Below are 113261 nucleotides of genomic sequence, written 5' to 3'. Positions count from 1 at the left end.
TTTGTCGCGCGCGCCGCTGTTCGTGGCCATGGGGCCGGAGCTCGCGCGCTCGACCGTTCAGAAGCACACACCCCGCTTTTACGAGCGGGGCGAAGAGATTTTTTGCGAGGGCGAGGCCGCCGATTCCTTCTTTTTTCTGATCGAAGGCTGGGTCAAGGTTTTTCGCCGGGGGGACGAGGGCGAGCAGGTCGTGGCCATTTTCTCGGCTGGAGACACGTTCGGCGAAGCCGCCATGTTCGTCGGCGGGCATTATCCGGCCTCGGCGCAAGCCGTGTCGCCCGCGCGCGTGCTGCAGATCGACGGCGCCGCGCTGCGCCGGGTTCTTCTTGAGAATCCGCAGGTCGCCTTCAGCATGCTGGCGTCGTTCTCGGACCATTTGAAACATCTGGTCGCGCAGATCGACCGGCTCAAGGCGCGCTCCGATGCGGAGCGGATCGCCGATTTCCTGCTGGCCCAGACCAAGGAAACCTCGGGCGCCGTGACCATCGCGCTGCCCTATGAGAAACCCCTGATCGCCAGCCGTCTCGGCATGAAGCCGGAGACTTTTTCCCGCGCCCTCGTCCGGCTGAGGGACCACGGGGTCAAGGTCTGTCGCGACGATGTGCTGATCAACGATGTTGGCGCGTTGTCGCGCTTTGCCGCGCGCCCGCCCGGGGCCGAGGCGCGGTCAGGCGGGTAATAAGTTTTCGCCGATCGCGAAGCGATCTTGCGGAAGCCGTATCAGAAATTCATGCGAACCGGCATCCCCTTCGCTCGAAAACGCTCTAAGCAAACATTCGTTGGTCGCCCAACGAATGTTTGCTCAGGTTCCTTTGTTTTCGCAGGATTTTCATCCGAAAACCGGGGGCCGCTTTTCGGAAATCCTGCTTAGGGCATGCGCGCCTCTCGCGTTTCCCGCGCCGCCGCCGCCTCGGCCATGCGGTGCGACAGTTCGTTGACCCGCCAGTCGAGGCCGGGCTTTTTCGCCGTGCCGTCCGCTTTGAGCGTGTGGACGATGCGCCGATCGTCGAAGCAATAGCTCGCTCCCGCGTGGGCGAGCTGGTTTTCGTGGCAGGCGCCGGCGAGCAGCGCCTCCTCGCGTTGCGCATAGAGCGCCTGCGCGGATGACACCAGCCAGCCGCCGAAGCCGAGCAGCGCCAGCGCCGCCACGGTCATTTGTTTGGATTCGTCCCGCAATCCCGAGGTCGCCCGCGCCCAGAAGGACGGGGGGCGCGGTTGCGCGACGGCGACGGGCCGCGAAGGCGCCGACCGCATGGGAAGCGGCATGATTTCGGGCCGCCGCTCCCGCTTCTGCTCCGCCTGCTTCAGGCGCTTGACGACGTTTTCATAGTCAAAGTCACTGGTGTGGAGGATTTTTTTGCCGCTCATGCTCGTACCGCAACCATTAGGGATGGCGGCAGACTGGCTCGCAAGTTTTTAAAAATAGCCCGAGAGCCGCGTTGGCATTTGTCGGGTAAATCTCGCTTAAATCCGAGGTTTCTTGTCGTCCTCAACGAAAACCGCCACCGCGCGGCCCGCGACGCCAGCGTCCACGGTCGGGTCGGGCGCGCCATCCTCGGTCGCGGTGTCGAGCGCGCGTCGCCAGTTTTTCCCGGCGCGCGGCGGCAGCGGACAGGCGACAAACGTCGTTCCAGCGTTGAGCAGCAGCGCCGCGCGGGACGCGCCAACGCTGAAGACGGCGGCGAGGAAATGACGATCGTCCCAGGCGTCCGGCGTCAGCGGCGCGCCGTCCTCGCCGAGCCATTGGACATCCGGCGGCGCGTCGCCCCGCGCCTCGCCGGTCAGGAAATTCTCGTCGGTGAAGGCCGGCGTGGCGCGGCGGAGCGCCAGCGCGCGGGCGGCGAAGGCGAGCAGGCGCGGATCGGCCCGCTCCCAGTCGATCCAGGAGACCTCATTGTCCTGCGCATAGGCGTTGTTGTTGCCGTTCTGGCTGTGGCCGAATTCCGCGCCCATCGACAGCATCGGCGCGCCACGGGAAAAGATCAGCGTGGCCAGCAGGGCTCTTTGGTCGCGCCGGCGCGCCGCTTTGATGGATTCGTCGCGCGTCGGGCCTTCGACGCCATTGTTCCAGGAATGGTTGCAGTCGGTCCCGTCGCGATTGTTCTCGCCATTGGCCTCGTTGTGCTTGCGCGCATAGGAGACGAGATCCGCCAGCGAGAAGCCGTCATGGGCGGTGATGAAATTGATCGAGCGCGACGGCGGTTTTTTCCCGGCGAACAGGTCGGCCGAGCCGGCGACGCGGGTCGCCAGTTCGCCTCTCATGCCGGCATCGCCGCGCCAGAATTTTCGAACCGCGTCGCGGAACCTGTCGTTCCACTCGCCCCAGTTGGCGGCGAATTGGCCGATCTGGTAGCCGCCGGGACCGATGTCCCAGGGTTCCGCGATGAGTTTCAGCTCGCGCAACGCGGGGTCCTGGGCGATGGCGGTCAGCAGGGGGGCGTGGGGATCGAAGCCGCTGGCGCGGCGCCCGAGCGTGGTCATCAGGTCGAAGCGAAAACCGTCGACGCCGCCAAAAATCGCCCAGGCGCGCAGGGCGTCCATCGCCAGCCGCACCACGGCTGGATGGTCCGCGCGCAAAATATTGCCGCAGCCGGCGTCGTTGATGTAGGCGGCGGGATTTTCGGGGCTCAGGCGGTAATAGGCGGGGTTGTCGAGGCCGCGCAGCGAGACGGTCGGGCCGTCGCCGTCGCCTTCGCAACTGTGGTTGAGCACCACGTCGATCAGCACTTCCAGCCCCTCCGCCTGCAGGGCGGCGACGGCGGCGCGCACCTCGGCCCAGCCGCCCGGCGCGAGGCGCGGGTCCGGGGCGAGCGGGGCGATGGGGTTGTAGCCCCAGTAATTGGTGAGACCGAGCTCTTGCAGGTGGCGCTCGTCGAGCCAGGCGGCGCAGGGCAGCAGTTCGACCGTCGTGACGCCAAGTCCTTTGAGGTGTGCGATGGCGGCGGGATGGGCGAGGCCGGCGAACGTCCCGCGCGCCGCTTCCGGCAGGTTTTTTAGCCTGCGGGTGAAGCCGCGCACGTGCAGTTCGTAAATGATTGTGTCGCGCCACGGGATTTTGGGGCGGCGCGCCGGCGCCGGCTCGGGCGCGCAGGCGCGCGCCTTGGGGGCGTGGGGACCGCTGTCGTCCCCGGAGGCCAGAAAGTAGGACTCGTGCAGGCGCGGCGCGTCGCGCAGTTCCAGGGCGAAGGGATCGAGCAGCAGTTTTCGCGGGTCGAAATACAGTCCGCGCTCCGGCGCGAACGGGCCATGGGCGCGAAAACCGTAGAGGGCGCCGGCTTGCAGGCCGGGAACAAAACCATGGAACACCGGGCCCGTGCGTCCGGGCAGGCGCAGGCGGGCGGTTTCATGCTTGCCGGTGGCGTCGAACAGGCAGAGGTCGATGCTTTCGGCCGTCTGCGAAAAAACCGCGACATTGGCGCCGCCCGCGACGAGCCGCAGGCCCAAGGGCTCCGGCGCGCCGGCCAGGATTTTCATGGCGCGGGTTGCGCCAGGGCGCGGAAGATTTCGGCGTAATGTTTGGCCGGATGAGTCCAGCTGACATCGGTTTTCATGCCGTTGGTCTGGAGCTTCTTCCAGAGTTTTTTCTGGCGGAACAGGTCCGAGCCGCGCCGCAGCGCGCCCGAAAGGGCTTCGGAGGTCGCCGGCGCGAATTGCAGGCCGGTGGCGCAGCCCGCCTGCAGCGCCATCTCGTTGGCGTCGATGACGGTGTCGGCGAGGCCGCCGACGCGCGCCACGATCGGCGCCGCGCCATAGCGCAGCGCGCAAAGCTGGGTGAGGCCGCAGGGCTCGAACCGCGAGGGCACGAGGATGGCGTCGGCGCCGGCCTGCACGAGATGGGCGAGCTTTTCCTCATAGCCGAAATAAACGCCGACGCGCCCGTCATGGGTCTGCGCCGCCTCCTGGAAGGCGGCCTCCAGCCCGGGATCGCCGGACGCCAGCAGGGCCAGTTGGGCGTCGCAGGCCTCGAGCGCCGGCAGGCAGCCGAGCAGCAGATCGAGACCCTTTTGCCAGGAGAGGCGGCTGACCACGCCGACCAGAAACGTCTTGTCGTCGCGGGCGAGGCCGAAGCGTTCCTGCAGCGCCTTCTTGTTGGCGGCGCGCCCGGTCAGGCTTTTCGCCGAATAGGGATGCGCGATCAGCGGATCGGTCTCGGGGTTCCACACATGGGTGTCGATCCCGTTCAAAATGCCGGACAGGTCCGCCGCGCGCGTGCGCAACAGCCCGTCGAGCCCCATGCCCGCGTGCGTCGTCTGGATTTCCTGCGCATAGGTGGGGGACACCGTGGTGATGCGGTCGGAGAGCAGCAAGCCGGCCTTCAAGAAACCGACGCCGCCGTAATATTCGACGCCCTCGATGGAAAAAGCCTGGGGCGGCAGGCCGAGCTGGCCAAAAATCTCCGGCGGGAACTGGCCCTGGAAGGCGAGATTGTGGACGGTGATGACGCTGCCGGGGCGCGGGCCCTCGCTGTAATGCAGATAGGCGGCGGTGAGGCCCGCCTGCCAGTCGTGGGCGTGGACCACCTGCGGGACGAAGGCCGGCACAAGGCCTTGGCCGATCAGCGCGCCGACCTTGGCGAGCGCGGCGAAGCGCAGCGCGTTGTCGCCGAAATCCTTGCCGTCGGCCGCCGCATAGGGGCCGCCCTCGCGCATGTAAAAGCTTGGGGAGTCGAGCACGAACAGGGTGAGCGCGCCCACTTTCGCGGCGAGAAGTTTTGCCGGGGCTCCGAACAGATCGTCAAAGGCGGCGACCTCCTCGGCCTTTTTCAGCGCCGCCATCACCGGGCGATAGCCGGGGATCAGGCTGCGCACCGCCACGCCCTCTGCCTCCAGGGCGGCGGGCAGGGCGCCCGCGACATCGGCGAGGCCGCCGGTCTTGATCAGCGGAAAAATCTCGGAGGCGACCGAGAGAACGTTCAGGCTTTTCATGTCAGGCGGTCGATCATCGGTTGGGTGATGAGGCAGATGCCGCCTTCGCTGCGGCGGAAGCGCTCGGCGTCGAGTTCGGGGTCCTCGCCCACCACCAGCCCCTCGGGAATGGTGACGGCGGCGTCGATGATCACCTTGGTCAGCCGCGCGGAGCGGCCGACGTTGACATCCGGCAGGATCACGCAGCCGTTGGCGCTGGCGAAGGAGTTCACCCGCACATTGCTGAACAGCAGCGTTTCGCGCAGCGAGGCGCCGGAGACGATGCAACCGCCCGACACCAGCGACGACACCGCCTGTCCGCGCCGCCCTTCGAGGTCGTGGACGAATTTGGCCGGCGGAGTCAGTTCGGAATAGGTCCAGATCGGCCAGTCGCGGTCGTAGATGTCGAGTTCCGGGGTGACGCCGGTGAGGTCGATGTTGGCGGACCAATAGGCGTCGAGCGTGCCGACATCGCGCCAATAGGCGGTCGTCTCCTTTTCCGAGCGCACGCAGGAATCGGAGAACCGATGCGCGACCGCCTTGCCGTTCTTGACGATGTAGGGGATCAGGTCCTTGCCGAAATCGTGGCTCGAATTCGGGTCGGCGGCGTCCTTCGCCAGCAGGTCGAACAGGAATTTGGTGTCGAAGACATAGATGCCCATGCTGGCGAGGCAGGTGTCGTCCGAGCCGGGAATGGTTGGAGGGTCCTTTGACTTTTCGACAAAGCTGGTGATGCGGCGGTTCTGGTCAATGCCCATCACGCCAAAGCCGGTCGCCTCGGCCCTGGGGACTTCGAGGCAGCCGACGGTGACGTCGGCGCGCGCGTCCACATGCTGTTGCAGCATGAGCTCGTAGTCCATCTTGTAGATATGATCGCCGGCGAGAATGACGATATATTCGGGATGATAGTCGAGCACGATGTCGGCGTTCTGGTAGACGGCGTCGGCGGTGCCGACATACCATTTGTCCTCGGAGACGCGCTGCGAGGCCGGCAGGATGTCAAAGCTTTCGTTTCGCTCGGCGCGTAAAAACGTCCAGCCGCGCTGAAGGTGGCGGATCAGGCTGTGCGCCTTGTACTGGGTGGCCACGGCGATGCGGCGGATGCCGGAATTCAGCGCGTTGGAGAGGGCGAAGTCGATGATGCGCGTCTTGCCGCCGAAATAGACGGCGGGCTTGGCGCGGCGGTCGGTCAGCTCCATCAGGCGGGAGCCGCGCCCGCCGGCGAGCACATAGGCCATGGCCTGGCGGGCGAGCGGGGCGTGAGACTGGGCCGGCATATGGTTTTCCTTGCGATTTGGGCCGGGAATAGGAGCTTGCTGTTACATTGGCATGAATCCGGTCAATCCGGATCAAGAATCAGCATCAGCGCGGCCAGGGGCGGCGCATTGACCCGCGCGGAAGCGGCAAAATTCCTGTGCGGATGAGGGTGGGCCGTGACGCCGCCGAGATTGCCCTGGCCGGAGCCGCCATAGAGCGCGGCGTCGGTGTTGAGGATTTCACGCCAGCGCCCGGCCTGGGGCAGGCCGATCAGATAGTCCGGGCGCGGCACCGGGGTGAAGTTGACCACGAAAGCCACGGTCGGCGCGCCGGGGCTGCGGCGCACCCAGGACAGCACGGAATTTTCGGCGTCGTCGGCGTCGATCCATTGAAAACCGTCGCCCTCGCAGTCGCGGCCGTGCAGCGCCGGATGCTCGCGATAAAGCCGGTTGAGGTCGCCAACCAGCCGCGACAGGCCTTGATGGGGCGCATATTGCAGCAGATGCCAGTCCAGCGCGCGGGTCTCGGTCCATTCGCTGGTCTGGCCGAACTCCTGGCCCATGAACAAAAGCTTTTTGCCCGGATGCGCCCACATATAGGCCAGAAAGGCGCGGGCGTTGGCGAAGCGCTGCCATTCGTCGCCCGGCATCTTGCCGATCAGCGGCCCCTTGCCGTGAACGACCTCGTCGTGGGAGATCGGCAGGATGAAATTTTCGGAGAAGGCGTAGAGCAGGCTGAAGGTGAGCCATTGATGGCTCCAGCGGCGGTAGACCGGGTCCTTGCTGATGTAGCGCAAGGTGTCGTTCATCCAGCCCATGTTCCATTTGAAGCCGAAGCCGAGGCCCCCGGCGTAAACCGGCGCCGACACGCCCGGCCAGGCGGTGGACTCCTCGGCGATCATCATCGCGCCGGGATAGCGCGCGTAGACCAGTTCGTTCACCCGTTGCAGGAAGGCGACCGCATCGAAATTCTCGTTGCCGCCGCGCTCATTGGGCAGCCATTCCCCCGGTTTGCGCGAATAGTCGAGATAGAGCATGGAGGCGACCGCATCGACGCGCAGCCCGTCGATGTGGAACTGCTCGAACCAGTAGAGCGCGTTGACGGCCAAGAAATTCGCGACCTCGCGGCGGCCGAAATCGTAGATGGCGGTGTTCCAGTCGGGGTGGAACCCCCGGCGCGGATCGGCGTGCTCGTAGAGCGCGGCGCCGTCGAAATAAGCGAGGCCGTGGGCGTCCACGGGGAAATGCGCGGGCACCCAGTCAAGGATGACGCCCAGGCCCTCGCGGTGGGCGCGGTCGACAAAACGCCTGAAACCGTCGGGATCGCCGAAGCGCGAGGTGGGGGCGAAGAGGCCGATCGGCTGGTAGCCCCAGGAGGCGTCGAGCGGATGTTCGGAGACCGGCAGCAGTTCGAGGTGGGTAAAACCCATGTCCCGCGCGTAGGGAATGAGGCTGTCCGCGAGTTCGTCGTAGCTGAGGAAGCGGCCATCGGCTTCCACGGGGTCGTGCGCGCGTCGCCACGAGCCGAGATGGACCTCGTAGATCGACATGGGCGCGCGGCGCGCGTCGGTTTTTTCGCGCGCGCTCAGCCAGTCGGCGTCGCCCCAGGCGAAGGCGGGGTCGCTGGTGACAAGGCTGGCGGTTGAGGGGCGCAATTGCTGCTGCTGGCCGAACGGGTCGGCTTTCAACGGCAGGATGTGCCCTGTCGCGCCGAGAATTTCGTATTTGTAGAACACGCCGGGCGCGAGTTCGGGAACGAAAATCTCCCACAGGCCGGAATCGATGCGCTTGCGCATGGCGTGGCGGCGGCCGTCCCATTGGTTGAAGTCGCCGACCACGGAAACGCGCTGGGCCTGCGGCGCCCAGACGGAAAAGTGCACGCCGGCGACGCCCTCATGGGTGAGGGCGTGGGCGCCGAGGCGCTCATAGAGTTGCAGATGCGCGCCCTCGACCAGCAGATGGTCGTCGAGCGGGCCGAGCAGCGGGCCGAAGCGATAGGGGTCGTCCCATTCCCAGGCGCCGGAAGAGTTTTCCGCGCGCAGCCGATAGGCGACGGGGCTGGGCCTTTCGGTCACGCCTTCAAAGAAATCCTTGCCGCGCGATGACAGCGCAATGGTTTCGCCGCCCTCGATCAGCGCGGTGACTTTTTTCGCGCCGGGGACGAGCGCGCGGATGCTCGTACCGCCCGGGACGGCGTGGGGACCGAGCACGGCGAAGGGGTTTCCGTGGCTCCCGTTGGCGAGCGCGGCGATTTCGTCTTTATGGACGCGATGGTCCTTCGCGCTTTTTTCCGCGCTTTTTTCCGCGCCTTGGGCGCGCTTGGGGGTCTTGCTCATGTCGGTCAGGCCTTCGGCCTGTTCACCGGAACCTTCCAGATTTCTTCGGCATATTCCGCGATGGTGCGGTCCGAGGAGAACCAGCCGGTGCGCGCCGTGTTGAGAATGGCGGCGCGCTGCCAGGACTTGCGATCGCGCCAGCGCCGCGCCACGGCGTTCTGCGCGGCGCGATAGGCGACGAAGTCGGCGCACACCAGGAAATAATCGTGGTAGGTCAGGGAATCGACCAGCCCCTGGTAGCGGTGGCGGTCGTCGTGCGAGAAGGCGCCGCCGGCGATGCTTTCCAGCACCTCGCGCAATTCAGGCGAGGCCTCGATGATCTCGCGCATGTCGATGCCGCGCGCGCGGCGGGCGGCGACTTCGTCCGCCTTGAGACCGAAGATGAAAATGTTGTCGTCGCCGACGCGCTCCTTGATCTCGACATTGGCGCCGTCGAGCGTGCCGATGGTGAGCGCGCCATTGAGCGCCATCTTCATGTTGCCGGTGCCCGAGGCCTCCATGCCGGCGGTGGAAATTTGTTCAGAGAGGTCGGCGGCGGGAATGATCACCTCGGCCAGGCTGACATTGTAGTTCGGCAGGAACACCACTTTCAGCTGGTCGCGCACCGTCGGATCGTTGTTGACCACGCGCGCCACGTCATTGGCGAGTTTGATGATCAGCTTGGCCTGCTGGTAGCTCGCCGCCGCCTTGCCGGCGAAGATTTTTACGCGCGGCGCCACGTCGCGCATCGGTTGCGCGCGGATTTCGTTGTAGAGCGCGATCGTATCCAAAATGTTCAGCAGCTGGCGCTTGTATTCGTGGATGCGCTTGATCTGCACGTCGAACAGGGCGTTGGGATTCACCTTGATCAGCATGCGGTCGGCGATGATGCGGGCGAGATTTTCCTTGTTGGCCTGCTTGGCCGCCGCCCAGCGCGCCTGAAAGTTCAGGTCGTCGGCATAGGGTTCGAGCTTTTTCAGGACGGAGGGGTCGTCCAGAACCTCCTTGCCCAGCGTCTCCACCAGAAGTTTGGTCAGTTGCGGGTTGGCCTCGAACAGCCATCGCCGGAAAGTCACGCCATTGGTCTTGTTGCAGATGCGCTCGGGAAAAATGTCGTGGAGGTCGCGGAAAACCGTTTCCTTCACCAGTTCCGAATGCAGCGCCGACACGCCGTTGACCTTGTGCGATCCCAGGAACGCCAGCGGCCCCATGCGCACGTGGCGGCCGTGATGCTCGTCGATCAGCGACACCGCGGCGAGTTTTCGCGGATCGTCGACGCCCTTTTCGCGCAGCGCGTCGAGGTGCAGCGCGTTGATCAGATAGATGATCTGCATGTGGCGCGGCAGCAGCCGCTCCATCAGCGGCGCCGGCCAGGTTTCCAGCGCTTCCGGCAGGAGGGTGTGGTTGGTGTAGGAGAAGGTGGCGACCGTGATTTCCCAGGCGCGTTTCCATTCGACGCCGTGGACGTCGACCAGCAGGCGCATCAGTTCGGCGACGCCGATCGCCGGATGGGTGTCGTTGAGCTGGATGGCCGCCTTGTCCGAGAGGGTGTTGATGTCGCCGTTCTGCTCGAGATGGCGGCGCACCAGATCCTGCAACGAGGCGGCGGCGAAAAAATATTCCTGCCGCAGCCGCAATTCCTGGCCCGCGGGCGTGGAATCGCTGGGGTACAAAACTTTGGAGATGGATTCGGCGCGGACCTGATCGGACAGCGCGCCGACGTAATCGCCCTGGTTGAACTTGTCGAGGCGAATCGGGTCGGGCGCGCGCGCCGACCACAGACGCAGCGTGTTGACATGCTTGCCGCCCCAGCCGACCACCGGGGTGTCGAAGGCGACGGCCTCGACGATTTCCGCCGGGCGCCAGACCTGCGCCATCCCGTTGTTGCGCGCGACGCTTTCGACCGAGCCGCCGAAACCGATCTCGTAATGGACCTCCGGGCGCTGGAACTCCCAGGGGTTGCCGAATTCCAGCCAATCCTCGGGATATTCGTGCTGCCAGCCGTCGGCGATGGTCTGGCGGAACAGGCCGTGGTCGTAGCGGATGCCATAGCCGTGGGCGGCGATGCCGAGCGTCGCCATGCTTTCCATGAAACAGGCGGCGAGGCGGCCGAGGCCGCCATTGCCGAGCGCCGCGTCGGGCTCGATCTCGCGCAGCTTGTCGAGATCGACGTCGAGGCTCGCCAGCGCCGCGCGCATCGGCTCGACCAGGCCGAGATTGGTGAGCGAATCGATCAGCAGGCGGCCAATGAGGAATTCCAGCGAGAGATAGTAAACCCGGCGCCGGCTCTCGCGGTAATTGGCGCGCACGGTGATCATCCAATTGTCCACCATGCGGTCGCGCGTGGCGAGGGCCACGGCGATGAACCAGTCGCGCTCGCTGGCGGCGTTGCGGTCCTTGCCGACGGAATAGGCGAGTTTTTCGAGCACGGCCTCGCGCAGGGCGGAGGCGGCCGATTCATCATTGAAAGCCTCGTCCTCCGGGGCGTCGTTGGGACGGTCGGCGGCGGCTGCTATGGTTTCGGTCATGTGGCGTCCTGGCGGCGAAGGGGCGATTTGCGGCCATGGTACGACCCCGGCCGGCGGATTGCCAGCGCCGCGCGGTCATTTTGTCGGCGCGCTCAAGCCTTGTTTTTACTTACTCCAGCCTCACCAGCACGCTGTCGCTCGCGCCATTGGCGTCGATCACCGAGACGCGCGCGAAACCGGCGCCGTCCGGCGTCCAGCGGGCTTCGTGGCGGGCGGCGGCTTGCTGGATCGGCGCGCCGTTGACCGTCCAGGTGAAGGGCGGGGCGCCGCCCTGCGCCTTCAAGGTCAGGTCGCTCTTGTCCCGTCCTTGGCTCAGCCCGAGATCGATGCGCGCGCCTTCCGGCGGAAAGAAAATTTTCAGGGGATTGGCGTGAGTCGCGGCCATGGTTTTCGCGCCATGGCGCAAATGGCGCAGCGGCGGGGGCAGGTCGGCGCTGTTGCGGGCTTGCAAAACGTTTTCGGGACGGGGAACGGGCTCGTTGGCGCCGCCGAGCCTTGCAAAAGCGTCGAACAGGATCGGCGCGGCGACCTGCCGGCCGATGAGGCCGGGAACCGGGCCATTGTCGGCGCGACCGACCCAGACGCCAATGGTGTGGGCGCGATCGAACCCGATGGCGAGCGCGTCGCGGTAGCCGTAGGAGGTGCCGGTCTTGAAGGCGATGCGGCCGGCGGCGCCGTTGTCGGGCGGCGGGGCGCCGCGCAAAATGTCGGCGATCTGCCAGGCGCTTGCGGGCTCGGTAAGGCGACGGTTTTCCGCTTTTGGGGGATCGTCGAGATTTTCGATGAGATCGGGCGCGACGCCGTCGCGGGCGAAAGCGGCATAGGCGCGGGTCAGGTCGATCAGCCGTGCGCCGACGCCGCCGAGGCCGATGGCGAGGCCGACGTCGGAGTCTTTTGGAAGCTTGAGGTGCAGGCCGGCGCTGCGCAGGCGGGCGAGCAGGCGGGCCGGGCCGACGGCGTTGAGCAATTGCGCGGCGGGCAGGTTGAGCGAGAATTGCAGCGCTTTTCGCGCGGTGACCGTCCCGTGAAACGTGTCGTCGAAATTGACCGGGCGCCAGAGGCCGTAGCGCGCCGGGGAATCATCCAGAAGGGTTTCGGGATGGGCGAGGCCCTCGGCGAAGGCAGTGGCGTAGATGAAGGGTTTGAGCGTCGAGCCGGGTGAGCGCAGCGCGCGCGCCATGTCGAGGGCGCCGGCGCGGTCCTTGGAAAAATAATCGGCGCCGCCGACATGGGCGAGCACGTGGCCGTTGTGGTTGTCGATGACGATGATCGCGGTGGTGAGTTTGGGGCCGAGGCGCTCGCATTTGCGCCGGGCCAGCTCCTCCAGGCTTTTTTGCAGGCGCGCGTCATAGGCGAGACGAAGGACGCGGCGGTCCGGATGCGCTTTGACGAGCTGGTCGGTGACCTGGGCGGCGAGGTTGGGAAAATCTTTGCGCTTGAGCGGCGGCGGCTCCGCCTTGGCGCGTCGGGCGTCTTCCGCCGTGATGACGTGGGCGGCGAGCGCACGGTCGATCACGCGGTCGCGGGCGGCCTGGGCGCGGGCCGGGGCGTGGTCGGGGCGGCGGGCCTCCGGCGCCTGGGGCAGGGCGACCAGCAGCGCGGCCTCGCCCGTGCTCAGGCGGCGCGGCTCCTTGCCGAAATAGGCGAGGCTTGCCGCGCGCAGGCCCTCGACATTGCCGCCATAGGGGGCGAGCGCCAGATAGATTTCGAAAATCTGCTTTTTGGAGAAGCGCGCCTCCAGCTGTTTGGCGCGGTAGATTTGCTTGAGTTTGGCTGCAAGGGTGTGGGGGGCGCGGGGTTCGAGCAGGCGCGCGGCCTGCATGGTCAGGGTCGAGGCGCCGGAGAGCGCGCGGCCATGCGTGGCGTATTGCCAGAGCGCGCGGGCGAGGGCCCGGACATCGACGCCGGAATGGTTTTCGTAGCGCTTGTCTTCGTAAGCCTTGAGCAGGGTGAAGAATTTGGGATCGACTTCTTCCGCCTTGGCCGGCAGACGCCAGCGGCCATCCGGCGCGGCGAAGGCGCGCAGCAGAACGCCGTTACGGTCGAGGGCGAAGGTCGAGGCGGTTTGCAGGGCGGAGAGGTCGGGCGGACCCATGCGGCGCTGGAGTTCGTTGACGCTCCAGGGGATTGTGAGGCCGAGCACGAGGACGGCTGCTGCTGCTTTGAGGTAGCGCGGGTCGCGCGTCGAACAGCCGTGGACCGCCCCCGCCCTTCGAGACGGCTCCTGCGGAGCCTCCTCAGGGTGAGGGCTACTGGTTGGTTCCATCACTCAGCCTATGAGTAGACCTCATGGTGAGGAGGACGCCGTAGGCGTCCGTCTCGAACCACGAGGCGGTCCACGTCTCTCACTTCTTCGCGCCTTCGACCACCACCTCGCCAAACCCGGTGCGGCCGAAGCGCTCGGGACGATACATGTCCTCGATCAGCGCCGGGGGCTGCACGTAGCGGCCGGGGCTCACCGCGCGGACGATATAGGCCACGGTGAACGTGGCCTTTTCCGCGCCCGAGCGCTCGAACGAGGCGACGAGACGGTCGTCCTTATACTCGGTGTGGCTCGGCTCGACATCCGCCTTGACCCAATTCAAACCCTCGGTCGAGCCGCCGTCGTAGAGCGCGGGATTGTCGATCTCCAGGCCCGCGGGCAGGCGGTCTTCAAGCACGAGGCGGGCGAAGGCGGCTTCCGTCTCCACCACTTTGACTGTCGCCACCAGACGCTCGTTCTGGGCGATGTGCTGGGGATCGGCGGGCGAGCCGTCCATGTGGAACAGGCCTCGCTCCAGCGCATAGCCGCGACTTTCCGCCGGCTCCGGCGTCGTCGGGCGTCCGGAAATGTCGATGCCGATGCGCAGCGGCTTGTCGTTGGCGTTGGTGATGGTCACGGGTTTTTTCGACAAAACCGCGTCCTCGTAGCGGGCGCTGAACGGGCCTTGCGTGGCCGCGCCGTCCACGGTGATTTTCAGATTCTGCGCCTGCGCCGCCGTCGCCTGCGCCGCCAGCACCAGCCAGCTTTGCTCCTGGGTCGAGCCCTCATGCAGTTTGACGCTCTCGCCATCGACGAATTTGGCCGCCTTGATCAACACCGATTGGTCGGCGGCGCCTTCCGCGCCCAGCGCCAACAGGCCCGCGCCGTCGCGCAGCGATGAGCCGAAGTCTGGGCGCGAGTAGGTGGAGGACTTGGCGTTGTTCAGGGTTTCCGCAGCGGCGAGGAAGACGCGCGACGCCCGCGCCTTGTCGCCGAGCAGGGCGGCGGCGCCGGCGAGCTGCGCCCGCGCCAGCGGTGTGACGAAAACATCGAGTTTCGCGTCGGTGAGATAGCGCAGATCGCCGCTGATCGGGCGGCCGTTGCGCGCCAGGACATAGATCGCATAGGCGAGCGGGGCGCTCTTGTCGGCGTCGACCTCCGTGGTGTTGACGACATAGTTGCGCAGGCGATCCAGCGCGAGGTCCATGGCCTTTTGCGGGACCTCATAGGAATTTTCGCGCGCGCGGGTCAAGAAATCGCTGACATAGGCGTTGAGCCAGATGTCCTCGGGGCCGCTCGCCGACCACAGGCCGAACGAGCCGGAGGAATCCTGCCGCGCCAGCAGGGTTTTGATCGCCGCGTTGACGCGGGTGGGAATGTCCTCCGAGAAGGCGTAGTGGCGGGCTTGCGTGAGCTTGTTGACATAGAGCAGCGGCAAAGCGCGGCTCACCGTCTGCTCGGAACAGGAATAGGGATAGACGTCGAGCCGGTGCAGCAGGGCGGCCGCGTCTATGCCGGCGAGCGGGGAGACGCTCACCGCCACCGCGCCCGTGCCGGGCAAAAAGTCGGCGAGCAGGGCGTTGGTGATGGTCAGGCTCTCGCCCGGCGCGATTTCGCGGATGTCGCGCCGCACCACGGGAGAGGTTCCCGGCTCCACTTGCAGCGGCAGGGTTTGCGTGACGGAAAAATTCGGGCCGGCAAGCGACACCTGCACGGAGCCCGCGCCGATCTTTTCCGCGCGCAGCGGAATGTCGAGCGTGGTCGCCGCCTTGGCCGCGAGTTTGAGCGTGCGATGCAGATCGCCGGCGACGCCGCCTTGCGGCTGCACGTCGATGCGATAGTCGCCGGCCGCGCCCTCGACATTGTCGATGCGCAGGTTGAGCCGCGACTGGTCGTTCAGCGCCAGGAAGCGGGGCAGGCTGGCTTGCACCACCACGGGATCGCGCACGATCACGTCGGCGGAGGCCGAACCCGCCGCCTTCTTCGTCCAGGCGACGGCGGTGAGCCGCACCGTGCCGTTGAAGGCGGGCATGTCGAACGAAACCTGCGCCTTGCCGTCCGGCCCGACTTTTATCAGGCCGGAATAGAGGGCGAGCGGCTCCTGGGTCGGTTTTTCCACGCCCGCCTCGGGGCCGCCGGAATCGCCGCCGCTGCGGATCGCGCCGCGCGTTCCCTGAAGACCGTCGATGAGGAGGCCGTAGAGGTCGCGCACCTCCGCCGTCAGTAGCTTTTGGCCGTAGAAATAGCTGCGCGGGTCGGGGGTCTGGTAGCGCGTGAGATTCAAGATGCCGAGATCAACGGCGGAGACCGTGACATAGGCCTCATCGCCTGCTGACAGGCCGCTGATGACCAGCGGGACGGTCAGTTTTTCGCGTGGGCTGGCCTTGGGCGGCGCCTTGATCGCCACGTCGAGCTTGTGCGCCGGCGCGTCAATGGCGAACCAGGCGACACCGATGGCGCGGCCGGGATTGCGCTGCGCCGCCTTGTCGAGCGGGCGATGGGCCAGCGCCACCGCATAGGCCCCGGCGCCCCAGTCGGCGCCAACCGGCAATTTGATTTCGTTCTCGCCTTTTTTCAGGTCGGCCAGCACCGTGGCGTGGGTCTTGTCGCCGATAATGGCGAGGGTCGCCTTGCTGTCGGCGCGCGCGGTGATTTTCGCCGTCAGCGTTTCGCCGCTCGCATAGGCGGATTTGTCGAGCGTGAGGTCGAGAAGGTCGGGCGTCGGGGCCTTGGCCTCGCTCGACCAGCCGGAGTCGAAGCTGACGGAGGTCTGTGCGTCCTTGGGGTCATCGCCGCGCAGGTCGAGCCGATAGCGGCCGAGACCGACCATGGCGGCGATTTTCGCCGGCTGGTCCTTCGCCAGATCGACAAGGCCCGATGCGATTTTTGACGTGGAGTTGATCTGTTCAAAGGTCCAGCGGCCATCCTGCTTGTACCACTGATAATCGTTGTTCACGCGGTACAGCGTCCACTGCACGTTCTTCTGCGCCTTGCGTTTTCCGTCGGGGCCGATGGCGATGACGTCAAATGTCGCCTGGGCGCCTTCGCTGAGCGTGCCAAAGGTTTTTTTCACACCGATCAAGCTGGTGTTCGGCAGCAGCGGCACAAAAACCTGACGCTCGATGGCGCGGCCGCCGGTTTCGCCGGCGCGCAGGGTGATCTTGGCTTCGAGCGGCCGGGTCGCCTGGGCTTCCGGCAGGGCGATTTCGACGCTGGCCTTGCCCTCGTCGTCCGTTTCGGCGTCGGTCTCGATGTCGTTCTTGATGTTGGAAAATTCTTCGTCGGTCGTTCCCGCCTCATAACCGGCGAGGGCGGGCAGGCCGTGGTCCCTAGCCTGGCTGATTTCGACCTCGCCGGAAATGTTCAGGCCGGCGCCGGGCGCGCCGTAGAGATAGCGCAGGGTCGCGTCGACAGTGATGGTTTCGCCCGGCTTGGCGTTGGCGGCTTTCGCCGCGAGCGTCATGTCCATGCGCTCGGGGATATAATCTTCCACCAGGAACGAGGTTTCGCCCAGCGCCGGGCTTTTGGGGTCAACAAAGGCCTCCACCGTCCAGCCGCCCGAATTGGCGGTGGCCGGCAGTTTGAACGACAGGCTGCGCCCGCCGAGGCCCTGATCGGTGGTGGTGGTGCGCAAAAATTCGACGCCGTCGGGGCGCTTGACCACCAGGGTCACCGGCGTCTGGGCGACGGCGGTCCCTTGGGCGTCGCGCAACAGGGCGGTGAGGAAAACCGTTTCGTTGGAGCGATAGACCCCGCGCTCGGCATAGACAAAGGCGTCGAGTTTCGCCGGGGCGGCGCGGCCCTTCACGCCGCGGTCGGCGAGGTCGAAGGCGCTTTGTTGCAGATCCAAAAAGTTGGCGTCGGCCTTGCCGTCATTCGCCACGATCAGGCCGGGGGCGAGCCCGCCTTCGCCGCGCGACAGGCCGGGGTCGAAGCGCGCCGCCCCCTGCGCGTCGGTTTTCGCCGTCGCCAGCACCTCATTGTTTTTGGCCAGCAGGCGCACCTCCACGCCCGGTTTCGGCGCGGCGTCGGCGAGTGAGCGCACCAGCACCGTGACGCCGTCGGGCGCGCTCAGCGCGGTGAGGCCGAGGTCGGAGACCACAAACCATTGCGTCGCCCGCGTGTCGTAGCTTTCGTCGCCGCCGAGATCGTCGGCGGCCCGCGCGCTCATCACATAGACGCCCGGCTGCGGCGTTCCCAACGCCTCCATCACCGGGAAGTCGGTGACCACATCCTTGTTCAACTCGGACTTGGCTTCGAGCGTCCCGCTCCAGATTTTCGTTCCATCGGCATTGCCGAGCTGTTGCAGCCGGTAACTGCTGAGTTGGCTTAAAAAATCCTCGGAGCGGATGGTCGGCAACAGGTTGCGGTCGCCGACTCTAAATATGTCGACGTTGATTTTTTGGGTGTTGACCGAGACGATCGGCAGGCCCTCGGGGCCGACGCGCGGCAGCACGTAATTGCGGCCGGTGAAGCGCGCGCTGGGGCTGCGGTCGCGGATGTAGAGATCGTAATTTTGCGGGTGGAGCAGGTCCTCGCCGACCTGCGAGGGCAGGCCGGCGCGCAGGGTCACGGCGTAATGCTCGCCATGCCTCAGGTTTTCCACGCAAAGCTGCTGGCTGTCCTGCGAAATGGCCGGAGAGGTCTGGCCGGCGACGGTGATGAACGGGGTGAAATCGGTGCGGGTCCTCAAAAGGTCTTCGGAAAATTGGAAGCAGGCGCGCGGATTGGCCGATTCGTTGTCGATTGTGTATTTGAGAACGCGAAAACCGTGCTTCTCGCGCATGTCTTCGTAGAGCTTGCGCCGTTCGGGGTCGTCATGCGCCTTGAGGGCGAGCGCGTTGACGTTCAGCGCGTCGCGCCAGGACTCGCGCGACGCATAGACCTGGCCGATCAGGGCGAGGGCGTTGGCCTCGTCGGCGCCGTTTTTGGCTTTCTGGTAGGCCAGCCAGGCCGCCGCCTGGGCCAGATCCTTCTGCGTGCTTTCGTCGAGGTCTTTTCGCGAGGCGGCCGACAACTCCGCGCGCCCGAGCGTCAGCCAGAGGGACGAATCGTCGGGGGTGGCGGCGGCCAGGGCTTCGAGCAGCGTGATCTGGCGCGGCAGGTCGTTGCGCAGCGCGGCTTCGGTGAACTGGCGGCGCAGTTCGGCGGGGGGTGCGCCGGCGCGCAGCGCCTTGGTGTCGTCCTGCGCCTTTTGCGCGAGCTGGTCGCCCTGCGAGGCGAGGTCGTCGTTCACGTAAATTTTTGCCGGCGGCGTTTTTGGCGCTTTTGGCGGCGCGGCCAGGGCTGAACTGACGGCGAGGATTAAAACGGCGGCAAGGCGAAGGCTGAAAATCGGGCGCATGGACGCTCCCTTTCAGGAAAAGCGGACCATTATTTCCCTCAGCCGGCCCATGGGCAAGCGAATCCTGCGTTCACGCTTTCGAGACATCGGGGGCGGATTCGTCCTCGTCTTGCAGCGCCAGCCGCTCGATCAGGCGGCGCCGGGCGCGGTTGACGCGGCTTTTGATGGTGCCGACCGCGACGCCGCAGATTTCCGCGGCCTCCTCGTAGGAAAAGCCCGAGGCGCCGATCAGGACCAGGGCTTCGCGCTGGTCGGCGGGCAGCAGGTCCAACTCGGCCTTGAAATCGGTGAAATCGAGATGCGACATCTGGTCGGGCATGGCGACCAGCCGCGCCGCCGCCTCGCCGTCGACATCCTGCACTTCGCGCCGCGCCTTGCGGTACTGGCTGAAGAATGTGTTGCGCATGATGGTGAACAGCCAGGCGCGCATGTTGGCGCCATAGGTGAACGAATCGGCGTTGGCCCAGGCCTTGACCAGCGTGTCCTGGACCAGATCGTCGGCGCGGTCGGATATGCCCGCCAAGGACAGGGCGAAGGCGCGCAATGACGGAATTTCCGACAGAAGCTGCTCTTTCAGTCCGTGCGCCTTGCTGTTGTTCATGCAGGGTCGGCCTTGTCCTCGGCCAGGTTTCCGACGCTTTCCAGCTCGCCGTTTTCAAGCTGGTCCAACAGCAGCTTGAAGCGGTCCGGCACCGGCTCGCGAACGGCGGAATCGTAGAATTCCCGAAGCTTGCGGCCGATATGAGCCTGCAACAGCGGCTCCAAGCCGATTTCCGCGCGGTTGTCTTTGCTGTCGTCCGTCATGGGCCAAATGTCGGTTTGCGACCTGTGCGTCGCGAGTGGCTTTTGTGCAGAACGCGCCCGGGGCGAATTCGTTCCGGGGCGCGCGCTGGCGGGGTGATGCAGTCTAACCTATATCTCGCTGCCTGTATTGGTGTATTGTCTTTCCGGAGGCAGAGGACTCGGAATGTCGGCGGCCAAGGTTATTGTCGAGCAAATGCCTCACTTGCGGCGCTATGCGCGCGCTATGAGCGGTTCGCAGGCGGCGGGGGACGCGGCCGTCGAAGCCATGCTGAAACAGCTGCTGGCCTCGCCCGGACTGTTCAATCCGGAGGCGGACGGGCGCGAGGAGTGCTTCCGGCTGTTCTCGCTGTTTTGGAACGCGCGCATGCCGCAGTCGGTCGCCAGCGAACCGGCTTCGGCCGCGCCCGACCGCCGCATCGAGGCGCTGGCGCCGGTGGCGCGACAGGTTTTCCTGCTGACGGCGGTCGAGGAGTTCACGCCGGGCCAGGCGGCGCGCATTCTCGATGTCCCCAAGGACAAGATCGCCGCCCTGATCGCGGAGGTCGGCCGCGCGCTGACCGCGCAGGTGGCGTCGAAGGTGGCGATCATCGAGGACGAGCCGATGATCGCCATGGACCTCGAATCGATTGTCTCCAGCCTCGGCCATCAGGTGGTCGGGCCGGCCCGCACCCACAGCGAGGCGGTGGCGCTGGCGCAGGCCGAGCATCCGGGGCTGGTTCTGGCCGACGTCCGACTCGCCGACGGCAGTTCGGGGCTGGAGGCGGTGAACGAAATTCTGGAGAGCTGCGCCACGCCGGTGATTTTCATCACCGCATTTCCGGAAAGCCTGCTCACCGGCGAGCGGCCCGAGCCCACCTTCCTGATTTCAAAACCGTTTCGCGCGGAGACGGTGAAGGCTCTGGTCAGTCAGGCCTTGTTCTTCGACGAGCAGGCGCGGCCAGCGCAGCGGCGGACGGCGTAAGCCCCCCTCATCCGGGGTACCCCTCATCCGGCGCGCTTTGCGCGCCACCTTCTCCCGCAAGGGGAGAAGGAAGGCGCGCCCGAGATACGGGACAACCTTCCGGCGCACAAGGCGGAGCGTTTATTTCGCCGCGTCGCCTTAGTGTGAGAACAGCACTGGCAGGGTCATGTGCTTGAGCAGATAGCGCGAGCCGCTGCCGCGTGCGAAAAGCGGGTAACGAAAACCGCCGAAAGCGCCCATCACCAGCAGGTCCGCGCCATGGTCGGCGGCGCGGTTGAGCAGCGCGTCCATCAGGCCGATCTCGCCCAGAACGATCTGCTCGGTCTTCGCCTGCAGCCCATGGGCGTCGAGGTGGGCGGCCGCGAGCGCCAGCGATTGCCTGCGATAGGCCATCGCCTGCTCGTCGCCGGCCTTGGACAGGCTGACGATCAGCGATTCCGTCTTTTCGACGACCATCGGGATGGCGTCGGCGAAGGCGCGGGCGCAGCAGCGCGAATCCGACCAGGCGAACACCGCCCGCGCGCCAACGCTGTCAAAGCCCCCGGCATAGGGGACGATCAGAACCGGCCGGCCGGATTGCACGATGATCTGTTCGAGCAGGTCGGGCGGGATCAGCGAATTGTCGGGCATGCGCTGCCCGAGCACGACAAGGTCGAAATGCCTGGAATAGTCGACGAATTGCGGCGTCAGATCCTCTTCCGCGCCGCGATTGAGGTCCTGGTAATGCGCGTCGACGCCCTCGGTCGCCCTGGCGAATGTGGCGCGGGCGATTTCCGCGGCCTCCCGGTACGCCTTCGGCGGCCATTCCGCGGCGACGCCGACCCGGTGAGGCTCCGCGATCTGCGAGAACAGGCCGGTCAGGCGCGCGCCCGTGCGCCGCGCCAGTTCGACCGTGAGCTTGAGCCGGGCCTCGCAGCGCGGGCTGGCGGTGAGATGGATGAGGATCGAGCGCAAAGCCATGGGATCAAACCAATTCTTGCAGGAAGGGATTATGGCGGCGTTCCTCGCCGATGGCGCCCATCGGCCCATGGCCGGGAATGAAGGCCATGGAATCGTCGAGCGTCAGGATTTGCGCGGCGATCGAGCGCAGGAACAGCGCATGATCGCCGCCGGGCAGATCGGTGCGGCCGATCGAGCCCTGGAACAGCACGTCGCCGACGACGCAAAAATTCATCGGCGTGTTGATGAACAGCACGCTTCCCGGCGTGTGGCCGGGGCAATGGCGGACGTCGAAGCTGGCGTCGCCAAAAGTCACCACGTCACCCTGCGCAAGCCAGCGGTCGGGCGTCACATTGCGGCAGGGGAAGCCGAACATGGCGGCGGCCGTCTCCTGATTGTCGAGCAGGAACTTGTCGCCGAGATGCGGCCCCTCGATCGGCGTGCCGAGCTTGTCGCGCAAGTCGGCCGCGCCTCCGGCATGATCGGCGTGGCCGTGGGTGAGGAGAATTTTTTCCACCTGCGCGCCCGTCTGCGCGATGGCGCGCAGGATCAGCGGCACGTCGCCGCCGGGATCGACCACCGCGGCCTTGTTGCTGTTCTCGCAAATCAGCAGGGAGCAGTTTTGCTGGAATGGCGTCACGGGAATGATGGCGACCTTGATTTGCGTCATGAACTCCCCCGCGCCGACTGTCCCATTGCGATCATAGTCGCGCTTCGGGGCGACGCAATGCCGACGGCCTGTAATTCTCCCCCTGCCGATGTGGCAAAATTGACGGCATTTGGGGAAAACGCCCTTGCTGCTGCTTTTGTCTCACGGAAAGGGCGTGGACGCCGGGACTTTTTATTCATAAGTTCTTGAATTCGGCCCGGCGTTAACAAAAAAATCATGTCCGCCGGCGGGGGGAATGGCCAAGGTCCGAGACAGGCCCGCATGTCGGAGCGTGAAGATGAATCGTTTTGCCTATCAGTTCTATGAAATGGCGCAGTTGGCCATGGCGCCGGCGCGAGCCATTTCAGACCTCACCCGCTTGACCTTCAAGAATCCGGTCAACCCCCTGGCTTATACGCCGATGGGCCGCAACATCGCGGCCTCCGCCGAATTGTTCGAGCGCGTCACCCGCCGCTATGGCAAGCCGGCCTTCGGCATCGACAGCGTCTTCGTCAATGGCGAGGAGGTCGCCGTGGGCGAGGAGGTCGTGCTGGTCAAGCCGTTCTGCCACCTGCTGCATTTCACCAGGGACTTGCCCGCCGGTTCGGCGCCGCAATCGCGGCTGCTGATCGTCGCGCCCATGTCGGGCCATTACGCCACGCTGTTGCGCGGCACGGTCGAGCAATTTTTGCAGACGCACGACGTCTACATCACCGATTGGGTGGACGCGCGCATCGTGCCGCTGAGCCTGGGAAAATTCGACCTCGACGACTACATCGATTACGTCGCCGAGATCTGCGAATATCTCAGCACGGCGGAGGAAACGCCGTTCCATGTGCTGGCGGTGTGCCAGCCGTCGGTGCCGGTGCTGGCGGCAGTCGCGCGGATGGAGGCGGAGGACAGCCCGCATGTGCCGGCGTCGATGACGCTGAAGGGCGGGCCGATCGACACGCGGCGCAGCCCGACGGCGGTGAACAAGCTCGCTGAAAAGCGCGGCCCCGCCTGGTTCCGGCGCAATTGCATCCATGTGCTGCCCTTCCCCTATCCGGGCGTGGGCCGCTCGGTCTATCCGGGTTTCATGCAACTCTCCGGCTTCATGGCGATGAATTTTGATCGCCACGTCAACGCCCATTTGGAGATGTTCAATCATCTGGTCGAAGGCGACGGCGATTCGGCGGAAAAACATCGCGAGTTCTATGACGAATATTTGGCCGTGATGGACCTGACCGCCGAATTCTACCTGCAAACCATCGACACCGTGTTCGTGCATCACGCCCTGCCCAAGGGCGAGATGATGCACAAGGGCGAAAAGGTCGATCTGGCGGCGATCCGCCGCGTCGGGCTGCTGACCGTCGAGGGCGAGAAGGACGATATTTCGGGCGTGGGTCAGACCCAGGCCGCGCAGGACCTGTGCTCCAGCATCCCCGAAGCGATCCGGCATCACCATTTGCAGCAGGATGTCGGCCATTACGGCGTGTTCAACGGCTCGCGCTTCCGCAAGCATATCGCCCCGAAAGTGTGCGCCTTCCACAAGGCCGTGGAAGAGGCGAAGCTGTTTCCGGCTTGATCCTTCGGGATCAGGCTGGGGCGCTTAGCTCAATTTCGGCGAGACAAATATTGGCGCTGTCCTGAGGGCGTCGAGGCTCTAGATTCTTGTTTTGACGCATTTTCTTCACGCGAACCGGCATCCGCTTCGCTTGAAAATGCTTTAACGCCCCGGCCCCTCACCTTAACCCTCTCCCCGCAAGCGGGGAGAGGGGACGCGGCCCCGGCCGCGTCCGCCGAAAAAACCCGGCGCGATCTCAAGACTCCGCCCTGGCGCGTCCGCGCCATTGCGCCAGCAAGGCCCGCAGCGCCGCTGGCTTCAGCGGCTTGTTGAGCACCACAATGTCCTTGCCGTCGGCGCGCGCGCGCATGTCTTCGGAACGGTCCGCCGTGATCAGCGCGGCCGGCAGTTGCGGTCCGAATTTCCAGCGCAGCGCCACAATGGCGTCGACGCCGTCGCCTTCGTCGAGATGGTAATCGGCGAAAACCGCGTCGGGCGTGAAGCGCAGCCGCGCCAGCTGCGCGATGGCGTCGCGCTGGCTGCCGGCGGCCACCACCTTGCAGCCCCAGCCGGACAGAAGGGTTTTCATGCCATCGACAATCTGCGGATCGTTGTCGACGGCCACCACCACCATGCCGGCCAATGGCCCCGTTCCCGTCGGCGCCGGCGCGGGATCGGCTGCGCCCGCCGCCGGGCGCGGCGGCGCCTGGGCGCGAATGGCGGTGACGGAAAACACCGAGCCTTTTCCAGGGCGCGAGCGCAACCCGACCTTGTGGCCGAGCACGCGCGCCAGACGCTCGACAATGGACAGGCCGAGGCCGAGGCCGGGCGCCACGCCCGCGCCGGCGTCGAGCCGCTGGAATTCTTGGAAGACGGCCTTTTGCTTGTCCGGGGGGATGCCGATGCCGGTGTCCCAGACCTCGATCCGCAACCGGCCGCGCACGCGCCGCGCGCCGACCAGAACGCGGCCTTTTTTCGTATATTTCAGCGCGTTGGAGATGAGATTCTGCAACAGCCGGCGCAGCAGCTTCTTGTCCGAGCGCACAGCCAGCGAACAAGGCGCGAACACCAGCTCCAGCTCCCTCTTGCGGGCGAGTGGCGCGAATTCGATCCTGAGCTGGCGAAACAGGTCTTCGACCGGCACGTTGGCGGGCTCGACCCTCATGGCGCCGGCGTCGAGCCGCGACATTTCCAGCAGCGCCGAAAAAATGTCCTCGACCGCTTCAAGAGAGGCGTCGACGTTTTGGGCGAGGCCGGCGATTTCCTCGGACGGCGCCCCGGCTTCGGCGCGCTGCTGCATGGCGGCGGCGTAGAGCCGCGCGGCGTTCAGCGGCTGCAGGATGTCGTGGCCGGCGGCCGCGAGGAAGCGGGTTTTCGAGATATTGGCCTGCTCGGCCTCGGCCTTGGCGCGGCCCAGTTCGTCGTTCACCCGGGTGAGCTGCTCGGTGCGTTCGCGCACGCGCCGCTCCAGCGTTTCGTTGGCCGCTTCGAGCGCCTGTTCGGCCTGCTGCTGCGCGGTGACGTCGGTATAGGTGACGACGAGGCCGCCGTCGGGCATGCGCGCGCCGCGCGTCTCGATCACCCGGCCCGTCGAGGCCAGGGCGACGCGGAACGGTTCGGCGGCCGTGAGCCGCTCCAGCCGCGTCGCCACCTGCTCGTCGATGGGACCCGGTCCGTACAGGCCGCGCTCGGCGTTGCTGCGCAGGATATCGTCCAGCGCCACGCCGAAATGGGTCAGATCCGGCGAAAGCTCGAACATTTCGCGGAATTCGCGATTCCAGCAGGTCAGCCGCAGGTCGGCGTCGAACACCGAAATGCCCTGCCGCGCGAAATCCAGGGCATATTGCAGCATGTCCCTGTTGTTGAGCAGAGCGGCGGAGGCCTCGTCCACCAACCGCAGCGCGGCGGAGCTGGAGAGATTCCGCCGGCGTAGCAGCAGCGACAGGACCAAACGCGACGAGGCCGCGCCGATGGCCGAGGCCAAAAGGTGTTCGGCGATGCGCAGCAGGTGGATGTCGGCTTCCCGTTCGGGATCGTAGCTCTGTCCGCGCGTGGCGAAATAGCTCACAAAAGCCTCGCGGGTGCGTTCCTCGCCGAGGTAGCGGGCGACAGCCGTCTCGACCTCGGAGGCGGGCACCGACGAGCGCCACAGCCGGAACGCCTGCGCCATGGGCGCGTTGGTCGCGCCAACAAAAATGTCGGCCTGGAGCCGTTCGATGGGACGAGGCCGGCGCGCCAGCGAAAACACCACATAGGCGAGCGCATTGCCGGCGAGGCTCCACAGCGCGCCATGGGCGAGCGTGGACAATTGCAGGTGATAAAGCTCCGCCGAGGGGGCGAAGGCCGCGTCGAGCGAGGGGGCCAGCAGCGCATAGGCCCAGATCGCCACGCCGGTGATCAGCCCGGCGATGGCGCCGAGCGCCGTGCCGCGCCGCCAGAACAGGGCGCCGACAAAGGCGGGGCCAAGCTGCGCGACGCAGGCGAAGGACAGCACGCCGAGCGAGGCCAGCAGCACCTCGCCGGCGGCGCGATAATAGAAATAGGAAATCGCGAGAATGAGCACGATCGCCAGCCGACGCGCCAGCAGCAGGCGGGCGCCGGTGTCGCCGCCGTTCAGCGACGCGCGCCGGCGCGCCAGGCGCAGCATCACCGGCAGCACGAGATCGTTGGTCACCATGACCGACAGGGCGACGGATTCGACCACGACCATGGCGGTCGCCGCGGACAGGCCGCCGATCATGGCGAGGAGGGTGACAAAACCCTGGCCCGCCGAGATCGGCAGCGCGATCACCGAGAGATCGCGGTTGAAGGCGTTGGGAAAGGTGAGCAGGCCGGCGATGGCCAGCGGCACCACGAACAGGTTGATGGCGACGAGATAGAGCGGGAAGACGAAGGCGGCGGTGCGGATGTCGTCCTCGTCGTGGTTCTCGACGATGGCGACATGGAATTGGCGCGGCAGGAACAGCATGGCGCCGCCGGACAACAGCGTGAGCGTCGCCCACACCCAGGGGTCGGGCGGCGCGGAGATCACGTCGTGAATTTTTGGGTCGGTCCCGGCGCGGCGGAACAGGTCGCCAATGCCGTCATACATGCCCCAGACGACGAAGGCGCCGACCGCCAGGAAAGCGAGCAGTTTGACCGTGGATTCCGCGGCGATGGTCAGCATCAGGCCGCTCTGGCGCTCGCCCACCGCGATCCGCCGCGTGCCGAAGGCCATGGCGAACAGGGCGAGCAAAACAACGCTTCCGGCCGACAGCGGGTCGACGAGTGCGGCGGACGGCTGGGCGAAGGGTTCCGATTGGCCAAGGCCGATGGCGAGCGTGGTGGCGATGGCGCGGATTTGCAACGCGATGTAAGGGGTGACGCCGAGAACGGAAATGGCGGCGGTGACGGCGGCCACCGCCTGCGACTTGCCATAGCGCGCCGCGAGGAAGTCGGCGATGGAGGTGGTGTTCTGGGCGGTGGCGAGGCGCGCCACCCGCGCCACCAGCGGCCAGCCGAAGCCGAACATCAGCATCGGGCCGATGTAGATTGGCAGGAAATCCAGGCCGTTGGAGGAGGCGACGCCGACCGAACCGAAAAACGTCCACGATGTGCAGTAGACGCCGAGGCCGAGCGCATAAATGGTTTTGCGCCAGGGATCGCGCGCCAGCGTCGCGCTCTTGCGGTCGCCGTAGATCGCGAGGGCGAGCAGTCCCAGCAGATAGAGCGCGATGACGATCGCGCCGATCATCCGGTCAGGCATGGCGCGGCGCCGGGCGTTTTACGGGCGGGTTCTGGCGCAGAACGGCCTCCTCACTTTTCGAGCGCGTGTTCTGGAGGCGCGAGCATAACGCGTCAGTCATTCAACGTCATGTCGTCGTGGCCGGGGCCACGCGGCGCGTTCACGCGACCTGCTCCAGACCATGTTTCTCGCGGCGCGGCGTTGGATGCCCGGGACAAGCCCGGGCATGACGTGCATGGATTTGGCTCGAATGACGCCCGCCGAACACACGCGCAAAAAACAAAAGAGCCGGCGCGAGGCCGGCTCTTAGTCTTCGGAAATTCCGCTTATTCCGCAGCGCGCTTCATTTGCGGATAGGAGCAATCCTGCTTCTTTTGCGGGTAGGTGCAATCGGCGTCGTTGGCGAACGGCGATTCGATGTCGCTGGCCTCGGTGAAGGACAGGCCCAGCGTCGTCCACACATCGACCATGGCCTCGACCAGATGGGTGATGTGGGCGTCGCCGTGATGCGGCGTGGGGGTGATGCGCAGACGCTCGGCGCCGCGCGGCACGGTCGGATAGTTGATCGGCTGGATGTAGATGTTGTGGCGCTCCAGCAGCATGTCGCTCGCCGCCTTGCACAGTTCGGCGTTGCCGACGAACACCGGGACGATGTGCGAGGTGTTGGTCATCACCGGCAGGCCGGCGCGCATCAGGGCGTGCTTGGTCAGCCAGGACTGGCGCTGGTGCGCCATGCGCAGCTCGGGGCGCTCCTTGGCGATCTTCACCGAGGTCAGCGCCGCCATGCACACGGCCGGGGGCAGGGCGGTGGAGAAGATGAAGCTCGGCGCGAAGGAGCGCACGGCGTCGCAGATCGCCGCGGAGGCCGCGATATAGCCGCCGACCACGCCAAAGCCCTTGGCGAGCGTCGCCTCGATCACGTCGATGCGGTGCATCTGGCCTTCGCGCTCGCAGACGCCGGCGCCGCGCTCGCCATACATCGCCACCGCATGGACCTCGTCGATATAGGTCATGGCGTTGTATTTCTCGGCGAGATCGCAGATTTCCTTGATCGGCGAAATGTCGCCGTCCATGGAATACAGGCTCTCGAAAACGATCAGCTTGTTGCGCTCCAGCGGCTCGGCGGCGAGCAGTTCTTCAAGGTGCGCGACGTCATTGTGGCGCCAGATCTTGCGCTCGGCCGAGGAGCGGCGCACGCCCTCGATCATCGAATTGTGGTTGAGCGCGTCGGACAGGATCAGGCAGTTCGGCAGCAGGTCGGCGATGGTCGAGATCGCCGCGAGGTTCGAAATCCAGCCGGAGTTGAAGACCAGCGCGGCCTCCTTCTGGTGGAGGTCGGCGATTTCCTTTTCAAGCATGACCAGCGGGTGGCTGGTGCCGGAAATGTTGCGGGTGCCGCCGGCGCCGGCGCCCCAGGTCTTGGCGGCGGTGGCCATGGCCTTGGTCACCTCGGGGTGAACGCCCTGGCCGAGATAGTCGTTGGAGCACCAGATGGTGACGTCGCGGGCGGGACCATTGTCGGGACGCCATATGGCGTTAGGGAACCGGTCCGTGTCGCGCTCAAGGTTGGCGAACACGCGATAACGCTTTTCGGATTTCAGCTGGCCGATCGCATTCTCGAAAATTTCGCTATAGTGCATCGTGTTAAACCTTCTGGTCCGCACCGGCTCGCTCTGCCGCGGTCGATCTCGAGATCACCATTCCGGCTCGGTCGTCCTTGGCCAAGCCAAAAATTCCCATTGCCCTCGAAGAGGGGGGTCATACGCCATCAAGCGACGCCTCACAATGACAGACACATCCAGGAAGGAGCTGTCGGGGGCAGTCTGCTTAACGCGGCGTCAAACAATCATGTCTGGCGCCCATTTTCTTTGCGCCAGATCATCATTGGACGATTTCCCAAGCTTTGCAAGGGCGGGGCGCGCGGGGGCGTCGTGTCTGTGTCAAGATGACTTGACGCGGCGATATGTTCGTTTCGGTTGACACGCGGCCCCAGGCGCCGCCGCGCGCCGATTCGACGAAAGTGCGAGCAAATTGAGCCCCATGCCTTTACCGAAAAGTCTCTGGTCACAGGCGGGCGAAATGGGCTACATCATCTTGAAAATACAATTCGGCGCGGTCGAGAGAATTGGCGGAAGTTGGGTCATTCGGTCGCTAGACTGCTAAATCTGTTGAGGGGGCGTCGCGAAAGACTTGAAAAAAAATCTTGGCGATCGTATGGACAAAATTTCCTTGACAGTCTTTAGTATGAGACGCAAACCGATGTGAATGGACTCGGGCGCCCAGGCGCTGGGAGGCAGTGTGAATCAGCAGATTACGCGCATTATCATCGCCGACGACCATCCGCTCGTGCGTGGCGCGCTCAAACAGGCCGTTGCCGCCGCTGTCGCCGGCGCCGAATTGGTGGAATGCGGCAGTCTCGACGATGTGACCAAGGCGCTTGACGCCTGTGGCGACGCCGATCTGGTGCTGCTCGACCTCGCCATGCCCGGCGTGCGCGGATTTTCCGGGCTGCTGGTTTTGCGCGCGCAATATCCCGGGACGCCGGTGGTTGTCGTGTCGGGCAATGAAGAACGCGGCGTCATCCGCATGTGCATCGATTTCGGCGCCTCCGGCTTCATTCCCAAGAGCACGGATATGGAGACGATGCAGGCCGCCATCCGGGCTGTGCTGGCCGGCGATGTATGGGCGCCCGCCGACGTCGATCTCTCCAGCTCGGCGGACCGCGACATGGCCGACAGCGTCCGCCGCCTCGCCTCGCTGACGCCGCAGCAGGTGCGGGTGCTGATGATGCTGTCCGAAGGCCTGCTCAACAAGCAGATCGCCTATGAGCTTTCGGTGTCGGAAGCCACGGTCAAGGCGCATGTCTCCGCCATCTTGCAAAAACTTGGCGTCGAGAGCCGCACCCAGGCGGTGATCGCCGCCGCGCGGATCGAGGCGTTCTCCGGCGCCATGAACGGCGCCAACGGCCTCGCGGCGGACGGCCCTCATTAAATATTAGGTCTTTGCCGGCGCGGCCTCTGGCGCCGCGTCGCCGCGCCCCCATGTTTGAGCCGTTGTGTTCTGGAGGCTAGGCGGTTCGCGGTGTCGGCAATAGAAAAATCGGTGTTTTGCGCCGTGACGCTTTTTTTCGCCCTGGGCGTCGCCGCGCGCGCGGAAACGCCGGCGCCTGTCCCGCCGCCGCCGGGGACCGAGAACGGCCGCTTTTCCATGACGCCGGTCGCCAACGGCTTTTTGCGCCTGGACACGCGGACGGGGCAAACCTCCTTGTGCGCCTTGAGCGGCGATCAGGTTCAGTGCCGCGCCGGCGCCGACGAGCGCGCCGCGCTTGAGACCGAAATCGCGCGGCTGACCCGGGAAAACGCCGCGCTGAAGGCCGGGTCGCCCGCCGCGGCCGCCTCCGCGCCGGATGAGGAGGAGCGCCGGTTCAACCGCGCGCTGGACCGCACCGAAACATTCGTGCGCCGCATGCTGCGGCTGTTCCGCGAAACGGAAAAGCCCACATCACCCTCGCTTTGAATTTTTGCCACTGTTCAGGACTTCACGCCATGACCGACGAAAGACACCCCTTCGCGCCCCGGCCGGCCGATCTCGAGGCGACGCGCGCCTCCGGTCTCGAGCGCTTCCTTGGCGGCTCGCCCGCCGTCGTGCTGGCGCGGCTGATCTTCCTGTCGCTGCTGGTCGGGTTCTTCCTCGTCTGGCTCGACATCCGCCCGATGGAGGTTTTGTGGGGGGTGCGGCATGTGTTCGAGCGGCTTTGGGCCGCCGGATTCGACGCCGTTCGCGAGGTCGGAACCTATGTTGCGGCGGGCGCCGCGCTTGTCGTTCCGGTCTGGCTGATCCTGCGGCTGTTCAGCATGAAACCGCGTGGTTAGATTGTTTGACCACGGGGACTGCGTTTTCCGCATGGCTGGCCTGCGGTTTAAAAAATTGCGGAAGGGCAAAGGCTAAGGCATAGACAGAGGCACACCACGTACGGGCAAGTGTCCTCCCCACTTCGCCCCAGTGGCGCCAACTACCCGCCTTCTTTGGCAAACCGGACGCGAAAGCGTCCGGTTTTTTTTGCCTTTCGTCACAGGCATGCTTTTTTGATTTGGCTCCTTGCCGCGCGGCGACGCTTGCGCCACTTATCGAGCCGAATGACTCAAGAAGGATTGGCGAATGACAAAGGCGCTTCTCGGCATTATCGGCGGCTCCGGGGTCTATGACCTGCCCGGTCTTACGGACATCAGGGAGGAGAAGATTGCTTCGCCCTGGGGCGAGCCGTCGGACGCGCTGCGCTTCGGCCGGATTGGCGCGACGGAAGCCGTGTTCCTGCCGCGCCATGGACGCGGCCACCGTCTGTCGCCGTCCGGCATTAACTACCGCGCCAACATCGACGCCTTGAAGCGGGTCGGCGTCACCGACGTGATCTCGGTGTCCGCCTGCGGTTCGTTCCGCGAGGAATTGCCGCCCGGCATGTTCGTCGCCGTCGACCAGTTTGTTGACCGCACCTTTGGCCGGCAGAGCTCGTTCTTCGGCAATGGCTGCGTCGCCCATGTCTCCATGGCCCATCCGATCGCGCCGCTGCTGCAGCACCGCATCATCGCCGCCGCCCATGCGGAGAACATCGACATCGTCAAGGGCGGGACCTACGTCTGCATGGAGGGGCCGCAATTCTCCTCCAAGGCGGAATCGCTCGGCTACAAGGCGGCCGGCTTCTCCGTGATCGGCATGACCGCGCTGCCCGAGGCCAAGCTCGCCCGCGAGGCGGAAATGTCCTATGCGACGCTGGCCATGGTCACCGATTTCGACTGCTGGCATGACGAGATCGCGGCGGTGGAAGTGTCCGACATCCTGGCGATCGCCAAGTCCAATGCCGACAAGGCGGCGCGTCTGGTGGCGCGGCTGATGGCGGATTTCCCGGCCGAGCACCAGCCCTGTCCGATCGGTTCGGACCGGGCGCTCGACTATGCGCTGGTGACGTCGCGCGACGCGCGCGATCCCGAACTGCTGAAAAAGCTCGACGCGATTTTGGCGCGCGTGAACGCAAAATAACAAAGACGAAGCGAGTCTTGCGGGGACAGGAACAAATCGCGCTTCGCGCAATTTGATCCCGTCCCCGCTCGCCGTGCTTGCGTTTCGAGGGCTGCGCGACTAAGAACCCCGCTTCGCGCTCGTTTCCGACACCCCTGGAGGCGTGGGCGCGATTTTCAAACAAGGATGAACCCATGGCCGAGATCAAGACCCTCGCCGCCACGGTTCGCAGCGGGACCGGCAAGGGGGCCGCCCGCAGCGTTCGTCGTGAAGGCAATATTCCCGGAGTGATTTATGGCGGCGGCGAAGCCCCGATGCCGATCACCCTCAATTACCGCGAGCTCAACAAGCTGATCTACGCGGGCCACTTCCTGACGACGATTTTCGAAATCGACATCGACGGCAAGAAGGAACGCGCCATTCCGCGCGACTATCAGCTCGATGTCGTGCGCGACACCCCGATGCACGTCGACTTCCTGCGCCTCAAGGCCGGTTCGCGCATCAAGGTCGGGGTGCCCGTGCATTTCGCCAACCAGGAAGCGGCGCCCGGCATCAAGCGCGGCGGTTCGCTGAACATCGTGCTGCACACGGTGGAGCTGATGGTTCCCGCCGACAACATTCCGGAATCGATCACCGTCGATCTGACCGGCCTGAATTTTAACGATTCCGTGCACATCCAGGCCATCGCGCTGCCGGCGAACTGCACGCCGGTCGACCGTTCGAACTTCACCATCGTCACCATCGCCCCGCCGCCCGGCGGCGCCGCGGCGGCCGAGGAGGAAGCGGCGGCGGCTGCGGCCGCGGCGGCTCCGGCCAAGGGCAAGAAGTAAGCTTTTGCTTCGAAAACCGCCCGCTTGCGAAAGCGGGCGGTTTTTTCGTTTGTGACGCCACCACGGGCGTCATGCCCGGGCTCGTCCCGGGCATCCACGCCGAAACGCGAGGGACAATCCTGCGTCAGTTCGCGTGGCGTCGCCGCGTGGATGGCCGGGACAAGCCCGGCCATGACGACATGAAGACGCTTGGCGTGCGGGATCGTCTCGTAATTGTCGACCGGAGACTTTCGATGCTCCTCTTCGTTGGCTTGGGCAATCCCGGCCGGGAATACGCCGGTCATCGCCACAATATCGGCTTCATGGCCGTGGACGCGCTGGCGCGCGCCTGCGACGCGGGGCCGTGGCGGAAGAAATTTCAGGGCGACATCGCCGAGGCGCGGCTTGGGACCGAGCGCGCCATCCTTCTGAAGCCCCAGACCTACATGAACGAAAGCGGTCGATCCGTGGCGGAGGCCGCGCGCTTCCACAAGATCGAGCTGGACCAGATTTTCGTCTTCCACGACGAACTCGATCTCGCGCCGGGAAAAATGCGGGTCAAGACCGGGGGCGGCGACGCCGGGCATAATGGCCTGCGCTCCATCACCGCCCATATGGGGCCGAACTACCGGCGCATTCGCTTGGGGATCGGCCATCCCGGCGACAAGGCGCGCGTCCATTCCTATGTGCTCGGCGATTTCGCCAAGGCTGAACAGGGCTGGGTTGAGGCCCTGTGCGACGCCATGGCCCGCAACATCGCTTTGCTCGCCAAGGGCGACGAATCCCATTTCCAGAGCAAGGCGCATCTCGCCATGGAGACCGCCGGGTTCGGCGCCGTCGCGCCGGTGGGCAAGTCTCCCTCCGCTTGAGCGGGGTCGCCGATCGGCGTACACCGGATCGGCATGAACGATCGCAATCACAATTCGAAAAAACCTCCGGCGCCGCCCGCGGCGGAACGGCGCGAGCCCCTGCCGGGGCGCAATCCCAAACCGCCCGCCGACGATCCCGCCGCCCGCGCAAGACTCGACGCGATCATGGCGAGCCCGTCCTACCGGATCGCCATCGAGGACGGAGATTTTCTCGAAAGCCCGGCCGCGCGCGGCGCCCGCCTGCAACTCGATTTCCTCAAGGCCGAGGACGGCTTGCGCAATGCCGGCATCGACCGCTGCGTGGTCGTGTTCGGCTCGACCCGCCTGTGCGAGCCGGCGCAGGCGAAGCGGCGCGCTGAGGCCGCGCGGCGCGCCCTGGAGATCGTCCAAGAGAGCGCACAAGAGAGCGCGCAAGAGAGCGCACAGGGCAAGCGCGCCGCTGAATTCGCGCTCAAGGCGGCTGAAAACGTTCTGGCGCTCAGCCGCTATTACGATGTCGCCCGCGATTTCGGCCGGCTGGCGTCGCTCACCGACCCCGGCGGCGCCGGAAAAATGCGGATCATGACCGGCGGCGGCCCCGGCATTATGGAGGCCGCCAATCGCGGCGCCTTCGACGCCGGCGGGCAGAGCGTCGGCCTCAACATTCATCTGCCGCACGAGCAGTACCCGAATCCGTATATCACGCCGGGTCTGTGCTTCCAGTTTCACTATTTCGCCATGCGCAAGATGCATTTTTTGCAACGTGCGGTGGCGCTGGTCGCCTTTCCCGGGGGATACGGCACATTCGACGAGCTTTTCGAGGTGCTCACCCTGTCGCAGACGCGAACCACAAAACCCATCCCCATCGTGCTGGTCGGCGAGGCTTTTTGGCGCGGCGCCGTCAACTTCGATTTTCTCGCGGAGCAGGGGGTGATCGACCCCGAGGACCGCGAACTCTTCTGGTTCGCCGAGACGGGCCAGGAGATTTTGGACGCCATCAAGCGCTGGGAGCGCGGCAAATCATGAAACTTGCTTTTTACGGCGCCGATCGCGGCGTCACCGGTTCCTGCCACCTGCTCGAGACCGCGGGCAAAAAAATTCTGGTCGATTGCGGGCTCTACCAGGGCGGGCGGCCGGCGGTCGAGGAAAACGCCGGCGCCTTCGGTTTTGACGCGCGCGACATTGATTTTGTCCTGCTCACCCATGCGCATCTCGACCATTGCGGGCGGCTGCCGCTGCTCGACAAGCGCGGCTTTCGCGGCGAGATCATTTCGACCGCCGCGACGCGGGATCTCACCCGCCTGGTCCTGCTCGACGCCGCCCATTTGCAGGAGGAGGAGGCGCGCGCCCATGCGCGGCGCGCCGAGCGCCGGGGCGAGAGCGAGGCGCCGGCGCCGCTTTACGGGCTGATCGATGCGCTGAACGTGTTCGATCGCTTCGGCCGCGCGGCGGATTATGAAAACCGCATGGACCTGGCGCCCGGCGTCGCCGTCACCTTTTATGACGCCGGCCATATTCTTGGCTCCGCCAGCGTGCTGGTCGAGGCGGAAGGCAAAAGAATCCTGTTTTCCGGCGATATCGGCAATTCCGGCCGTCCGCTGCTGCGCGATCCCGTCGTTGCCGGCGGCGTCGATGTCGCGGTGATGGAAAGCACCTATGGCGACCGCGACCATCGCGCGCTGGAGCCGACGCTGGAAGAATTTTACGCGGCCCTCAACGAAAGTTTTCGCCGCGGCGGCAATGTCGTGATCCCCACCTTCGCGCTGGAGCGGGCGCAGGAACTCTTGTTCTACATGCGCCAGGGGATCGAGCGGAACAAGCTTCCGGCAGCGCTGCCGGTGTTCCTGGATTCGCCGATGGCGATTTCGGCGACGGAGATTTTTCGAAAACACCCGGAATGCTGCGACGGCGAGACCTCGGCGCTGCTGGCGAAGGGCATCGACCCCTTCGGCCTGCCGCGCCTGCATTTTACCCGCGACGCTTCCGAATCCATCGCGCTGAACAGCGTGCGCGGCGGCGCCGTGATCATGGCCGGCGCCGGCATGTGCAATGGCGGGCGGGTGCGCCACCATTTGCGCCACAATCTCGGCCGTCCCGACGCGAGCGTCATTTTCGTCGGCTTCGCCGCCAAGGGCACGCTGGCCCGGCAGATCATCGACGGCGCGCGAAAAATTACCCTGTTCGGCGACGAGATTTTTGTGCGCGCGCGACTCCATACGATCAACGGGTTTTCGGCCCACGCCGGACAGGCCGAACTGGTCGCCTGGCATAAGAAGGCGTCGCCCGCGCGCACGTTTCTGGTCCACGGCGAGGAGGAGGCGATGGCCGCGCTCGCCGGCCTGCTCCCCGGGCCGGTGGAGCGGCCGGAATTTTCGCAAAGTTTTGTGCTGTGAGCGCGCCGCTCGCGCGCGCCTCTCTTGACGATCCGGTTTTTCTGCAAAATATCGCAGAGGTGGCGCGGCGCGCCAGCGGAGTTTTGCTTTGCGGGTTTTCATACTCCTTGTCTTGATCCTGGCGGCTGCGGAGGCGCGCGCCGAGGCCGGCTTGCGCGAGCAGGTCTGCGGCATGATCGAAAAAGCGGCGGCGGCGCAAAAGCTGCCGGTCGCCTTCCTGACCCGGCTCATCTGGCAGGAGAGCGCGTTCCGCTCGCAGGCTGTCTCGCCCAAGGGCGCGCAGGGCATCGCGCAGTTCATGCCGGGCACGGCCGCCGAGCGTGGGCTCGCCGACCCCTTCGACCCCGAGCAGGCCATCCCCAAGGCGGCGGAATTTTTGTCCGACTTGCGGGCGCGCTTCGGCAATCTCGGCCTTGCGGCGGCGGCCTATAACGGCGGCCCGAACCGCGTGGCGGCGTGGCTGGCGGGAACCGGGGGCCTGCCGTTCGAGACGCGCAATTATGTCGAACTCATCACCCGGCACGCCGTCGAGGACTGGCAGGACAAGAAGGAAGCCGAAAAGATCAAGCTGCCCGAGGGCACGTGCCTGGAGGTCGCTGGCCGGATCGTCAGGGACGAGCCGCGCCAGTTCGCGGGGTCCGCGATGATGGCCCCCTGGGGCGTGCAGATCGCCGGTTCGTTCAATCGCGGCGCGGCTTTGGCCGCCTATACGCGGGCGCGAAAGGCTTTTGGCGCGCTCACCGGCGAGCCCATGATTTTGGGACGGCGCGCGCCGGGGCGCGGATTCGCCCGGTTCTGGGCGGTGCGGGCGCCGGCGCCGAGCCGTGCGGCGGCGGAGGCCCTGTGCGCGAAAATCCACGTCGCCGGAGGCGCCTGCGCGGTTTTGAAGACCTGACGCGGGTTTACAAACGTCGCGATTGCGCACAAATGTCTTGATAAACGGGCCGCGGGAGCGGAGCATTTATCTATGTCCAAGTCGAAACCTCTTCAGTTCAAGTCGAAACGTCTTCAGTCCCTGGCGATTCTCGCTTGTCTCGGCGCCTTTGTCGCGCCCGCGAACGCCCAATTCTTCTTTTTCGAACCGCAACCGGAGCCCAGGCCCGAGCCGCGGGTGATGCAGAAGCCGAAGCCGCAGCCCCGGCAGGCCCGGCGCGACGATGACGACGATCCCGGCGTGGTCGATCTCCAAAGCTCCTCGCTTTACCGGGAGCCCGGCGTTTACCGGGAGCGTGGCGTTTATCGGGATCGCGACGTTTACCGGGATCGGGAATTGGACTTGCCGCGCGGGTCGCGCGGCGGCGATGGCGCCAGTGGCGGCGCCAATTACGCGGCTCTTCCTCCCGACGCCGACCCGAATTATTCGACGCCCGTCGATCTCGACAACAAGGTCAATTTCAAGCTGACGACGCAGAAAATGGTGCCCGATCCGACCGGCGAGGTGGCCGGGACGGTGACGATCAACACCCGCCAGCGCAAGCTTTATTATTCGCTCGGCGACGGGCAGGCGGTGAGCTATTCCATCGCGGTCGGAAAATCCGGCTTCGCCTGGAAGGGGCAGGCCACCATCGGGCGAAAAGCGTTCTGGCCGGGCTGGACGCCGCCCAAGGAAATGCTGGAGCGCCGCCCCGACCTGCCCGAACATATGGACGGCGCGCTGAACAATCCGCTCGGCGCCCGCGCGCTCTATCTGTTCCAGGGCAAGACCGACACCTTGTTCCGCATCCACGGCACCAACGAGCCGAAGAGCATCGGCACGGCGTCGTCGTCCGGTTGCATTCGCATGCACAACGCCGACGTGATCGACCTCTATGGACGGGTGGCCGCCGGGACCAAGGTTGTGGTGATGTGACGCCCATATTTTTGCGCGCGGCGCCCGACACGAGCGCGCGCCGATCAAAGGTCGAATAAGGCCTTGCGGCAAAACGGGCTATTCATCGGCCTGTCACAAACGGCAGGACTTGTCCCTCATGAAGCTCGCGACGGCCTCTCTCCTCGGCCTGCTGGCCCTTTTTCCGAGTCACGCGGCCTGGGCCGGCAAGACTGACATCACCCTGCTGCTGGTCTGCGACACCTATTCGATGGGGGCCCTGGACGGGCGCGGCGGCTACGCCAAAATCGCCAGCGTCGCTTCCGCCGAGCGGGCGCGCCATCAAAACCTGCTGTTCATTCATGCCGGCGACGCCTATTCGCCGACGCTGATGTCGGGTTTTGATCAGGGCGACAATGTCGTCGACCTGCTCAATCTGCTGAAGCCCGACCTGTTCGTTCCCGGCAATCACGAATATGATTTCGGCCCGAAAGCGTTTCGCCGGCATGTCGCCGAGTCGCATTTCCCCATCCTCGCGGCCAATCTCAGCGAGGCCGACGGCGCCCCCGTCAAAGGGGTGGGGACCAGCAAGCTGTTGAGCTTCGGCGAGGTCAAGATCGGCGTGGTCGGGCTGACGGCGCAGGATTCGCCACAAAAATCCACGCCCGGCGACCTGCGTTTCGCCGACACGGTCGAGACCTTGAAAACCGAAGCCGCGCGCCTGCGCGCCGAGGGCGCCGATTTGATCGTCGCCGTCGCCCATGCCGATCGCGACATCGACCGGAAAATCGTCGAGAGCCGCGCCGCCGATGTGTTGTTGTCCGGTGACGACCACGATCTCTGGCTGGAATATGACGGCCGCACCGTCGCCGCCGAAGCCAAGCAGGACGGCGAATTTTTGATCGCCATCGACCTGAGCGTCGATGTGACGGCCGGCGACAGGCGCAAGGTGGCGTGGCGGCCGAATTTTCGCATCATCGATACCGTGGCGACCGAACCCGACGCCGCCCTCGCCCGGCGGGTCGCCGAATATGACCTCGTCCTGTCGAAGGAACTCGATGTCCCGCTGGGCGTGACCCGCACCGCCTTCGACAGCCGCAGCATCACCGTGCGCGGCGGCGAGGCGGCGATCGGCGATCTGTTCGCCGACGCCATCCGCGCCTCGACCGGAGCCGACGTGGCCCTGCTCAACGGCGGCTCGTTCCGCGCGGGAAAAAGCTACGCCGCCGGCGAGGCCATCACCCGCCGCGACGTGCTGACGGAACTGCCGTTCGGCAACAAGACGCTGGTGCTGGAAATGAGCGGGCGCGACCTGCGCGAGGCCCTGGAATTTGGCTTTTCCAATCTGGAAAAGGTCAGCGGCGCCTTCCCGCAGGTGTCCGGTTTGACGCTGGTGGTGGACCGCGCCGCGCCCCCCGGCGCGCGGCTGTCCTCGATCAAAGTGGGCGCTGAAGAGCTCGACGACTCCAAACGCTACAAGGTCGCGACCAATGATTTTCTCTATCGCGGCGGCGACGGCTACACCATGCTGGCCAAGGCCCGGCTGCTGGTCGACGCGCGTTCGGCGAAGCTGATCGCCAATGACGTGATGGTGTTCTTGCGCGCCCAGGGCGAGGTGGCCCCGGCCGTATCCGGGCGGATCAGCCTTCGTTAGAGAGCATTTTCGAGCGAAGTGGATGCCGGTTCGCGTGAAAAAAATGCGTCAAAACAAGATGCTGGAGCCCGCTCGGTGAACGGGAGTTCACCGAGTGGGCTCTAGCTCTGGCCGGGCCGCAGCCGGTAAAAAATGTGGCGGCCGATCACGTCCATCTTTTTCAGCGTCCGCGCCCAGCGCGGGCGCACGTAATTGGCGTGATAATGGGTTGACGTCCCCACCGCCGCCAGCCAGCTGCGGCCTTCTAGCGCGTCGTCGGCGATGCGCTGCGCCTGCGCCCAGGACTCCGCGTCGTGGACGCGCAAGCTGCGCCCCTCGCAGGCGAAGGAGAACTGGCAGGCCTTGTAATGGCTGCGATTCTGGAACACCACGCCGCAGATCGACGAAGGATAGAGTCCGGAGGTCATGCGGTTGAGCACGACTTGCGCCACCGCAGCTTGCCCCGTTTCCGGTTCGCCGCGCGCCTCGAAATAGATCGCCTGCGCCAGGCAGCGTTTTTCCGCTTCGAGCTTTTCCGGCGCGATCATCGTCAGGATGTTGCGCCCTTCGCGCGCGACCAGGCTCGGGCTCGACAGAGCGCCGCCGATGAAACGCGGATCGCCGGCGGGACTGAGCGCGTCGGCCAGCACCTCCACCGGGGTGTCGCCGGCGTCGTAGGGGGTGGTCGAGGCGAGCGATTCCGCGCGGCCCGGCGCGGGGGTGGCGCCCTGCGCGTCGCGTTCGGCAATGGCGGCGGGACGCATGGTGGAGCCGCCGCCCTCTTGGCCGGGGGTCACCGGATTTTCGCCGGCCGCCCAGGGCTCGAACGCGGCGACCGTGTCCGGGCCGGGCGCCGGACCGTCGGCCGCGACAAAACTTGACGCCAGACCGGAGCGGTCCGTGGTGAAGGTGAGCAGTTCGGCGCTGACGCGCGCGATGCCGTCGTGCTGGCGCAGCCGGCCGCTGAGCGAGGGGCGCAGGCCAACGAGCGGATCGCCCTTGTGGCTGCGGTCGATCTCCGGAAAATTTCTGGCGTTCTTCTTGAGGTCGGGGCGCGGCTCCATCTCGTCGGGCGCGTCGGGGTAGGCGGTGGGCGCGCCGGTATAGAGCCGGGCTTCGCGCAACATGCCGCGCCCCGAGGAGGGGGAAAACCCGCTTGTGTCGAACACGCCGGGCAGGGGCTCGAACTCCCGGGGCATGACGGCGGCGTGCAGCGAGGCGCCGCGGCGGGAGGCGCCGGACGGCAATTCCTGGTTGGCCTCGGCGGTGAAGGACACAAGGAGCCCGGCGGCTCCCAGCCAGGGCGCGGCGACGCTCATCGCCCAGCTTAAACGCTCAACACCCATAAGCAATCCGTCGACGCTATCGGCCAAGGCCGCGACAAACTTTTGCGGAAGTTTCATCCCGCCAAATAGTTATCGCGGGTTAGGCTTGAGAGCGGGTTACCAGGGGGAGGGGGGCGGCGTGCCAGATTGGGACGGGGCTGCATTGACGCCTGGACACGAGCCGATAGAGTCTTTCCACCTAATTCAGGGAGGCACTTCATGCGCATTGCCAGATGGGGCAACAGCCTCGCGGTTCGCCTGCCCGCTGCCTTGGTCGAGGCGCTCGACCTGAAGGCAGGGGAGGAAATCGAAGTTTATGTTACGAGATCCCGCGCGTCCAACGTAGCGCAGGCGCTAGACCGTGACGAGGTATTCGCGCGCCTGCGCGCCTTTCGCGAGAGGCTGCCGGCCGGTTTTCGATTTGACCGGGAGGAGGCGCAACAATCACATACTGCTAAGCACACCAAAACGTAGAATTGTGGAAAACGATATGCGAGTCTTGCCTGAGTTCGCGCTCTGTTCTAGGAACAAAAAATATGTACGATGCTCGGGCTGTTTCAAATTTCTTTATCAATCGCTCGATCGCAACGGCTCGCCCGATAACTGCGATGACTTTGCTGAAAATTCTGTATTTCGCCCATGCTTGGTACCTTGTGAAATATGGGTTTCCTCTAGTTGCGCAACATTTTGAGGCGTGGCAGCATGGTCCTGTGAATCGGGTTGTTTACGAGCAAATAAAGGGGCTAGGGTCAAAACCGGTTAGCAGGAAGCTTGTTTCTTTCAGTGCGAAGGAATGCGCGTTTGTAGAGACAAAATCCGAATTCTCTGAAGAAATATGTGAATTTCTCAGCAACATTTTCGACTATTATTCACAGTTTCATGCGTTCAAGCTTTCCGATCTAACTCACATCGAAGGGTCTCCTTGGGACAAAATTTGGAGCTTAGCTGAACAACGTGCGGTTCCGGGTATGATTATACCAAACGACACAATAAAAAAATGGTTCGAAGAGGGGGGGGCGCTTCATGAGGCAGGCGGCACAAAGACGTGAAAAGGTTTCACAACATGGACAACCTTCCGACTCCATCAGTACCAGACTTAGCGCGCGCACACGGTGAAACCAAGGACGAATTGATCTCCTGGTTCCTTGCGTTCTACGAGGATATGGGCGCGCCGTTTAATTACCTGACGAGCGTTCGTGCGATCAAACAGAGTTACCGTGGTTTGCATTCGTTGCCCGTGTTATTGTCTAGTTGCGCGCGAGAAGTTACCAAGCAAGGTCGAAAATCAAACGAAGACGTAATCAAGCTTGGTGCTCCGGTCGCTTTCGGTCGTAGCACGCAGGTCTTTGATCTATCTCCACGTAAATTTCGTTTCGGACGAGACTTTTCTTCGGGTTACCGTGTGCCGTTCTTCTTTGTGGAGAGTGGGACTGTTAAATTATTTTTTATTCAACCGCGAAAAAGTTTCAGTCTAACAATTGATCAATTATGCATGGTTGCATCTATTCACAAGAGATTTTTGCTAGATCAAGAATTTTTTGGCAACGACGTCGATATTGAATATTTGGATTTGAGCGCTAACCCCACTACGAATGAGCGGGACAAGAAGGTTTACTCGCTACGAGATTTTGTTCTCTGGCCGGAAGATCGGTTAAGTGAGCGCCTAACTAAAATTGCGGATGCTCTTACTTTTGTCCGTGAGAGCGGAATAATTCGCCCAAGAAGGCGTATTGAGCGTAGGGTGGACCCAGAACTGCCGCTTTTCTAATAACGTTTTCGGTATCTTGATGGAAAGCCCTCGCGCTATTTAGCGCGAGGGCTACTGTGTACTCAATCCTCCATGTCGAAGGCGCCGCGGTCCACCCCGCCGCCCATGAGAATCTGGCGCTTGCCCGCGTGGTTGGCGGGGCCGACAACCCCTTCCTTCTCCATGCGCTCCACCAGCGACGCCGCCTTGTTGTAGCCGACCTGCAAGCGGCGCTGCACGTAGGAGGTCGAGCATTTTTTGTCGCGCAGCACCACCGCCACCGCGCGGTCGTAGAGGTCGGCGCCGTCCTCGTCGCCCACGGGCAGCGGCGCGGCGTCTTCTTCGTCCCCGTCGTCTTCGGCGGTCACGCCGTCAAGATATTCCGGCGCGCCCTGCGTTTTCAGATGCGCCACCACGCGCTCGACCTCGGTGTCCGAAACGAACGGGCCGTGGACGCGGACGATGCGGCCGCCGCCGGCCATGTAGAGCATGTCGCCCTGGCCCAAAAGCTGCTCCGCGCCCATCTCGCCCAGTATCGTGCGGCTGTCGATTTTCGACGTCACCTGGAACGAGATGCGGGTCGGGAAATTCGCCTTGATCGTGCCGGTGATCACGTCGACCGACGGACGCTGCGTCGCCATGATCAGGTGGATGCCCGCCGCGCGCGCCATTTGCGCCAGACGCTGGATCGCGCCTTCGATTTCCTTGCCCGCGACCATCATCAGGTCGGCCATTTCGTCGACGATGACGACGATATAGGGCAGGGTGGACAGGTCCATCTGCTCCTGCTCGTAAATCGCCTCGCCGGTCTCGCGGTCGAACCCGGTCTGCACCGTGCGGGTGATCACTTCTCCCTTTGCGGTTGCCTCGGTGACGCGGGCGTTAAACCCGTCGATGTTGCGGACGCCGAGTTTCGACATTTTCTTGTAGCGGTCCTCCATCTCGCGGACCGCCCATTTGAGCGCCACGACCGCCTTTTTCGGGTCGGTGACGACGGGGGTGAGCAGGTGGGGGATGCCGTCGTAAACCGACAGCTCCAGCATTTTCGGGTCGACCATGATCAGCCGGCAGTCCTGCGGCTTGAGCTTGTAGAGCAGCGACAGGATCATGGTGTTGATGGCGACCGATTTGCCCGAGCCGGTGGTGCCCGCGACCAGCAGATGCGGCATTTTGGCGAGATCGACGATCACCGGCTCGCCGCCGATGGTTTTGCCCAAGGCGATGGCGAGGCGGTGTTTTGAGTCGGAAAAATCCGGGGAGGCGATGAGCTCGCGCAAATAAACGGTTTCGCGGCGCGGATTGGGCAGTTCGATGCCGATGGCGTTGCGGCCGGGCACCACGGCGACGCGCGCGGAAACCGCCGACATGGAGCGGGCGATGTCGTCGGCCAAGCCGATGACGCGCGAGGATTTTATGCCCGGGGCGGGTTCGAATTCATACAGGGTCACGACCGGGCCGGGGTGCGCGTTCAAAACATCGCCGCGCACGCCAAAATCCTCCAGGGTTTTTTCCAGCGCGTCGGCGTTGACCTCCAGCACTTCGTCCTCGGATTCCTCAAAGGCCGGGGCGGGCGGCTCCGTCAGCATATCGATTTCGATCGGGTCGTAATCCTCGCCGAGCGGGTCGATCCGCTGCAAAAAACCGCCGCGCGGGGTCGGCGCCGGTTTGCCAACGATGATCATTTTGGGCGCGGCCGGCTCTTTGGGGGCGGCCGGCTCCTCTGGCGCCGGTTGTCCCGCGGCCTTGACGCGCACGCGGATTTTCGCCGGCTTGGCTTCCGGCGCCTCCGCCGTGGCGGCGGTCGGCTCGGGCGCGGCGACGGGCGCGGGCTCAACGGGCGGCGTGACGAACGGCGCGGGCGCGGCGGCGACGCGGACCGGCGCGGCATAGCCGGTCTGCAACGCGAAACGGGCGCCCATGGCGGTGAAGGGCGAAAATGCGGGCGGCTCGGCGGCGGTCTGGACGGGCGCGGGCGCCGGTTCCACAGCGGGGTGCGGCATTGATTCGGCGACCGGTTCGGGCGCGGCTTCGGGTTCCGGCTGCGGATCCCTGGCGCGCGAGCGCGCCTGGAACACCGCGTCCGGGGTCCGCGAAAAACGCACGCGCGGGCCATCCTCCGATTCGTCCGGTTTGCCCGAGCGCATGGCGCGCGCGATGGCCTGCTTGGCCTCCTCCATGCGGCGCGCGTCTTCCTCGATGCGCCGCGCCTCCTCTTCCGCGCGCAGGCGCGCCGCTTCGGCGACGCGGCGCGATTCTTCCTCGATGGCGCGGGCTTTCGCCTCCTCCTCGTCGCGGCGGCGCTGGAGGAAGGCTTCGGGCGTGCGGGTGAAGCGGACGCGATTCGGGTCGGCGCTCCAGACTTCCGGCGCGACCTGCGGGGCGGCGGGCGATTCGGGTTCGGCCCAGTCGCCGCGCAGCATCTGCTGCGACTTCTGGCTCGCCGCCGCTTCCCGCTCGGCGGCGCCGGGCGCGACCGGCGCGGGCGAATCGACGAGGATGTCGCGGCTGCGGGGCAGGCGCACATAGGGTTGATAAGGCGAGGGCTGGTCGTCGAAATCGAAGCTGCGATCGTAAGCGCCGACCTGCTGAAGGTCGAGGTCGTCATGGCCGTAATAGGCGCGCTGGGCGAGAAGCGGGACACTTCTGTCGCGCCGGCTGGCTCCAAACAAACGCGCCAGCCATTGATCGAGAATCGTGAACATGGGGAAACCTGCAGAACGCTACCGAACCGGGGCCGACAATGAGGCCGTCACGGTTAAGGAGCGGTTTCGTCAATCGCGGCTTTGCTGTGACCAATCGGTAACTTGCCTGCAAAGCCGGCATGAAACATGGTGAAAAAAAAGGGGACCGCCTTGCAGCCGGCTGAGTTCAAGAACACCACCCTGTCCCGCCTGGGCTCGGCGGACAGATTTTTTCGCACGACTTCGTTCAAGCTGGCGCTGGCCTATGTCGTGATTGTCGGGGTGGGGTTTACACTGGCGCTGAGCCGGGTCGGCGAGAACGTCCGCGAACTCATCGACCAGCAGATCGGCCAGACGCTCGAAGCCGAGCTCAAGGGGCTGAACGACCAGTACCAGGAGGGCGGCCTCAACCAGCTGGTCAATGTGGTGCAGCGGCGCTCGACGGCGCCCGGCGCCTCGATCTATCTCGTCACCGCGCCCAACGGGGCCGCCGTCGCTGGCAATGTGCAGGAATTGCCGCCGGGGGTGCTCGACCAGACCGCGCCGGCGGCGGTGGCGATCAGCTACGAGCGTCCGGGCGAGCCCAATGTGCGGCGCCGCGCCTTGGCGCGCGTGTTCGTCCTGCCCGGAAATTTCCGCCTGCTGGTCGGCTATGATCTCGAGGACCGGGATCGGCTCGGCAGCATTTTGGGCTCCGCCCTGATGGGATCGCTGCCCTGGCTGCTGTCGATCGGGGCGTTCGGCGGTTTTCTGGTGGCGCGGCGGCTGTTGCAGCGCGTGGACGCCATGAGCGCCAAGGCGGCGACCCTGTTGCAGGCGGACCTCACCGGGCGCCTGCCGCTGTCCGGCGCGGGCGATGAAATCGACCGGCTCGCGCACAATCTCAACGCCATGCTCGACCGCATCGCCCGACTGGTGGAGGGGATCAAGCAAGTGTCCGACAATATCGCCCATGACCTGCGCACGCCGCTGACGCGGCTGCGCAACAATGCGGAACACGCCTTGTTCGCCAGAGACGGCGATTCGGCGGCCCGGCCGGCGGCGCTGGAGCAGGCGCTGGAAAAGGTGATCGAGGAGGCCGATGGTCTTATCCGCATCTTTAATGCGCTGCTGTTGATCGCGCGCGCGGAAGCTTCGTCGTCGTCGTCCGAAGGTTTTGCCGAACTCGACGGCGCCGCGCTCGCCGCCGACGTGGCTGAGCTCTACGAGCCCTCGGCGGAGGAGCGCGGCGTGACCCTGAAAGTGGAGGCGCCAGAGGCGGAAAAATTCCGCGGCCATCGCGAACTGGTCAGCCAGGCGCTCGCCAATCTGATCGACAACGCCCTGAAATATGGCGAGCCGACCTTGCCCGGTGAGTTGGGCGAGGTGACCGTGGCGGTCGGCGGCGACGCCCGCTTCATCGAGATCGCCGTGGGGGATCGCGGCCCCGGCATTCCCGCCGCCGATCGCGAGCGCGTTCTGGAGCGTTTTGTCCGGCTGGAGGCGTCGCGCTCGCGTCCCGGATCGGGCCTCGGCCTGTCGCTCGCCGCCGCCGTGGCGCGGTTGCATGGCGGAACGCTTCGGGTCGAGGACAATGCGCCGGGCTTGAAAGTCACCCTGCGTCTGCCTCGGGAGGCCTCGCAATGAGCGGCTTGGCTCTGCCGCGTCCGGCGCACAAGCGGACAGCGCGGGCGCGGCTTGACGAATTTTTGGCTGAAGCGCCCGACTTGGAGGCCCTGCCGCAATGGGCTGATTTCGCGCCGCTGGCGCTCGGGCTGGCCGACCAGTCGCCGTTTTTGTGGGGCTTGATCAAGCGCGATCCCGAGCGGTTGAAACGCATTTTGGGGGCTGAACCGGAGGCTGCGCTGGACGCGGCTCTGGCGACGCTTGGTGAATGCGATTCGGAAGAGTGTTCCGAAGCGCGCGCCATGACCGTTCTGCGCAAGGCCAAACAGGAATCCGCTTTGCTCATCGCCCTGGCCGATCTTGGCGGCGTCTTTGATCAGGTGGCGACCACGTGGGCGCTATCGCGCGCCGCCGATGCGCTGGTCGCGGCGGCCTTGCGGACCGCTCTGCGACTGGCGGGTTCGAAACTGAATTGGGACGGGGCTGAGCCCGACGAGCGGCGCTGCGGCCTTACCGTCCTGGCGCTGGGAAAGCATGGCGCGCGCGAGCTGAATTATTCCTCCGACGTCGATTTGGTGGTGTTTTTTGACGGGGCCTCGCCGGTTCTGGACGCGGGGCAGGGGGTGAAGGCCAATGCCGTGCGGATCACTCAGCACATTGTCAAACTGCTGAATGAACGCACCGGCGACGGTTATGTTTTACGCGTCGATCTTCGCTTGCGGCCCGATCCGGGCTCGACGGCGGTCGCGGTGTCGCTGGACGCGGCGCGGCATTATTACGAAACGCTGGGGCAGAACTGGGAGCGCGCCGCTTTTATCAAAGCGCGGCCGGTGGCGGGCGACATTTCGTTGGGCGTGAGTTTTCTCGAAGAACTTTCGCCGTTCATCTGGCGCAAATATTTTGACTACGCCGCCATCGCCGACGTGCACGCGATGAAGCGGCAGATTCATGCGGTGAAAGGCCATGCGGAAATCGCCGTCGCCGGGCATGACGTGAAATTGGGGCGCGGCGGCATTCGCGAGATCGAATTTTTCGTGCAGACGCAGCAGCTGATCTTTGGCGGTCGGCGCAAGCAGTTGCGGGGCTCGCGCACGCTGGACATGCTGCGGCAGCTTGAGGCGGACCAGTGGATCACCCCGCAGGCGGCGGACGAACTCAGCGAAGCCTATGATTTTTTGCGCGGGGTCGAACATCGCCTGCAAATGCTCAACGATCACCAGACGCAGCGCCTGCCCGCCGATGACGAGGCGCTGAAGGCGTTTGCCTTGTTCTGCGGATTTGGCGGCGTCGCCGGCTTTTCCACCGCTTTGACCAAGCGGCTGCGCGCGGTCGAAAGACATTACGCCCGGCTGTTCGAGGACGCGCCGGGGCTGGATTCGCGCGCCGGCAGTCTGGTGTTCACCGGCTCCGCCGACGATCCCGAGACCTTGAATACGCTGCGCGAAATGGGGTTTCGCGATCCGGCGCGGGCGGCCGAGACCGTGCGCGGCTGGCATTTTGGCCGACGCGCGGCGGTGCGCAGCGCCCGCGCCCGCGAGGTCTTGACCGAACTCATCCCCGCTTTGCTCAACGCCTTCGCCAAATCGGGCGACGCCGATTGCGCCATCGCCGCCATGGATCAGGCCATGGAGCGAATGCCGGCGGCTGTAGAACTGTTCTCGCTGCTGAAATCGCACGAGGCGATGCGGCAATTGTTCGCCGACATTCTGGGGGGCGCGCCGCGTCTCGCGGAAGTGGTGGCGCAGATGCCGAACACGCTTGATGCCGCCATTGACCAGGGCTTGTCGGCCATTGTCGGCGATGAGGCCGATTATGTGCGCCGGCTCGCCGGTTTTCACGTCAGCGGCTCCAGCCTCGAAGATTTTTTGGACATCGCCCGCACCTTCGCCGTGGAAGAGAAGTTTTTGATCGGCCTGCGGCTGTTCGCGGAGCTGATCGAGCCGGAGCAGGCGGGGCGCTCTTATTCGGCCCTTGCCAGCGCGCTGATCCAGGCCTGTCTGGAGCGGGTCGAGGCGATTTTTGTCGAGGAGCACGGGCGGCCGCCGGGCGGTCGGTTTTGCGTGCTGGGTTTTGGCAAGCTCGGCTCGCGCGAGATGACCGCGACCTCCGATCTCGATCTGGTGGTCGTCTATGATTTCGATCCTGAGCGCGCGGAGTCGGATGGGCCTAAGCCGCTGCACGCTTCCGTTTATTATGGGCGATTGACGCAGCGGCTGATCGCGGCGCTTTCGGCGCCGACGCGACGTGGAAAGCTTTTCGCCGTGGACATGCGGTTGCGCCCTTCAGGCAACCAGGGGCCGGTGGCGGCGCGGCTCTCGACGTTTCGAACCTACCACGCCGAACAGGCGGAAATCTGGGAGCATATGGCGCTGACGCGGGCGCGTCCCATCGCCGGCGACGCCAGCCTGTGCGAGGAGGTGCGCGGGATCATCGAGGCGACCTTGTTCGTGAAGCGCGATTTTTCGGCGCTGGCGAAGGAGGCGCGGGAGATGCGCGCGCTGATCGCCAAGGAGAAAGGGTTTGGCGGTCCCTGGGATTTGAAACTCGCGCCGGGCGGGCTGCTCGACATCGAATTCGTCGCGCAGGTTTTGGCCTTGGGGCATGGTTTTGACGCGCGCGGTTTGCGGGTGCAGGGCACGGCGGAAATTTTGGCCGCCGCGTCCGGAAACGTGTTGGAGGCCGAGGCTGTGGCGACGCTGGGCGAGGCGCTCGCCCTGTTCTCCAAGGTGACGCAATGGCTGCGGCTGAGCCTCGGCGAAGGCAGTGATCCCGCGTCGGCGGCGGAGGGGGTGAAGCGGCGGCTGGCGATCGCGGCGGGCTCGCCGGATTTTGCCCGGTTGGAGCGGGAGTTGGGGGAACGTCGGAAAGAGGTGCGGCGGATTTTTGAGGAGGTGATGGGGGCTTAGTATCCTGAGTGCGCTGGTCGTTCGGCGTCGCGCGTGCCAGGTTACATGTAACCTCTCGGAGCATGGTCATGTCAACGACGCCCTCGCCCAAGTCGTCACGGCTGAAAGTCAGCAAGCATCGCGCCCGTCTGCGCGCCCTGGGTTTGCGGCCGATCCAGATTCGGGCGCCGGACGTTCGCGCGCCCGCGTTCCGGCGCGAGGCCCATCGGCAGTCCCTCGCGGTTTCGGCGAGCGCCCATGCGCGTGACGACGAGGCGTTTATTGACGCGGTCTCCGATTGGAAGGACGAATGAAGTGGGGCGAGGTCTGGACAGTGACTGGGGGCGGCGATTACGCCGGCAAGCCGCGTCCTGTCGTGATCGTGCAGGTCGACAGTTTTGGTGCGACCGACTCCATCACCATCTGCGCCTTCACGACCGACGAGACGGAGGCACCATGAAGGGGTGAGCGTCGGCTGGCGGTGGCGGCGGGCTCGCCGGATTTTTCCCGGCTGGAGCGGGATTTGGGCGAGCGGCGGAAAGAGGTGCGACGGATTTTTGAGGAGGTGATGGGCGCGTAAGGCGCGGTTTCGCGCTCGGAGAATCTCTTTCCCTGTTGCGCGAGACGCTCAAAGTGAGTGAGGAGTTGGTGTAGCTCGCGCGCGAGGTCCCCATATCAGCATTTCAAGCGGGCGTTGACCGTTAAACCTGCATTCATGCGCGTAAGAGGGGAGGGGATTATCCCAAAGCCTGGGCATTTTGTCACTTTGCATCCTCCAGTCACTATGTCTCCTCTTGTGCAGCCGCTCTCATTGTGGCATGGATGAAAAATGATGAGTGCGCCCTCCGATTCTCACAGGGTTCTCCTGACCGCCGGCGACGTAAAGAAGCTGGAGGACGAATATGCGCGCATGACCGCTGAGATCGCGGATATCGAGGCGCGGAGGAAGGAGATTGAATCACGTCGCGATGAGATCAATGATCGCCTGGGGAAGATTCGTGAGTTGATGACGGCGCTCGGACTTGCAGACCGCTTGACGGTGGCGCAGTCCTTTGGGCCCTCCCCTCGCGGCGACCCGGCCTCTGGTGATATTTCTGACCCATCAGAAGTAGGGGAAAGCCATCGCAGCCCTTGGATCAAGGAGATTCTTAATCACCTCAAATCCGCCCCTTATGAGTCCATGACATCGGCAGAACTGCGGGAGCACGTGGAATGCGGCGAATTGGCTAACCTGCTAAAGGTTTCCGACAAGGGCTACTATCACGCTATCGGCCGTCTCGCGCGTCAAGGGATCATCACTAAGGAGAACAATCGGCTTTTTACGGTAGCTGGGCTGGAGAAATACAAAGCTGACGGATCCCCAGCCTTACCGCACGGCGCAGTATCCCAGCGCAAATCTCCGATGGCTGATGAGATCATTGCATTTATCGAAGTCAGTGGTGGTTCTGCCCGCGCTGGAGAAATCGTGAGTCATCTTCTCACTGTCGAGCCATTTGCCGGTCCCGTACGCCGCAACAAAAGCTCAGCCTACAATGTGCTCGCGCGCTTGGTCGATCGAGGGCATCTGGAGAGGCTTGAGGGAGCCGTTTATAAAGTTCCCGAAACGAATGAGGCCTCCGCAAATGCGGAGGCCACACACTATCCCTTAATGGGGAACAAGACCGGCGCTGATTAGATGCCGGAGGAAGCGAGCCAGGGTGGTCCAACATCCTATGGTGATGCGGTGGCTCTCTCCCACCTATCACCGGCTCACATAGATGATCAGGGGTAAGCCCCTGATCTGCCCCCTTCCAAAAGGGGCCTTCCGACTCCCTTCCACAAGGGGTACGGAACGACGGCGCGCTCGAGTCCATTCCGAGCACGCCGTCGCGCATTTTTTATCATGCCAGCCAAAAGTCATCAAGAGTCACGCTACGAACTCCTGTTCCGGCGTCAGCGGGCGGCACCTCATCCGGCGCTGCGCGCCACCTTCTCCCGCAAGGGGAGAAGGAAGCGACCCCAATGCTGGGCATCGCTCACGATGGTCAGGTCAAATCCCAGCGGCTCCGCGACGAGCAACGAAAATTCAACTTCTAATTGTGATCGTTGAGTCGGAATCGGTGAAAATTTGCGCGATTCTTGCGAATTTCGTGTCAAAACTTGTCAAAAAACGTCGATTTTCGCGCATGCACGTCGTCGGTTGCATACAAGATGTGGGGCGGCGGCTCTCGGACGTGCAAGCGGATATCGTGTTGTCAGAACAAGGGGTTGAGATGGTCTGAGCGTTAAAAAATGTTTCACGTGAAAACAAAACAAGAACAAAATCGTGTGGCGGCTGCGTTTTCACCCCGAAAATTTGCGCGCGGCGGGTTCACTTTTCGCCGCGCGCAGGGCCTCGCCCCGCTTCAGGCTGGCTCTCTGCCGCTGAAGGCATTATGTAAGCGGCGCCCCCGCCTTCGGAGTTCCGCGCGTTGTACGATATTTCCGGTCTGTTTCCGGCAAACGAAAGTTCTACCGTCTCCGTCGAGCGCGGCGTCGCGGAATTGCGCGCCGGGCGGCCCGTCGTGCTGGCCGAGGGCGCGCAAAAATTTTTGGTCTATCCCGCCGAGCAATTGGATGAGCACGCGGCGGACGTTCTGGACAGGATTGGTGGGGCGCGGCTGATCCTCACCATGCAGCGGCTCGGACGGCTGGGCGTCGAGCGCGACGGGCCGGGTCTGATCGCTCTGCAAAAAATCGACATCGAGCGCATCACCGCGCTGATCCTCGATGAGGACGCGCGCATCGACGCGCCCGTGTCCAATCCGGTTCCGGCGGAGGAGGCGGCGCTCGATCTGCTGCGTCTCGCGCATCTGCTGCCCGCCGCGATCCTGATCAAACTGGATGCGCCGGTCGCGGGGCTGAACGAGGTCGCCGGCGCCGACATTCGCGCCTTTCGCGCGCGAAAAATCACGTCGTTGCGGCTGATCGGGCGGGCGCCGGTGCCGCTGGAAGGCGCCCCGAATTCCGAGATCGCCGTGTTTCGCGGCGGCGAGGGGTTGCGCGACCAGGCGGCGGTGATTGTCGGCGACCCCGATCTGTCCGGCCCCGTGCATGTGCGGCTGCATTCGGCCTGTCTGACCGGCGATTTGTTCGGCTCGCTCAAATGCGATTGCGGCGACCAGTTGCGCCACACCGCCAAATTCATGGCCGAGAATGGCGGCGGCGTCATCCTCTATCTGGACCAGGAGGGGCGCGGCAACGGGCTCGCCAACAAGGTGCGCGCCTATGGCTTGCAGGCCAAGGGGCATGACACCTATGACGCCGACGAAATTTTGGGGTTCGGGCTCGACCAGCGCCGTTTCGGCTATGCCGCGCGCATGCTCGACCTGCTGGGCGTCACCCGGGTGCGGCTGATGACCAACAATCCGAAAAAGATCGAGGCGTTGCGCGCCGCCGGGCTGGAGGTCAGCGACCAGCGCATCCAGGGGCGGCCGACGCCGGAAAACATCCATTATCTCGCCACCAAGCGCGACAGGGCAGGTCATTTTCTTGATGTCGACGTTCCCCCCTCCGCCGAAAACTGAGCCCTTTGGGGTTTTCTTCGCCTCGATCCTCATTTTCTGCGCCGCCAGCCTTTATCTGTGCTGGCCGTGGGTGTCGGGACAGGTCACCATTCCCTGGGACGCCAAGGCGCATTTCCAGCCGCAACTCTCCTTCCTCGCCCATTCCCTGCATCGCGACGCGGCGCCCTGGTGGACGCCCAACGTGTTTGCCGGCATGCCGCAGATCGCCGATCCGCAGAGCCTGATCTTCGCGCCGCTCTATCTGGCGCTGGCGGTCTTGGTCCCGGAGCCGAATTTCCAGCAGGCCGATGGCGTCGCCTTCCTGATGCTGACCCTTGGGGGCATCGGCTGGATGCTCTATTTCCGTGACCAGGGGTGGCGCGCGGCGGGCGGACTGGTGGCGGCGCTCGCCTTTGCTTATGGCGGCTCGGCGGCCTGGCGCATCCAGCACACCGGGCAGATCCTGAGTTTTGCGTGGTTTCCGCTGGCGTTCTGGGCGCTCAGCCGGGCGCTCGACCGCTCGTCCTTCGCTTGGGGCGGGGTCGCCGGTCTGTTCGCCGGTTTGATGGCGCTCGGCCGCGACCAGATCGGCTGGCTGTTCTGTCTGACGCTCGCCGCCTTCGTCGTCTATCGGCTTTTCAGCCCGCCGCCCGAAAGCCCGAGCTTCGGCCGGCGACTGGCCGGCATGCTGAAGCCGCTCGCGGGCGGCGCGCTGGTCGGCCTGATCGTCGTCGGCCCGGCGCTGGTCTGGACCGTGCAACTCGCCGAACAGTCCAACCGCTCGGAAATCACTCTGGAAGGCGCCTTCATCGGCTCCCTGCATCCGGCCTCGCTGCTGACCGCCGTTGTCGCCAATCTCTACGACATTCACGGGCCGTTGTCGGCCTTTTGGGGGCCGCCTTCTCCCGGTTGGGGCGAAACCCACCTCTATATCGCCCGCAACATGACGGAGGTCTATTTCGGCGCGCTGCCGGTCGCGGCCTTGCTGGTTTACGGCCTGGGGCGCGGCTGGGCGTTGCGTCGTCCGGCCGTGTTCTTCCTCGGCGCGCTGCTCGCGATGATCGTCTATGCGCTCGGCAAGTACACGCCGGTGTTCGCCGCCTTGTTCGATCTGCCCGGCGCCAGCCTGTTCCGCCGCCCGGCCGACGCCACGTTCCAGATCGGCGCCTTCGCCGCCGTGCTGGGCGGCTTCTGCGTTTCCGAATATTTGGGCGCTGGCGCGCCAGAGCGGCGCGCGCCGCTGGGGTTTGCCCTGCTCGGCGCCGTGCTGCTCGCCTGCGTCGGCGTTGCGCTCGCCAAGGGACATGCGGAGGCGCTGGGAGCGATCGGTTTTGCGCTGCTGTGCTTCGCCCTGGCGTTCGGCGGGCTTTTTGTCGCGCGACGCCTGCCGGGGCGGCCGGTGTTGGGCCTGCTGCTGATCGCTCTGCCGCTCACCTTCGATCTCTCGATCAACAATGCGCCGAACCAGTCCACGGCGCTGCCGCCGCAAACCTACGACGTGCTGCGCGAGGCGACCGGCAACGAGACGATTCGCTTCCTGAAGGACAAGCTCGCGGAGAATGGCCCCGACCGTCGCGATCGCGTGGAATTGGCCGCCATCGACTTCCATTGGCCCAACGCCGGGCTGACCCATGGCTTTGACATGAGCCTTGGCTACAACCCGATCCGCCTGCAAACGTTTATCGACGTCACCCGCGCCAACGACCATGTCGCCGTGCCGGAGCAGCGGGTGTTTTCGCCGGCCTTTCCCTCCTACAAATCGCCGATGGCCAATCTGTTCGGCTTGCGCTGGATCGCCACCGGCGTTCCCGTCGAGCAGATCGACAAGAATCTGAAGCCGGGCGATCTGCCGCTGGTGAAGCAGACCGCCGACGCCTTCATCTATGAGAACAAGGACGCGCTGCCGCGCGTGCTGGCGCCGGGGCGGGCTGTTGTCGCCGATTTCGCCGCGCTGGCGGACAAGGGCGGCGTGCCCGACCTCGATTATCGCAAGACCGTGCTGCTGGATCGGGCGGATTGCGCGCGGTTGGGCCTGTGCCAGGCGCAGCCGGGCGGCGAGGCGGGCGAAGCGCGAATCGTCGCTTACGAAAACACTTTTGTGGATGTGGACGTGACGGCGCCGGCGGGCGGCGGTTTTGTGGTCCTCAACGACGTCTGGCAGAACTGGCAGGCGGTTTATGTCGATGGCGTCGAGGCGGAGCTTTTGAAGGCGAACATGATGTTCCGGGCGGCAAAACTTTCGCCGGGCGCGCACAGGGTGCGGTTTCAGTTTGAGCCGTTGCGGGCGTTCCGGCGGGTTTGGCCGGCAAAGGGCTAACGTGGACCGCCTTCGCCCTTCGAGACGGCCCCTGAGGGGGCCTCCTCAGGGTGAGGGCTATGGGTTGATGCGTGGTGTGAGGCTCAGCCCGCCTTCTTGCACAGTTGCGCCAACACCTCCGGCGGCATGACCGCGCAATTGGCCGTGGTCGGAAAGGCCCCCCGCTTGACGTCGGCGACATAGGCGGCCGTCGCGGATTCCATGGCGGAGCCGACTTCGGCGTAGCGCTTGTTGTGCCGAAAGTTGCGCTCCGTGTAGCCGAGCACGTCCGGGAAGACGAGGACCTGGCCATCGGTTCCCGGCCCCGCGCCGATGCCGATCGTCGCCGCCTTGATCTCCTTGCTGATGATCCCGGCGAGTTCGGCCGGCACCAGCTCCAGCACCAGCATATAGACGCCGGCGTCATCGAGCGTCTTCGCCTCGGCGCGCAGGCGTTGCGCTTCCGCGATCGTCTTGCCGTGGACGCGGCGCTCGCCGGTCTGGGGCTCGTAGCCGATGTGGCCGCAGACCGGCACGCCCGCGCCGATCAGCGCGCGCACCATGTCGGCATGCGCGCCCTCGAATTTGACCGCGTCGGCGCCGGCCTTCTGCAGCGCCAGGCCGCTCTGCACCGCCTGTTCCGGCGTGTCATAGGTGGCGAAGGGGAGATCCGCGAAAATAAAAGTGTCCGGGGCGCCGCGGCGGACGGCGGCGGTGTGGTGGATCATGTCGGCCAGCGTCACCTCGCGCTCGCTGGCGTAGCCCAGAATGTTCACGCCGACGCTGTCGCCGACCAGGATGGCGTCGATTTCAGCCGCTTGCTGCGCCCGCGCCTGGGGGGCGTCATAGGCGGTCATGGTGGCGATCTTCTCGCCCTGTTTCTTCATTTCGGCGAATCTGGCAAGCAGGCGCATGGCGTCTCGTGGGGTTGGTGCCCTTGTCGGGGGCGCGAGTTCTCTAGTCAAAGGGCCGGGGAAGGTCCATATGGCTTTCGTTGGCTGGCCGCCCTGTGGATAGCGGCGACAATTTTTCGCGCGCCTTGCATGCGGCATCAGGCGATTCCATGTGAGTTAGGCGAGCAATCTGACCGAAACATGAAATTCACGCCCTCCTTTCTCGACGAAATCCGGGCGCGCCTTCCCATGTCGGAGGTCGCGGGCCAGCGCGTGCGGCTGAAGAAACAGGGGCGGGAATGGCGCGGCCTGTCCCCGTTCACCGCGGAAAAAACCCCCTCTTTTTATGTGAACGACCAGAAGGGCCAATTTTTCGATTTCTCCGCCGGCAAGAATGGCGACATCTTTGAATTCGTCATGGAGACCCAAGGCCTGCCCTTTCCCGAGGCGGTGGAGCAGCTCGCCGGTCTCGCCGGCCTCTCCCTGCCGGTGGAGACGGTGGAAAGCGCCGCCGCCGAGAAGAAACGCGCGACTCACCTGGAAGCGCTCGAATTCGCCGCCGAATTTTTCGAAAAAGTTCTGCGCGGGAGCGCGGGGGCTAGGGCGCGCGCCTATCTCGCCGAGCGCGGCGTTTCAGAAGAGGCGCGCAAGAAATTCCGGCTCGGCTATGCGCCCAACGAGCGGTTTGCGCTGCGCGATTATCTGGCCGGAAAAGGCTGCGACGCCGAGGTGATGAAGGAGGCGGGTCTGCTCACCCATGGCGAAGGCATCGCCGTGCCCTACGATTTCTTTCGCGACCGCGTGATGTTCCCGATTTGCGATCGCGCCGGAAAAGTCATCGCCTTCGGCGGGCGGGCGATGAGCAAGGAGGTTCAGCCCAAATACAAGAATTCGGCGGAGACGCCGCTGTTCCACAAGGGTTTTAACCTCTACAACCTGCATGTCGCGCGCAAGGCGGCGCATGAGCGGGGAACCGTGATCGCCGTCGAAGGCTATGTCGATGTCATCGCCCTGAGCATGGTGGGAATCGACAATGTCGTGGCCGGGCTCGGCACGGCGCTGACGCCGGACCAATGCGAACTGCTTTGGAAGATGGCCGAGGAGCCGATCCTGTGTTTCGACGGCGACCGCGCTGGACGAAAGGCGGCGTTTCGCGCCGTCGAAACCGCGCTGCCGCTGATCGGGCCCGGAAAAAGCCTGCGTTTCGCGCTGCTGCCCGAGGGGCAGGACCCCGACGATCTCGCCCGCGCCGGCGGCGCCGCGGCGCTGGAGGCGGTGTTGGGCGCGGCAAAACCCATGTCGGAAATGATTTTTGCCCGCGAAGCCGAGGCGCAGCCGCTGGATACGCCCGAGCGTCGCGCCGCCTTCGAGCGGCGGCTGCGCGACTGCGCCGGGCAGATCCGCGACGAGGTGCTGCGCCGCCACTATCTCGACGATTTTCGAAACCGGCAGTTCCAGCTGTTCGGCCGCGCCCGGCGCGAGCCTTTCGTTCCCCGACGGGGCGGCGGCGGGGCGCAGCGCCCGGGTGCGCGCGCGCCGATCGCCAGCTCCGCCCTGCTGCAATCGAGCCTGCTCTCGGCGCCCAGGGAGTCGCCGGCGCCGCGCGAAACGCTCATTCTCGCCCTGCTGGTCAATCATCCCAATCTGATCGTCCGCCACGCCGAGGATCTTGCGCGGCTGGATTTCGCGGGCGCGGCGGGGGCGAAATTGCGTGACGCGCTGCTGGGACTCGCCGAGCCCGACATGTCTCCTGAAACCCTGAGAGAAAAGCTCGACGTTCGGGGATTTGGCGGTTTTTTTGAAAGCGTCGCCGGCAACGCCACACTTTCGACATTGTGGTGCGTAAGGCCAAGCGCCCACGAAAATGACGCGGATGAGGTTTTGCGGCAGGCTCTGGCCTTGCATCGCAAGCAGCGCGCGCTAAATAGGGAATTGCGGCAGGCGGAGACGGCGCTGGCGAGCGAGCCGAGCGACTCCAATTTCGCTGTTCTGGCTGATATCAAGGCGCAACTTTCGGCCCTTGAGGGCGTGGAGGCGACGATTGAAGGCTTCGGCGCATCCTCGGGACGGGAAGACAAAAATGTCTGAGGCCGCGCCTCTCGCCGCGCGGAAAAGATTGGTTAAGCGGTCCTTAAAACTTTCCGCGCAACCTGAAGACAGGGGCGACTCAGCGTTTGCTGGGGCGCCGATGATGAATTCTTGAGCTTGTCCGCGTTTCTCTGATCGAGGAGCGCGAGCAGGCTCGATTGGCGCTTTCGGCGCCCGCCTGCGGCGTCCGCCGTCGGGCCACGTAAGTTCTGGAGTCGCCATATGGCCAAAAAAGACGACGCGAAACCCGAGGGCGAGGCCGTTGCCGATGTTGCCGACAGCCCCTTGCTGGATCTGTCGGACGCCGCCGTCAAGCGCATGATCAAGACCGCGAAGAAACGCGGTTTCGTCACTTACGCCGAGTTGAACGCCGTCCTGCCGTCGGAGGAGGTGTCCTCCGACCAGATCGAGGACGTCTATGCGATGCTCAATGAAATGAGCATCAATGTCATTGAGGGCGACGACGCCGAAGAGGCCGAGGAGGAGGCCGCCGCCGAGGAGGAGGAGCCCGAATCCGGCGAACTGACCGAGGCCGCGCCAGCATCCCGCGCCGTCGCCACCCGCAACTCCGAGCCCGCCGACCGCACCGACGATCCCGTGCGCATGTATCTGCGCGAAATGGGCTCGGTGGAGCTTCTTTCGCGCGAGGGCGAAATCGCCATCGCCAAGCGCATCGAGGCAGGCCGCGAGGCGATGATCGCCGGCCTGTGCGAGTCGCCGCTGACCTTCCAGGCCATCATCATCTGGCGTGACGAACTGGTCGACAGCAAGGTTTTGCTGCGCGAGATCATCGATCTCGAAGCAACCTACGCCGGCCCCGAGGGCAAGGGCGGCGCGACCGGCGAGGAAGAATCGGAAGAGGAGGGGGAAGCCCCGGCCACCGCGCCGCGCAATCCGCCCGCCGGGCTCGAGGACGAGCCGCCGATCCAGGCCGAGAATTTTGACGAAGAAGACGATATGGAGAATTCCGTATCGCTCTCCGCCATGGAAACCGAGCTGAAGCCGAAGGTTCTGGAAACCTTTGACCGCGTCGCCGACGCGTACAAAAAACTGCGGCGGCTGCAGGACCAGAATGTCGAGAACAAGCTCAAGAACGAGCAGCTGACGCCGGCCCAGGAGCGCAAGTACAAGACGCTCAAGAAGGAAATCGTCACCGACGTCAAGTCGCTGTCGCTCAACCAGAACCGCATCGATGCGCTGGTCGAGCAGCTCTATGACATCAACCGCCGCCTGATCGGTCTGGAGACCAAGCTGTTGCGCCTGGCCGAAAGCTTTGGCGTCGCGCGCGACGATTTTTTCAGAAACTATCATGGCGCTGAGCTTGACCCGAAATGGGTGCTGCGCATCTCGAAGTTGGGCGCGCGCGGCTGGCGGGAGCTGGTGGCGTCGTCCAAGGACGAGATTCACGAGCTGCGCAGCGAAATTCATGCGCTGGCGACGGAAACCGGCCTGGAGATCCAGGAATTCCGCAAAATCGTCCACATGGTGCAGAAGGGCGAGCGCGAAGCCCGTCAGGCCAAGAAGGAAATGGTCGAGGCGAACCTGCGTCTCGTCATCTCCATCGCCAAGAAATACACCAATCGCGGCCTGCAATTCCTCGACCTGATCCAGGAAGGCAATATCGGCCTGATGAAAGCGGTGGACAAGTTCGAGTATCGGCGCGGCTACAAGTTCTCGACCTATGCGACCTGGTGGATTCGTCAGGCGATCACCCGCAGCATTGCGGATCAGGCAAGAACCATCCGCATTCCCGTGCACATGATCGAGACGATCAACAAGATCGTTCGGACCTCGCGCCAGATGCTGCACGAGATCGGCCGCGAGCCGACGCCGGAAGAATTGGCGGAAAAGCTCGCCATGCCCTTGGAAAAGGTTCGAAAAGTTCTGAAGATCGCCAAAGAGCCGATCTCGCTGGAAACCCCGATCGGCGACGAGGAGGATTCGCACCTCGGCGATTTCATCGAGGACAAGAATGCGATCCTGCCGATCGACGCGGCGATCCAGTCGAACCTGCGCGAGACGACCACGCGTGTCCTGGCGTCGCTGACCCCGCGCGAAGAACGCGTGCTGCGCATGCGTTTCGGCATCGGCATGAACACCGACCACACGCTTGAGGAAGTCGGGCAACAATTCTCGGTGACGCGCGAACGCATTCGCCAGATCGAGGCGAAGGCGCTCAGAAAACTCAAGCACCCCAGCCGCAGCAGAAAGCTGCGGTCGTTCCTCGACAATTAATTAATATTGACGCCCGCCGGTCGCCCGCGTCTGGCGGGCGGCGCGGTTCGGGGCAAATGCATTGACCCGGAGATATTGTTCATGAATGTGACGAAAGCCGTCGTTGAAAGGGCCGACATACTCAGGCGTGATTGGAATGACGACGAGGACTATTACCGGCACGCGGAAGAATGGGTGAACACGTGCTGGGATTTGGAGTCCAGATTCCCTTTTCGTGAGATGTTCAACCGCCTGGACTCCTCGGTCATCGTCGAACTGGCCTGCGGGCGCGGCCGGCACAGCTGGCAGATGCGGGATTGGCCGAACCAGAAGATTTTGGTCGATCTGGTCCCCGATAACATCGCTTTTTGCCGCAAACGCTTCGCCGGACTGACGAATTTCCAGTTTATTGTCAACAATGGCATCGACCTGCGCGAGATCGCGGATGGCGCCGTCACGGCCGTGTTCTGTTATGACGCGATGGTGCATTTCGACCACGAGATCGTTTACGCCTATTTGAGGGAGTTCAAGAGAATCCTGCGTCCCGGCGGAATGGCCCTGCTGCACCACTCGAATTACCCGCACAATCCCGGAGGCGACTACAAAGGCAACCCACACTGGCGCTGCTTCATGCCTGCTGGCCTGTTCAGGGATTACGCGATCAAGACTGGGCTTGAAGTGGTGGAGCAGCGGTGTTTCGCCTGGGGCGACGTCGCCGACATCGATTGCCTGAGTCTCGTCGCCAAGCCGGAGAGCCCCGAGGTCGCGCCCAAGCGTCGCCGCTGGCGGGATCGGCTTCCCTGGCGCAGGGGAAGGCGTTAGCGCCGCGCCGCCTGGGGAGCGACAAAGCCCACATCGATCCGCAGGCCGACCGGCAGTCTCACCTCAGGGTCAAGGTCGATCATCGCCTGCAAAACCTTCATGTCGACCTTTTCCGAGGGGCGACCGGTCTGAACCGCCTTGGCGCCCAGGCGTTGCGCGATGCGCGCCACCGTTCCCCCGAATTTTTTCCCCGGATAAGCGTCGGCGGTGACCTCGACCCTTTGTCCCACGGCGATCCGGCCGATGTCGGTTTCGTCCACCTCCGCGCGCACCCGCAGCCGGCTGAGATCGCCGACAATGGCGATGGGCGTGGGGTCGATATTTGTCACGGCCTCGCCGGCGTTGCGCTGGCGACGCAGCAGCGTCCCGGCGATGGGCGAGCGGATGGTGAATTTCTCCAGCTGCGCCTCGGCGAAGGTGGTTTCCGCCTTCAGGCGCTCGACCACGGCGCGGGCGGCGGCGATGTCTTCCACGCGGGCGCCCGCTTCGATCACGGCGACGCGCTCCGCCATGGCCGTCCGCCGCATTTTCAGGGACCCCAGTGCCGAACTTGATTGGTCCAGCGCCGCCTGCGACGCGGCGCCGCTGGCGCGCAGCGGCTTCTTCCGGTCGTAGTCGAGCTGCGCCAATTGCAATTCGGCGTCGAGCTGCTCCAGCAGCGCCTTCGCCTCGCGCCGCTCCTCGGGGCGGGCCCCGTTCAGAAGTTTTTCGAGCTGCGCCTGCGCTTCGGCGAGCTGCGCGCGCGTCGCCGCCACCCGCGCCGCCTGTTCGCCGTTCACGATGATGGCGATCGGCTGATTTGCGGCGACCGCATCATTCTCCTCCACCAAAACCTTGTCGATGATCCCGATCACCTGCGAGGCGATCTGGCGCTCCTCGCCGAGCGGTTCGACAAGGCCTGGGGCCGCCGCCGCATAGGGGTCCGCGCGACTCTGAACCGTCGAAAAGGCCAGCGCCAGCGCCGCCAGCGCCAAAAAATGTTTCATGACGCCTCCGGCGTGTTGACGATCCAGCCGTCCTCGATGCGGACGATGCGGTCGGCGAGCGACAGGATGCGCGGGTCATGGGTGACGATCACCACGGCGCGGCCCTGCTCGTGGGCGAGACGGCGGAACAGCTCCATGGCGCCCAGCCCGCCTTGCGCGTCGAGCGCGGCGGTGGGCTCGTCGGCCATCAGGATTTCCGGATCGCCGGCAAGGGCCCGGGCGATGGCGACGCGCTGTTTCTGGCCGCCGCTCATCGCATTGGGAAACGCGTCGAGCTTTTCGCCCAGCCCAACCTGGCGCAACAAGGCGCGGGCCTTCTCCCGGCCCTCGCGCAAGTCGGCGCGGGCGAGATCGAAAGCCACGAGAACGTTTTCGGTCGCGGTCAGCATCGGGAACAGATTGTAGCTCTGGAAGATGAAGCCGAACCGCTTCAGCCGCAGGGCGCCGCGCTCCTCCTCGCTCAGCTGCGCGATGGGTTTTTCACGCAGGAAAACCTCGCCGGACGTCGGGGTGAGCAGCGCGCCCAGAATGTGCAGGAGCGTGGTCTTGCCGCTCCCCGAAGGCCCCATCAGCAGCAGGACCTCGCCGCCGCGAATGTCGAGATCGATCGCATGCAGCGCGGTGAAGGCGGTCTCGCCCGTTCCGAAAACATGGCCGACGCCAACGGCCCGGATGACCGGCGCGCGGGGCCCGTTCATCGGAAAACCTCGGTCGGGTTGATTTTCGTGATTTTTCGCAGGGAGATGATCGAGGCCAGCACGCACATCGCCTCCATCACGCCGCCGATGCCCAGGATCAGCCAAAGCGGCGCTTCCGGCGGGGCGCTGGCTTCGCGGCTGAGCCAGACGACGGTCAAGACGCCGGCCATGCCAAACACATAGCCTATGGCGCCGCCTATCAGCGCTTGCGTGATGACGATGCGATAGAGATAGGAGCGGCTCCCGCCCATGGCGCGCAGCGTCGCATATTCCGGCAGGCGGTCCATGGTGCTGGCGTAAAGGGTTTGGGCGGCGATGACGACGCCGACGAACAGGGCGAGAATCGACGACGACACGATGGTCAGGCCCGCGCCGGTCGAAAACAGCCAGTAATTGCTGCTGCGGCTGGAAAATTCCGGCGTCGTCATCACATCGACGTCGGGCATGTGGGCGGCGAGGCGCGCGCGCACCGTCTCGACCGGGGCGCCCGGGGCGACGCGGATCGGCACATAAGTGATCGCCTTGTCGGGGTTTCGCAGGCTGACGGCGACGGACCGCGCCTTGCGCAGCGAGGTGAAGACGTAAGGCGACTGGGTGAAGGTGCGCACGCCCTTGGTGAAGCCGACCACACGCACGCGATGGTCGTTGATTTCAAAAGTCTGGCCGATGCGGTCGACGCCGAGTTTCTTCGCGTAAAGCGTGTCGACGATGACGCCGTCGGGCGTGAGCAGCGCGTCCCGGGGTTTTAGGCCATCGACCAGATTCCAGGGCAGGCCCATCAGCGCGTCGGGCTCGACGCCGACGACAAAAATGGTCTCGCGCACGCCATTGGGCTTCTTCCAGATGCCGAAGTTCAACAGATAGGGCTCGGCGCTCGCCACGCCCTCCGTGGCGAGCGCCTGGAAGCGGCGGCGTTCTTCCAGCGGCGTGGCGAGATCGACGGTCTTGATGCCGTGCGCGGCGATCCAGAGATCGGCGCCGCCATGATCGACGAGATTTGCGGTGGTGTGGGTGAAGTTGACGAGCATGCCGAGCTGGATGCCGGTCAGCAGGGTCGCAAAGGCGATCCCGATCACAGTCACGGCCAAGCGCATGCGATCGTGGGCGAGATTGCGCCAGGCGATCAGTCCGGTCAGGTCGGTCCGCCATAGGCGCACGGACGGCCGGGCGGCCAGAATTTTTGAGGCAAGCGCCTCATCCCGAGACAAGCGGCTTCCCTTCAGTTGCGCACCAAGAGCGTATACAGGCATTTGACACTGTCAACATCCACGGGGGACGGGACGCTCGGCAGATCATAACCCTTGCGCACACAGGACGATTTGCGCGCACCTTGTTGTCGGCCCTGAACGTCCCTGGCGAATTTGCGAACTTTCCCATGGCGCCGGCGACGCAGGCGCCCTAGATTACAGAGGCGGCGCTGCGGGGTGCGTGAGGATATTTCCCCGGGGCCTTACGATCCCCTAGGGAGCTGTCCCTGTTCTTGTCCGTGGACTTGGGCACACGGCGCCCACCTACTTTGTAGGTACCCGGGATCCGTCCCACGGCTTTTGTGGCCCGCACTCTTTTTTGCGCCTCGCCGCATGCGGCAGGACTGTTTTACGTTTTCGGGTTCAATGCCAACACACGCACGTCATGCCCGGCCTTGTGCCGGGTATCCACGCCGAGCCGCAGGGGAATGTTTTACGGCAGTTCGTGCAGCGGCGCCGCTTGGATGGCCGGGACAAGCCCGGCCATGACGATACGTCGCCTTATCTCTTTTGAGATGTTCGCGTGATTGTGGAGCCGGAGCCCTGCCAAGACAGCCCTGCGCAGGCGGATAGAGGGGACGAAAAGGCCGAGTTGCGCGAGCGGTTCAAAGGAATTCGCGCCTCGATCCCCGCCGACATGGCCGAGGCCGCCGCGCTGGCCATTGCGGAGACCGCGCCGCCTTTTCTTGTCGCCCTGGCTGAAAAAGCCGGCGTCGCGCCTTTCGAAACCCCCGTCGCCCTCTATCGCGCCTTGCCGGGCGAACTCGACTGTTCAGACCTGCTCGCCCTTCTCGCGGCGCTCGGTTTTCCCACCCTTCTGCCTTGTGCGGCGGCCAAAGCCACGCCGCTGACCTTTCGGCTGTGGCGCCCCGGCGATGCGCTGGTCGGCGGGCGCTTCGGGCTGAGCGAGCCGGCGCCGGAAGCCGCGCAAATGACGCCCAAAATTCTGCTGGCTCCGCTGCTCGCCTTTGACGACCATGGCGGACGGCTGGGATTTGGCGGCGGATACTATGATGCGACGCTCGCACATCTGCGGGCCGAGAAAACGTTTGTCGTGGCCGGCGGGTTGGCCTTCTCGCGGCAGCACGCCGAAAAACTGCCGATGGAAAAGCACGACGCGCCCCTTGATTTCGTGGTAACCGAAAAAAACATTCTGGATTTTATGGGAGACAGATGCGGCTTCTCTTCATCGGCGACGTGATCGGCCGCGCCGGCCGGACCGCAATTTCGGAACACGTTCCGGTCCTGCGCAACAAGCTCAAGCTGGATTTCGTCGTCGCCAATGGCGAGAACGCCGCCGGTGGATTCGGCCTCACCGAAAACATCGCCCAGGATTTTTTGAACGCCGGGGTGGATTGCGTCACGCTCGGCAACCATTCCTTCGACCAGCGCGAAGCCCTCGTCTTTATCGAACGCGCGCCACACGTGCTGCGCCCGATCAATTATCCGCCGGGCACGCCGGGCCGGGGCGCCTGGCTTTACGAGACCAAGGCCGGCGCCCGCGTGCTCGTGGTCAGCGTGCTCGGCCGCGTGTTCATGGACGCCATGGACGATCCCTTCGCGGCGGTGGAGCGTGAGCTGTCCGCCTGTCCACTGGGGCAGGCCGCCGACGCCATCATCGTCGATCTCCACGCCGAAGCGTCGAGCGAGAAACAGGCGCTGGCCCATTTTGTCGACGGGCGCGCCTCCGTGGCGGTGGGCACGCACACCCATGTGCCCACGGCGGACTGGCGCATCCTGCCGCACGGGACCGCGTTCCAGAGCGACGCCGGCATGACCGGCGACTATGATTCCGTGATCGGCATGGACAAGGACGAGCCCATCCGGCGTTTCATCCGGAAGACGCCGGGCTCGCGGTTCGAGCCGGCCGACGGCCCCGCCACCCTGTGCGGCCTGTTCGTCGAGACCGGACCGGACGGGCTGGCGATACGGGTCGAACCCGTGCGGGTGGGCGGCCTTCTGGCGCAGGCGCTGCCGCAGGTATAGTCTTTTTCTTTCGCGCACGTCATTGCGCCGCAACCAGGGCGCCTTTTCAGGCTCTCCGCGCGCGTTTATAAGGCGCGGTCGATTTTCCGCCCCGGACTATCTCCGCCGGGCGTCTTGCACAGAGATCAGGGACAAAGATGGCCGGCCATAGTCAATTCAAAAACATCATGCACAAGAAGGGGAAGCAGGACGCGATCCGTTCGAAAATCTTCTCCAAGCTGGCCCGCGAAATCACCGTCGCCGCGAAAATGGGCATGCCCGATCCCGCGATGAATCCGCGCCTGCGCCTTGCGGTTCTCGCCGCCCGTGCGGAAAACATGCCCAAGGACAATATTGAGCGCGCCATCAAGAAGGCGGCGGGCGGCGACACCGAAAACTATGACGAGGTGCGTTACGAGGGCTACGCTCCGGGCGGCGTCGCGGTGATCATCGAGGCGCTGACCGACAACCGCAACCGCACGGCCGGCGAAGTGCGCTCCTATTTCACCAAGGCGGGCGGGGCGCTGGCGGAAACCGGCGCGGTCTCCTTCATGTTCGACCATGTCGGCCTGATCCAGTACGACACCAAGGCGGCGAGCGAGGACGCGATGATGGAGGCGGCGATCGAGTCCGGCGCCGAGGACGTCGCCAGCAGCGAGGACGGCCACGAAATCTCCACATCGCTGGAAGATCTGGCCGAAGTGACCAAGGCGCTGGAAGCCAAGTTCGGCGAGCCCAAGTCGTCCAAACTGGTCTGGCGGCCGCAGAACAACATCGCGGTGGACGACGAAGCCGGCGAAAAGATCCTGAAGCTGATCAACGCTCTCGAAGACAATGACGACGTGCAGAACGTTTACGCCAATTTCGAGATTTCCGACGCGCTGATGGCCAAGCTCGGCGGCTGATTTTCTTTTTTGCGCGGCGCGCCCCGGCTCGCCGCGCTTACTCGTCGTTTGACGCGTTGAGATCGGCGAGCGCGATGGTCTCGGACCCGCCGACCTCGCGCAGCGCCATCGCCGCGAGGCGTCGTAGCGCTTCGGCCCGTTCGGGCGCATCAGGCTGTCTTTCCCGCCATGCGTCCAGCGCCGTCAATTCCGGCTCGGCCAGGGTGACGCGAATGTGCGCGTCCATTTCATGCGCTGTCGTTTCCATGCGAGGTCCCTTTCCGCAGGATACGGCGGGCGGCGGCAAAAGTTCCGAGCACCGCTTGGGCCAAGCTTTCAAAAGACGCCCGGCAAGAGCCACCAGCTGCGGTTCCGGTAATCCGCCCATCCCGCGTGCCGCGACAGGCTCGCCTCTTTGATCGCCATGTTCGCGGCGAACAGGACCAGCCAGACGCAGGCCAGGATGACGAAGGCGAGCCAATGCCAGACCATCAGCGCGAAACTGCCGTAGATCATGATCTCGCCGAGATAATTGGGATGGCGGACATAGCGGAACATTCCGTCCGTGATCAGCCCCGGTTTTGCGCGCAGCGTAAAAAATTTCTGGGCGTCCGCCGCGATCATGATCGCGCAGCCGAGGATGCACAGGCTCACGCAGAGGCAGAACCAGGCGTTGACCGGCAAGGGATAGGCGGGCGTCGCATTGGCCGAAATCAGCAGCCAGCCGATGACCCAATACCATCCCAAAACCCCGGCGAACATGTTGATCGCGCCGCCGAGCGTCACCTTGGGCTCCCAGCTCGGGTCGGGGAAGGCGCTGGCCTTGAGCAGCCAGACCAAGCCGTACGCGCCGTGCATGGCGGTGTAAATCCAGGCGGCGACGGTCGCATTGTGGTAATGCCACAGCAGAAACAGATAGACCGGGAAACTCCCCGCCTTCTGAACGTTGATCACCCAGGCGGCTTTCACCACTTTCGGCCCGCCAGGGAAGTTGAAAACAGCGCTATTGGAGAAGGCGCGCGCTTTGAGCGCCCATGAGGGCGCGGCCTGCGGCGGGGCGGCGGTCTGAACCTCGTCAGACATCTCAAGTCTCGGACGACTGGAGTATTGTCAGCAGCGCCCTCATCTTCTTCTGGTAAGCGACCTTGTCGTATTTTCTCAGGACGTCCAGATCGTATTCGAGCCGGTCCAGTCTGCGCAAAGACGACTCGCGTTTGATCGTCGCGACTTTCTCATGCAGTTTGACGATGTCGCTATACGCCTTGTGGCCCTTGAGGTCTTTCACCAGCAGGTGGACGGCCTCCAGCAGCACCCCGATCTGCCTTCCGTAGCTTTCCTCCGCCACGATGGCCTGTTCGATGTCCGGCGCGCGCGAATTGGTCTCGTTGACGATCAGGTTGCCGAACGTCCACCCGGGATTGATGGGCTGCGTCAGTCGCTGCGGTCCCAGCGAAAAGAAGGGGAACAACCAATTGCCGCCATTCGCGCTTGTCGTGTCGCTCATGATCGCCTCCATCCGCGCCTGATCTTCGGATATTTTTACGGGTGCGAACAGAGGTTGGCGACCGCAAGCGGTCGCCAGATCGTTTTCGGTCACGCCTTGTTGTCGACCCCGGCGGATGCAAAGGTCGCCATGTCGCGGTGGCAGGCGACGGCCGCCTTGACGACGCCGATCGCCATCGCCGCGCCCGAGCCTTCGCCGAGCCGCATCCCCAGGTTGAGAAGGGGCTTCTTGCCGAACCGGCGCAAAACCTCGGCGTGCGCGCCCTCGGGGGAAAGGTGGCCGGCGAGACAATGGTCCAGCGCGGAGGCGTCGATGGCGTGCAGCACGGCGGCGGCGGCGCAGGCGACATAGCCGTCGAGCAGGACGGGGATGCGCTCCATGCGCGCCGCCAGAATGCCGCCGGCCATGGCCGCGATCTCGCGTCCGCCGAGGCGGCGCAGCACTTCCCACGGGGTGGTGAGGTGGGGTTTGTGCAGGGCGACGGCGCGCTCGACGACCGCGGCCTTGCGCTTCAAACCCTCGTCGTCGAGGCCGGTGCCGCGTCCGACCCAGTCGGACGCCTTGCCGCCATAGAGCGCGTGATAGATGGCGGCGGCGGAGGTCGTGTTGCCGATGCCCATTTCGCCAAAGGCCAGCAGGTCGGCGCCGCCGGCGATGGACTCCATGCCGAAGGCGACGGTGCCGGCGCATTCGCGCGTCTCCAGCGCGGGCGCTTCAGTGAAATCCTTGGTGGGGATTTGCAGCGCCAGCTCAAACACTTTCAGGCCGGCGCCCCAGGTCGCGCAGATCTGGTTGACCGCAGCGCCGCCCGCCGAGAAGTTTTTGAGCATCTGCTCGGTAACGCTGGCGGGGAAGGGAGATACGCCTTGTTTGGTCACGCCGTGATTGCCGGCGAACACGACCACCGTGGGGCGTTCGACGGTCGGCATTTCCTTGTCCTGCCAGGCGGCCAAATGCTCGACGATCTCTTCCAGACGGCCCAGCGCGCCCGGTGGTTTCGTCAACTGCGCGTCGCGGGCGCGCACCGCCGCAACGGCTTGCGCCGACGGCTCCGGCATCTGCTTGATGAGGATGTTGAAGGCGTCGAAGGGATGTTCGCTGGAATGATCGTGAGACATGGGAGCTTTCGCGAGAGTTGCACTCTGGCGGTGCTCTTAGACCATGAATGCGAGGAGGGGAAATCGCTCTGGCGCAAGCCGGCGCCGGGATCACCGCTCGCCGCAGGAGTCCAGCGCCAGCGCCACCGCGGCGGCGCGCGCCTCGCGCAGCGCCTCGATGTTTGTCGGCGGCGCGTCGATTTCGCGACAGGCGCGCAGCGCCGCGTCGATCAGCCGCGCCTTGGGGTAGGGCGCGCCGGCGCGGCCGGGATAGGCGCGATAGTCGCAGGCGCAGACGCTCAGAAAATGGTCGAACCGCTCCGGCGCGTCGAACGCGCCGTTGCGCTCCAGCAGCATGGCGAGCGGCCCCGCGCGCATGCGCGAGATTTTGTGCGCGCGTTCGCATTCGTGGAGGGCCTGCATGGCGAGTTCGCGGCAGTCCTGCGGCGCGTCGAGGCGCTCGGCGAGAGCGAGCAGGCGCGGCGCGCCGCGTTCGACGTGGCGGTAATGCGCGGGCAAATGTTCCCGGGGCGAATCGGATTTGCCTACGTCCTTGACCAGCAGCGCGAAGCGCACGGCGAGCGGCGCGGAGATTTTCGCGGCTTCGTCGAGGGCGGCTTCGATGAGGTCGCCGAGATCGACGCTGGCGGGTTCGGCGGCGATTTGCGGCACGCCGTAAAGCGCGGCAACCTCGGGCAGCAACTGCTCCAGCGCCCCGATGTCATGGAGGTAATGCAGCATGCGTCCGGGCGCGCGGCCCATCAGCGCGCGCGAAAACTCCGGCCACAGATTTTCGGGCGGGATGTCGAGCAGGAATCCGGCTTCGGCCTGTCGCGCCAGCAGGTCGAGTTCTTCAGGGTCGGGCGCCGCGCCTTCCGCCAGCAAGGCGACATGCCGGATCAGTCCGAGGCCGGGATCGAATTGCGCGAAAATCGACAAGGCCGCCTCCAGGGATCGCTTTGCAGCAAGCCCTGCAAGCGTCTTGCCAGACCTACGCCACTTCCTCGCGAAGCTGACGCGGCAGCGGGAACGAGACATCTTCGGTCGCCGTCGTGACCGTCTCGATGTCCAGCTCGTATTTCTCGGCGAAGGCGTTGAGGATTTCCTCCACCAGCACCTCCGGCGCCGAGGCCCCGGCGGTGACGCCGACGCTGCGGATGTTTTGCAGCTTCGACCAGTCGATATCCTCGGCCCGCAGCACGAGCTGCGACGTCGGACAGCCGCTGCGCTCCGCCACTTCCCGGAGCCGTTGCGAATTGGAGGAATTCGGCGATCCCACCGCAACAAAAGCGTCCACCTTGGCGGCGATGGCTTTGACCGCCGCCTGACGATTGGTGGTGGCGTAACAAATATCCTGCCGGTGCGGCCCGACAATGTCGGGATAACGCGCTTGCAGCGCCGCGACCACAGCGGACATGTCGTCGATCGACAGGGTGGTCTGCGTCACATAGGCGAGATTTTCGCTCGGCGAGAACGGCAGCGCCGCGACATCTTCCGCGCTCTCGACCAGGACGACCGACCCTTCCGGCAATTGGCCCATGGTGCCGACCACTTCCGGGTGGCCCTTGTGTCCGACCAAAATGATCTTCAGGTTGCGGCGATGGTGCAGTTCGGCTTCGAGATGCACCTTCTTCACCAGCGGGCAGGTGGCGTCGATCGCCAGCAGGTCGCGGCGCTCGGCCTCGGCGGGCACGGCCTTCGGCACGCCATGCGCTGAGAACACCACGGGCTGGCCGCCGTCGGGAACCTCGTCGAGCTCCTTGACGAAAATCGCGCCCTTTTTCTTCAGTCCTTCCACGACATAGCGGTTGTGCACGATTTCGTGGCGCACATAGACCGGCGCGCCGAACTGGCGCAGGGCGTGCTCGACGGTGTTGATCGCCCGAACGACGCCCGCGCAAAAACCGCGCGGCGCGCACAGCAGGATTTTCAGGGTCGGCTTCTGGCTCATATCGTCCTCGTGGTTGCCGCTCTTTTCAGCAGCCTTAGGGTCAGTGTCAAGCAGAAGCATGACACATGCAAGCCGCCCCCGTTTCGCCGCGTTCTCGCCTTAAGTCGGTGAGGCGGCGATTCGACCGCGACCAGCGCCCCAAAAAATCATGCACGACCTGACCGGCGAGTCCTTTCTCGTCCCGACTCTCATTCTGCTCGCCTCCGCGGTGATCTTCGCGCCCCTGTTCCGGCTCGCGGGACTGGGCTCCGTCATCGGCTATCTCGCCGCAGGCATGGTGATCGGCCCTTCCGGGCTGGCCCTGGTCGCCGAACCCGGCATGATCCTGAACATTTCGCAGCTTGGCGTGGTCCTGCTGCTGTTCCTGATCGGCCTGTCCCTGAAGCCCGCGCGCCTGAAAGCCATGCGCCGCGACATTGTGGTGCTCGGCGTGACGCAGATGATCGTCACGGCCTTGCCGATCGGGCTGGCCGCTTGGACCCTGCTGGGCCTGAGCCCGTTCGGCGCGCTGGCGACCGGTGTGGCGCTGGCCTTTTCGTCCACGGCGATCGCCATGCAATTGCTGGACGAACGCGGCGACCTGCAGACGCCTTATGGTCGGCGCGCCTTTTCCGTGCTGCTCGCCCAGGACATTGCCGTGGCGCCGCTGCTCGCCGCCATTCCCTTTTTTGGCGGCGGCTCTTCGCTGACCGGCGCGATGCATGATGCGCTGATCGATCTTTCGAAAGCTTTCGCGGCGCTGGCCTTTGTCATCCTCGCGGGACACTGGGCGCTCAACCCGCTGTTTCGCCTGCTGGCGCGCGCGGGGGCGCGCGAAGTCCTCACCGCCGCCGCCCTTCTCATCGTGCTCGGCGCCGCCGTGCTGATGCAGTCGGTCGGCATGTCCATGGCGCTCGGGGCCTTTTTGGCCGGAATCCTGCTGTCCGAATCCAATTTCCGCCACCAGCTCGAAGCCGACATCGAGCCGTTTCGCGGACTGCTGATGGGCCTGTTCTTCATGTCGGTGGGCATGTCCGTGGACCAGAAGCTGGTGGTCGAGCATATCGGTTGGCTGGCCGGCGCCTCCGCCGCGCTGCTCGCGGTGAAGACGGCGATTATGTTCGCCCTGTTCCGCCTCAACGGTTTTGCCAACCGCGAGGCTTTGAGCGCGGCCGGCGTCTTGACCCCGGCGGGCGAGTTCTCCTTCGCTATCTTTCCGCTCGCGGCCCAGACCGCGCTGATCCCCGGCGCCGATTCCAGCTTGCTGTCCGCGCTCGCCGCCATCGCCATGGTCGCCGGGCCCTTCCTCGCCAAGATCACGGACGCGCTCGTTGCCCGCTTCTCGCCGGAGCCCGCGTCGGTGGACGAACCCGAGGCGCCGCCGCCGGTCATCCCGAAGGCGCGGCGCGGAAAAATCCTCGTCGTCGGGTTCGGGCGCTTCGGCCAAATCGCGGTGCAGCCGCTGCTCGCCGAGCGCATCGACGTCACCGTGATCGACACCTCCGTCGAGCGCATCCGCAACGCCGGAAAATTCGGCTTCAAGGTTTATTACGGCGACGGCTGCCGGCTCGACGTGCTGCGCGCCGCCGGCGCCGGCGAGGCCAAGATCATCGCCGTCTGCGTCGGCGATCGAAAGACCGCCAACGCCATCGTCGACCTGTGCCGCGAGCATTTCCCGGTCGCCAAAGTATTCGCGCGGGCCTACGACCGCATCCACGCCATCGACCTGCTCGAACGCGGCGTCGATTTCCAGATGCGCGACACGCTGGAATCGGCCTTCGCCTATGGCGGGGCGGCGCTCTGCGAACTGACCGGCGACGCCGAGCGGGCCCGTGAAGGCGTGGAGGCGGCGCGGACCCGCGACCTCGACCGCCTGGCGATCCAACAGGCCGGCGGTCCGCCGCCGCCCTATCTGCCCCCGGACCGACCTCGTTTTTCGCCGGAACCGCTGGTCAAGCCAGCCGGCAAATCGCGCGGCCTCACCAAGGAAAGTCAAGATATTGTGGAGAGCGGCGATGTGTGACAAAACGCCGCAATTCCGCGTTTTCCGCGCGAAAGCTCGTCAAGTCTTAATTTTGTGTTAATATTCTCACGCCGCGTTCAAGTTCGAACGCCCGCTCTTTCGGCGAGAGACGCAAATGGTTGATGTACCTTCCCCTGCTGAGGCCGCTCCCCCTGCGGAAGCCGCTCCGGCTGTTGAGCCCGCGCCCCCTGTTGAAGCCGCCTCCGGCGCCGCCGTAGAGCCCGCCGCCCCGGCGAGTGCGGAAGCCCCCACGCCCGAGCCCGTCGCCGCTGCGCCAGAGGCGCCAGTCGCCGCCGCGCCCGTCGCCGAGGAACCTGCGACCGCCGCCAAGCCTGCGGCGCTGTCGCCCGGCATCGGCGCCGCGGTCAGCAGCATGATCAATCCGCTGTTCGACTGGATCGGCAAGGCCCTCCTGAAAAAGAAATAAGGGGCTTCGGCTGCGCTGCGCGCGGCTTGCGCGGTCCGCAAGATTGCGCAAATCGCAGCCACGCTTTATCTAAGGGCCAAGGCGCAGGGGCGTCGGCGCTTGCCGGCGCCTTTGCGCGCGTTCGGAGCGCCCGGCGCCGCCTCGCTCCTCCCTTGGAAAAAGTGTCGAAAGAGTTTCATGGCCCGCGACGTCAATGATGAACACGTGATTTCGTCGCGCGACGAATTGGTGGGCTGGTTCGAGGCCGGCTGCAAGCCGAATGGCCCGTTCCGCATCGGAACGGAACACGAAAAAATCCCCTTCTTCCGCATCGATGACCGCCCGGTGCCCTATGGCGGACGGGGCGACTGCGCCTGCGGCATCGGTTCGCTGCTGAACGCGCTGCGCGCCGCGCAGGGCTGGGAGCCGATCGAGGACGAGGGAGTCTTGATCGGCCTTTACGATCCGGTCGGTGGCGGCGCCATTTCGCTCGAACCCGGCGGCCAGTTCGAGTTGTCCGGCGCGCCCTTCGGCAACACCCACGAAACCGCCGCCGAACTGGACGCGCATTTCGCCGCTCTGGCGCCGGCGGCGCAAAGCTGCGGCATCGGCTTTCTCGATCTCGGCATGAGCCCGATGTGGCGCCGCGCGGAAACCCCGGTCATGCCCAAGCAGCGCTACGGCATCATGGCGCGCTACATGCCCAAGGTCGGTTCGCTCGGCCTCGACATGATGTTCCGCACCTCGACGGTGCAGACCAACATCGATTTCGCCTCCGAAGCCGACATGGTGGAAAAGATGCGGCTGGGCCTGAGCCTGCAGCCGCTGATTACGGCCCTGTTCGCGAACTCCCCCTTCACCGACGGCAAGCCAAACGGCTTCCTGTCGATGCGCTCGCTGATTTGGACCGACACCGACGCGGCGCGCACGGGCATGCTGCCTTTCGCCTTCCAGCCGGGGATGGGTTTCGAGGCGTATGTCGACTATGCGCTCGACGTTCCCCTCTACTTCGTCAAGCGCGGCGACGTTTATCACGATGTCGCCGGCGCCTCGTTCCGCGACCTGCTGGCGGGCAAGCTGGCGGCGCTCCCGGGCGAACGCGCGACCATGTCCGACTGGGCCAATCACCTTTCGACGATTTTCCCGGAAGTGCGGTTGAAGCGCTATATCGAGATGCGCGGCGCCGATGTCGGCCCCAAGAGCCATATCCTCGCCCTCACCGCCTTCTGCGCCGGCCTGTTTTACGACGCGCAGGTCAGCGCCGCCGCCTGGGATCTGGTGAAACACTGGAACGACGAGGATCGCGCCGCCTTGCGTTCAAGCGTGCCGCGCGAAGGCCTGGCCGCGAAGGCGGCGGGCGTCAGCCTGCTCGATCTCGCGCGAAAGATTTTGCCGATGATTCGGGAGGGGCTGGAGCGTCGGAGCCGTCTGGACGCATCAGGCCGCAGCGAGGCGATCTATCTGGCGCCTCTGGAGGAGATCGCGGCTTCAGGTGAAAATCTCGCTAGCAGCCGGCTCGCGCTTTATCACGGAGCCTGGAGCGGCGACATCAAGCGCGCCTTTGTCGACTGCGTTTACTGACCGCCAGTAAAATTCATCTGCTTCAGCCGCACATGCTGTTCCGGCGCATAGGCGTTGACCGCGTGCGGTGCGGACTGCGGGCTGGCGCTGGGACCGGGTGGCAGAGGCGCGGCGAACAGGCTGCGCGCGTCGTAGGCCAATCCCGGACGGCTTTCGAGCCGCATGCGGCCATGTTCCTGGGCGAAAGCGGGCGCCCCAAGGCTGGGACAGAGAAGGACGCCGGCGAGCAGGAGGCGGCGCTGGATTGCAATCATGCGAACGGGCTCCATTTCATTGTTACGTTTCAACGCAACAAAGTGGCGACATCATGTCGCGTCCGCCGCGGGGGCGTATCCGGGCAAGCTTCAGTCCCGCTTCACCCGCGCAGATCGCCGAGCACCGCCTGAACCAGGGTGAGCGCCGCCACCGCAGCCGTATCCGCCCGCAGCACGCGCGGCCCCAGGGAAATGCGGGCGACCGGCGCGACATCGCGCAGCCGCGCGCGCTCGGCCTCGTCGAAGCCGCCTTCGGGGCCGATCAGCACCGCGAATTTTTTAAATTCCTCGCCCGCCTGACGCAAAGCCGCGAGCGGATCGGCGATCTCCGCCGCCTCGTCGCAAAAAATCAGCAGCCGGTCCTTTGGCCAGGCGTCGAGCGCGCGGTCGAGCTTTTCCTCCGCGCATACCTCCGCCACGGCGATGATTCCGCATTGCTCCGCGGCCTCGATGGCGTTGGCGCGCAGCCGCTCGAGATTGATCCGGCTCGCCTGGGTGCGGCGCGTGAGCACCGGGCGCAACCGCCGCACCCCCATTTCCACCGCCTTTTGCGCCATATAGTCGAGCCGGGCGTGTTTGAGCGGCGCGAACAGGTAGTCGATGTCGGGCAAGAAATCCTGTTCGCGCGCGCGGGTCTCCACCGTGAGCGCCGCCGTCTTCTTCGCCGCATGGGCGACGGCGCGCCATTCGCCGTCGCGGCCGTTGAAGACGAGGAGGCGCGCGCCCTCGCCCAGGCGCAGCACGTTGAACAGGTAGTTGCTTTGCTCGCGGCTGAGTTCGACGCGGGCGCCCTCGCTCAGGGGGGCGTCGACAAACAGCCGCTGCGAAGTGAAATCGAGACGGGTCATTTCAGGCTCAGCGAAAATTCGACAGGATTGTCCCCGGTCGCGGTCAGCCGCAGCGACCCGCGCGGAACCGTACGGTCCGCCGGATGCCCGGTGACTTCAAGCATAAAATTTTCGCCGTCGCGGCGGCTCTCGACGAAAAAGCCGGCGGGCGACTCGACGACGACGTCGCGCGCCGGCGCGTTCAGGCTCAGGAGCCAGCGCTTGTTGTCGCTCGCGCGAGCGAGCGTGGCGAAGGCGGCGGTTTCCTGCGCGTCCAGCTGGCGCGGAACCTGCGCCAGCGCCGCCGCGACCTCCGGCGAAGCCTCGGCGCGCGGCGGCAATTTCAGGCTCAACGACGCATGCAGGGGGTAGCAGAGTTTTTCGCACACGGAATAGTCCAGGACCAATTCGAGGACGATCGGTTTGTTCGGGTCCTTCGCGCTGAGGCGCAAGGGAAAAATCACCTCGTGCTTGTAGCCGAAGGCCTGCGCGCCACCCTCGTCGTACCGCGTCGGCTGCGGGAACAAAGCTTCTGCCTCGGCGAGATTTTTCGAACTGGCGAAATCGAACATGGGGGCGACGCCGGCCTCGCCCGGATCGCGCCAGTAGGTCAGCGCGTCGCCCCGCAGACGGATGTGCAATCCCGCGTAGCGCGCGTCGCCGATCACCCCGCCCTCGATCAGTTGCGCGTCCGCCGCCGAAGCGGGGGCGAGCCTTTCGAGCGCGGCGGCGTCCTGTCCGGGCGCCAGCAGCGCCACCGCATAAATTATGAGAACAAAAAGAAAGGCCGGGGGTTTTCTTTGCGCGTCCATCCTTTAGCATATCCTTGGGATGCGGCGGCCCCAAACGTTCCGGATCGCAATTCGGCGGCATCAGGAACTGAGGTTCGCGGCTTTTGTGCAAAAGTCTGCGTCCTCACCGCGCGCCGCTCGATGGGAAGCATGACGTGACCGGTACGATTGGCAAAAAATTCCTGGACGGGCAATGCCTGGTGGCCATGCCGGCCCTGCAGGACCAATTCTTCGCCCGCGCCGTGGTCTATATCTGCGCTCACTCGGAAGAGGGCGCCATGGGGTTGATCCTGAATCATCCCTCGCCCGGCGTCAGTCTGCCGGAACTGCTGTTGCAGCTCAAGGTGGTCGACGCGCCCGGCCATGCAAAGCTCAGCCCCCATCTGGAGGTGATGCGGGTGCTCAACGGCGGTCCGGTCGAAACCACGCGCGGCTTCGTCCTGCACTCCGCCGACTATGACGGCGGCGAGTCGACGCTGGCCATCGACCGCGACGTCCACCTGACCGCGACGCTCGACATTTTGCGCGCCATGGCGATGAACGAAGGACCGCGCCAGGCGGTGCTGGCGCTGGGCTATGCCGGTTGGTCCGCGGGGCAATTGGAGAGCGAGATCTTGGCGAACAGCTGGATGGTCTGCCCGGCCGACCCGGCGCTGCTGTTCGACCAGGACCATGAGACCAAATATGAGCGGGCCTTGCACGCCATAGGGGTCGATCTCGGTTTTCTGTCGGAGCAGGCGGGGCACGCGTGATCACGCCACCGGCTCGGCCGCGGCGCCGACCAGCTTGCGCGCGTCCGAAGTCGTAAGAGGCTGGCCGAAGGCAAAGCCCTGCGCATATTCGCAGCCGATCTGCGAGAGTTCGATCACGTCGGATTCATTTTCGGCGCCCTCCGCGATCACTTCCATGCCGAAATCATGGGCGAGCGACACGATCGAGCGCAACATGGCCGCGCGGTCGCCGCCGCCCTCCTGGCGCACGAAAGCGCGGTCGATCTTGATGGAGTCGAAGGGGAAGCGCTGCAGATAGGCGAGCGAGGAATAGCCGGAGCCGAAATCGTCCAGCGACAGCCCCGCGCCGACGTCCTTCAACCGTCCCAGAAGCTGCGAGGTGAATTCAGGATTTTCCATCGCCAGGGTTTCGCTCATCTCCAGCCGGAACGAGCCGGGCGCGAGATGCGCGCGGGTCAGCACATTCTTCACGTCGGTGACGAGGTCGTTGCGCAGAAGCTGCCGCGACGAGACGTTGACGGTGACGAAAATGGGGGGATCGACCACCAGCGCCTTCTGCCAGGCGGCGAGTTCGCGCGCCGCGCGCTGCAGCACGAACAGGCTGAGATCGATGCTGAGGCCGGTGTCTTCCGCGAGCGGCAGGAAATCGCCCTGCTCGATCTTGCCAATGCGCGGGTGCTGCCAACGCAGCATCGTCTCGAAACCGGCGACGGTGCGGTCCTGCAGGCGCACCACCGGCAGGAACAACAGCTTGATCTCGTCGCGGTCGATGGCGCGGCGCAGTTCGCTCTCCAGCGCCTGCTGATTTGACGTCTGCGAGCGCATGGAGGGGCGGAAAACCTCGATGCGGCCGCCGCCGTCGCGTTTGGCGTAGCGCATGGCGATTTCGGCGTCCTTGAGCATGTCCTCGCGCTTGGGATGCCATTGCGGATCGTAAAGCGCGATGCCGATGGAGACGCTGAGGCCGATTTCCCGATTCGCAAATGTCACGGGGGTCGAGAGGGTGCGGCGGATGCGGTCGGCGAGGGCGACGATGGCCTCGGTCTGGTCCTGCGACACCAGGATGATGGCGAACAGGTCGTTGGAAATGCGCGCCAGCGTGTCGCGCGGCTGCAGGATGCGGCCAAGGCGGCGCGCCACAGTGAGCAGGATCGAATCGCCGGCGGAAACCCCGACCGAATCGTTGATCCGCTTGAACCGGTCGATGTCGATGCAAATCACCGTGGGGCGATGGGCCTCGTGGGTCTCGGCGAGCGTCAGCGACATGTCGAGGCGGTCGAAAAAGATTTCGCGGTTGGGCAGGCCCGTCAGATTGTCATGCACCGCGTCGTGCAGCAGCCGCTCCAGCGCGTTTTTCTGGTCGGTGACGTCGGCGAGCGTGCCGACGAGACGCACGACCTGTCCGTCCGGTCCGACCACGGGGCGGGCGCGCAGGCGGAACCAGAAATAATGGCCGTCGGCGGCGTGAAGTCGAAAATCCTGGGCGATGCGTCCGCGCCTCTGCTCGATCACCGTGTCGAGGCAGGCCCGGTAGCGGTCGCGCTCCTGGGGATGCAGGATGTTGATCCAGGATGAGGCCGGTCCCTCCAGTGCGCCGCGCGAAAGACCGAGATGCTCCTCGATTTCGGGGCTGACGTAGATCTGGTCGGAGACCACGTCCCAATCGAAAATGATCTCGTTGGCGCCGGTCAGGGCGAGCGCCTTGCGCTCGACGTCGGTTATGGCGCCATGGGCGACGCCGCCGGCGGCGAAGGCGCTCTGCATGATCGTAAAACCGATCAGCATCACCAGAAGCACGAGACCGCCGAGCAGGGCGGGGGAGGCGAGGTCGTTGTTGATCGAGCCGGTGACGGTAAAGCCCGCCGCCGCCACCCAGACCATGAGCAACAGCCAGGTCGGGATCAGCATCACCGCGCGCTCGATGCCGTGCGTGGCGAGATAAACCACGAGAATGAACCCGACGCCGGCAATGGTGGCCAGCGAAATGCGCGCGACGCCCGAGGCGACAGGCGCGTCATAGACGGCGAGCCCGGCCAGCGCCAGAAGGAAGACGATCCAGACCACCGCGAGTTGCGAGGCGCGGACGTGCCATCGGCTGAGATTGAGATAGGCGAACAGGAAGACCACCAGCGTGGCGGCGAGCACGGTTTCGGCGCCGGCGCGCCAGATGCGGTCGGCGTTGGCCTCGGTGCCGAAGATTTTCGACCAGAAACCGAAGTCGATGCTGACATAGGCCAGCACCGCCCAGGCCAGCGCCGCCGCCGCCGGGAAGATCACCGCGCCCTTGACGACGAAGACGATGGTGAGGAACAGGGCGAGCAGGCCGGCGATGCCGATGACGATGCCCTGATAGAGGGTGAGGCTGTTGGTCTTGTCCTTGTAGGACTCGGGCTCCCACAGGTAGAGCTGCGGCAGTTTCGGCGTCTTCAGCTCGGCGACATAGGTGACGGTGGCGCCGGGGTCCAGGGTCAGCTTGAACACATCGGCGTCGGAATTTTCCTGCTTTTCCGGCGCTTCGCCCTGTGAGGCGGTGATTTCGGTGATGCGCTCGGAGCCGAGGTCGGGCCAGATCACGCCGGAATTCACCATGCGGAAGTGCGGCGCGACGATCAGCCGCTCCATCTGCTCGTCGGTGTCGTTGGTCAGCGCGAACACGATCCACGAGGGACGCGCGCCCTGTTCGCGCGCATGCACCTCGATGCGGCGCACGATGCCGTCCGAGCCCGGCGCGGTCGAGACCTGGATGCGGTCGCCCTGGTTGGAATAGGTTTCGACCCAGCGCGTCAGGTCGATCGCCGAGGCGTCCGGCGGCACGCGGACGGATTCCACCGCTCCAGCCGGAAGCCCGATGGCCAGCCATGCGAAAATCGCCAGAAGAAGCGGGAGAACAAGACGGAACGGGCGCACGTGACCTTGAGCAGAAAGTTTACCGCGGAGAGGTTTAGCCGTTGGGCGACAAGGCGGAACGCCTGCGCCTTGTTCGTGTCGAATGTGTGTCTGCCTAGCCATAGAAGCGGCGAGGCCGCGCGTCCAGAGGCGTGGCGCGCATGCATGAGCTTTCAGCGCATTTTTGTTGGATTTTTAGGGGTCGGCGGCCCCCATGAACTCGCTTTCCAGCAATCCGAACAGCAGATGGTCCTGCCAAGCCCCGTCGATCAGCAGGTAGGCGCGCGCAAAACCCTCGTGCTGGAAGCCGAGCCGCTCCAGCAGGCGGCGGGAGCGCTCGTTGTGCGGCGCGCAGGCGGCTTCCACCCGATGCAGCCGCAAATCGACGAAGGCGTGGCGCAGCGCCGCCCTGACCCCCTTGGACATATACCCCTGTCCGGCGAAGGGCTCGCCCATCCAGTAGCCGAGCGTGCCGCATTGCGCGACGCCGCGCCGCACATTGCCGAGCGTCAGGCCGCCCAGCAGCGCGCTGTCGTCTTCGCGAAACAGCAGGAAAGCGTAAGCCTGATCGTCTTGCCGGTCGCGGTCCTGGCGCAGCAGCCGTCTTCGATAGCCGGCGCGGCTGAGATCGTCGGCGGGCCAGCGCGGCTCCCAAGGCTTCAGAAACGCCCGGCTGTCCGATCGCAGCGTGCGCCACTCCTCGAAATCGCGCTGCAATGCGGGGCGCAAATAAACCCCGTCGCCGGCAATGATCTGCTCGGCGGGTTTTTTGCGGGTAAGCGAGAAGAAACTCATGGCGGGCGGCGACGAAGGTTTTGGTCCACGGCGGGCGCGAACCACGCGAGTCTACACCCCTGCGAGGCGCGCGGCTATGTCCGCCGCAGAGACGGCTTTCTTCACCGCGCCCAAAATGGCGACCGTTGGCGGCGTGCGCAACAGCGATGCGCCGGCTTCGCGCACATTTTCGAGCGTCAGCGCGTCGATTTTCGCGATGACCTCGCTTGTGTCCAGGACGCGACCGAAAATCATGGTCTGCCGCGCGATCTGTTCCGCGCGCGAAGAAGAGTTTTCGAGTGCGGTGAGGAGCGCGACCTTGGTCTGCGCCTTGGCGCGGGCCATGTCGGTTTCGCCGAGATTCTTGGAAGCCTGCGCCAGCACGTCGACGCCAACGGAAATCAGTTCGCGCACGTCGCTCGCCTGGGCGCCGGCCTCGAATCCGAACAGGCCGGCGTCGAGGAAGGACCAGTGGAATGCGGAGACGCCATAGGCGAGGCCGCGCTTTTCCCGCACCTCCTGGAACAGCGGCGAGGCCATGCCGCCGCCGACCGCGTTCGCGAAAATATGCGCGGCGTAATTGCCGGGGTCGGAATAGGACAGGCCGGCAAAGCCGATGACGACCTGCGTCTGCTCCAGCCTTTTGGAGACCAGCGATTCGCCGCCGAGATAGCGGGCGGGGGTCAGTTCGGCGGGTTCGTGGCGCGGCAGGTCCTTGAACAGGGTTTCGGCCTGCGCGCAGATCGCGGCGTGATCGACCGCGCCCGCGGCGGCGATCACGCAATTCTGCGCGGTGTAGTGGCGGTCGAGATAGGTCTTGATCGCGTTGCGCGAAAACCCCTTCACCCCCTGCGCTACGCCAAGGATCGGGCGACCGATCGGCTGGTCCGGGAAGGCGGCGGCGTTGAACAGGTCAAACACCAGGTCTTCCGGCGAATCCTGCAGGGAGGCGATTTCCTGCAGGATCACCTGCTTTTCGCGTTCCAGTTCCTGCGGGTCGAACAGGCTTTGCGTGAGGATGTCGGCGAGCACATCCATCGCCAGCCCGCAGTCCTCGCGAAGAATCTTGGCGTAATAGGCGGTGTTTTCGACCGATGTGGCGGCGTTGAGGTCGCCGCCGACGTTTTCGATGGATTCGGCGATGGCGTGGGCGTCGCGGCGCGCCGTGCCCTTGAACGCCATGTGCTCAAGCAGATGCGACAGGCCATGCTCCGCCGCGCTCTCGTGGCGGGAGCCGGCGGCGAAATAGACGCCGAGCGACGCCGTCTCCAGACCCGGCATGGCGTCGGTGACGACGCGCAGGCCGCACGAAAGTTTTGTCGACTCAATCGCCATTGAGCGTCACGGCGCGGGCGCGCGATTTGATGAAGCTGGCGATTGTCTGCGCGTCGTTCGGCAGGACGTCGAATTTTTCCGGGCGGTCGAACAGGTCGGCGAGATGGGCCGGCAGCGGCGCGGACACGCCGATGGCCGCCTTGACCGCATCGGGGAATTTGGCGGGATGGGCGGTGCCCAGCGCCACCATCGGGGTTTTCGGATCGCGCGCGAGATTTTTCCGCGCGACATTGACCGCGACCGCCGTGTGGGGGTCGAGGATATATTGGCATTCCTTGTAGGTGCGGGCGATTTCCGCCGCCGTGTCGGCCTCGGAGGCGGAGTCGGCGGAGAAGTTTGCGCGGATGGCGGCCAGCGCGGGCGCGGGAATGTCGAAGGCGCCGGATTGCTCCAGGCTCGCCATCAGCGCGCGAATCACCGAGGCGTCACGGCCGACGGCGTCGAACAGCAGCCGCTCGAAATTGGAGGACACCTGAATGTCCATGGACGGCGACGAGGTGGCGTGGACGCCGCGCACTTCGTAACGCCCGGTCTCCAGCGCGCGCGCCAGAATGTCGTTGGAATTGGTGGCGACGATGAGTTTTTCGACCGGCAGCCCCATCTGCTGGGCCATGTAGCCCGCCAGAATATCGCCGAAATTGCCTGTCGGCACCGTGAACGACACGTTTCGGTTAGGCCCGCCCAAGACGGTGGCGGCGGTGAAATAATAGACCATCTGCGCCACGACGCGGGCGAAGTTGATGGAGTTGACGCCGGAAAGGCCGAGTTCTTCGCGCAGCGGCGCGTTGCGAAAAAAGGTTTTCAGGATCGCCTGGGCGTCATCAAAAGTGCCTTCCAGCGCGATGGCGTGGATGTTGGCGTCCGCCACCGTCGTCATCTGCTTGCGCTGCACGTCGGAGACGCGGCCGTGCGGATAGAGAATGAAGACATCGACCTGGTCGAGGCCCCGGAAAGCCTCTATTGCCGCGGCGCCGGTGTCGCCGGAGGTGGCGCCGACAATAGTGGCGCGACGCCCCTGCGCCTTCAAGGCCTTGTCCATGAGGCGGCCGAGCAGTTGCATGGCGACGTCCTTGAACGCCAGCGTCGGGCCGTGGAACAGCTCCAGCACAAACAGATTGTCGTCGATCTGCGCCAGCGGCGTCACCGCCTTGTGGCGGAAGGTCTTGTAGGCGCTCTCCAGCATGGTGCGGAATTCTTCCGGCGCCAGCACGCCGTCGAGAAAGGGCGAGATGACCGCCTGCGCCACGTCCACGTAGGATTTTCCAGCGAATCCGCGCAAAGCCTCGGCCGACAGGCGCGGCATGTTTTCCGGCACATAAAGCCCGCCGTCGGGGGCGAGGCCGGCGAGCAGGGCTTCGGTAAAGGTTTTCGTGGGCGCCTGTCCGCGCGTGGAGATATAGGTCAAGGGGTCCGTTCCGCTGGTTTCGGGCCTTTTAGCCCCTTGCGGGGCCGCTGTCATGCCCGCCCGATCGCGAAATTGATTCGCTCAATCGGGCAATGTCGCGGCTTGACGCCTTTTCAGCGGACCGCGGCTGCAAACCCCGGCGGCGCGTTCAGCCAGGGATAGCCTTTGACCGCCTTGTCGTAGCCGTAGCGGAACAGAGCCCGCATATAGGCGGTGTCGAAATCTTCCTTATGTTCGGCATGGAAGTCGGGGCCGATATAGGCGAGATTGAAGCTGGCGTTGGTGCGGCGCGTCTCCATGTAAATCCGATAGAAATCGCTGATGCCGCTGAAGTTGATCAGTGTCGAGACCGCTTTGCCGCCGACCGACAGGGTTTGCCGCTCCACATCGCTCCACTCGGTGGTCAGTCTCGAATTGCGGATGATATAGGCGGCGCTCTTGCGGCTGTGATGGCCCGCTTCGGCCTGCGCGATGCGCGGGTCGAGCGAGGGCGGAACGAGGAAGGCCTGGCTCGATGCGCCGCCGTCGACATGCATTTCCTGCCAGGCCTCGCCGCCCGCTTCGACGTTGAACATCACAGGCGGGAACGCCGCGGGAATCGAGGCGGACGCCAGCATGATGCGGCGGATCAGGTGCAGGGCGTCCGGCCCGCCGGACGTGGCGATCGCGCCGATGTTCCAGACCACGGGATAGCCGGCGTCGAGATCGGTGGTCTGGATCAGCAGAATACGGCCCTTGCCGTATTCTTCGGCGATCCGCGCCATCATGCGCTCATTGACATATTTGGAGATGGTCGCAAACAGCGGCGCTGTGTCGGACAATGCGTCTTCGGCGAGCGCCGCGGTGACGATGAACCTCCTGGTGAAGATCTGCGCCGGGCCGGTGTTGGTGTAAACGTCGGTGAGCTCGTCGTCGAAATCGGAGCCGAGGAAGGCGAAGGGCGCGATCAGGGAGCCGGTGCTCACGCCGGTCACGAGCTTGAAGGTCGGGCGGTCGCCATGCGCCGTCCAGCCGACCATCACGCCCGCCCCGAAGGCGCCGCCGTCGCCGCCGCCCGACAGGGAAAGCAGATGAGCTTTGGGGAGTTCGCCGCCCGGGGCGACACCGAGATATCTGCTCTCGCGGATGAGCGCGCGTCGTTGCTCTTCCATCATCGGACCCGGCTGGTCCGGGAAGAAGCGGGCATTGGGTATGCCGAGCACGCTCGTTTGCCGCCGCAGATCGGGCGGAACCGCGGCTTTGCGCTCAAGCGTGGCGCAGCTCGCCAGGGCCAGGGCGAACAGCACGAGCAAAGGCTTCGGCGACGGCCACGATATCTTCATCCTGAACAGCCTTTGCGCTCCTCGCCGCCGATGTGCGGCCAAACCTCTTGCCGCCGCAGTCTTGCGTCAGGGCGCCGCGACCAGCGTCACGGTGGTCACGCCCGCCGCGACATTGACGCCGATCTGTCCTTCGACCGACACCGGCTGAAGCGAGAAGGCCCGGCCTGTTCCGCCGACGAGGACATTCGCGCCCAGTCCGACGCCGGCGGTCGCTTCCGCCCCCACGCCCGCGTAAGTTCCCGCAAGCGCGCCGCGCGGCAGGCCGGTGTTCGGCGCCAGCACGGCCCAGATGAGATGTCCGGCCGCCACCCCGCCAAGGGCCACCCCATATTCGTCGATGCGCCCGGTGTAGGCTTCGCCGGGTCCGCCGTTCGCAGGCTTGAACACGCAGCGCAGCGTCTGCTTTTGCGTCAGGATGAGCCCGACGCCGGCGGAGACGTCACAGGACAAGGCGCCGACGACAGTCGATTGCGCCGCGGCCGGAAGCGCGCCGCAGATGCAGGCGAGCGCCAGGGACGAAACAAAAAACTTCTTCGCCATCATCTTACTCTCCAAGCCGATTGATAGCTCATCAAAGTTAAAAAATAGAAGCGACGGGACGCCCGCTGGACCATCTCGCCCATCATCGGTGAGTACACCAAAATAGTAAGGTCCGGCAAGGGCGAGAGAGTTGCTGAAACAGTGTTCGCAACCGTACTTTTGGCAGAGTAATGCCGACTGTTGATGCGCCTGGACGTCACCGAACTGCAATGTGCGGCCTTAACGCCGCCCCAACCGGCCTGATGTTCCGGCGACGAGAGCTTGCCGATGCGGCGGCGAGACGAGAACACGCGTTTCTCGCTTGCGGCGCGGGACCGGCGCCGAAAACTTGACAGGCTCCGTCCGTTTGATAGGCCTGTCCCGCCTGAAGGCGGCTCCTTTCGCTGCGCCGCCCAAGAACTCAGGAGTTTTCATGGCGCGCGAATCGATTCTCCGGGCAGGTCTCATTGCTCTCGGCCTGCTGTTCGGGCTTGTCGCCCCAGCCGCCGCTCAAGGCGTCGCCAAAGGAAAATTCGGCGATTGGGAATTGCGCTGCGAAACGCCGCCCGGCGCCTCGAAGGAGCAATGCGCGCTGATGCAGAGCGTCGCCGCCGACGACAAGCCCAATGTCAATCTCGTGGTCATCGTGCTCAAGACCGCCGACGGCAAGAGCCGGCTGCTGCGCGTGATCGCGCCGCTCGGCGTGCTGCTTCCCTCCGGCCTCGGCCTGAAAGTCGACCAGACCGACATCGGCCGCGCCGGTTTCGTCCGCTGCCTGCCCTCCGGCTGCGTCGCCGAAGTGGTGATGGACGACAAGCTTCTGGAGCAGCTGCGCGGCGGAACCACCGGCACCTTCATCATCTTTCAGACGCCGGAAGAGGGCATTGGCATCCCGCTCGCGCTCACCGGTTTTAAAGACGGCTTTGAAAAGCTGCCTTGACTTTCACCGGCATCGCGGGCCTTTTGGTTGACGTCAGATAAACCTCCGCGGAAGAGTCCGGCGAAAGCCGGCGCCGAAGGCGCAACCGCCCCGGAAACGCTCAGGCCCAAAGGACCGCGTGAGGCATGACGCTCTGGAAAGAGGCGGCTTTGGCCGCCCACCGAAGAGGGTAACCCGGCAATAGCTGGGGAAATCTTTCAGGTTGCGAGACAGAGGGGGCGAAACGCGGATTTTTTGTCCGCGAATCGCCTAGGATGTCCGCATGAACGCTTTGCCCGCACCGACCCCCCTCCACGCCCTGCACCTCGGCCTTGGCGGCCGCATGGTTCCCTTCGCCGGCTACGACCTGCCGGTGAACTATCCCGCCGGCATCATCGCCGAACACAATTGGACCCGCGAAAACGCCGGCCTGTTCGACGTTTCGCATATGGGCCAGGCTTTTCTCATCGGCCCTGGCGCCGCGGCGGCGCTTGAAACCCTGCTGCCCGGCGACCTCCTGGGACTTCCCGCGCGAAAAATCCGCTACAGCCAGTTCACCAACGCCGACGGCGGCATTCTCGACGACCTCATGGTGACCAAACTGAGCGAGGCGGGCGACAGGCTTTTCCTGATCGTCAACGCCGCCTGCAAGGCCCAGGATTTCGCCCATATCCAGAAAAACCTGCCGGACCTCGATCTCGACATCGCCACGCACCGCGCGCTGCTTGCGCTGCAAGGCCCGAAAGCCGCCGTTGCGCTGGAGCGCCATGTCCACGGCGTTTCCGCGCTAAAATTCATGGAGCAGCAGGATTTCGTCTGGCGCGGCGAAATCCTCTTCATCAGCCGCTCCGGCTATACCGGCGAGGATGGTTTCGAAATCTCGGTCCCGGCCGACTACGCCAGCGACCTCGCCGAAACCCTCTTGGCGGAAGAGGAGGTGAAGGCGGTCGGCCTCGGCGCCCGCGATTCGCTGCGGCTCGAAGCCGGGCTGTGCCTCTACGGCCACGACATCGACACCACCACCAGCCCGATCGAAGCGGGGCTGAACTGGTCGATTTCAAAACGCCGCCGCGCGGAAGGCGGCTTTCCCGGCGCCGACCGCATCCGCTGGGAGCTCAGCGACGGGCTTAAGCGTCTGCGCGTCGGCCTGATTCTCGACGGCAAGGCCCCCGCGCGCGAGGGCGCCGAAATCGCCGACGCGTCCGGCGAAATCGTCGGGCGCGTGACCTCCGGCGGTTTTTCGCCCAGCCTGGGAAAACCCATCGCCATGGGCTATGTGCCACCGCGCTTCGCCGCTCCTGGAACCCCGCTATCCCTGATCGTGCGCGGCAAACCGCTGAGCGCGAAAGTCGTCGCCTTCCCCTTCGTTCCCAACCGCTATCACCGCTGAGGTTTTGATGAGCAAGATCCTCTTCACCAAGGACCACGAGTACATTGTCGTCGACGGCGATATCGGCGCTGTCGGCATCACGGATTACGCCCAAGGACAGCTCGGCGATGTCGTCTTCGTCGAGCTCCCGGTGGTCGGCAGGCAGACCAAGCCGGGCGAACAGGCCGGCGTCGTCGAGAGCGTCAAGGCCGCCAGCGACGTGTTTGCGCCCATTTCCGGCGAAGTGGTCGAGGTCAATCCCGCGCTGGAGGAGAATCCCGCGCTGGTCAACGAGGACGCCCAGGGAAAAGGGTGGTTTTACAAGGTGAAAATCGCCGATCCCGCCGAACTCGAAAAACTGTTGGACGAAGCCGCCTACAAGGCGCTGCTGGATTCGCAGGCGTGACCGACGAGGCCCCCGCCTGCCCGCATTGCGGAAAACCCGAATTCTTGTGCGTTTGCGCGCAAGTCGAGCCGCTGAAAACCCGCACCGGTCTGTTGATCCTGCAACACCCGCAAGAGCAGGACCGGCTGCTCGGCACCGCCGGTCTGACGCGGCGGGCGCTGGAAAATTCCGTGCTGAAAGTCGGACTGTCTTGGCCAAGTCTATCGAAAGCCCTGGGGCGCGACGCCGACCCCAGCCAATGGGCGATCCTGCATCTGGGCGCGTCGCGCGCCGCCGATCTGCCGCGCGATCGGGAATTGGTGGCGCTCGACAAGAAGGGGGCCGCGCTGCCGGATCAGGACAAGGCGCTCGGGGGCCTGAAGGGCGTTGTGGTGTTCGACGGCTCGTGGAGCCAGGCGAAAACCCTGTGGTGGCGCAATCCCTGGGTGCTCAAGGCCAAACGCCTTGCGCTGAATCCGCGCAAGAAATCGCTGTACGGCGCTTTGCGCCGGGAGCCGCGCCGCGAAGCCCTTTCAACTCTGGAGGCCGCCGCGCTGGCTTTGAGCCGGCTCGATGGCAAGCCGGACATCGAGACGGTTTTGTTGCAAAAATTCACGCTGATGCTCGACGTTTTTCGCGCGGCGCAGGCTCAGGGGCTTGTTTCGACGGACGGGAAAAAATCAGCGCCGCCGGCCGCCTGATTTCTTTTTCGCAGCGGCTGGGCCAGCTCCAAAAAGCCGGTCCAGCCCATAGGCGCCCGCGAGACCCGCGCCATACGCCAAAAAATTCCAGGGCGAAAACATTTTTCCGAGCATCCAGACGCCAGCCGTGGTCAGGCGGAATACGTCGAGCGCCGGCGTGTGCACGAGTTTTGTAAACTCGATCAGCGTGCAGACGAGCACGGCGATGTACAAAACCTGTTCGCGGGGGCGGGCGCGAAACAGCAGCCCGAAAAAGAAGAAATACATGGCCGCCCACAGCGCCGACCCGCCGAATTTTACCCAGAAGGCGGGCACGCCGTATTTGGGGCCATAGGCGCGCAGCAAAAAACCGGCGGCGATGACGAGGGCGAGCGCGAGCGTGCGTTTGAGCGGAAGCGAGAGGGTCATGCCCCGTTCCTGAGCCATGGCGCTGAGTCGCGCAAGGCTTTTGGCTCACGGGGATTCGTGGTAGAAGCGCCAAAATTTTCCTCGAAATGAAGGATTCCGCATGACGCGGACCGCCGAGGCCATGCCGCAGGGCTTGGCCGCTCTCGACGTTACAAAACCCTCGCTGACGGGGCTGACCCGCGCCGGGCTCGCCGAGTCCCTGCGCGCCATCGGAACGCCGGATCGCGAAATCCGCATGCGCGTGTCCCAGCTCTGGCATTGGATTTATTTCCACGGGGTGCGCGAATTCGACGCCATGCTCAACGTGTCCAAGGTGATGCGCGCCAAATTGGCCGAGCATTTTACGCTGACGCGGCCCGATGTGGTGGAAGAGCAGGTTTCTTCCGACGGCACGCGCAAATGGCTGATCCGCATGCCGCCTGTGGACAAGCTGGACAAGGGCGCGGAAGTGGAATGCGTCTACATTCCCGAAAGCGACCGCGGCACGCTGTGCGTTTCCAGCCAGGTCGGCTGCACGCTCAACTGCACATTTTGCCATACTGGCACCCAAAAACTGGTGCGCAACCTCACCACCCAAGAGATTGTCTCGCAGCTGATCGTGGCGCGGGAGCGCCTGGGCGATTTTTCCGGCCTTTCGCGCCCGGATGACGGCGGTCTGATTCCCTCCGGCGAGGGCGTGCGCGCCGTGTCGAACATCGTGTTCATGGGCATGGGCGAGCCGCTCTACAATTTTGAAAATGTCCGCGACGCCGTCGAAATCTTGTCCGATGGCGATGGCCTGTCGCTGTCCAAACGCCGCATCACCGTCTCGACCTCCGGCGTTGTGCCGGAAATCGGCCGGCTCGGCGAAGAGGCGGGCGCGGCGTTGGCGATTTCGCTGCACGCCGTGCGCGACGACCTGCGCGACAAGCTGGTGCCGCTCAACAAAAAATATCCGATCAAGGAGCTGTTGCAGGCCTGCCGCGACTATCCCGGCGCCTCCAACGCGCGCCGCATCACGTTTGAGTATGTGATGCTCAAGGGGGTCAACGACACGCCATCGGAAGCGCGCGAACTGGTGCGGCTGCTCAAGGGCATCCCGGCCAAGATCAATCTAATCCCCTTCAATCCCTGGCCCGGCGCGCCCTACGAGTGCTCGGACTGGGAGACAATCGAAAAGTTTTCCGACATCGTTTTCAACGCCGGCTACGCCAGCCCCGTCCGCACCCCCCGGGGCCGCGACATCCTCGCCGCCTGCGGGCAGCTGAAGAGCGAAACCGAAAAGTTACGCGCAAGGGCGAGGCTGGCGGCGGAAATGGATTAGGCGCCGACCACCTCCAGCTCAAACGGAATGTTACCGCGCGTCGCGTGGCTGTAGGGGCAAACCTTTTCGTGCGCCTCATCGACGATCTGGCGCAACTGGTCGGTCGGCACGCTTTTCGACTCCACCTTCATTTTGACCGCGATGCCAAAACCGCCGCCATCGCGGGGACCGACATCGACTTTGCACGTCACCTTGGCGTCCGGGATTTTCACCTTGTGCTGCGACGCCACGAAATCCACGGCGCCGCCAAAGCATGCCGCATAGCCGGCGGCAAACAAATGTTCGGGCGTGGTCGTGCCCTCCTTGCCCGGCCCCCCCATGCCTTTGCGCACGCTGAGATCGACCGAGACGGATTTGTCGTCGGTTTCGGAATGACCGTTGCGACCGCCCGTGTTGACGGCGGTGGCGGATTCCAACGTCTTTATGTTTGAAGCGGTCATGGTTTCCTCCGGCTTGGACTACGCGGACAACGCTAAACCGCGCTTCGGGTTTCCTCAATGTCATGGCCTTTGCAACCGCGTCGTCGTTCTATAAAAGTTCCGCTCGCGGGGGATGCGAAATGGCCTGGTCGGCCCAACAGGAAAAAGCGCTTAAGGCGGTGGCGAAATGGGTGGAAGACCCGGGGGCGTCGCAGGTCTTCCGCCTGTTCGGCTATGCCGGTACGGGAAAAACCACGCTTGCGCGCCATCTTGCCGAACAGGTCGATGGCGAGGTGCAGTTCGGCGCCTTTACCGGAAAAGCCGCCTTGGTGTTGCGCTCGAAGGGCTGCGGCGAGGCGCGCACCATCCACTCCATGATTTATCGGCCTCAGGACCTCGATACGGAGGAGCCGAGTTTTGTGCTCAACGAGGAATCGCCGGCGTCTCGCGCCAGCCTGATCGTCATCGACGAATGCTCCATGGTGGATGAGGAGCTTGGCCGCGACCTGCTCTCCTTCGGCAAGAAGGTCCTGGTGCTCGGCGACCCCGCGCAGTTGCCACCGGTCAAGGGCGGCGGGTTTTTCACAGAACAAACCCCTGACATGATGCTGACAGAGGTGCACCGGCAGGCGGCGGACAACCCGATTGTGCGCCTGTCTATGCAAGTGCGCGCCGGCGAGCGGCTCGATTTCGGCGATCACGGCGCGCTCAAGGTGGTGTCGCGGAAAAACATCGACGCCGAACTGGTGAAAAAGGCCGATCAGGTGCTGGTCGGGCTCAACAAGACCCGGCGCGCCTACAACAAGCGTCTGCGCGAGCTTTTTGGCCACACCGGCGCCAGTCCCGAGGTCGGCGAAAAGCTGGTTTGCCTCCGCAACGACAAGACCAAGGGGCTTCTGAACGGTGCGGTGTTCCGGGTGCAGAAATCCTCGGGGTTGCGGCGAGCGCGGCTGCGCATGCTGCTGGTTCCCGAGGAGACGACGGGGTCGAAGGCGATCAGGGTTGGCGTTCTCCCGGCCTTTTTCGAGGGGACCGAGGAAACCTTGCCTTATGCGCAACGGCGCGAATCCGACGAATTCGACTATGGCTACGCGCTCACCGTGCACAAGGCTCAAGGGTCGCAATGGGACGATGTCGTGCTGTTCGACGAAAGCTACGCTTTTCGTGAGAACCGCGAGCGCTGGCTTTATACCGGCGTCACGCGAGCCGCCAAAAACCTGACCGTGGTGATCTGATTTCAGCAAGTCCGGCGAAGTCAACGCGCGGGCGCGCGAAACCATGGAGATGAACGTCGCGGCGATGCAACTGAATGGCGGCCGCGAGCGCCTCTATGCTCAAATTGAGCGCCATGTCGGATGAACGTATTTTCACCGGCGCACCCCTCCGGCCGATCGGGTCCCAAATCGTGGTGTAGCTGACGGTGGGCACGGTCGTTTCCCTGGGCTAGCCGGGATTGGTCAGGTTGCCGCGACGGGCAGGCTGACGAGCGGATCATCGCTCAACGGCGCCATGGTCTCAAGCGTCATGTAGCGGCTTCGTTGCACCGACCATTCATCGTTTGCTTCCAGCAGGATGGCGCCGATCAGGCGAGTGATTGCGTCTTCGTTGGGAACGATGCCGACGACTTCGGTGCGCCGCTTGATCTCGCCATTGAGGCGCTCGATCGGATTTGTCGAATGCAACTTCGTCCGATGCGCCGCCGGAAATGCCATGTAGGCGAGCACGTCCGCTTCGGCCTCGTCCATCAAGGCGGCGAGCTTGGGCGTCTTTGGCCGCAACTGATCGGCGACCTTGCGCCATTGGCCGCGGGCGGCCTCGGCGTCGTCCTGGGCGAAGGCGGTGGCGATGAAGGCCGAGACGACGCGCCGCCCGCTCTTCGTCGCGTGGGCGAGGACATTTCTCATGAAGTGGACGCGGCAGCGCTGCCAGCCGGACGTCAGCACCTTCGACACCGCCGCCTTGATGCCTTCATGGGCGTCGGAGATCACCAGCTTGACCCCGCGCAGCCCCCGTCGGCGCAGTTTGCGCAGAAACTCCGTCCAGAAGGTCTCGGCTTCCGAGGGTCCGATGTCCATAGGGCGTCCGAAGGACGCCCGTCGAAATCGACGGGCTATGGCCCAGCACTTCGCGGCGGCCATCGGCGTTGGCGTCGACCGCGACGATCACCGCCGCCGAGACGATGCGGCCATTGTTGCGGACTTTGACATAGGTGGCGTCGATCCACAGATAGGGCCAGTCGCCTTCGATCGGACGGTCGAGGAAGGCTTTGACCTTGCCGTCGATCTCCTCGCACAGCCGGCTGACCTGGCTCTTGGAAATGCCGCTCATGCCCATCGCTTTGACCCGATCGTCGACCGAGCGCGTCGAGACGCCCTGGATATAGGCTTCCTGGATGACGGCGGTCAGCGCCTTCTCGGCCATCCGGCGCGGCTCAAGAAAACCTGGACAATAGCTGCCTTTCGGCAACTTCGGGATGCGCAGTTCGACCGTGCCGGCCCGCGTCTCCCAGTCCCGCGCGCGATAGCCGTTGCGCTGGGCGAGACGCTCGGCGCTCTTCTCGCCATAGTCGGCGCCGGTCAGCCCGGCGACCTCCATCTCCATCAGCCGCTTGGCGGCAAAGCCGATCATCTCGCGCAGGATATCGGCGTCGGGGGCCTTTTCCACGAGCGCGCGAAGGTTCATCATCTTATTGGTCATCGATGGTTCCTCGGTTGCGTTGGTGTGTCGCAACCCGAACTTAACCGGAGAATCGTCGGTGGCCGCCGAGAGCCGCTCGCTACGGCGCTATGATGGGCGCGCTTCGCAAGCGGCGCCCGCTCTATGTGGCGACCTTGCCCGCGCCCCTGAAGGCGGCGGCGGAAAATCTGGCGGACATCAATCTCGCGACGACGCGCGAGAGCCCCTGCGAGTTGATCGCCGACAAGGGGTATCATTCACGCGACGGACTCAAGGACCTTGTCGACGGCGTCTGGAAGACTCGGATCTCCGAACCCAAGCCGGCCAAGGGCTATTTGCGTTGGCATGGCGACGAGGCGGCGCGCGCCGCCGTTTGCGCCAACCGGGCGCGGCTGAAATCGGGCGTCGGCTGCGCCGCGATACGCCGCCGCGGCGAATTGGTGGAACGCAGCTTCGCCCATGTGCTCGATCGCGGCGGCATGCGCCGCGCCTGGCTGCGCGGGCGCAAAAACGTTCACAAACGCTACCTGATCCATGTCGCCGGATTCAATCTCGGCCTGCTGATGCGGGCGCTGTTCGGCGCCGGGGCGCCAAGGCAGGCGTCCGACGTCAAAAGCGCCCTGCTGTTCGTGGATCAGGCCGACGAAACCTTCGTTTTCGCCATCATGGCCGTGATCGAGGGCCATTGGGCGTGTTGGCTCAACATCATCGCGCCCGAACCGAATTGAGCTGAGAAGACGACTTCAGCCACGGGCGGCTAAGGCTTCAATCAGCGCGCCGTCGACAGAGAAACGCCCGTTCATCAGCTGCTTGACGCACGGTTTCGCGAAAGGCATTGTGAGCTGTTATTTGCATCGTTCAAGGACGTTTCTCTCGTGAATTCAGCTGCTTATGATAGCGTTTCATGGTCGTGCCGTTGCTATGTGGTCGTCACGTCGCACAAGACCAAAGTGAAGGTAAGGTGTGCGGACGGCGTTTTGATGGGAGCCTCTGAAAACTTGGCTAAAACCCATGATTTCTCGGATTTGTATGGCTTCGTGTTTGATCGTGATCCGAGTTTGATCTTGATGGTTTCAGAGCGACCAGTGGCTGAGCTGGTTGTATTACCGCGAATTTTTAGCGGCTCCGCATTCGCCTTACGGTTGTCAAAGCTCGGGCATGAGCGTTGTTTCTTTCAAATGCTTTTTTCGGAACGTTATCTCTCAGCCATAGCGCCCAAAGCGGGCGAACCCGCAAGGCTGGAAATCAATCGGGACGTTGTCCAGGCATGGGAAACGTTCCATCTTCATGAAATCGAAAGCGAATGCATCTCCGAGTTCGCCCGCGGCGTCGCTGAGGAATGGCAGAGGCATAACCGATCATCTTTAACGATCGATGCCTTGCACGACGCACTAGCGGCGCCAAATAGCGCCGTCAGCAAACTATTCGCGACCCAACCATATAAGAATTTCGACATCGAAGATTTAGGTCATATTAGCCAGACTGTTTTGAGTTCTAATACAATGCTGGAGGCGCTCGCCCAGCTCTATCCACGCGACCCCTGGGCGCAAACCGCTCTCCCGCGACTGGCGGAGTGGCGAAGCCGAAGGGCAAACGAGAAAACGGATTCAAGCTCGATCGAATTACTTTCAAGCGCATCTGATTGCATCGATTGCGATCCTGGCGCTCAGCTCTCGGTTCCTTATGCATTGAATGCGCTTGCTCGCAGTCGCATTGAGCCGACAAAAGACATCTGCATCGTCATGACCGCACGAAACGAAGGCCTTCATCTGCTTGAGTGGCTTGCTTGGCATCGCTGCATGGGGATCAGAGATTTCTTTGTTTATAGCAATGATAATAATGATGGGTCCGATGCGTTACTGGAAGCTTTAGCGCGCTGTGGTGTTATCAAGTGGATAAGAAATGAAGGTTGCAAATCAAGGCCTCAATTCAAAGCCTACGGCCACGCATTTTCTGTCGAGCCTTATACACTCGATTTCCGATGGGCTGCTGTGATTGATGCCGACGAGTTCATAATGCTCGATTTTGATAAGTTTGATTCTTTTTCCAAATACTTGGAGTGGCAAGACGAATCCAGCGTCGACGCCATAGCTTTAAATTGGATGTTTTTCGGACCAAACGGTCATCAAACCTGGTTCGATGAACTGACAATTAGCCGTTTTACATCTCGCGCACCCCGAGCTAATCAGCATATCAAAACTATCTCTCGGCCAAGCAGGTTTATACATTCATACTGTCATCACTCCGTGCGATTCATGAATAAACCGAGTCGCGTAGTAAACGATCATAGGATACCTGTAGAGAACAAGAGATCCAAAAACCCGGGCATCTCTGATGTTGCGTTCGCAACAAATGCATGGATAAATCACTACTATATGCGTTCTGTTCAAGAATTTATCTGGAAAAAGGCTAGGGGTTATGGGGATCGTCTGTTTGATCGTGGCGATTTGTTTGGAGGAGCTCACGCATTGAAAGGCAGACTTGCGAAGGAGTTGAAAAACAGTGCGGTCTTTTTAGAAGAGAAAGGCTATGTGCAGGATGATCGTGCGGCGCGCCGGAAGGCCTTGGTGGCGGACGAAGTACGCCTTCTTGCCAGCGATCCTCAAGTCAAACTTGCTTATGGACGCGTCGTCGAAAGCTCGACGCGCGGCGTCCGTAGCGCCATGGAGCTATTTAAGTCTTTGGGTTCCGATATCATTCCGGACGAGCTGAAGCAACAGTGGCTTTCCGCGGCAGGCGAAGCCTAGTGGATAGCCCCGCCAGAACCAGCGATAGCTGACATTCCGCAGACGCCTCATGCGCTTTTCTAAGCGATGTCGGTTCCAGTAGGGATACACTCGGCCGACCGATACTCGTCGACAAGACGCCCGATGAAATCATGCGAAGCGGCATAGGGACAATGTAAGCTCGGTTTGAGGCGGAGATGCACATCAGGGGGGCTGACATGAAAATCAAAGTTTCTTTCCTTGCGCTTCTGTTGTGCGCGACCCCTTCGTTCGCCGATGTGGACGGCGCGAGCGCGGCAACCGGCGCTCCATCGTCTCTGACCCGCGTCGTGAATGTCATGAAAGGCTACGGCGTCCACGCTGCTCCGAAATGCGACGGGGCGACAGACGACTCGCTTGCGATGCAGGCCATCATCACCGCCGCCGCGAGCAACGCGCGAGTGTTGATCCCAAAAGGTGTGGTCTGCCGGGTTCACAATCTGTCGCTGCCGTCAGCCAGTCACCTCACGATCGAGGGCACGCTCAAAGCCCCTGATGGGCCGATGCGTACTGTTGTCAACATCGCCTCAGGCGCTGATGGCGTAACGATAGACGGCAGCGGCGTGATCGATGGAAATAGGGCAAACGCCACCGTTTGGCCGAGGGCAAGCGCCGGAGGAATCAGTTCTGGCCCTGCCGCGTCAAACGTCGTCGTCCGTGACGTTACGATCCAGCACGTCCTGCATTGGCCGTTGAATATCGTCGGCGTATCTGGATGTACGCTCGAACGCATTGTCATGCGCGACGGGCATAACTCCCCGGAAATGGCCGCAGGCACCAATAACTGCTGGGCGCGCCATCTCGACATCGAGGGAATTGACCACGATGGAGCGTGGGTTTTTTACAAAGGCGTGTGGAACTCGGGCATAACTGACAGTATCTTGAAGAACGGGTATGTCTCAGGTATTGCTCTATACAACGATAATGGAGCTCAGAATTTAAGTCACGATATCGTTATTAAGAATAATGAAATATACGGTATGGGTAAGTCGTGTATTGATGCGTCTGTGGGTAGGGGGGGTACAAACAATCACTACCACGTGACGATCACAGGCAACAAGTGCTATGGGAACGACACGCGAGGGACGCATTTGGGTGATTTTAGCCTCAATGCTCTTGAGCGGTCGAAAATTTCTGGCAATTCCTCGACGGCCGTCGGCGGCGCAACAGCCTCTCCGGGGTTTAGGATCGGCGGGACCAGCAGCGAACTTGAAATTACCGAGAACCTGATCCTCAACCCCGGCCCCGGCGGAACGCTAGGCGTCGGGTTCACCTTGGCGACGACTGGGCCACGGATTCGCATCGAAAACAACACCGTTTTGGATAATCAGGCGACGAGGACCACGGCGTACGGTTTCACCGGCGAAGTTCCGCCGAATTCCGTGATCCGCAACAATGCCATCCTCAACACGATCGGCGGCTGTGGCGCGCTGACCGGCCCCGATGCGACGACGGTGTCCAGAATTCATAAGCCATGCACGGCATCCCATCACATGCAATGATACCTAGAACGCCCATGTCGATCGCTTCCTGCTTGAACGGCTCGTAGTCGTTCTTGCGCCACGCCTGCGCGGCCTGCGTCACGTGCGGGTTGGCGTCCTGATCGCCGTTGCGCGTGGCGACGCCGACGCGGTTCTCGAAATCGTCCGTCGATATGTTGGTGCCGGCCTTCTTCATGTTCGAGAAAATCTCATCGTGTGCGGCGAAGGGTAAGCGTCCGGTCAAGCGGTCTTTGACTGGAAGACGTCGCCCCAGGGCAGAAGATCGGCGATTTTCTTGGCCGGATGATCGGCGATGCGGGTGAGGGACATCAAGCGGTCCGGCGCGCAGCGACAAGAAAGGCAGCTTGGCGATGGCCGAAGATTTACTTCGGCCATCGCAGCGCAAGCAGCGCTCAGAACTTGACGGTCATGGCGCCAAAAACGCTGCGCCCTTTCGCCGCGAGAGGCTGGCCCCAGGGCTGCGTGTAGTTGGACTGGATGTAATTGCTGAGGGCGATGCCGCCCAGCGGCTCATAATAAAGCTTGTCGGCCAGGTTTTCGACGCCCAGGTCGAAGCGCAGGTTTTGCCATTCATAGGCCGCGCGCAGGTTCATCACGGCAAAACCGGGGGTCGAGGGCTCCAGGCGCAGCGTTTCGACCTCCGTCTTGGCGGCGACGGCGCGGAGTTCGAAGGCGCCGGTCAACCGGCCGCCGCCGATCGCCACCGCGTCCTCCAGCGCGACTTTCCCGTAAATCGGCATCATGTGGTACAGATAATAACCGTCCGTCCGCTGGCCGTAGACATAGCCCGCCACGCCGGAGACGGAAATGTCGCCGATGGCGGTTTCCGGCAGGAGCAGCGCCCGTCCCGACAGGTCGAAACCGGCGAGTTGGGCGTCGTGGTTGGCGAATTGCAGCAGATTGCCGCCCATCATGCTGGGACCGAGATTGTTGACGTCAATAAAATTCTGGACGTAGGTGTAATAGGGCGTCAGCTTCGCGCTCCAGACTTTTTGGGTCGGGTCGCTCCACTGGCCGGTGACCGACAGCGTGTGCGCGGTTTCCGGTTTGAGGTTGAGATTGCCGACATAGCCGTTGCCATCGCCGAACCAGCCGATCATCGCCGCCGCCATGGAATTGGTCGACCATGCGTAAAGTTCGTAAATGCTGGGGGCGCGCTGTTTGAGCGTATAGCCGAACTCATAGCCGGAGGTCGCGCTCGGGACATAGCGCGCCAGAGCCGTCACATCGAAATTGACGAACGTCTTGGCGTGCTCCTGTGCGTTAAAATAGGTGGAGCTGCCAAAGCCCCCCGGGATTCCGCCGAGTCCGCGCAAATACATCATCGAATAGCCCTGGACGTCCCCGGTGTTCGTCCAGACCGTATCGTTGCGAAGGCCGAGCAAGGTTGACCATTGGCCGGTCCAGCGCCGCTCCCATTCGGCATAGGTGGAGAGCACGTTGCGCTGGGCGTTGTTCAAATTGACGAAGGTTTGGCAGCACATCATCGGCGCCGTACCCGGAACCGGCGGCCACCATTCGTTCATGCGCTGCATGTGCAATTCGTTGCCGACGCGCGCGAGGTCGGTCGGACCGAGGTCGATTTCCGCCTTGACCTTGTAACCGAAATCCTGGCCGTTGACATACATGGGCATGCCGGTGGTCGGCGAGGCGTTGACGCCGCCGTTCTTGTCGGCGAGGTTGTTCATATAGTGCTGGGTGATGTGATAATAGGCGTTGGCCTCCATCCGGCCCCAGCCGAAGCCGCCCTTCCAGGACAGATCGAACGTGTTGGCGTTGTTTCCCATCATGTCCATCCATTGATTGGGAAAACCCTGATAGGGGATGGCCTGATGGGAATAGCGGAACGAGATCAGCTGGTCGTCGTTGCGATAGGACAGGGTGGCCGCGTGCGTGTTGGCGTCGTAAAGCGTCGAGGGGACCGTGGCGCCGCCGCCCGCCGTGTAATTGTTGGATTTGCTCCAGGCGCCGTCATATTGCAGGGCGAAATGCTCCGTCGCCATGTCGATGTGGCCGGCAACGCCAAAGGCGTCGCCATTGGAGCGGTACGAGCCCGAAATCGAACCCGAAACGAGCAGGCCCGGAGCGAATTCAGCCGCCGGCCCTTTGAGCGTCGGCGCGCCCGCGGTGGCGAACACGGGCGGTCGCGGCGTGACCAGGATCGCGCCGCCGATGGCGTCGCCGCCCTTGCTCACGGGCGTGTTGACCGTAAAAACCTCGACCTGCCCAATCGCGCTGGGATCGACATAGGAGAGCGGCGGGTTCATGTGATTGGCGCAAGCCGATGAAATCGGCACGCCGCCGAGCACGACCGTGTTGCGGTCGTCGTTGAGGCCGTGGATCACCGGCAGGCTGGAGACGCCGCCGGCCTGATAGACGCTCACGCCCGCGATATTGCTGAGAATTTCCGCGGTGTCGTTGGTGCGCGGCGTGAAATTGGCGATTTCGCGCGACGTGACGAGGGCGGCGGGTCTGGACAGAGCCGCCGGAGGCGCGGCGGCGGACGGCGCGGCCAGCGGCGCGCCGAGGCGGTCGGACGCGACATTGACGTCGGGCAGGACTTGCGCGTGCGCCGCGACAGGCAGCAGCGACACGCCCGCGAGCAGCAGGGTGGGAAGACGGGTCATGAGTTCAGGCTTTCACAAGCTGACGGAAGGCAGGCGCGCGCGTTTCGCGCGCCCGGTGATCGCGAAAAAGGGAGGTCAGCCTGCGATCGGCGGCGCGCGAGCCTGCGTGGACCCGCCGCGCGCCGGCGTCACGACGCGCCCGGCTGGGAGGAACCAGGCGATGCGGTGAAAATCGGCGGGGCGGACGACGACAGCCGGAACGGCGTAGCCGACCGCCGCCGCGCCGGAGAACACGAATTCGCAAAGACCGCAGGCCGCGCCAGGCGGATGCGACGCGCGTTTCGATTCCGACGCGTGATGCGCGTGCATGGAGCAAGGCGGAGCGACCTCCACTTCCGCCTTCTGCGCCCGACCGATGGCCAGACTCGACCCCACCGGCGCATAAATCTGCACCAGCAACGCCGCTAGAAAGATTGGAAGGACCGCCAGGGTCCGCCGCAGGCTCATGCCACCGCCCCGAATTTAAACAAGCGTTAACATTTGACCGGGATCAAGGTCCACGCCTCGGATCAAGCGGGAAGCATTTAGGGCGCGATTCCCGAACGATGTGACAATTTTGCCGGACTCGTGGGCCGAACGCCCCTTCGCGCCTCTCATCGCCCCGGCAAACCAGCGCGCTCAGTCGCGCGCAAGACCCGCCGCGATCAGGCTCAGCGCACAGGAATCAAGGATATAGACACTCTCCCGACTGGCCGGCTCGATGACGCCGCGCCGTCTCAGCGCAACGAAATTGCGGCTAACTGTTTCAATGACAAGACCGAGGTAGTCGGCGATTTCCTGACGGCAGACAGGAAAATCGAGCGGTTTGTCGAAGTCGAAATCGTCGCCGATCATCTCCATCAAAAAGGTCGCCAGCCGCTCCATCGCCGTCTTGCGCCCCAAGAGCGCGGCGAGATCGCGCAGGCGCTGGATTTCCGCGAGCATGTAGACATCTTCGGCGCCGGGTTGGCGCGCCCGCGCCCGAACGACACAGGACGTGAGCGTCACGGCCGTGCAGTCGTGGCGCTCGCCGACGCAGAACCCGACGACGCGCCCGGGGCCGGCGATGTCAACGATCTGTCGCTGTCCACGAGACAATTCGCGCAGGATCATCGCCGATCCCTCGACGACGTCGAAGACCTGTTCGGCGGCGTCGCCCTGCGCGAAAAGCTTTTCGCGCGGGGCCAGCTGTCGGCTTCCAACCGGCGGCGGCGCGGCAAGGGCGGCGGTTTCTCGCGCGAATGGACTTGGCGCGATGAAGAGTTGCGCGTTGTGTGCATCAAGCAAAGCGAGGCCGGGCGAGCGATCGCCGGCAAGCGAACATGTTTCCACAATAGGCATGACAATCCCACGAGCGAACGGGCGCGGCGAGCGCGCGAAAAAACGCCGCGGCGCGGCGTCGGCTCCGTCGGTCAGGCTTGCGGAGGCCCGCGGGATTGTGGGGAGAGCGCGAAACTCTTCGCTGTGGTCGCAAGGTTGCGGCTGATCGTCAGCCTCACGAAGCGATCAGGCGCGGTCGTAAGAGATGGCGGTTCAGGTATCGCGCCGGGCGCGGCGGTCAGCATGCAGGCGTCGCACACACCCGAACCCGTATGCGCTGGAGCCTTCGAACCGTCGCGATCCGATGGGCTCCCGCCACAAATCGGAACCGCCGCTCCACCGGGCAGACTGAGCGTGGCCACAACTCGAAATGACGGAGTGGCGCTTGAATGGGCATGTGCGAAACCAAGCAGAAGGGCGGTCACGACGTAGAGCGCCGCGATCATCGTTTTCCACTTCAAATTGCGCAAATTGGCCATCACAGGCCCTGTTCCGGATCCAGTACGGTAACGGTGTTAATTGCCCCGGATCAATCCGTCAATCGAACCCGCCGGCGCCGACCAGACGGCCCTCGCAGAAATGAAATGGAGAATTCCATGTATTCGTCAAAATACAGGTCTTGCGGGAGAGTTGCGGCCATTGCGTCGTGACCGCCAACGAATGCTTGCGCCATTGCATCGGCATGGCGATGAAGGATTATTCCATGACCGGTTGCGTCAACACCGCATACCAGGTCGTCGCGGCCTGCGACGCGCTTCAGGCGTTGGCGGCTGTGAACTCTCCGCAGGTCCCGGCTTTCGCCAAGGCAACAGCGGAGATTTGCGCCGCGTGCCAGAAGGAATGCGAGAAATATCCGGCCGAGTGCAAGGATTGCGCCGAGTCCTGCAAGACCTGCGCGGACGAGTGCCGGAAGATTTCAGCCTGATCACGCATCCGGGGCTGGCGCGCAGAACGTCAGCCTGCGCAAGGTCGTGGGTCAGCGTCGCCCGATGCCGACCATCGCCAACAGCTGCGCCTCGTCGCGCGGCAGGCCAGCCTCTCCTTGAAGCAAGCCCTTGTCTCTTAACACCATGCCCAGACGGACGAGAAGCGGCGGCTGCAATTGCGCTTGAGCCAGCACGGAGGGATTTGAGAGCACGTCAGAGGTCTCTCCCTGTGCAATGACGCGTCCCTCGCTGAACAGCGCCGTTTCGTCCGCGAACGCCCAGGCCAGATCGACGTTGTGAGTCGTGAAGACCAGGGTTGTTCCCGCTTCTGACAGGCGTTTCAGCTCGTTGAGCAGGAGCGCCGCGCCTTGGCGATCGAGTCCGGCGGTCGGTTCGTCAAGCAGCAGGATCTCGGGGCGCATGGCGATCGCGCCAGCGATGGCCGCGCGCTTTTTCTGTCCAAACGACAGCATATGGGTCGGACGATCTGCCAAATCCGCGATCTCCAGCGCCGCAAGCGCTTCCCTCACGCGCTGGCGCGTTTCCTCATCGGTCAGCCCGAGGTTGAGCGGACCGAACGAAACATCCTCCGCGACGCTCGCCGCGAAAAGCTGGTCATCGGCGTCCTGAAGAACGAGGCCGACGCGCCGCCGCCACGCGATTAGCGCCTCGCGCCCGTAACCAACCGTCCGCCCGTCGAAACGGATTTCGCCGGAGGCGGGCCGCAGAGTGCCGTTGAGATGCAGGAGCAAGGTGGTTTTGCCGGCGCCGTTGGGACCGAGAATCCCCAGCTTGCGCCCCCGGGACACCGACAGGTCGAGGCCCGCAAGCGCGAGAACGCCGCCGGGATAGGCATATGTGAGGCTCCGCGCCTCCAGAAGCGCGCTCATGCGAAAATCCCCAAAAACGCCGTAGCGCACAGCACGGCCGCGACCTCGCTCACGCCGCGCAGGGTCGTGCCCGGCCGGTCGGACAGGACGCGCATCTCGCCGCGCCAGCCCCGCGCGGCGAGGCCGATCTCCATTCGGCGCGCCCGGTCGAGCGCGCGCGGCAACAAATTGGCGGCGACGAGGCCAAGAGATCGCAGGCGCCTTCCCTTGCTGGCGTGGCCGAGCCGAGCGGCCTGCGCCGCATCCATCGCGGACACCTCGTCCGCCAGGATAAACAGGAAACGGTACATGAGCAAAGCGACCTCGATGATTTCCGCAGGGACGCCGACGCGGCGCGCGCCGGCGAGCAGGTCGCAAGTCGGCGTGGTGAGGGCGAGAAACAGCAGGCAGGTCACGCCGGCGGCCGACCGCGCCGCGAGGGAACCGGCGGCCTCGATCCCGCCCGGCGCGAGGCTGACGCCGTTGAGCTCGATGCGAAGGACCAGCGAAACGACGCCTACGGTCAGGAAGCCGAGCGGCGCGGTCGCGCAGGCGAGCCAGACGCGCGGCGAAACCCGCGCGCCGATGAGCGTCGCCCCCGTCATCACGGCTGTAATCAGCGCCGCCGCCGGCCAGGGTTTGAGCGCCAAGGCCAGCAGCATCATGCCCAGAGCGAGCAGGAGCTTCTCGACGAGCGGTTTTTGGCGCCAGCGGTTGAGATGCGCCTCTCTATCGATCGGCGACATTTTTGCGCGTCGAACGGCGCCCGATCACATAGCCGAGAAATCCCGCCCCGATGGCGGCCTGCAGCGAAAACAGCAGACTTTGAACTTCGTCGGACGGCGGCTTCCACAGCGATTCGAACCATGGCTTGTAGCCGGGCGCCAGTTCGGCGATCGCTTCGACGGCCTTGTCGTCGGAGCCCTTGAAATCTCCGCCGAGGCCGGGAATGACCAGAGGGGCCGCGATCAGCGCGGCGGCGGCGGCGAGCATCAGGATCGTGCGGACCTTGGGCGACATCAGCGCGCCTCCCCGGACAAAACGGCGACCTCATTGGCCTGGCCGGCGCGCCCCGACAGGGCGTTCAGCGCCACCACGGTCAACAAGCCCTCGGCGATGGCGAGCGGGATCTGCGTCACGGCGAAAATGCCGCCGAACTTGACCAGCGCGCCGACAAAACCCGTTTCGCTGTCGGGATAGGCAAAAGCCAGCTGCATCGCGGTTGTGGCATAGGTCGCGATATCTCCCAACGCCGCGGCGAAGAAAACGGAAATGGCGATTGAGGCGCCGAGGCCGCGCAACGCCTTCCAGATGGCGAAGCTGGTCCAGGGGCCGACAATCGCCATGGAGAAGACATTGGCGCCGAGCGTGGTGAGGCCGCCATGCGCCAGCAGCAGCGCCTGGAACAGCAGAATGATCGTTCCGAGCACGGCCATGACCGACGGACCGAAAATGACGGCGCCGAGGCCGACGCCGGTCGGATGTGAGCAGGAGCCGGTGACGCTCGGCAGTTTTAGGGCTGACAGCACGAAGGCGAAGGCGCCTGCCGCGGCCAGGTTGAGCCGCGTCTCGGGCGCCTTGCGCAAAATCCTGCGTAGGGAAACGCCACCCGCGACCACGAAGGGCGTCGAAGCCGCGAACCAGCCGACCGCATGGCCGACGGGCAGGAAACCTTCCATGATATGCATGTCTCACCTCCATAAACGCGCGCCCGGAGCGCCCCGTCCGGGTTGACCGCACCTTTGTGACGGCAGGTCTCCTGGCTTACGGGTCCAATCTCGGCCAGCCTTCCCGGCGATTTTCCCTGGAGGAGAGGGAAACACGCCAGTGGCGGATCGCGGACGATCCAGAACCGATTTCTCGCCGCTTACAGTTGCGGGGACAGCCACGGCTTTTCACCGCGTTCCCTTTTCACCGGCGGGTCTGATCCCGCGCGGAACCGTCATCATCTCGTCTGGACGCATGTCCAGACCTCTCCTGCTTTGCTTCAGGGTTCGGCTCATGTCAATGAAGTCGAGTACTTGCGGTCCTAGGCGTGAGGCAGGCCCCTTGTCCACGTCCGTGCAGACACGCAAGCGTTGCTTGACCGGTCGGCGTGGAACGCTTGGGAAGCTTTGGCGCTCGTTGTTGCCGCTTAACGCGCGCAGGCCTTGATCGGAGAGGCCGGCGTCTGCGACGTATTTTTGACATAGTTCATATATTCTTGCGCTCACTCTCAGGCCAAGCGACTGATTACGCGTTGCGCCAGTATGAGCGTTTACTTAAAAATTCATAACAACGGTCGGTGGCGTTGTCAGTCGCCGGGCGGCTATTTCGGAGCAACAGCACATGGCGCGGGCACGGCTGAACCTGACGAAACAGAAGATTCGGCTGAGCTGGCTGGCTCTGATTGCGGCAGCGCCGGCGCTGGCCGCAGAAGACGCCAAGCCCGTCGAACCCGCTGCGGACGCACTGCCGTCGCTGCTCAACAGCATCCCTGGATCGGCGCCGATCACGGACGCAAAAAAGTACCTCTAGGACAAGGGCGTTTTCGTCCAGCTCAACTACATTGGCGAAGGTCTCGGCAATGTCTCGGGCGGTCTGCGCCAAGGGGCCATCTACGATGGCCGGCCTTCACCGGCGTCAACTTGCCGGGCGGCGGCCTCGGCTATCCGCTCGCCACGCCCGGCGTGCGCGTCAAACTCGGCAATGACAGCGATCCTCTCAACGTGCTCGTCGCGGTGTTCAACGGCAATCCCGCCGGCCAATGCGATCAGGATCCGCAGATCTGCAACCGGTACGGAACGAACTTCCCTTTGCAGAACCCGCCGCTGGTCATGCAGGAAGTGCAATACCGTTACAACCAGGGCAAGGATGACAAGGCGCTGGCAGGGTCGATCAAGGTCGGCGCGTTCCAGAGCTTTCGCAACTTCAACCATTTGCGCTACGACGCCTTGGCGTGCCGATCAGCCTCTCCGCTAGCGGCGTTGGCGCCGTGCTGAAAGGTGACTGGGGTTTTTATAGTGTTCTGGATCAGCAAATCTGGAAGTTGGGCTCCGGCGAGGACGCCGCCAAGGGCGCGGCGCTCTTCTTGCGCGTCGCGGGTGCGCCAAACGATCGTAACACCATCGATTTTTATATCGATGGCGGGTTGAGCTTCTCCGGCCTCGTTCCGGGGCGGTCGGACGACGCGTTTGGCGTCGGCTTGGCCTATGCCCATGTCTCCGATGTCGCGCGCGGCTTCGATCTCGACTCGGGCGAGGCCGTGTTGCGCAGAGCGGAGGCGGCGCTGGAGCTGACCTATCAGGCGCAAATCGTTCCGGGCTGGAGCATCCAGCCCGGACTTCCAATATATCTTCAGCCCCGGCGGGGGCGTCGCCGTCAATGGCGCGCGCGTCAAGGACGCCGCCGTGTTCGGCGTGCGCACGACTATGAATTTCTGAGCCTTGGTCAGACGAGCGCCCGCCGAAAGGCCATCGGCTCTTCTTCGTTTGGAAATGTGTGACGCGACGTGCGTGAACGCTTACCCGCGTCGAACGCATGCTTTAACCTGTCCTGAGAACAGGGGCAGGAGACAGGCATGCAGAGGATTACGGTGACGCTCGATGACGATCTTGTCGAGGAACTCGACCGGTTCCAGCGTGAAAAGGGCTATCAGAACCGCTCGGAAACCCTGCGCGACCTCGCCCGCGCCGGTCTGAGCCAGTGGTCCGCCGAACACGCCAAGGGCGCCTGCGTCGCCGCCCTGGTCTATGTCTATGATCACGAAACCCGGGCGCTGGCGAAACGGCTGGCCAACGCGCAGCATGATCACCACGACTTGTCCGTGACGACGCTGCACGTCCATCTCGATCACGATTCCTGTCTGGAGGTCGCGGTTTTACGCGGCGGAAGCGGCGAAGTCCGGCATTTCGCCGAACATGTGATCGCCGAGCGCGGCGTGCGTCACGGACAGCTGATGGTCATACCCGTCGATGTTTCGAACGAGAGCCATCCCCATGGCGGCGCGCATTCCCATCCGCACAGCCACGCCCATGTGCGCGAGGCGGGCTGACGCCCTCAGGTCGCCTTGGCGTGCGGATGGACGTGATCGTCGTCGGCGCCGTGGATGTGCAGATGATCGTGGGTGTGGACGTGCCGGTGCAGCACCGTGCGTCCGAGTCGTCCCTCCGCCAGTAACAAAGCGCGGGTGGTCAGCCGCGCCAGAAAATCCTGGTCGTGGCTGACGATGACCATGGCCACGTCGAGCGCCGCCAAAATTTCGATCAGCCTGGCGCGGTGGGCTTCGTCCAGCGCGTTGGTGGGTTCGTCGAGCAGCAGGATGTCGGGGCGCATCGCCATGACGCTCGCCAGCGCGACGAGGCGCTTCTCGCCGCCGGACAAGCGATGGGTGATGCGCCGCGACAAAGGGGTCAGGCCCAGGCTGGCCAGTGTGTCCTCGGCGCGGCGCAGGGCGTCCAGCTGCGAGAGGCCAAGGTTGAGCGGCCCGAACGCGACATCCTCGATCACGGTCGGCGAAAACAACTGGTCGTCGGGATCCTGGAACAAAAACCCCGCGCGGGCGCGCACGGCGCGAAAGTCTTTTTCGACGCGGCATTCTTGGCCGAAGGCGTTCAAACGTCCCGCGCTTGGTTTTTCCAGCCCCACCAGCGTGCGCAACAGCGTCGTCTTGCCCGCGCCATTGGCGCCGGCGATGGCGAGCCGCTCGCCGGCGGCTAGCTCCATCGACGCCTCATTGAGCACGAGGCGACCGCCGCGTGAGACGCAGATCGAGTCGAGCTTAAACAGCAGGCTCATGTCAGCCGGTCCAGCGCAACGGCTGCGATGATCGCGACGGCGGCGCCGGCGGCGAAAAGGCCGTCGCTGCGGCCCGGCCGCTCCTCGGCGGCGAGGACGAAACGCCCGGCAAAACCCCGGCAGCGCATGGCTTCGTCAATCCGCTCGGCGCGCTCCAGGGCGCGCACCAGCAACTGGCCGCAAAAAAAGCCGAGCGTGCGAAACGTGTGCAGCGAGGTGGACGCCTTGAACGCGCGCGCGCGCATTGCGTCGTGAAGGCGTAAACCCTCTTCCTTGATCAGAGCCACCCAGCGCGCGGCGAACAGCAGCAGATGCGCGAGTTTTTCCGGGACGCCCAGCCCCGCCAGAGCATGTCCGAACCGCACCGGCTCCATCCCGGCCAGCAGGATCAGCACCGCCAGCGCCGAAAAGTTTACGCGCAAAAAGATTTTGAGCGCGCGATCGAGACCGGGGGCGGAAAGCTCTACGGGGCCGAGCGACAAAGCGGCGGGACCGGGAACGGTCAGCGGCAGCAGGATCAACAGGACCAGTAAAAATCCTTCGGCATGGAGGAGACGTCCGGCGATTTCCTTGGCGCGCAGCTCGCAAAACCACGCGAACGCCACAAGCCCTGCGAGGCCGGCCATCAAGACAAATGGCGAGCGCACGACCAAGGCGGCGACGATCAGGGCCAACGCCGTCACGATCCTCGTGCGCGCGTCAAAACGGTCCAGCCGGGGGCGCGCATCCGCCTCGTCGCGGCAATAGAGCGTTTCAGTCACGGTCGGAGGCCTTGCGGCGGCGCGCCAGACCCCAGAGCCCCATGCCCGCCAAACCCACGATCATGCCGATCCCGCCCATGACATCGTTCAGCCGCACCCGGCCCTCGGCAAGCGTATAGGATTCGATCAGCGGGCGCAGCTGGCGCGCCACGGCTCTGTCCACCTGCGCCTCGACCAGGCTCGCCAGGGCGGCGGAATCGGGTTGCGCGCAGGCGCTGGCGTCCGGCTTGGGCGCGCTCGGGGTCGGCAGAGCGGTCGCGGGCGTTGGCGTTGCGGCGGGAGCGCCTAATCTGTCGGCCGCCAAGAAACCCTCGACCCAATGGCCGTCGCCCGCATCGACCGTCACCGCATAATCCGCGGCGACGGGCGGCGTCCAGCGGAAGGCGCCGTGGTCGTCGGTCTTGCCGCGGTAGATTTCATGGCCGCCGCTGTCCTTGACGATGACCGTGGACCCTTCCGGCCGACCGCCGCCGACAAAAAAGGCGTAGCCGCCGAGCGCGCCGTCCTCGACGGTGAGGAACAGTTTTAGGTGATGCGCGCAGGCGGGGTCGGGCGCCGCCAGCGCGAGCAGCAAAGCGCAAACCGGAAAAACCCGTTTCACGCCGCGCCCTCCGGCTGAGCGGTCAAGCCAAGGCTTTCCGGTTTCACGCGCTTGAGATAGGCGATGACGAAACCGGTGATCACCGCCTCGACCAGCGCCAACGGAATGTAAGTCAGAGCGATCACGCGCAGGCTCGGCAGATAATCCGCCGAGGACAGCGCCAGCGCCGCTGACACGCAAGCGGCCGTTCCCACAACGGTGAAGGCGGTGAAGGCGGCGACGCCGGCGCCGATCGCCGCGGCGCCAAGACCGTGCGCCTTGGCCAGCAGGAGCCGCGCCAGCAGCGCGGCGGCCACGCCGGGAAAGGCGATGTTGACGAGATCGACGCCCAGCGACGTCAGGCCGCCGAAGCCGAACAGGACGGCCTGGAGCAACAGCCCGACGAAGACGGCGGGAATGGCGCGCAGGCCCAGCACAAGCCCCATCAGGCCGGACAGCAGCAGATGCACGCTCGACGGCCCTACGGGAACGGCGACCAGCGAGGCGACGAAGAAGGTCGAAGCCAGGATCGCCGTCTTGGGGATTTCGGACTCGTCCAGACGCTGCAGATCCAGCGCCAGGCCGCCAACGGTCAGAACCGCGCCGCCGATGAGGACCGGAGCGGAAAGCAAGCCGTCGGGAATATGCGCCATGGACGTCTTCCTATTGGGAGCTATGCTGAAATCTGGGTGACGGCGTGAATCAAGCGGCGGATTTGGTTTCGGACGCGGCTTCGATTCCATCACAGAACTTTACGCCGCTGATGATTTTCGGCAACTGATTTTGGCCTTGCAGTCGACGCCAGTTCTTCGACGCCGCCGTCACAAGCTTGAAGACCATCAGCCGCGCGGTATCCGGCGATAAAGCGCCTTTCGTGCGAATGGTGCGATGCCGCACCGTTGAAAATACGCTTTCAATAGGATTTGTGGTGCGCAGATGCGCCCAGTGCTCTGCAGGAAAGTCGAAAAACGCCAGCAGCGCGTCGCGATCCTTCAGCAGGCATTTGACGGCGTCATTGTACTTCGGCGCATATTTCTCGGCGAAGGTCTCCATCGCCGCCTCGGCCTTCGCGCGGCTGGGCGATAGCCAGATTTCGCGCAGATCCTGATGCGCCGCCGGCTGAAACGACTTCGGCAATTTGTTGAGAACATTTCCTGATTTGTGAAACCAGCATCGCTGATGCCGCGTCGTCGGAAAGGCTTCCTCCAGCGCCTTCCAGAAGTCAAGGAAACGCGTAAACTCGACCCATCGCGACAGGCCGTAATTGATGTCCTTGGCGAGATCGGTCTTGGCCGACAGCTTCGCGCGTTGCTCGGTCAGCCAGACGCGCAAGTCCTCGACGAGCGGCGCGATGGTCTCCTTTCGCACGGCGATGCGCTCATGGGGAGGCTTGCCGGTGACCGTCCGCTCGCAGGCGAAGATCTGGTCCATGCGGCGCACCGCCTCGACCGCGATCGGCGCCTTGCCCGTTTTGGCGTGGTCGAACAGTTTGCGCCGCCAATGGGCCCAACAGGCGGCCTCCCTGATGGGCGCGGGCTTGCGCGCCGCCTCGTAAAGCGGGTTGTAGCCGTTATAGGCGTCGGCCTGCATGATCCCGCTCCAACCGGCGAGATGCTGTTGCGGGTGTTCGCCGGCGCGGTTGCGCGAGTATTCGAAGAAAGCCGCCGGCGGGTCCTTGCCGCCGAACGGCCGGTCGTCGCGGACGTAGGTCCATAGCCGGCCGGTCGCGGTCTTGCCTTTGGCCAGCACCGGAACCGTGGTGTCATCGGCATGGATGCGTGCGCCGCGCAGAACGTGGGCTTTCAGCGCAATCAGGATCGGATCGAGCGTGACCACACAGCCGCCGACCCAATCAGCGAGCGTGGAAGTGTCGATCTCGATGCCTTCGCGGGCGTAGGTCGCGGCCTGGCGGTTGAGCGGCTGATGCAGCAGGAACTTCGTTACCGGTACGACGACCGCACATGGCGCCCGCCGCGGTTATCGGCGAAACTGGCAAGGGTCTGAATCCGTTGCGAG

96 protein-coding genes, 1 other RNA gene, 3 pseudogenes and 2 riboswitches (1 of these 102 running past the window's edge) are annotated in these 113261 nt (G+C 64.5%); of the genes and pseudogenes, 49 read left to right on the top strand and 51 right to left on the bottom strand.

What is annotated here, in order from left to right:
* Positions 1 to 679: the 3' portion of a Crp/Fnr family transcriptional regulator gene (locus GJ654_RS02885; protein ID WP_155444604.1), read on the top strand. The gene continues 23 nt to the left of window position 1, outside the view; the window shows 679 of its 702 coding nt (coding positions 24-702); its start codon lies beyond the left edge, outside the window; the stop codon is at positions 677 to 679.
* Positions 680 to 867: 188 nt separating this feature from the next.
* Here the strand turns inward: GJ654_RS02885 and GJ654_RS02880 are convergent, their stop codons facing one another.
* The 10 genes from GJ654_RS02880 to GJ654_RS02835 all read right to left on the bottom strand — a co-directional run bounded on the left by GJ654_RS02880 (position 868) and on the right by GJ654_RS02835 (position 19393).
* On the bottom strand, positions 868 to 1368 hold the full coding sequence (locus GJ654_RS02880) for a hypothetical protein (RefSeq protein ID WP_155444603.1): 501 nt from the start codon (positions 1366 to 1368) through the stop codon (positions 868 to 870).
* A 96-nt stretch (positions 1369 to 1464) separates the two neighbouring features.
* Positions 1465 to 3474, bottom strand: a complete 2010-nt coding sequence (gene glgX / locus GJ654_RS02875; protein ID WP_155444602.1) for a glycogen debranching protein GlgX — start codon at positions 3472 to 3474, stop codon at positions 1465 to 1467.
* Positions 3471 to 4925, bottom strand: coding sequence for a glycogen synthase GlgA (gene glgA / locus GJ654_RS02870; protein ID WP_155444601.1), 1455 nt, complete (start codon positions 4923 to 4925; stop codon positions 3471 to 3473). The genes glgX and glgA overlap by 4 nt, the downstream gene beginning before the upstream one ends.
* Positions 4922 to 6181, bottom strand: coding sequence for a glucose-1-phosphate adenylyltransferase (glgC, locus tag GJ654_RS02865; protein WP_155444600.1), 1260 nt, complete (start codon positions 6179 to 6181; stop codon positions 4922 to 4924). Before glgC ends, glgA begins: the two co-directional genes overlap by 4 nt.
* Before the next feature lie 62 nt (positions 6182 to 6243).
* Positions 6244 to 8496, bottom strand: a complete 2253-nt coding sequence (gene glgB / locus GJ654_RS02860; RefSeq protein WP_155444599.1) for a 1,4-alpha-glucan branching protein GlgB — start codon at positions 8494 to 8496, stop codon at positions 6244 to 6246.
* 5 nt (positions 8497 to 8501) lie between these two features.
* Complete coding sequence (locus GJ654_RS02855; protein WP_155444598.1) at positions 8502 to 11003, bottom strand: glycogen/starch/alpha-glucan phosphorylase; 2502 nt, start codon at positions 11001 to 11003, stop codon at positions 8502 to 8504.
* Between the two features lie 109 nt (positions 11004 to 11112).
* Entirely contained in the window at positions 11113 to 13269 is a 2157-nt protein-coding gene (pbpC, locus tag GJ654_RS02850) for a penicillin-binding protein 1C (protein WP_155444597.1), read from the bottom strand.
* 79 nt (positions 13270 to 13348) lie between these two features.
* The gene (locus GJ654_RS02845) at positions 13349 to 18589 is read right to left on the bottom strand and encodes an alpha-2-macroglobulin family protein (protein ID WP_155444596.1); all 5241 of its coding nucleotides are present in this window, start codon (positions 18587 to 18589) and stop codon (positions 13349 to 13351) included.
* A 70-nt stretch (positions 18590 to 18659) separates the two neighbouring features.
* Entirely contained in the window at positions 18660 to 19190 is a 531-nt protein-coding gene (locus GJ654_RS02840; protein WP_155444595.1) for a sigma-70 family RNA polymerase sigma factor, read from the bottom strand.
* Positions 19187 to 19393, bottom strand: coding sequence for a NepR family anti-sigma factor (locus tag GJ654_RS02835; protein WP_155444594.1), 207 nt, complete (start codon positions 19391 to 19393; stop codon positions 19187 to 19189). Before GJ654_RS02835 ends, GJ654_RS02840 begins: the two co-directional genes overlap by 4 nt.
* Before the next feature lie 163 nt (positions 19394 to 19556).
* Between GJ654_RS02835 and GJ654_RS02830 the strand changes: the two genes are divergently transcribed.
* The gene (locus GJ654_RS02830) at positions 19557 to 20354 is read left to right on the top strand and encodes a response regulator (RefSeq protein ID WP_155444593.1); all 798 of its coding nucleotides are present in this window, start codon (positions 19557 to 19559) and stop codon (positions 20352 to 20354) included.
* A gap of 138 nt (positions 20355 to 20492) precedes the next feature.
* Here the strand turns inward: GJ654_RS02830 and GJ654_RS02825 are convergent, their stop codons facing one another.
* Positions 20493 to 21314 carry a universal stress protein gene (locus GJ654_RS02825; protein WP_155444592.1) on the bottom strand — a complete coding sequence of 274 codons (822 nt, stop codon included), beginning with the start codon at positions 21312 to 21314 and terminating at the stop codon, positions 20493 to 20495.
* Positions 21315 to 21318: 4 nt separating this feature from the next.
* Entirely contained in the window at positions 21319 to 21963 is a 645-nt protein-coding gene (locus GJ654_RS02820) for an MBL fold metallo-hydrolase (RefSeq protein WP_155444591.1), read from the bottom strand.
* Positions 21964 to 22240: 277 nt separating this feature from the next.
* Between GJ654_RS02820 and GJ654_RS02815 the strand changes: the two genes are divergently transcribed.
* Positions 22241 to 23509, top strand: a complete 1269-nt coding sequence (locus tag GJ654_RS02815) for a polyhydroxyalkanoate depolymerase (protein ID WP_155444590.1) — start codon at positions 22241 to 22243, stop codon at positions 23507 to 23509.
* A 235-nt stretch (positions 23510 to 23744) separates the two neighbouring features.
* Here GJ654_RS02815 and GJ654_RS02810 read toward each other — a convergent pair whose 3' ends face one another.
* Together GJ654_RS02810 and hemA are read right to left on the bottom strand one after the other, a co-directional pair.
* On the bottom strand, positions 23745 to 27233 hold the full coding sequence (locus GJ654_RS02810; protein ID WP_246664564.1) for a PAS domain-containing hybrid sensor histidine kinase/response regulator: 3489 nt from the start codon (positions 27231 to 27233) through the stop codon (positions 23745 to 23747).
* Between the two features lie 305 nt (positions 27234 to 27538).
* Positions 27539 to 28852: a 5-aminolevulinate synthase gene (gene hemA, locus GJ654_RS02805; protein WP_155444589.1), complete on the bottom strand. Its 1314-nt coding sequence runs from the start codon at positions 28850 to 28852 to the stop codon at positions 27539 to 27541.
* 658 nt (positions 28853 to 29510) lie between these two features.
* Here hemA and GJ654_RS02800 point away from each other — a divergent pair.
* The 11 genes from GJ654_RS02800 (at position 29511) to GJ654_RS02750 (ending at position 39736) form a co-directional block, all read left to right on the top strand.
* Positions 29511 to 30203, top strand: coding sequence for a LuxR C-terminal-related transcriptional regulator (locus GJ654_RS02800; RefSeq protein ID WP_264586096.1), 693 nt, complete (start codon positions 29511 to 29513; stop codon positions 30201 to 30203).
* Positions 30204 to 30326: 123 nt separating this feature from the next.
* The gene (locus GJ654_RS02795; protein WP_264586095.1) at positions 30327 to 30728 is read left to right on the top strand and encodes a hypothetical protein; all 402 of its coding nucleotides are present in this window, start codon (positions 30327 to 30329) and stop codon (positions 30726 to 30728) included.
* Between the two features lie 29 nt (positions 30729 to 30757).
* Complete coding sequence (locus GJ654_RS02790; RefSeq protein WP_155444587.1) at positions 30758 to 31084, top strand: DUF6460 domain-containing protein; 327 nt, start codon at positions 30758 to 30760, stop codon at positions 31082 to 31084.
* Positions 31085 to 31370: 286 nt separating this feature from the next.
* Positions 31371 to 32246, top strand: a complete 876-nt coding sequence (locus tag GJ654_RS02785) for an S-methyl-5'-thioadenosine phosphorylase (RefSeq protein ID WP_155444586.1) — start codon at positions 31371 to 31373, stop codon at positions 32244 to 32246.
* 173 nt (positions 32247 to 32419) lie between these two features.
* Positions 32420 to 33055, top strand: a complete 636-nt coding sequence (locus GJ654_RS02780) for a 50S ribosomal protein L25/general stress protein Ctc (RefSeq protein WP_155444585.1) — start codon at positions 32420 to 32422, stop codon at positions 33053 to 33055.
* 233 nt (positions 33056 to 33288) lie between these two features.
* On the top strand, positions 33289 to 33903 hold the full coding sequence (pth, locus tag GJ654_RS02775; RefSeq protein ID WP_155444584.1) for an aminoacyl-tRNA hydrolase: 615 nt from the start codon (positions 33289 to 33291) through the stop codon (positions 33901 to 33903).
* A 33-nt stretch (positions 33904 to 33936) separates the two neighbouring features.
* On the top strand, positions 33937 to 34908 hold the full coding sequence (locus tag GJ654_RS02770; protein WP_155444583.1) for a TIGR00730 family Rossman fold protein: 972 nt from the start codon (positions 33937 to 33939) through the stop codon (positions 34906 to 34908).
* On the top strand, positions 34905 to 36275 hold the full coding sequence (locus GJ654_RS02765; RefSeq protein ID WP_155444582.1) for an MBL fold metallo-hydrolase: 1371 nt from the start codon (positions 34905 to 34907) through the stop codon (positions 36273 to 36275). The genes GJ654_RS02770 and GJ654_RS02765 overlap by 4 nt, the downstream gene beginning before the upstream one ends.
* Positions 36276 to 36363: 88 nt before the next feature.
* Positions 36364 to 37170: a lytic transglycosylase domain-containing protein gene (locus tag GJ654_RS02760; RefSeq protein WP_246664562.1), complete on the top strand. Its 807-nt coding sequence runs from the start codon at positions 36364 to 36366 to the stop codon at positions 37168 to 37170.
* Positions 37171 to 37242: 72 nt separating this feature from the next.
* Positions 37243 to 38124: a L,D-transpeptidase gene (locus tag GJ654_RS02755; RefSeq protein WP_246664561.1), complete on the top strand. Its 882-nt coding sequence runs from the start codon at positions 37243 to 37245 to the stop codon at positions 38122 to 38124.
* A 118-nt stretch (positions 38125 to 38242) separates the two neighbouring features.
* The gene (locus GJ654_RS02750; RefSeq protein ID WP_155444581.1) at positions 38243 to 39736 is read left to right on the top strand and encodes a bifunctional metallophosphatase/5'-nucleotidase; all 1494 of its coding nucleotides are present in this window, start codon (positions 38243 to 38245) and stop codon (positions 39734 to 39736) included.
* 101 nt (positions 39737 to 39837) lie between these two features.
* On the opposite strand, the gene GJ654_RS02745 is transcribed toward GJ654_RS02750, so the two are convergent.
* Positions 39838 to 41061 (bottom strand): cell wall hydrolase, encoded by a 1224-nt coding sequence (locus GJ654_RS02745; protein WP_155444580.1) that lies wholly within the window; start codon positions 41059 to 41061, stop codon positions 39838 to 39840.
* A gap of 198 nt (positions 41062 to 41259) precedes the next feature.
* Here GJ654_RS02745 and GJ654_RS02740 point away from each other — a divergent pair, with 198 nt between their 5' ends.
* The 3 genes from GJ654_RS02740 (at position 41260) to GJ654_RS02730 (ending at position 42808) form a co-directional block, all read left to right on the top strand.
* Positions 41260 to 41514, top strand: a complete 255-nt coding sequence (locus GJ654_RS02740) for an AbrB/MazE/SpoVT family DNA-binding domain-containing protein (protein WP_155444579.1) — start codon at positions 41260 to 41262, stop codon at positions 41512 to 41514.
* A gap of 62 nt (positions 41515 to 41576) precedes the next feature.
* Positions 41577 to 42089, top strand: a complete 513-nt coding sequence (locus GJ654_RS02735) for a Panacea domain-containing protein (protein ID WP_155444578.1) — start codon at positions 41577 to 41579, stop codon at positions 42087 to 42089.
* A 14-nt stretch (positions 42090 to 42103) separates the two neighbouring features.
* Positions 42104 to 42808 carry a hypothetical protein gene (locus GJ654_RS02730; protein ID WP_155444577.1) on the top strand — a complete coding sequence of 235 codons (705 nt, stop codon included), beginning with the start codon at positions 42104 to 42106 and terminating at the stop codon, positions 42806 to 42808.
* Between the two features lie 62 nt (positions 42809 to 42870).
* Here the strand turns inward: GJ654_RS02730 and GJ654_RS02725 are convergent, their stop codons facing one another.
* Positions 42871 to 45489: a DNA translocase FtsK gene (locus GJ654_RS02725; protein ID WP_246664560.1), complete on the bottom strand. Its 2619-nt coding sequence runs from the start codon at positions 45487 to 45489 to the stop codon at positions 42871 to 42873.
* A gap of 126 nt (positions 45490 to 45615) precedes the next feature.
* On the opposite strand from GJ654_RS02725, the gene GJ654_RS02720 reads away from it, so the two are divergent.
* The 7 genes and pseudogenes from GJ654_RS02720 to GJ654_RS02690 all read left to right on the top strand — a co-directional run bounded on the left by GJ654_RS02720 (position 45616) and on the right by GJ654_RS02690 (position 55799).
* Positions 45616 to 47094: a sensor histidine kinase gene (locus GJ654_RS02720; RefSeq protein ID WP_155444576.1), complete on the top strand. Its 1479-nt coding sequence runs from the start codon at positions 45616 to 45618 to the stop codon at positions 47092 to 47094.
* Entirely contained in the window at positions 47091 to 49979 is a 2889-nt protein-coding gene (locus tag GJ654_RS02715) for a bifunctional [glutamine synthetase] adenylyltransferase/[glutamine synthetase]-adenylyl-L-tyrosine phosphorylase (protein ID WP_155444575.1), read from the top strand. Before GJ654_RS02720 ends, GJ654_RS02715 begins: the two co-directional genes overlap by 4 nt.
* Before the next feature lie 68 nt (positions 49980 to 50047).
* Positions 50048 to 50272, top strand: a complete 225-nt coding sequence (locus GJ654_RS02710) for an antitoxin MazE family protein (protein ID WP_155444574.1) — start codon at positions 50048 to 50050, stop codon at positions 50270 to 50272.
* A pseudogene (locus GJ654_RS02705) lies at positions 50269 to 50415 on the top strand (type II toxin-antitoxin system PemK/MazF family toxin); the annotation flags it as partial. The gene GJ654_RS02710 and the pseudogene GJ654_RS02705, both read left to right, overlap by 4 nt.
* A 372-nt stretch (positions 50416 to 50787) precedes the next feature.
* On the top strand, positions 50788 to 51633 hold the full coding sequence (locus tag GJ654_RS02700; RefSeq protein ID WP_155444573.1) for a hypothetical protein: 846 nt from the start codon (positions 50788 to 50790) through the stop codon (positions 51631 to 51633).
* 775 nt (positions 51634 to 52408) lie between these two features.
* On the top strand, positions 52409 to 53503 hold the full coding sequence (gene ribA / locus GJ654_RS02695) for a GTP cyclohydrolase II RibA (protein WP_246664559.1): 1095 nt from the start codon (positions 52409 to 52411) through the stop codon (positions 53501 to 53503).
* Complete coding sequence (locus GJ654_RS02690; RefSeq protein ID WP_155444572.1) at positions 53472 to 55799, top strand: hypothetical protein; 2328 nt, start codon at positions 53472 to 53474, stop codon at positions 55797 to 55799. Before ribA ends, GJ654_RS02690 begins: the two co-directional genes overlap by 32 nt.
* A gap of 83 nt (positions 55800 to 55882) precedes the next feature.
* Here the strand turns inward: GJ654_RS02690 and panB are convergent, their stop codons facing one another.
* Positions 55883 to 56692, bottom strand: a complete 810-nt coding sequence (gene panB / locus GJ654_RS02685) for a 3-methyl-2-oxobutanoate hydroxymethyltransferase (protein ID WP_155444571.1) — start codon at positions 56690 to 56692, stop codon at positions 55883 to 55885.
* A 180-nt stretch (positions 56693 to 56872) separates the two neighbouring features.
* Here panB and dnaG point away from each other — a divergent pair, with 180 nt between their 5' ends.
* The 3 genes from dnaG (at position 56873) to GJ654_RS02670 (ending at position 61795) form a co-directional block, all read left to right on the top strand.
* Positions 56873 to 58759 (top strand): DNA primase, encoded by a 1887-nt coding sequence (gene dnaG / locus GJ654_RS02680; protein ID WP_155444570.1) that lies wholly within the window; start codon positions 56873 to 56875, stop codon positions 58757 to 58759.
* Positions 58760 to 58981: 222 nt separating this feature from the next.
* Positions 58982 to 60994, top strand: a complete 2013-nt coding sequence (rpoD, locus tag GJ654_RS02675) for an RNA polymerase sigma factor RpoD (protein WP_155444569.1) — start codon at positions 58982 to 58984, stop codon at positions 60992 to 60994.
* Between the two features lie 81 nt (positions 60995 to 61075).
* Positions 61076 to 61795 (top strand): class I SAM-dependent methyltransferase, encoded by a 720-nt coding sequence (locus GJ654_RS02670; RefSeq protein ID WP_155444568.1) that lies wholly within the window; start codon positions 61076 to 61078, stop codon positions 61793 to 61795.
* Here GJ654_RS02670 and GJ654_RS02665 read toward each other — a convergent pair.
* The 3 genes from GJ654_RS02665 to GJ654_RS02655 are packed head-to-tail and all read right to left on the bottom strand — an operon-like array spanning position 61792 to position 64687.
* Positions 61792 to 62781: an HlyD family secretion protein gene (locus GJ654_RS02665; protein WP_155444567.1), complete on the bottom strand. Its 990-nt coding sequence runs from the start codon at positions 62779 to 62781 to the stop codon at positions 61792 to 61794. The two genes, GJ654_RS02670 and GJ654_RS02665, sit on opposite strands and share 4 nt — an antisense overlap.
* Positions 62778 to 63479: an ABC transporter ATP-binding protein gene (locus tag GJ654_RS02660; protein WP_155444566.1), complete on the bottom strand. Its 702-nt coding sequence runs from the start codon at positions 63477 to 63479 to the stop codon at positions 62778 to 62780. Before GJ654_RS02660 ends, GJ654_RS02665 begins: the two co-directional genes overlap by 4 nt.
* Positions 63476 to 64687, bottom strand: a complete 1212-nt coding sequence (locus tag GJ654_RS02655; RefSeq protein ID WP_246664558.1) for an ABC transporter permease — start codon at positions 64685 to 64687, stop codon at positions 63476 to 63478. The genes GJ654_RS02660 and GJ654_RS02655 overlap by 4 nt, the downstream gene beginning before the upstream one ends.
* Positions 64688 to 64890: 203 nt before the next feature.
* On the opposite strand from GJ654_RS02655, the gene ssrS reads away from it, so the two are divergent.
* The 4 genes from ssrS to GJ654_RS02635 all read left to right on the top strand — a co-directional run bounded on the left by ssrS (position 64891) and on the right by GJ654_RS02635 (position 67596).
* Positions 64891 to 65038, top strand: a non-coding RNA gene (ssrS, locus tag GJ654_RS02650) — 6S RNA.
* A gap of 211 nt (positions 65039 to 65249) precedes the next feature.
* The gene (locus tag GJ654_RS02645) at positions 65250 to 65927 is read left to right on the top strand and encodes a 5-formyltetrahydrofolate cyclo-ligase (protein WP_155444564.1); all 678 of its coding nucleotides are present in this window, start codon (positions 65250 to 65252) and stop codon (positions 65925 to 65927) included.
* Positions 65900 to 66712, top strand: coding sequence for a TIGR00282 family metallophosphoesterase (locus tag GJ654_RS02640; RefSeq protein WP_155444563.1), 813 nt, complete (start codon positions 65900 to 65902; stop codon positions 66710 to 66712). Before GJ654_RS02645 ends, GJ654_RS02640 begins: the two co-directional genes overlap by 28 nt.
* Before the next feature lie 137 nt (positions 66713 to 66849).
* A complete protein-coding gene (locus GJ654_RS02635; RefSeq protein ID WP_155444562.1) occupies positions 66850 to 67596 on the top strand; it encodes a YebC/PmpR family DNA-binding transcriptional regulator in 747 nt (248 codons plus the stop codon).
* Positions 67597 to 67633: 37 nt separating this feature from the next.
* On the opposite strand, the gene GJ654_RS02630 is transcribed toward GJ654_RS02635, so the two are convergent.
* From GJ654_RS02630 to ispH, 6 genes are all read right to left on the bottom strand, one after another.
* Entirely contained in the window at positions 67634 to 67843 is a 210-nt protein-coding gene (locus GJ654_RS02630) for a hypothetical protein (RefSeq protein WP_155444561.1), read from the bottom strand.
* A 68-nt stretch (positions 67844 to 67911) separates the two neighbouring features.
* Complete coding sequence (locus GJ654_RS02625) at positions 67912 to 68658, bottom strand: methyltransferase family protein (protein WP_155444560.1); 747 nt, start codon at positions 68656 to 68658, stop codon at positions 67912 to 67914.
* 1 nt (position 68659) lies between these two features.
* Positions 68660 to 69079 carry a hypothetical protein gene (locus GJ654_RS02620; RefSeq protein WP_155444559.1) on the bottom strand — a complete coding sequence of 140 codons (420 nt, stop codon included), beginning with the start codon at positions 69077 to 69079 and terminating at the stop codon, positions 68660 to 68662.
* An 89-nt stretch (positions 69080 to 69168) separates the two neighbouring features.
* A complete protein-coding gene (gene cobT / locus GJ654_RS02615; protein WP_155444558.1) occupies positions 69169 to 70197 on the bottom strand; it encodes a nicotinate-nucleotide--dimethylbenzimidazole phosphoribosyltransferase in 1029 nt (342 codons plus the stop codon).
* A 90-nt stretch (positions 70198 to 70287) separates the two neighbouring features.
* On the bottom strand, positions 70288 to 71115 hold the full coding sequence (locus GJ654_RS02610; RefSeq protein ID WP_246664557.1) for a tRNA nucleotidyltransferase: 828 nt from the start codon (positions 71113 to 71115) through the stop codon (positions 70288 to 70290).
* Positions 71116 to 71167: 52 nt separating this feature from the next.
* Positions 71168 to 72127 (bottom strand): 4-hydroxy-3-methylbut-2-enyl diphosphate reductase, encoded by a 960-nt coding sequence (gene ispH / locus GJ654_RS02605; RefSeq protein WP_155444556.1) that lies wholly within the window; start codon positions 72125 to 72127, stop codon positions 71168 to 71170.
* A gap of 148 nt (positions 72128 to 72275) precedes the next feature.
* On the opposite strand from ispH, the gene GJ654_RS02600 reads away from it, so the two are divergent.
* The 3 genes from GJ654_RS02600 to GJ654_RS02590 all read left to right on the top strand — a co-directional run bounded on the left by GJ654_RS02600 (position 72276) and on the right by GJ654_RS02590 (position 76116).
* Positions 72276 to 74129, top strand: a complete 1854-nt coding sequence (locus GJ654_RS02600; RefSeq protein ID WP_155444555.1) for a monovalent cation:proton antiporter-2 (CPA2) family protein — start codon at positions 72276 to 72278, stop codon at positions 74127 to 74129.
* Between the two features lie 115 nt (positions 74130 to 74244).
* Positions 74245 to 74556 carry a hypothetical protein gene (locus tag GJ654_RS20730; protein WP_196305416.1) on the top strand — a complete coding sequence of 104 codons (312 nt, stop codon included), beginning with the start codon at positions 74245 to 74247 and terminating at the stop codon, positions 74554 to 74556.
* 177 nt (positions 74557 to 74733) lie between these two features.
* Positions 74734 to 76116, top strand: coding sequence for a glutamate--cysteine ligase (locus GJ654_RS02590; protein WP_155444554.1), 1383 nt, complete (start codon positions 74734 to 74736; stop codon positions 76114 to 76116).
* Here the strand turns inward: GJ654_RS02590 and GJ654_RS02585 are convergent.
* The 3 genes from GJ654_RS02585 to GJ654_RS02575 form a co-directional block, all read right to left on the bottom strand.
* The gene (locus tag GJ654_RS02585) at positions 76110 to 76370 is read right to left on the bottom strand and encodes a hypothetical protein (RefSeq protein WP_155444553.1); all 261 of its coding nucleotides are present in this window, start codon (positions 76368 to 76370) and stop codon (positions 76110 to 76112) included. The two genes, GJ654_RS02590 and GJ654_RS02585, sit on opposite strands and share 7 nt — an antisense overlap.
* A 101-nt stretch (positions 76371 to 76471) precedes the next feature.
* Positions 76472 to 77218 carry a 16S rRNA (uracil(1498)-N(3))-methyltransferase gene (locus GJ654_RS02580; protein WP_155444552.1) on the bottom strand — a complete coding sequence of 249 codons (747 nt, stop codon included), beginning with the start codon at positions 77216 to 77218 and terminating at the stop codon, positions 76472 to 76474.
* Positions 77215 to 78009: a protein-disulfide reductase DsbD domain-containing protein gene (locus GJ654_RS02575; RefSeq protein ID WP_155444551.1), complete on the bottom strand. Its 795-nt coding sequence runs from the start codon at positions 78007 to 78009 to the stop codon at positions 77215 to 77217. The genes GJ654_RS02580 and GJ654_RS02575 overlap by 4 nt, the downstream gene beginning before the upstream one ends.
* A 95-nt stretch (positions 78010 to 78104) precedes the next feature.
* On the opposite strand from GJ654_RS02575, the gene GJ654_RS02570 reads away from it, so the two are divergent.
* Positions 78105 to 78740 carry a YqgE/AlgH family protein gene (locus GJ654_RS02570; RefSeq protein WP_425540370.1) on the top strand — a complete coding sequence of 212 codons (636 nt, stop codon included), beginning with the start codon at positions 78105 to 78107 and terminating at the stop codon, positions 78738 to 78740.
* Here the strand turns inward: GJ654_RS02570 and GJ654_RS02565 are convergent, their stop codons facing one another.
* The 6 genes from GJ654_RS02565 to GJ654_RS02540 all read right to left on the bottom strand — a co-directional run bounded on the left by GJ654_RS02565 (position 78741) and on the right by GJ654_RS02540 (position 86981).
* Positions 78741 to 81626, bottom strand: coding sequence for an EAL domain-containing protein (locus tag GJ654_RS02565; RefSeq protein ID WP_264586093.1), 2886 nt, complete (start codon positions 81624 to 81626; stop codon positions 78741 to 78743).
* A 174-nt stretch (positions 81627 to 81800) separates the two neighbouring features.
* Positions 81801 to 82400: a GNAT family N-acetyltransferase gene (locus tag GJ654_RS02560; RefSeq protein ID WP_155444549.1), complete on the bottom strand. Its 600-nt coding sequence runs from the start codon at positions 82398 to 82400 to the stop codon at positions 81801 to 81803.
* A 51-nt stretch (positions 82401 to 82451) separates the two neighbouring features.
* Positions 82452 to 83714, bottom strand: coding sequence for a M16 family metallopeptidase (locus GJ654_RS02555; RefSeq protein ID WP_155444548.1), 1263 nt, complete (start codon positions 83712 to 83714; stop codon positions 82452 to 82454).
* On the bottom strand, positions 83704 to 85119 hold the full coding sequence (gene thrC / locus GJ654_RS02550) for a threonine synthase (protein ID WP_155444547.1): 1416 nt from the start codon (positions 85117 to 85119) through the stop codon (positions 83704 to 83706). The genes GJ654_RS02555 and thrC overlap by 11 nt, the downstream gene beginning before the upstream one ends.
* A gap of 113 nt (positions 85120 to 85232) precedes the next feature.
* Positions 85233 to 86441, bottom strand: a complete 1209-nt coding sequence (locus tag GJ654_RS02545; RefSeq protein ID WP_155444546.1) for a patatin-like phospholipase family protein — start codon at positions 86439 to 86441, stop codon at positions 85233 to 85235.
* 66 nt (positions 86442 to 86507) lie between these two features.
* Positions 86508 to 86981 (bottom strand): DUF992 domain-containing protein, encoded by a 474-nt coding sequence (locus GJ654_RS02540; protein ID WP_155444545.1) that lies wholly within the window; start codon positions 86979 to 86981, stop codon positions 86508 to 86510.
* Between the two features lie 412 nt (positions 86982 to 87393).
* Here GJ654_RS02540 and GJ654_RS02535 point away from each other — a divergent pair, with 412 nt between their 5' ends.
* The 4 genes from GJ654_RS02535 (at position 87394) to GJ654_RS02520 (ending at position 90334) form a co-directional block, all read left to right on the top strand.
* Positions 87394 to 87900 (top strand): invasion associated locus B family protein, encoded by a 507-nt coding sequence (locus tag GJ654_RS02535; protein ID WP_155444544.1) that lies wholly within the window; start codon positions 87394 to 87396, stop codon positions 87898 to 87900.
* Positions 87901 to 87938: 38 nt separating this feature from the next.
* Positions 87939 to 88027: riboswitch (glycine riboswitch) on the top strand.
* Between the two features lie 135 nt (positions 88028 to 88162).
* Positions 88163 to 89269, top strand: coding sequence for a glycine cleavage system aminomethyltransferase GcvT (gcvT, locus tag GJ654_RS02530; protein WP_155444543.1), 1107 nt, complete (start codon positions 88163 to 88165; stop codon positions 89267 to 89269).
* A gap of 7 nt (positions 89270 to 89276) precedes the next feature.
* The gene (gene gcvH / locus GJ654_RS02525) at positions 89277 to 89654 is read left to right on the top strand and encodes a glycine cleavage system protein GcvH (protein ID WP_155444542.1); all 378 of its coding nucleotides are present in this window, start codon (positions 89277 to 89279) and stop codon (positions 89652 to 89654) included.
* Positions 89651 to 90334 (top strand): tRNA-uridine aminocarboxypropyltransferase, encoded by a 684-nt coding sequence (locus GJ654_RS02520; RefSeq protein ID WP_264586092.1) that lies wholly within the window; start codon positions 89651 to 89653, stop codon positions 90332 to 90334. The genes gcvH and GJ654_RS02520 overlap by 4 nt, the downstream gene beginning before the upstream one ends.
* Here the strand turns inward: GJ654_RS02520 and GJ654_RS02515 are convergent.
* Positions 90314 to 90742, bottom strand: coding sequence for a DUF2809 domain-containing protein (locus tag GJ654_RS02515; protein ID WP_246664556.1), 429 nt, complete (start codon positions 90740 to 90742; stop codon positions 90314 to 90316). The two genes, GJ654_RS02520 and GJ654_RS02515, sit on opposite strands and share 21 nt — an antisense overlap.
* Positions 90743 to 90842: 100 nt before the next feature.
* On the opposite strand from GJ654_RS02515, the gene rlmN reads away from it, so the two are divergent.
* The gene (gene rlmN, locus GJ654_RS02510) at positions 90843 to 92045 is read left to right on the top strand and encodes a 23S rRNA (adenine(2503)-C(2))-methyltransferase RlmN (RefSeq protein WP_196305414.1); all 1203 of its coding nucleotides are present in this window, start codon (positions 90843 to 90845) and stop codon (positions 92043 to 92045) included.
* On the opposite strand, the gene GJ654_RS02505 is transcribed toward rlmN, so the two are convergent.
* Positions 92042 to 92485: an organic hydroperoxide resistance protein gene (locus GJ654_RS02505; RefSeq protein ID WP_155444540.1), complete on the bottom strand. Its 444-nt coding sequence runs from the start codon at positions 92483 to 92485 to the stop codon at positions 92042 to 92044. The two genes, rlmN and GJ654_RS02505, sit on opposite strands and share 4 nt — an antisense overlap.
* 119 nt (positions 92486 to 92604) lie before the next feature.
* Here GJ654_RS02505 and GJ654_RS02500 point away from each other — a divergent pair, with 119 nt between their 5' ends.
* Positions 92605 to 93699, top strand: a complete 1095-nt coding sequence (locus tag GJ654_RS02500; protein ID WP_155444539.1) for an ATP-dependent DNA helicase — start codon at positions 92605 to 92607, stop codon at positions 93697 to 93699.
* Here the strand turns inward: GJ654_RS02500 and GJ654_RS02495 are convergent.
* Entirely contained in the window at positions 93662 to 93892 is a 231-nt protein-coding gene (locus GJ654_RS02495) for a hypothetical protein (RefSeq protein ID WP_155444538.1), read from the bottom strand. The genes GJ654_RS02500 and GJ654_RS02495 overlap by 38 nt on opposite strands.
* Before the next feature lie 29 nt (positions 93893 to 93921).
* Positions 93922 to 95161, bottom strand: a pseudogene (locus tag GJ654_RS02490) (IS256 family transposase).
* A 92-nt stretch (positions 95162 to 95253) separates the two neighbouring features.
* Between GJ654_RS02490 and GJ654_RS02485 the strand changes: the two are divergent.
* The 3 genes from GJ654_RS02485 to GJ654_RS02475 all read left to right on the top strand — a co-directional run bounded on the left by GJ654_RS02485 (position 95254) and on the right by GJ654_RS02475 (position 99407).
* Positions 95254 to 95868, top strand: coding sequence for a transposase (locus GJ654_RS02485; protein ID WP_196305413.1), 615 nt, complete (start codon positions 95254 to 95256; stop codon positions 95866 to 95868).
* 147 nt (positions 95869 to 96015) lie between these two features.
* Positions 96016 to 97887: a glycosyltransferase family 2 protein gene (locus GJ654_RS21540; RefSeq protein WP_155444536.1), complete on the top strand. Its 1872-nt coding sequence runs from the start codon at positions 96016 to 96018 to the stop codon at positions 97885 to 97887.
* A 197-nt stretch (positions 97888 to 98084) separates the two neighbouring features.
* Positions 98085 to 99407, top strand: coding sequence for a right-handed parallel beta-helix repeat-containing protein (locus tag GJ654_RS02475; protein ID WP_196305412.1), 1323 nt, complete (start codon positions 98085 to 98087; stop codon positions 99405 to 99407).
* Positions 99408 to 99799: 392 nt separating this feature from the next.
* On the opposite strand, the gene GJ654_RS02470 is transcribed toward GJ654_RS02475, so the two are convergent.
* From GJ654_RS02470 to GJ654_RS02460, 3 genes are all read right to left on the bottom strand, one after another.
* Positions 99800 to 102034 (bottom strand): TonB-dependent receptor, encoded by a 2235-nt coding sequence (locus tag GJ654_RS02470; RefSeq protein ID WP_155444534.1) that lies wholly within the window; start codon positions 102032 to 102034, stop codon positions 99800 to 99802.
* Positions 102035 to 102109: 75 nt separating this feature from the next.
* Entirely contained in the window at positions 102110 to 102481 is a 372-nt protein-coding gene (locus GJ654_RS02465) for a DUF2946 family protein (protein WP_155444533.1), read from the bottom strand.
* Between the two features lie 171 nt (positions 102482 to 102652).
* Positions 102653 to 103354, bottom strand: a complete 702-nt coding sequence (locus tag GJ654_RS02460) for a helix-turn-helix domain-containing protein (RefSeq protein ID WP_155444532.1) — start codon at positions 103352 to 103354, stop codon at positions 102653 to 102655.
* Positions 103355 to 103952: 598 nt separating this feature from the next.
* Here GJ654_RS02460 and GJ654_RS02455 point away from each other — a divergent pair.
* The gene (locus tag GJ654_RS02455) at positions 103953 to 104258 is read left to right on the top strand and encodes a Csp1 family four helix bundle copper storage protein (RefSeq protein WP_155444531.1); all 306 of its coding nucleotides are present in this window, start codon (positions 103953 to 103955) and stop codon (positions 104256 to 104258) included.
* Between the two features lie 51 nt (positions 104259 to 104309).
* Here GJ654_RS02455 and GJ654_RS02450 read toward each other — a convergent pair whose 3' ends face one another.
* From GJ654_RS02450 to GJ654_RS02435, 4 genes are read right to left on the bottom strand one after another with little or no spacing between them, the layout of a single operon-like run.
* Positions 104310 to 105149, bottom strand: coding sequence for an energy-coupling factor ABC transporter ATP-binding protein (locus tag GJ654_RS02450; RefSeq protein ID WP_155444530.1), 840 nt, complete (start codon positions 105147 to 105149; stop codon positions 104310 to 104312).
* Entirely contained in the window at positions 105146 to 105874 is a 729-nt protein-coding gene (cbiQ, locus tag GJ654_RS02445) for a cobalt ECF transporter T component CbiQ (protein WP_155444529.1), read from the bottom strand. Before cbiQ (GJ654_RS02445) ends, GJ654_RS02450 begins: the two co-directional genes overlap by 4 nt.
* On the bottom strand, positions 105858 to 106148 hold the full coding sequence (locus GJ654_RS02440) for an energy-coupling factor ABC transporter substrate-binding protein (protein ID WP_155444528.1): 291 nt from the start codon (positions 106146 to 106148) through the stop codon (positions 105858 to 105860). The genes cbiQ (GJ654_RS02445) and GJ654_RS02440 overlap by 17 nt, the downstream gene beginning before the upstream one ends.
* Positions 106148 to 106816 carry an energy-coupling factor ABC transporter permease gene (locus GJ654_RS02435; RefSeq protein WP_155444527.1) on the bottom strand — a complete coding sequence of 223 codons (669 nt, stop codon included), beginning with the start codon at positions 106814 to 106816 and terminating at the stop codon, positions 106148 to 106150. The genes GJ654_RS02440 and GJ654_RS02435 overlap by 1 nt, the downstream gene beginning before the upstream one ends.
* 44 nt (positions 106817 to 106860) lie before the next feature.
* A riboswitch (cobalamin riboswitch) is annotated at positions 106861 to 107087 on the bottom strand.
* 369 nt (positions 107088 to 107456) lie between these two features.
* Between GJ654_RS02435 and GJ654_RS20725 the strand changes: the two genes are divergently transcribed.
* From GJ654_RS20725 to nikR, 4 genes are all read left to right on the top strand, one after another.
* The gene (locus GJ654_RS20725) at positions 107457 to 107645 is read left to right on the top strand and encodes a hypothetical protein (protein WP_196305411.1); all 189 of its coding nucleotides are present in this window, start codon (positions 107457 to 107459) and stop codon (positions 107643 to 107645) included.
* 110 nt (positions 107646 to 107755) lie between these two features.
* On the top strand, positions 107756 to 108109 hold the full coding sequence (locus GJ654_RS21395) for a carbohydrate porin (RefSeq protein WP_196305410.1): 354 nt from the start codon (positions 107756 to 107758) through the stop codon (positions 108107 to 108109).
* Positions 108103 to 108612: a carbohydrate porin gene (locus GJ654_RS21390; RefSeq protein WP_155444525.1), complete on the top strand. Its 510-nt coding sequence runs from the start codon at positions 108103 to 108105 to the stop codon at positions 108610 to 108612. Before GJ654_RS21395 ends, GJ654_RS21390 begins: the two co-directional genes overlap by 7 nt.
* A 75-nt stretch (positions 108613 to 108687) precedes the next feature.
* A complete protein-coding gene (gene nikR / locus GJ654_RS02420) occupies positions 108688 to 109161 on the top strand; it encodes a nickel-responsive transcriptional regulator NikR (protein ID WP_155444524.1) in 474 nt (157 codons plus the stop codon).
* Positions 109162 to 109166: 5 nt separating this feature from the next.
* Here the strand turns inward: nikR and GJ654_RS02415 are convergent, their stop codons facing one another.
* From GJ654_RS02415 to tnpC, 5 genes and pseudogenes are all read right to left on the bottom strand, one after another.
* Positions 109167 to 109904, bottom strand: coding sequence for an energy-coupling factor ABC transporter ATP-binding protein (locus tag GJ654_RS02415; RefSeq protein ID WP_155444523.1), 738 nt, complete (start codon positions 109902 to 109904; stop codon positions 109167 to 109169).
* Complete coding sequence (cbiQ, locus tag GJ654_RS02410) at positions 109901 to 110665, bottom strand: cobalt ECF transporter T component CbiQ (protein ID WP_155444522.1); 765 nt, start codon at positions 110663 to 110665, stop codon at positions 109901 to 109903. Before cbiQ (GJ654_RS02410) ends, GJ654_RS02415 begins: the two co-directional genes overlap by 4 nt.
* Positions 110658 to 111266 carry a cobalamin biosynthesis protein CbiM gene (locus GJ654_RS02405; RefSeq protein WP_155444521.1) on the bottom strand — a complete coding sequence of 203 codons (609 nt, stop codon included), beginning with the start codon at positions 111264 to 111266 and terminating at the stop codon, positions 110658 to 110660. Before GJ654_RS02405 ends, cbiQ (GJ654_RS02410) begins: the two co-directional genes overlap by 8 nt.
* A complete protein-coding gene (gene cbiM / locus GJ654_RS02400; RefSeq protein WP_155444520.1) occupies positions 111263 to 111898 on the bottom strand; it encodes a cobalt transporter CbiM in 636 nt (211 codons plus the stop codon). The genes GJ654_RS02405 and cbiM overlap by 4 nt, the downstream gene beginning before the upstream one ends.
* A gap of 49 nt (positions 111899 to 111947) precedes the next feature.
* A pseudogene (gene tnpC, locus GJ654_RS21070) lies at positions 111948 to 113183 on the bottom strand (IS66 family transposase); the annotation flags it as partial.
* Between the last annotated feature and the right edge of the window lie 78 nt (positions 113184 to 113261).

The organism is Rhodoblastus acidophilus, assembly GCF_009720655.1.
GTDB classification, from domain to species: domain Bacteria; phylum Pseudomonadota; class Alphaproteobacteria; order Rhizobiales; family Beijerinckiaceae; genus Rhodoblastus; species Rhodoblastus acidophilus_A.
This window is presented reverse-complemented; position numbering and strand designations above follow the sequence as displayed.

Excerpts from the sequence above, each read along its gene's own strand:
- GJ654_RS02880 (WP_155444603.1), bottom strand. The coding sequence starts at position 1,368 with ATGAGCGGCAAAAAAATCCTCCACACCAGTGACTTTGACTATGAAAAC.
- glgX (WP_155444602.1), bottom strand. The coding sequence starts at position 3,474 with ATGAAAATCCTGGCCGGCGCGCCGGAGCCCTTGGGCCTGCGGCTCGTC.
- glgA (WP_155444601.1), bottom strand. The coding sequence starts at position 4,925 with ATGAAAAGCCTGAACGTTCTCTCGGTCGCCTCCGAGATTTTTCCGCTG.
- glgC (WP_155444600.1), bottom strand. The coding sequence starts at position 6,181 with ATGCCGGCCCAGTCTCACGCCCCGCTCGCCCGCCAGGCCATGGCCTAT.
- glgB (WP_155444599.1), bottom strand. The coding sequence starts at position 8,496 with ATGAGCAAGACCCCCAAGCGCGCCCAAGGCGCGGAAAAAAGCGCGGAA.
- GJ654_RS02855 (WP_155444598.1), bottom strand. The coding sequence starts at position 11,003 with ATGACCGAAACCATAGCAGCCGCCGCCGACCGTCCCAACGACGCCCCG.
- pbpC (WP_155444597.1), bottom strand. The coding sequence starts at position 13,269 with ATGGAACCAACCAGTAGCCCTCACCCTGAGGAGGCTCCGCAGGAGCCG.
- GJ654_RS02845 (WP_155444596.1), bottom strand. The coding sequence starts at position 18,589 with ATGCGCCCGATTTTCAGCCTTCGCCTTGCCGCCGTTTTAATCCTCGCC.
- GJ654_RS02840 (WP_155444595.1), bottom strand. The coding sequence starts at position 19,190 with ATGAACAACAGCAAGGCGCACGGACTGAAAGAGCAGCTTCTGTCGGAA.
- GJ654_RS02835 (WP_155444594.1), bottom strand. The coding sequence starts at position 19,393 with ATGACGGACGACAGCAAAGACAACCGCGCGGAAATCGGCTTGGAGCCG.
- GJ654_RS02830 (WP_155444593.1), top strand. The coding sequence starts at position 19,557 with ATGTCGGCGGCCAAGGTTATTGTCGAGCAAATGCCTCACTTGCGGCGC.
- GJ654_RS02825 (WP_155444592.1), bottom strand. The coding sequence starts at position 21,314 with ATGGCTTTGCGCTCGATCCTCATCCATCTCACCGCCAGCCCGCGCTGC.
- GJ654_RS02820 (WP_155444591.1), bottom strand. The coding sequence starts at position 21,963 with ATGACGCAAATCAAGGTCGCCATCATTCCCGTGACGCCATTCCAGCAA.
- GJ654_RS02815 (WP_155444590.1), top strand. The coding sequence starts at position 22,241 with ATGAATCGTTTTGCCTATCAGTTCTATGAAATGGCGCAGTTGGCCATG.
- GJ654_RS02810 (WP_246664564.1), bottom strand. The coding sequence starts at position 27,233 with ATGCCTGACCGGATGATCGGCGCGATCGTCATCGCGCTCTATCTGCTG.
- hemA (WP_155444589.1), bottom strand. The coding sequence starts at position 28,852 with ATGCACTATAGCGAAATTTTCGAGAATGCGATCGGCCAGCTGAAATCC.
- GJ654_RS02790 (WP_155444587.1), top strand. The coding sequence starts at position 30,758 with ATGACCGACGAAAGACACCCCTTCGCGCCCCGGCCGGCCGATCTCGAG.
- GJ654_RS02785 (WP_155444586.1), top strand. The coding sequence starts at position 31,371 with ATGACAAAGGCGCTTCTCGGCATTATCGGCGGCTCCGGGGTCTATGAC.
- GJ654_RS02780 (WP_155444585.1), top strand. The coding sequence starts at position 32,420 with ATGGCCGAGATCAAGACCCTCGCCGCCACGGTTCGCAGCGGGACCGGC.
- pth (WP_155444584.1), top strand. The coding sequence starts at position 33,289 with ATGCTCCTCTTCGTTGGCTTGGGCAATCCCGGCCGGGAATACGCCGGT.
- GJ654_RS02770 (WP_155444583.1), top strand. The coding sequence starts at position 33,937 with ATGAACGATCGCAATCACAATTCGAAAAAACCTCCGGCGCCGCCCGCG.
- GJ654_RS02765 (WP_155444582.1), top strand. The coding sequence starts at position 34,905 with ATGAAACTTGCTTTTTACGGCGCCGATCGCGGCGTCACCGGTTCCTGC.
- GJ654_RS02755 (WP_246664561.1), top strand. The coding sequence starts at position 37,243 with ATGTCCAAGTCGAAACCTCTTCAGTTCAAGTCGAAACGTCTTCAGTCC.
- GJ654_RS02750 (WP_155444581.1), top strand. The coding sequence starts at position 38,243 with ATGAAGCTCGCGACGGCCTCTCTCCTCGGCCTGCTGGCCCTTTTTCCG.
- GJ654_RS02745 (WP_155444580.1), bottom strand. The coding sequence starts at position 41,061 with ATGGGTGTTGAGCGTTTAAGCTGGGCGATGAGCGTCGCCGCGCCCTGG.
- GJ654_RS02740 (WP_155444579.1), top strand. The coding sequence starts at position 41,260 with ATGCGCATTGCCAGATGGGGCAACAGCCTCGCGGTTCGCCTGCCCGCT.
- GJ654_RS02735 (WP_155444578.1), top strand. The coding sequence starts at position 41,577 with ATGTACGATGCTCGGGCTGTTTCAAATTTCTTTATCAATCGCTCGATC.
- GJ654_RS02730 (WP_155444577.1), top strand. The coding sequence starts at position 42,104 with ATGGACAACCTTCCGACTCCATCAGTACCAGACTTAGCGCGCGCACAC.
- GJ654_RS02725 (WP_246664560.1), bottom strand. The coding sequence starts at position 45,489 with ATGTTCACGATTCTCGATCAATGGCTGGCGCGTTTGTTTGGAGCCAGC.
- GJ654_RS02720 (WP_155444576.1), top strand. The coding sequence starts at position 45,616 with ATGGTGAAAAAAAAGGGGACCGCCTTGCAGCCGGCTGAGTTCAAGAAC.
- GJ654_RS02715 (WP_155444575.1), top strand. The coding sequence starts at position 47,091 with ATGAGCGGCTTGGCTCTGCCGCGTCCGGCGCACAAGCGGACAGCGCGG.
- GJ654_RS02710 (WP_155444574.1), top strand. The coding sequence starts at position 50,048 with ATGTCAACGACGCCCTCGCCCAAGTCGTCACGGCTGAAAGTCAGCAAG.
- GJ654_RS02700 (WP_155444573.1), top strand. The coding sequence starts at position 50,788 with ATGATGAGTGCGCCCTCCGATTCTCACAGGGTTCTCCTGACCGCCGGC.
- GJ654_RS02690 (WP_155444572.1), top strand. The coding sequence starts at position 53,472 with ATGTCGACGTTCCCCCCTCCGCCGAAAACTGAGCCCTTTGGGGTTTTC.
- panB (WP_155444571.1), bottom strand. The coding sequence starts at position 56,692 with ATGCGCCTGCTTGCCAGATTCGCCGAAATGAAGAAACAGGGCGAGAAG.
- dnaG (WP_155444570.1), top strand. The coding sequence starts at position 56,873 with ATGAAATTCACGCCCTCCTTTCTCGACGAAATCCGGGCGCGCCTTCCC.
- rpoD (WP_155444569.1), top strand. The coding sequence starts at position 58,982 with ATGGCCAAAAAAGACGACGCGAAACCCGAGGGCGAGGCCGTTGCCGAT.
- GJ654_RS02670 (WP_155444568.1), top strand. The coding sequence starts at position 61,076 with ATGAATGTGACGAAAGCCGTCGTTGAAAGGGCCGACATACTCAGGCGT.
- GJ654_RS02665 (WP_155444567.1), bottom strand. The coding sequence starts at position 62,781 with ATGAAACATTTTTTGGCGCTGGCGGCGCTGGCGCTGGCCTTTTCGACG.
- GJ654_RS02660 (WP_155444566.1), bottom strand. The coding sequence starts at position 63,479 with ATGAACGGGCCCCGCGCGCCGGTCATCCGGGCCGTTGGCGTCGGCCAT.
- GJ654_RS02640 (WP_155444563.1), top strand. The coding sequence starts at position 65,900 with ATGCGGCTTCTCTTCATCGGCGACGTGATCGGCCGCGCCGGCCGGACC.
- GJ654_RS02635 (WP_155444562.1), top strand. The coding sequence starts at position 66,850 with ATGGCCGGCCATAGTCAATTCAAAAACATCATGCACAAGAAGGGGAAG.
- GJ654_RS02630 (WP_155444561.1), bottom strand. The coding sequence starts at position 67,843 with ATGGAAACGACAGCGCATGAAATGGACGCGCACATTCGCGTCACCCTG.
- GJ654_RS02625 (WP_155444560.1), bottom strand. The coding sequence starts at position 68,658 with ATGTCTGACGAGGTTCAGACCGCCGCCCCGCCGCAGGCCGCGCCCTCA.
- GJ654_RS02620 (WP_155444559.1), bottom strand. The coding sequence starts at position 69,079 with ATGAGCGACACGACAAGCGCGAATGGCGGCAATTGGTTGTTCCCCTTC.
- cobT (WP_155444558.1), bottom strand. The coding sequence starts at position 70,197 with ATGTCTCACGATCATTCCAGCGAACATCCCTTCGACGCCTTCAACATC.
- ispH (WP_155444556.1), bottom strand. The coding sequence starts at position 72,127 with ATGAGCCAGAAGCCGACCCTGAAAATCCTGCTGTGCGCGCCGCGCGGT.
- GJ654_RS02600 (WP_155444555.1), top strand. The coding sequence starts at position 72,276 with ATGCACGACCTGACCGGCGAGTCCTTTCTCGTCCCGACTCTCATTCTG.
- GJ654_RS20730 (WP_196305416.1), top strand. The coding sequence starts at position 74,245 with ATGGTTGATGTACCTTCCCCTGCTGAGGCCGCTCCCCCTGCGGAAGCC.
- GJ654_RS02590 (WP_155444554.1), top strand. The coding sequence starts at position 74,734 with ATGGCCCGCGACGTCAATGATGAACACGTGATTTCGTCGCGCGACGAA.
- GJ654_RS02585 (WP_155444553.1), bottom strand. The coding sequence starts at position 76,370 with ATGATTGCAATCCAGCGCCGCCTCCTGCTCGCCGGCGTCCTTCTCTGT.
- GJ654_RS02580 (WP_155444552.1), bottom strand. The coding sequence starts at position 77,218 with ATGACCCGTCTCGATTTCACTTCGCAGCGGCTGTTTGTCGACGCCCCC.
- GJ654_RS02575 (WP_155444551.1), bottom strand. The coding sequence starts at position 78,009 with ATGGACGCGCAAAGAAAACCCCCGGCCTTTCTTTTTGTTCTCATAATT.
- GJ654_RS02560 (WP_155444549.1), bottom strand. The coding sequence starts at position 82,400 with ATGAGTTTCTTCTCGCTTACCCGCAAAAAACCCGCCGAGCAGATCATT.
- GJ654_RS02555 (WP_155444548.1), bottom strand. The coding sequence starts at position 83,714 with ATGGCGATTGAGTCGACAAAACTTTCGTGCGGCCTGCGCGTCGTCACC.
- GJ654_RS02545 (WP_155444546.1), bottom strand. The coding sequence starts at position 86,441 with ATGAAGATATCGTGGCCGTCGCCGAAGCCTTTGCTCGTGCTGTTCGCC.
- GJ654_RS02540 (WP_155444545.1), bottom strand. The coding sequence starts at position 86,981 with ATGGCGAAGAAGTTTTTTGTTTCGTCCCTGGCGCTCGCCTGCATCTGC.
- GJ654_RS02535 (WP_155444544.1), top strand. The coding sequence starts at position 87,394 with ATGGCGCGCGAATCGATTCTCCGGGCAGGTCTCATTGCTCTCGGCCTG.
- gcvT (WP_155444543.1), top strand. The coding sequence starts at position 88,163 with ATGAACGCTTTGCCCGCACCGACCCCCCTCCACGCCCTGCACCTCGGC.
- gcvH (WP_155444542.1), top strand. The coding sequence starts at position 89,277 with ATGAGCAAGATCCTCTTCACCAAGGACCACGAGTACATTGTCGTCGAC.
- GJ654_RS02515 (WP_246664556.1), bottom strand. The coding sequence starts at position 90,742 with ATGACCCTCTCGCTTCCGCTCAAACGCACGCTCGCGCTCGCCCTCGTC.
- rlmN (WP_196305414.1), top strand. The coding sequence starts at position 90,843 with ATGACGCGGACCGCCGAGGCCATGCCGCAGGGCTTGGCCGCTCTCGAC.
- GJ654_RS02505 (WP_155444540.1), bottom strand. The coding sequence starts at position 92,485 with ATGACCGCTTCAAACATAAAGACGTTGGAATCCGCCACCGCCGTCAAC.
- GJ654_RS02500 (WP_155444539.1), top strand. The coding sequence starts at position 92,605 with ATGGCCTGGTCGGCCCAACAGGAAAAAGCGCTTAAGGCGGTGGCGAAA.
- GJ654_RS02485 (WP_196305413.1), top strand. The coding sequence starts at position 95,254 with ATGGGCGCGCTTCGCAAGCGGCGCCCGCTCTATGTGGCGACCTTGCCC.
- GJ654_RS02475 (WP_196305412.1), top strand. The coding sequence starts at position 98,085 with ATGAAAATCAAAGTTTCTTTCCTTGCGCTTCTGTTGTGCGCGACCCCT.
- GJ654_RS02470 (WP_155444534.1), bottom strand. The coding sequence starts at position 102,034 with ATGACCCGTCTTCCCACCCTGCTGCTCGCGGGCGTGTCGCTGCTGCCT.
- GJ654_RS02465 (WP_155444533.1), bottom strand. The coding sequence starts at position 102,481 with ATGAGCCTGCGGCGGACCCTGGCGGTCCTTCCAATCTTTCTAGCGGCG.
- GJ654_RS02460 (WP_155444532.1), bottom strand. The coding sequence starts at position 103,354 with ATGCCTATTGTGGAAACATGTTCGCTTGCCGGCGATCGCTCGCCCGGC.
- GJ654_RS02450 (WP_155444530.1), bottom strand. The coding sequence starts at position 105,149 with ATGAGCGCGCTTCTGGAGGCGCGGAGCCTCACATATGCCTATCCCGGC.
- cbiQ (WP_155444529.1), bottom strand. The coding sequence starts at position 105,874 with ATGTCGCCGATCGATAGAGAGGCGCATCTCAACCGCTGGCGCCAAAAA.
- GJ654_RS02440 (WP_155444528.1), bottom strand. The coding sequence starts at position 106,148 with ATGTCGCCCAAGGTCCGCACGATCCTGATGCTCGCCGCCGCCGCCGCG.
- GJ654_RS02435 (WP_155444527.1), bottom strand. The coding sequence starts at position 106,816 with ATGCATATCATGGAAGGTTTCCTGCCCGTCGGCCATGCGGTCGGCTGG.
- GJ654_RS20725 (WP_196305411.1), top strand. The coding sequence starts at position 107,457 with ATGGCGCGGGCACGGCTGAACCTGACGAAACAGAAGATTCGGCTGAGC.
- nikR (WP_155444524.1), top strand. The coding sequence starts at position 108,688 with ATGCAGAGGATTACGGTGACGCTCGATGACGATCTTGTCGAGGAACTC.
- GJ654_RS02415 (WP_155444523.1), bottom strand. The coding sequence starts at position 109,904 with ATGAGCCTGCTGTTTAAGCTCGACTCGATCTGCGTCTCACGCGGCGGT.
- cbiM (WP_155444520.1), bottom strand. The coding sequence starts at position 111,898 with ATGGCGCATATTCCCGACGGCTTGCTTTCCGCTCCGGTCCTCATCGGC.